Source organism: Polynucleobacter sp. HIN11, assembly GCF_030297675.1.
Taxonomy (GTDB): domain Bacteria; phylum Pseudomonadota; class Gammaproteobacteria; order Burkholderiales; family Burkholderiaceae; genus Polynucleobacter.
The window spans coordinates 1,315,975-1,431,317 of the sequence record NZ_AP028142.1; the positions used below are offsets into that span (position 1 = coordinate 1,315,975).

The 115,343-nt window shown below is 48.6% G+C and carries 87 protein-coding genes, 3 tRNA genes, 1 other RNA gene, 2 pseudogenes and 1 riboswitch (2 of these 94 only partly in view); of the genes and pseudogenes, 41 read left to right on the plus strand and 52 right to left on the minus strand.

Annotated elements, in window-relative coordinates; genetic code table 11:
* The 3 genes from QUE60_RS06750 to QUE60_RS06760 form a co-directional block, all read right to left on the minus strand.
* Nucleotides 1-23,547: the 5' portion of an autotransporter-associated beta strand repeat-containing protein gene (locus QUE60_RS06750; protein WP_286226492.1), read on the minus strand. Its footprint begins 21,048 nt before the window's first position; the window shows 23,547 of its 44,595 coding nt (coding positions 1-23,547); the start codon lies at nucleotides 23,545-23,547; its stop codon lies off the left edge, out of view.
* A 352-nt stretch (nucleotides 23,548-23,899) separates the two neighbouring features.
* Nucleotides 23,900-24,454, minus strand: a complete 555-nt coding sequence (locus tag QUE60_RS06755; RefSeq protein WP_286226493.1) for a hypothetical protein — start codon at nucleotides 24,452-24,454, stop codon at nucleotides 23,900-23,902.
* A gap of 8 nt (nucleotides 24,455-24,462) precedes the next feature.
* Nucleotides 24,463-26,205, minus strand: a complete 1,743-nt coding sequence (locus tag QUE60_RS06760) for a ShlB/FhaC/HecB family hemolysin secretion/activation protein (RefSeq protein ID WP_286226494.1) — start codon at nucleotides 26,203-26,205, stop codon at nucleotides 24,463-24,465.
* Between the two features lie 256 nt (nucleotides 26,206-26,461).
* On the opposite strand from QUE60_RS06760, the gene QUE60_RS06765 reads away from it, so the two are divergent.
* Nucleotides 26,462-27,403, plus strand: a complete 942-nt coding sequence (locus QUE60_RS06765) for a hypothetical protein (RefSeq protein WP_286226495.1) — start codon at nucleotides 26,462-26,464, stop codon at nucleotides 27,401-27,403.
* A gap of 16 nt (nucleotides 27,404-27,419) precedes the next feature.
* Here the strand turns inward: QUE60_RS06765 and QUE60_RS06770 are convergent, their stop codons facing one another.
* A complete protein-coding gene (locus QUE60_RS06770; protein WP_286226496.1) occupies nucleotides 27,420-27,659 on the minus strand; it encodes a helix-turn-helix transcriptional regulator in 240 nt (79 codons plus the stop codon).
* Nucleotides 27,660-27,730: 71 nt separating this feature from the next.
* Between QUE60_RS06770 and QUE60_RS06775 the strand changes: the two genes are divergently transcribed.
* On the plus strand, nucleotides 27,731-28,750 hold the full coding sequence (locus QUE60_RS06775; protein WP_286226497.1) for a YqaJ viral recombinase family nuclease: 1,020 nt from the start codon (nucleotides 27,731-27,733) through the stop codon (nucleotides 28,748-28,750).
* Nucleotides 28,747-29,445, plus strand: coding sequence for a recombinase RecT (locus QUE60_RS06780; RefSeq protein ID WP_286226498.1), 699 nt, complete (start codon nucleotides 28,747-28,749; stop codon nucleotides 29,443-29,445). Before QUE60_RS06775 ends, QUE60_RS06780 begins: the two co-directional genes overlap by 4 nt.
* Here QUE60_RS06780 and QUE60_RS06785 read toward each other — a convergent pair.
* Complete coding sequence (locus tag QUE60_RS06785) at nucleotides 29,393-31,291, minus strand: ATP-binding cassette domain-containing protein (protein WP_286226499.1); 1,899 nt, start codon at nucleotides 31,289-31,291, stop codon at nucleotides 29,393-29,395. The two genes, QUE60_RS06780 and QUE60_RS06785, sit on opposite strands and share 53 nt — an antisense overlap.
* Nucleotides 31,292-31,394: 103 nt before the next feature.
* On the opposite strand from QUE60_RS06785, the gene QUE60_RS06790 reads away from it, so the two are divergent.
* Complete coding sequence (locus QUE60_RS06790; RefSeq protein WP_286226500.1) at nucleotides 31,395-32,990, plus strand: peptide chain release factor 3; 1,596 nt, start codon at nucleotides 31,395-31,397, stop codon at nucleotides 32,988-32,990.
* A gap of 47 nt (nucleotides 32,991-33,037) precedes the next feature.
* Here QUE60_RS06790 and QUE60_RS06795 read toward each other — a convergent pair whose 3' ends face one another.
* Nucleotides 33,038-34,768 (minus strand): ABC transporter substrate-binding protein, encoded by a 1,731-nt coding sequence (locus QUE60_RS06795; protein ID WP_286226501.1) that lies wholly within the window; start codon nucleotides 34,766-34,768, stop codon nucleotides 33,038-33,040.
* Nucleotides 34,769-34,878: 110 nt separating this feature from the next.
* Between QUE60_RS06795 and QUE60_RS06800 the strand changes: the two genes are divergently transcribed.
* A complete protein-coding gene (locus QUE60_RS06800; RefSeq protein WP_286226502.1) occupies nucleotides 34,879-35,526 on the plus strand; it encodes a histidine phosphatase family protein in 648 nt (215 codons plus the stop codon).
* Here the strand turns inward: QUE60_RS06800 and QUE60_RS06805 are convergent, their stop codons facing one another.
* A complete protein-coding gene (locus QUE60_RS06805) occupies nucleotides 35,527-37,140 on the minus strand; it encodes an NAD(P)/FAD-dependent oxidoreductase (RefSeq protein ID WP_286226503.1) in 1,614 nt (537 codons plus the stop codon).
* Nucleotides 37,141-37,172: 32 nt separating this feature from the next.
* Here QUE60_RS06805 and QUE60_RS06810 point away from each other — a divergent pair, with 32 nt between their 5' ends.
* Nucleotides 37,173-37,592 carry a GNAT family N-acetyltransferase gene (locus QUE60_RS06810; protein WP_286226504.1) on the plus strand — a complete coding sequence of 140 codons (420 nt, stop codon included), beginning with the start codon at nucleotides 37,173-37,175 and terminating at the stop codon, nucleotides 37,590-37,592.
* Here the strand turns inward: QUE60_RS06810 and QUE60_RS06815 are convergent.
* The 7 genes from QUE60_RS06815 to QUE60_RS06845 form a co-directional block, all read right to left on the minus strand.
* Nucleotides 37,589-37,753, minus strand: a complete 165-nt coding sequence (locus tag QUE60_RS06815) for a hypothetical protein (RefSeq protein WP_159074921.1) — start codon at nucleotides 37,751-37,753, stop codon at nucleotides 37,589-37,591. The genes QUE60_RS06810 and QUE60_RS06815 overlap by 4 nt on opposite strands.
* 24 nt (nucleotides 37,754-37,777) lie before the next feature.
* Entirely contained in the window at nucleotides 37,778-39,217 is a 1,440-nt protein-coding gene (locus tag QUE60_RS06820; protein ID WP_286226505.1) for a sensor histidine kinase, read from the minus strand.
* Between the two features lie 86 nt (nucleotides 39,218-39,303).
* Entirely contained in the window at nucleotides 39,304-39,753 is a 450-nt protein-coding gene (locus tag QUE60_RS06825) for a potassium channel family protein (protein ID WP_286226506.1), read from the minus strand.
* 18 nt (nucleotides 39,754-39,771) lie between these two features.
* A tRNA-Ser gene (locus QUE60_RS06830) sits at nucleotides 39,772-39,861 on the minus strand.
* Between the two features lie 17 nt (nucleotides 39,862-39,878).
* A complete protein-coding gene (gene serS / locus QUE60_RS06835; protein WP_286226507.1) occupies nucleotides 39,879-41,192 on the minus strand; it encodes a serine--tRNA ligase in 1,314 nt (437 codons plus the stop codon).
* A gap of 23 nt (nucleotides 41,193-41,215) precedes the next feature.
* On the minus strand, nucleotides 41,216-41,887 hold the full coding sequence (locus tag QUE60_RS06840) for an outer membrane lipoprotein carrier protein LolA (protein ID WP_286226508.1): 672 nt from the start codon (nucleotides 41,885-41,887) through the stop codon (nucleotides 41,216-41,218).
* A gap of 18 nt (nucleotides 41,888-41,905) precedes the next feature.
* A complete protein-coding gene (locus QUE60_RS06845; protein ID WP_286226509.1) occupies nucleotides 41,906-44,212 on the minus strand; it encodes a DNA translocase FtsK in 2,307 nt (768 codons plus the stop codon).
* Between the two features lie 50 nt (nucleotides 44,213-44,262).
* On the opposite strand from QUE60_RS06845, the gene trxB reads away from it, so the two are divergent.
* A complete protein-coding gene (gene trxB / locus QUE60_RS06850) occupies nucleotides 44,263-45,216 on the plus strand; it encodes a thioredoxin-disulfide reductase (protein ID WP_286226510.1) in 954 nt (317 codons plus the stop codon).
* Nucleotides 45,217-45,291: 75 nt separating this feature from the next.
* Here the strand turns inward: trxB and QUE60_RS06855 are convergent, their stop codons facing one another.
* The gene (locus QUE60_RS06855; RefSeq protein WP_286225092.1) at nucleotides 45,292-47,349 is read right to left on the minus strand and encodes a sodium-translocating pyrophosphatase; all 2,058 of its coding nucleotides are present in this window, start codon (nucleotides 47,347-47,349) and stop codon (nucleotides 45,292-45,294) included.
* 185 nt (nucleotides 47,350-47,534) lie between these two features.
* Between QUE60_RS06855 and ppa the strand changes: the two genes are divergently transcribed.
* From ppa to QUE60_RS06870, 3 genes are all read left to right on the plus strand, one after another.
* Entirely contained in the window at nucleotides 47,535-48,071 is a 537-nt protein-coding gene (gene ppa / locus QUE60_RS06860; RefSeq protein WP_286223346.1) for an inorganic diphosphatase, read from the plus strand.
* Between the two features lie 25 nt (nucleotides 48,072-48,096).
* Nucleotides 48,097-49,728, plus strand: coding sequence for an NAD+ synthase (locus QUE60_RS06865; RefSeq protein WP_286226511.1), 1,632 nt, complete (start codon nucleotides 48,097-48,099; stop codon nucleotides 49,726-49,728).
* A 66-nt stretch (nucleotides 49,729-49,794) separates the two neighbouring features.
* Entirely contained in the window at nucleotides 49,795-50,133 is a 339-nt protein-coding gene (locus QUE60_RS06870) for a P-II family nitrogen regulator (protein ID WP_286225094.1), read from the plus strand.
* Here QUE60_RS06870 and QUE60_RS06875 read toward each other — a convergent pair.
* Together QUE60_RS06875 and QUE60_RS06880 are read right to left on the minus strand one after the other, a co-directional pair.
* A complete protein-coding gene (locus QUE60_RS06875) occupies nucleotides 50,130-51,095 on the minus strand; it encodes a helix-turn-helix domain-containing protein (protein WP_286226512.1) in 966 nt (321 codons plus the stop codon). The genes QUE60_RS06870 and QUE60_RS06875 overlap by 4 nt on opposite strands.
* A gap of 141 nt (nucleotides 51,096-51,236) precedes the next feature.
* Nucleotides 51,237-51,854: a response regulator transcription factor gene (locus tag QUE60_RS06880; protein ID WP_286225096.1), complete on the minus strand. Its 618-nt coding sequence runs from the start codon at nucleotides 51,852-51,854 to the stop codon at nucleotides 51,237-51,239.
* 136 nt (nucleotides 51,855-51,990) lie between these two features.
* On the opposite strand from QUE60_RS06880, the gene QUE60_RS06885 reads away from it, so the two are divergent.
* On the plus strand, nucleotides 51,991-52,155 hold the full coding sequence (locus tag QUE60_RS06885) for a rubredoxin (RefSeq protein ID WP_108508877.1): 165 nt from the start codon (nucleotides 51,991-51,993) through the stop codon (nucleotides 52,153-52,155).
* 46 nt (nucleotides 52,156-52,201) lie between these two features.
* Nucleotides 52,202-53,881 (plus strand): dihydroxy-acid dehydratase, encoded by a 1,680-nt coding sequence (gene ilvD / locus QUE60_RS06890; RefSeq protein ID WP_286226192.1) that lies wholly within the window; start codon nucleotides 52,202-52,204, stop codon nucleotides 53,879-53,881.
* Between the two features lie 66 nt (nucleotides 53,882-53,947).
* Here ilvD and QUE60_RS06895 read toward each other — a convergent pair whose 3' ends face one another.
* From QUE60_RS06895 to QUE60_RS06935, 9 genes are all read right to left on the minus strand, one after another.
* Complete coding sequence (locus QUE60_RS06895) at nucleotides 53,948-54,436, minus strand: copper chaperone PCu(A)C (RefSeq protein ID WP_286226513.1); 489 nt, start codon at nucleotides 54,434-54,436, stop codon at nucleotides 53,948-53,950.
* A gap of 20 nt (nucleotides 54,437-54,456) precedes the next feature.
* The gene (locus QUE60_RS06900; RefSeq protein ID WP_286226514.1) at nucleotides 54,457-54,873 is read right to left on the minus strand and encodes a DsrE family protein; all 417 of its coding nucleotides are present in this window, start codon (nucleotides 54,871-54,873) and stop codon (nucleotides 54,457-54,459) included.
* Between the two features lie 56 nt (nucleotides 54,874-54,929).
* On the minus strand, nucleotides 54,930-55,301 hold the full coding sequence (locus tag QUE60_RS06905; RefSeq protein ID WP_286226515.1) for a DUF2946 family protein: 372 nt from the start codon (nucleotides 55,299-55,301) through the stop codon (nucleotides 54,930-54,932).
* Between the two features lie 74 nt (nucleotides 55,302-55,375).
* Nucleotides 55,376-56,863, minus strand: coding sequence for a tripartite tricarboxylate transporter permease (locus QUE60_RS06910; protein ID WP_286226516.1), 1,488 nt, complete (start codon nucleotides 56,861-56,863; stop codon nucleotides 55,376-55,378).
* A gap of 40 nt (nucleotides 56,864-56,903) precedes the next feature.
* Entirely contained in the window at nucleotides 56,904-57,419 is a 516-nt protein-coding gene (locus tag QUE60_RS06915; protein WP_286226517.1) for a tripartite tricarboxylate transporter TctB family protein, read from the minus strand.
* Nucleotides 57,420-57,491: 72 nt separating this feature from the next.
* The gene (locus QUE60_RS06920) at nucleotides 57,492-58,502 is read right to left on the minus strand and encodes a Bug family tripartite tricarboxylate transporter substrate binding protein (protein ID WP_286226518.1); all 1,011 of its coding nucleotides are present in this window, start codon (nucleotides 58,500-58,502) and stop codon (nucleotides 57,492-57,494) included.
* A gap of 184 nt (nucleotides 58,503-58,686) precedes the next feature.
* Nucleotides 58,687-58,762 (minus strand) — tRNA-Thr (locus QUE60_RS06925).
* 51 nt (nucleotides 58,763-58,813) lie between these two features.
* Nucleotides 58,814-61,489 carry an aminopeptidase N gene (gene pepN, locus QUE60_RS06930; protein WP_286226519.1) on the minus strand — a complete coding sequence of 892 codons (2,676 nt, stop codon included), beginning with the start codon at nucleotides 61,487-61,489 and terminating at the stop codon, nucleotides 58,814-58,816.
* Nucleotides 61,490-61,521: 32 nt separating this feature from the next.
* Entirely contained in the window at nucleotides 61,522-62,109 is a 588-nt protein-coding gene (locus tag QUE60_RS06935; RefSeq protein ID WP_286223357.1) for a TMEM165/GDT1 family protein, read from the minus strand.
* Between the two features lie 113 nt (nucleotides 62,110-62,222).
* Between QUE60_RS06935 and QUE60_RS06940 the strand changes: the two genes are divergently transcribed.
* Nucleotides 62,223-63,560 (plus strand): heterodisulfide reductase-related iron-sulfur binding cluster, encoded by a 1,338-nt coding sequence (locus tag QUE60_RS06940; protein ID WP_286226520.1) that lies wholly within the window; start codon nucleotides 62,223-62,225, stop codon nucleotides 63,558-63,560.
* 3 nt (nucleotides 63,561-63,563) lie between these two features.
* Nucleotides 63,564-64,169: a DUF3501 family protein gene (locus tag QUE60_RS06945; RefSeq protein WP_286223359.1), complete on the plus strand. Its 606-nt coding sequence runs from the start codon at nucleotides 63,564-63,566 to the stop codon at nucleotides 64,167-64,169.
* Here QUE60_RS06945 and ald read toward each other — a convergent pair.
* The 4 genes from ald to QUE60_RS06965 all read right to left on the minus strand — a co-directional run bounded on the left by ald (nucleotide 64,149) and on the right by QUE60_RS06965 (nucleotide 68,070).
* The gene (ald, locus tag QUE60_RS06950) at nucleotides 64,149-65,291 is read right to left on the minus strand and encodes an alanine dehydrogenase (RefSeq protein ID WP_286226521.1); all 1,143 of its coding nucleotides are present in this window, start codon (nucleotides 65,289-65,291) and stop codon (nucleotides 64,149-64,151) included. The genes QUE60_RS06945 and ald overlap by 21 nt on opposite strands.
* Entirely contained in the window at nucleotides 65,288-66,688 is a 1,401-nt protein-coding gene (locus tag QUE60_RS06955; RefSeq protein WP_286225105.1) for an amino acid permease, read from the minus strand. The genes ald and QUE60_RS06955 overlap by 4 nt, the downstream gene beginning before the upstream one ends.
* A gap of 267 nt (nucleotides 66,689-66,955) precedes the next feature.
* Nucleotides 66,956-67,111, minus strand: coding sequence for a hypothetical protein (locus QUE60_RS06960; RefSeq protein WP_286223362.1), 156 nt, complete (start codon nucleotides 67,109-67,111; stop codon nucleotides 66,956-66,958).
* Nucleotides 67,112-67,290: 179 nt separating this feature from the next.
* A complete protein-coding gene (locus QUE60_RS06965; protein WP_286226522.1) occupies nucleotides 67,291-68,070 on the minus strand; it encodes a tRNA threonylcarbamoyladenosine dehydratase in 780 nt (259 codons plus the stop codon).
* Between the two features lie 22 nt (nucleotides 68,071-68,092).
* On the opposite strand from QUE60_RS06965, the gene pdxH reads away from it, so the two are divergent.
* Nucleotides 68,093-68,740, plus strand: a complete 648-nt coding sequence (gene pdxH / locus QUE60_RS06970; RefSeq protein ID WP_286223364.1) for a pyridoxamine 5'-phosphate oxidase — start codon at nucleotides 68,093-68,095, stop codon at nucleotides 68,738-68,740.
* Between the two features lie 11 nt (nucleotides 68,741-68,751).
* Here the strand turns inward: pdxH and msrA are convergent, their stop codons facing one another.
* Together msrA and leuE are read right to left on the minus strand one after the other, a co-directional pair.
* A complete protein-coding gene (msrA, locus tag QUE60_RS06975) occupies nucleotides 68,752-69,297 on the minus strand; it encodes a peptide-methionine (S)-S-oxide reductase MsrA (protein WP_286223365.1) in 546 nt (181 codons plus the stop codon).
* Nucleotides 69,298-69,319: 22 nt separating this feature from the next.
* On the minus strand, nucleotides 69,320-70,042 hold the full coding sequence (gene leuE, locus QUE60_RS06980; protein WP_286226523.1) for a leucine efflux protein LeuE: 723 nt from the start codon (nucleotides 70,040-70,042) through the stop codon (nucleotides 69,320-69,322).
* 141 nt (nucleotides 70,043-70,183) lie between these two features.
* On the opposite strand from leuE, the gene QUE60_RS06985 reads away from it, so the two are divergent.
* A complete protein-coding gene (locus QUE60_RS06985) occupies nucleotides 70,184-71,506 on the plus strand; it encodes a DEAD/DEAH box helicase (RefSeq protein ID WP_286223367.1) in 1,323 nt (440 codons plus the stop codon).
* Nucleotides 71,507-71,518: 12 nt separating this feature from the next.
* On the plus strand, nucleotides 71,519-72,109 hold the full coding sequence (locus QUE60_RS06990; RefSeq protein WP_286223368.1) for a chorismate--pyruvate lyase family protein: 591 nt from the start codon (nucleotides 71,519-71,521) through the stop codon (nucleotides 72,107-72,109).
* Here the strand turns inward: QUE60_RS06990 and QUE60_RS06995 are convergent.
* Nucleotides 72,057-72,896 (minus strand): uroporphyrinogen-III synthase, encoded by an 840-nt coding sequence (locus QUE60_RS06995; protein WP_286226524.1) that lies wholly within the window; start codon nucleotides 72,894-72,896, stop codon nucleotides 72,057-72,059. The genes QUE60_RS06990 and QUE60_RS06995 overlap by 53 nt on opposite strands.
* Nucleotides 72,897-72,900: 4 nt before the next feature.
* Nucleotides 72,901-73,830 (minus strand): hydroxymethylbilane synthase, encoded by a 930-nt coding sequence (hemC, locus tag QUE60_RS07000; RefSeq protein WP_286226525.1) that lies wholly within the window; start codon nucleotides 73,828-73,830, stop codon nucleotides 72,901-72,903.
* A gap of 53 nt (nucleotides 73,831-73,883) precedes the next feature.
* Here hemC and argH point away from each other — a divergent pair, with 53 nt between their 5' ends.
* Nucleotides 73,884-75,311: an argininosuccinate lyase gene (argH, locus tag QUE60_RS07005; protein WP_286226526.1), complete on the plus strand. Its 1,428-nt coding sequence runs from the start codon at nucleotides 73,884-73,886 to the stop codon at nucleotides 75,309-75,311.
* A 10-nt stretch (nucleotides 75,312-75,321) separates the two neighbouring features.
* Here the strand turns inward: argH and QUE60_RS07010 are convergent, their stop codons facing one another.
* Genes QUE60_RS07010 through QUE60_RS07020 form a run of 3 tightly spaced genes read right to left on the minus strand, consistent with a single transcriptional unit; the run spans nucleotide 75,322 to nucleotide 79,014 of the window.
* Nucleotides 75,322-77,574, minus strand: coding sequence for an arginine/lysine/ornithine decarboxylase (locus tag QUE60_RS07010; RefSeq protein WP_286226527.1), 2,253 nt, complete (start codon nucleotides 77,572-77,574; stop codon nucleotides 75,322-75,324).
* Nucleotides 77,575-77,580: 6 nt separating this feature from the next.
* Nucleotides 77,581-78,147: a dCTP deaminase gene (gene dcd / locus QUE60_RS07015; protein ID WP_286223373.1), complete on the minus strand. Its 567-nt coding sequence runs from the start codon at nucleotides 78,145-78,147 to the stop codon at nucleotides 77,581-77,583.
* 48 nt (nucleotides 78,148-78,195) lie between these two features.
* Entirely contained in the window at nucleotides 78,196-79,014 is an 819-nt protein-coding gene (locus tag QUE60_RS07020; RefSeq protein WP_286223374.1) for a formate dehydrogenase accessory sulfurtransferase FdhD, read from the minus strand.
* A gap of 126 nt (nucleotides 79,015-79,140) precedes the next feature.
* On the opposite strand from QUE60_RS07020, the pseudogene metG reads away from it, so the two are divergent.
* The 4 genes and pseudogenes from metG to panC form a co-directional block, all read left to right on the plus strand.
* Nucleotides 79,141-80,796: pseudogene (gene metG / locus QUE60_RS07025) on the plus strand (methionine--tRNA ligase); the annotation flags it as partial.
* A 70-nt stretch (nucleotides 80,797-80,866) separates the two neighbouring features.
* Nucleotides 80,867-81,055, plus strand: a complete 189-nt coding sequence (locus tag QUE60_RS07030) for a DUF3460 family protein (protein ID WP_108508900.1) — start codon at nucleotides 80,867-80,869, stop codon at nucleotides 81,053-81,055.
* Nucleotides 81,048-81,902, plus strand: coding sequence for a segregation and condensation protein A (locus QUE60_RS07035; RefSeq protein ID WP_458574702.1), 855 nt, complete (start codon nucleotides 81,048-81,050; stop codon nucleotides 81,900-81,902). Before QUE60_RS07030 ends, QUE60_RS07035 begins: the two co-directional genes overlap by 8 nt.
* Nucleotides 81,899-82,768 carry a pantoate--beta-alanine ligase gene (panC, locus tag QUE60_RS07040; RefSeq protein WP_286226528.1) on the plus strand — a complete coding sequence of 290 codons (870 nt, stop codon included), beginning with the start codon at nucleotides 81,899-81,901 and terminating at the stop codon, nucleotides 82,766-82,768. The genes QUE60_RS07035 and panC overlap by 4 nt, the downstream gene beginning before the upstream one ends.
* 3 nt (nucleotides 82,769-82,771) lie before the next feature.
* Here panC and QUE60_RS07045 read toward each other — a convergent pair whose 3' ends face one another.
* From QUE60_RS07045 to QUE60_RS07070, 6 genes are all read right to left on the minus strand, one after another.
* Nucleotides 82,772-83,707 carry a methionyl-tRNA formyltransferase gene (locus tag QUE60_RS07045; RefSeq protein ID WP_286223378.1) on the minus strand — a complete coding sequence of 312 codons (936 nt, stop codon included), beginning with the start codon at nucleotides 83,705-83,707 and terminating at the stop codon, nucleotides 82,772-82,774.
* A complete protein-coding gene (gene frc, locus QUE60_RS07050) occupies nucleotides 83,707-84,954 on the minus strand; it encodes a formyl-CoA transferase (RefSeq protein ID WP_286225118.1) in 1,248 nt (415 codons plus the stop codon). Before frc (QUE60_RS07050) ends, QUE60_RS07045 begins: the two co-directional genes overlap by 1 nt.
* A 102-nt stretch (nucleotides 84,955-85,056) precedes the next feature.
* Entirely contained in the window at nucleotides 85,057-85,488 is a 432-nt protein-coding gene (locus QUE60_RS07055) for a PAS domain-containing protein (protein ID WP_286227503.1), read from the minus strand.
* Nucleotides 85,489-85,550: 62 nt separating this feature from the next.
* A complete protein-coding gene (frc, locus tag QUE60_RS07060) occupies nucleotides 85,551-86,801 on the minus strand; it encodes a formyl-CoA transferase (RefSeq protein WP_286226529.1) in 1,251 nt (416 codons plus the stop codon).
* 37 nt (nucleotides 86,802-86,838) lie between these two features.
* Complete coding sequence (gene oxc / locus QUE60_RS07065) at nucleotides 86,839-88,575, minus strand: oxalyl-CoA decarboxylase (protein WP_286226530.1); 1,737 nt, start codon at nucleotides 88,573-88,575, stop codon at nucleotides 86,839-86,841.
* A 184-nt stretch (nucleotides 88,576-88,759) separates the two neighbouring features.
* Nucleotides 88,760-89,377, minus strand: a complete 618-nt coding sequence (locus QUE60_RS07070; protein WP_108508908.1) for a Crp/Fnr family transcriptional regulator — start codon at nucleotides 89,375-89,377, stop codon at nucleotides 88,760-88,762.
* Nucleotides 89,378-89,452: 75 nt separating this feature from the next.
* A riboswitch (cobalamin riboswitch) is annotated at nucleotides 89,453-89,656 on the plus strand.
* Nucleotides 89,657-89,923: 267 nt separating this feature from the next.
* Here QUE60_RS07070 and QUE60_RS07075 point away from each other — a divergent pair.
* The 6 genes and pseudogenes from QUE60_RS07075 to QUE60_RS07095 all read left to right on the plus strand — a co-directional run bounded on the left by QUE60_RS07075 (nucleotide 89,924) and on the right by QUE60_RS07095 (nucleotide 93,916).
* A complete protein-coding gene (locus QUE60_RS07075) occupies nucleotides 89,924-91,735 on the plus strand; it encodes a TonB-dependent receptor domain-containing protein (RefSeq protein ID WP_286226531.1) in 1,812 nt (603 codons plus the stop codon).
* Between the two features lie 52 nt (nucleotides 91,736-91,787).
* The gene (locus QUE60_RS07080) at nucleotides 91,788-92,324 is read left to right on the plus strand and encodes a hypothetical protein (protein ID WP_286226532.1); all 537 of its coding nucleotides are present in this window, start codon (nucleotides 91,788-91,790) and stop codon (nucleotides 92,322-92,324) included.
* 19 nt (nucleotides 92,325-92,343) lie between these two features.
* On the plus strand, nucleotides 92,344-92,583 hold the full coding sequence (locus QUE60_RS07085) for a hypothetical protein (protein WP_286226533.1): 240 nt from the start codon (nucleotides 92,344-92,346) through the stop codon (nucleotides 92,581-92,583).
* Nucleotides 92,564-92,797, plus strand: a pseudogene (locus tag QUE60_RS09185) (cell division protein ZapA); the annotation flags it as partial. The gene QUE60_RS07085 and the pseudogene QUE60_RS09185, both read left to right, overlap by 20 nt.
* Nucleotides 92,798-92,878: 81 nt before the next feature.
* A non-coding RNA gene (gene ssrS / locus QUE60_RS07090) (6S RNA) lies at nucleotides 92,879-93,094 on the plus strand.
* A 3-nt stretch (nucleotides 93,095-93,097) separates the two neighbouring features.
* Nucleotides 93,098-93,916 carry a sulfite exporter TauE/SafE family protein gene (locus QUE60_RS07095; RefSeq protein WP_286226534.1) on the plus strand — a complete coding sequence of 273 codons (819 nt, stop codon included), beginning with the start codon at nucleotides 93,098-93,100 and terminating at the stop codon, nucleotides 93,914-93,916.
* Here the strand turns inward: QUE60_RS07095 and QUE60_RS07100 are convergent.
* The 6 genes from QUE60_RS07100 to QUE60_RS07125 form a co-directional block, all read right to left on the minus strand.
* Nucleotides 93,913-95,436, minus strand: coding sequence for a malonate--CoA ligase (locus tag QUE60_RS07100; RefSeq protein ID WP_286223386.1), 1,524 nt, complete (start codon nucleotides 95,434-95,436; stop codon nucleotides 93,913-93,915). The two genes, QUE60_RS07095 and QUE60_RS07100, sit on opposite strands and share 4 nt — an antisense overlap.
* Nucleotides 95,437-95,463: 27 nt before the next feature.
* Nucleotides 95,464-96,450, minus strand: a complete 987-nt coding sequence (locus tag QUE60_RS07105; protein WP_286225123.1) for a Bug family tripartite tricarboxylate transporter substrate binding protein — start codon at nucleotides 96,448-96,450, stop codon at nucleotides 95,464-95,466.
* A 114-nt stretch (nucleotides 96,451-96,564) separates the two neighbouring features.
* Nucleotides 96,565-97,869, minus strand: coding sequence for a malonyl-CoA decarboxylase (locus tag QUE60_RS07110; protein WP_286226535.1), 1,305 nt, complete (start codon nucleotides 97,867-97,869; stop codon nucleotides 96,565-96,567).
* Nucleotides 97,870-97,925: 56 nt separating this feature from the next.
* Nucleotides 97,926-98,708 carry a prolipoprotein diacylglyceryl transferase gene (gene lgt, locus QUE60_RS07115; RefSeq protein ID WP_286223389.1) on the minus strand — a complete coding sequence of 261 codons (783 nt, stop codon included), beginning with the start codon at nucleotides 98,706-98,708 and terminating at the stop codon, nucleotides 97,926-97,928.
* Nucleotides 98,708-99,178 carry a DNA polymerase III subunit chi gene (locus QUE60_RS07120; RefSeq protein ID WP_286225125.1) on the minus strand — a complete coding sequence of 157 codons (471 nt, stop codon included), beginning with the start codon at nucleotides 99,176-99,178 and terminating at the stop codon, nucleotides 98,708-98,710. The genes lgt and QUE60_RS07120 overlap by 1 nt, the downstream gene beginning before the upstream one ends.
* 19 nt (nucleotides 99,179-99,197) lie before the next feature.
* A complete protein-coding gene (locus QUE60_RS07125) occupies nucleotides 99,198-100,745 on the minus strand; it encodes a leucyl aminopeptidase (protein WP_458574809.1) in 1,548 nt (515 codons plus the stop codon).
* Between the two features lie 80 nt (nucleotides 100,746-100,825).
* On the opposite strand from QUE60_RS07125, the gene lptF reads away from it, so the two are divergent.
* The 3 genes from lptF to QUE60_RS07140 are packed head-to-tail and all read left to right on the plus strand — an operon-like array spanning nucleotide 100,826 to nucleotide 104,046.
* On the plus strand, nucleotides 100,826-101,941 hold the full coding sequence (gene lptF, locus QUE60_RS07130) for an LPS export ABC transporter permease LptF (protein ID WP_286226536.1): 1,116 nt from the start codon (nucleotides 100,826-100,828) through the stop codon (nucleotides 101,939-101,941).
* The gene (lptG, locus tag QUE60_RS07135) at nucleotides 101,938-103,092 is read left to right on the plus strand and encodes an LPS export ABC transporter permease LptG (RefSeq protein WP_286226537.1); all 1,155 of its coding nucleotides are present in this window, start codon (nucleotides 101,938-101,940) and stop codon (nucleotides 103,090-103,092) included. Before lptF ends, lptG begins: the two co-directional genes overlap by 4 nt.
* A 12-nt stretch (nucleotides 103,093-103,104) precedes the next feature.
* Nucleotides 103,105-104,046, plus strand: a complete 942-nt coding sequence (locus QUE60_RS07140; protein ID WP_286226538.1) for a CysB family HTH-type transcriptional regulator — start codon at nucleotides 103,105-103,107, stop codon at nucleotides 104,044-104,046.
* On the opposite strand, the gene QUE60_RS07145 is transcribed toward QUE60_RS07140, so the two are convergent.
* A tRNA-Leu gene (locus QUE60_RS07145) sits at nucleotides 104,047-104,131 on the minus strand.
* Nucleotides 104,132-104,224: 93 nt separating this feature from the next.
* Entirely contained in the window at nucleotides 104,225-105,211 is a 987-nt protein-coding gene (locus QUE60_RS07150; RefSeq protein ID WP_286226539.1) for a quinone oxidoreductase family protein, read from the minus strand.
* 140 nt (nucleotides 105,212-105,351) lie between these two features.
* On the opposite strand from QUE60_RS07150, the gene QUE60_RS07155 reads away from it, so the two are divergent.
* Genes QUE60_RS07155 through rng form a run of 8 tightly spaced genes read left to right on the plus strand, consistent with a single transcriptional unit; the run spans nucleotide 105,352 to nucleotide 112,007 of the window.
* The gene (locus QUE60_RS07155) at nucleotides 105,352-106,071 is read left to right on the plus strand and encodes a YebC/PmpR family DNA-binding transcriptional regulator (protein WP_286223395.1); all 720 of its coding nucleotides are present in this window, start codon (nucleotides 105,352-105,354) and stop codon (nucleotides 106,069-106,071) included.
* Between the two features lie 21 nt (nucleotides 106,072-106,092).
* Entirely contained in the window at nucleotides 106,093-107,364 is a 1,272-nt protein-coding gene (gene purD / locus QUE60_RS07160; RefSeq protein ID WP_286226540.1) for a phosphoribosylamine--glycine ligase, read from the plus strand.
* Between the two features lie 19 nt (nucleotides 107,365-107,383).
* Nucleotides 107,384-108,313, plus strand: coding sequence for an oxygen-dependent coproporphyrinogen oxidase (gene hemF, locus QUE60_RS07165; RefSeq protein WP_286226541.1), 930 nt, complete (start codon nucleotides 107,384-107,386; stop codon nucleotides 108,311-108,313).
* A gap of 12 nt (nucleotides 108,314-108,325) precedes the next feature.
* Nucleotides 108,326-109,027, plus strand: coding sequence for a nicotinate-nucleotide adenylyltransferase (locus QUE60_RS07170; RefSeq protein ID WP_286226542.1), 702 nt, complete (start codon nucleotides 108,326-108,328; stop codon nucleotides 109,025-109,027).
* 12 nt (nucleotides 109,028-109,039) lie between these two features.
* Nucleotides 109,040-109,429: a ribosome silencing factor gene (rsfS, locus tag QUE60_RS07175; protein ID WP_286226543.1), complete on the plus strand. Its 390-nt coding sequence runs from the start codon at nucleotides 109,040-109,042 to the stop codon at nucleotides 109,427-109,429.
* A gap of 3 nt (nucleotides 109,430-109,432) precedes the next feature.
* Nucleotides 109,433-109,876 carry a 23S rRNA (pseudouridine(1915)-N(3))-methyltransferase RlmH gene (gene rlmH, locus QUE60_RS07180; protein WP_286225133.1) on the plus strand — a complete coding sequence of 148 codons (444 nt, stop codon included), beginning with the start codon at nucleotides 109,433-109,435 and terminating at the stop codon, nucleotides 109,874-109,876.
* Between the two features lie 17 nt (nucleotides 109,877-109,893).
* On the plus strand, nucleotides 109,894-110,547 hold the full coding sequence (locus QUE60_RS07185) for a Maf family protein (protein WP_286226544.1): 654 nt from the start codon (nucleotides 109,894-109,896) through the stop codon (nucleotides 110,545-110,547).
* Nucleotides 110,544-112,007, plus strand: coding sequence for a ribonuclease G (gene rng, locus QUE60_RS07190; protein WP_286225135.1), 1,464 nt, complete (start codon nucleotides 110,544-110,546; stop codon nucleotides 112,005-112,007). The genes QUE60_RS07185 and rng overlap by 4 nt, the downstream gene beginning before the upstream one ends.
* 9 nt (nucleotides 112,008-112,016) lie before the next feature.
* Here rng and msbA read toward each other — a convergent pair whose 3' ends face one another.
* Nucleotides 112,017-113,783, minus strand: a complete 1,767-nt coding sequence (msbA, locus tag QUE60_RS07195) for a lipid A export permease/ATP-binding protein MsbA (protein ID WP_286226545.1) — start codon at nucleotides 113,781-113,783, stop codon at nucleotides 112,017-112,019.
* Nucleotides 113,784-113,793: 10 nt separating this feature from the next.
* On the opposite strand from msbA, the gene QUE60_RS07200 reads away from it, so the two are divergent.
* The gene (locus QUE60_RS07200; protein ID WP_286226546.1) at nucleotides 113,794-114,567 is read left to right on the plus strand and encodes a glycosyltransferase family 2 protein; all 774 of its coding nucleotides are present in this window, start codon (nucleotides 113,794-113,796) and stop codon (nucleotides 114,565-114,567) included.
* Between the two features lie 8 nt (nucleotides 114,568-114,575).
* Nucleotides 114,576-115,343: the 5' portion of a glycosyltransferase family 2 protein gene (locus tag QUE60_RS07205; protein WP_286226547.1), read on the plus strand. It continues 27 nt past the right edge of the window; the window shows 768 of its 795 coding nt (coding positions 1-768); the start codon lies at nucleotides 114,576-114,578; the stop codon falls past the right edge of the window.

Consider the following 115,343-nt stretch of genomic DNA (forward strand, 5'->3'; position numbering starts at 1 on the left):
CGTTCCAGAAGCAGCTGGCATCGAAAGATTAAATCCCTGCGCACCAACTGATAAAGTATTTGTTGATAAAGCTCCGCTAAATAAGATGGTTCCAACGGTATTGGTCAGTGCAACCTGGGTACCTGTTGTAACGGCAGCGCTAAAGGTAGCTCCACCAGAGTGAGTGATCGTTAAATTCCGAAGGGTTGTAATACCCCCCACAATTCCAGAAACACCAATTGTTCCTGATGTGCCGGCATTTAAGGTTAGCGATTGAGTGTTGGCAGTTGATCCATTAATCGTACTAGTAAAGGAAATTTGGTTACCTGTCGCTGCGCTAGCTGTGGTTGATAAAACTGCGTCTGCAGTAAGCACTGCTGGTCCCGTAAAGGTTTGGGTGCTGCCATTGGTAATGTTTCCACCAATATTGATTCCACTGGAGCTGGTGAGACTCAGAGTTCTAATCGGCGTAGCGGCACCAATCGTCGATCCGAGAGTAATGGCCCCTGATCCACTATTAATGGTCAAGTTTTGTGCGCCATCAATTGTTGATGTTAGGCCGTCAAAAGTAATGGCAGCATTCGTAGAAGTCAAACTAATGGCTTGTGAGGCCAGTGTAATTGGGCCAACATAAGTTTGTGTGCCAGCACCAGAGGTGATATTTCCAGCCAAAGTAATTCCATTGGTACCGCTTAAAACCAAATTACCAGTGGTGGTCATGCTCACTGTATTGACAGTGGTAACTGTATAGGCTGAATTTTCAGCAAAAGATACTGTACCCGTGTTACCCGCTAAATTTGTAATAGCATTCGTGCCATCCGTTAGGGTATAGGTAGCGCCAGCACCTAAGAGTTCTAAACCAAACGCCGTGATGCTTGCCCCACTATCTTGGGTTACCGTGCCACGCGTATTTAAGGTCAAGGTATTAGTGGTACCAGAGCTACCAAGAACCGATACCGCACCTGTAAATTGCATCCCACCATTTGAGCTAGCACCGCCATTAATCAGGGTGAGGGAATCATTAAAGGTGTAAGCACCGATCGTGATCTTGCCTGTGCCGCTCGCACTACCAATCGTGATAGATGAGAAACCGTTTTGTAAATAATCAAGCTCGGCACTCGTGAGATTGAGAGAGCCGTCTGCTCCAGCCAAACCAATCGTCGTAGTTGCGGTACGAGGGGCAATGGTTAAGGTGTTTGTTCCCGAGATGTTAGCGCCCAGGCTGATAGCATCAGCGGCGATTGAAAGAGCGCTACCGCCCATATTAATCGTGCCACCTGCCCCAGTGATCACTGAGCCGGCAGTAATGGAGGTAGTGCCGAGAACTTTGACCCCACCTACGGCGCCATTAAAGGTGGTGGTGGCTGAACCTGAATTAACACTTAGGGTTGGAGTTGTGGCACTAGGGTGCGTATTGACGGTTGAGGCAAAAGTAATATTAGCGTTGGTGGTTGATATCGTGGTGTTTTGTTTAATCAGCAATGCATTGTTATAGGTCTGAGAGCCTACAGTGGCCACTACTGGGGTATCAATGACCGTTGTGCCGCCAGCACCAGTATTAATGGATGCCGTATTCACTGGGGCATTAATCGTATATGTACCGGTACCCTCTAAAGTAAATACATCAAGATCAAATGTTGCTCCAATAGCACCATTAAAGGTTACGCTACCAGCTCCAACGTTTAGGACCAGACTTTGGCCATACCGAGTGGTTCCATCCAACGTACTATTAAAGGTAACCGCTTGGTCGGCCGTTTGAACCGTTACAGATGTTGCAGTGATTACGACCTTATCGCTAAATGTAAATGCTGCTGTGCCACTACCGCTGAGATTACCGCCCAGGTACACCGGCGCCGTGCCATTCGTATCAAAAGTCACAGGGCTCGTAAATGCTAGATTCGATGCGGTACTAATTGCACCAGTTGTTGAAGACCCAAAGGTGATGCCAGTAAAGCCTAGCTTGATATAACCAAGCTCAGTAACAGTCAGATCAAGAATTGAATTTGTATTATCGTTAGTCGAGTCCAAATCACCCAAAACCATCGTATTGCCTGATGTTGAAGGCCGAATAGTTAAGGTTGATTGGCCATAGATATCGCCAGTCGGATTAAATTCATTTGAGGTAATGGTGATTGCCCCCAATCCGCCTCCGCTGATTCCAAGGCCTTTGGTTGCGAGCACTCCAGAACCCGTATTGAGAGTTAAAGACTTGCCACTTCCAACTAAGTCGCCATTAAATGTCAAAGCTCGGTTAGTTGTATTGGAACCGCCCGATGTATTAATCGAAACATTCTCAAGCAAAGTGATTCCCGCAGAATTACTTCCAATCGTAGTAGGACCATTCGCCGTAATCGATCCGGCTAGGCTGATACCGCTTTGTGTGATCGCGGTAAAGCCGCCAGTAAACGTTCCTGAATCTGTAGCAGCATCTCCAATTTGCAAGGTACCTAGATTACCAAATGTTGTAGCATTCGTTACCTGAACAGTCGATCCAGTAAATATCAGGTTATAAACTCCGGTACCGGAGCTAAAACTGGTAGACCGATAGGTCCCATTAATAGCAACTGATCCAGTCTGAGCGTTATCAATTGCAAGAGAAGTGAGAGCGGTTGTTGCTCCAATTGGGCGACTTAGTGTGATTTCGCCCGCCTTTGCAGCCAGGCTAAGGCTAAAAGCACCGTCAACTGCCCCAGCGATCGCAAGGTTTGCACCAGCATTCGCATTGGCTGTCGCAGTAGAGATCGATGAGTTTCCAGTGAGCGTAACCGGGGTTGAGGCACCACCGATAGTAGCAGCACCAGAGACAGCAACACTGGCATTCAAACTGATGGCTGATTGAGTTTGAGCAACTAAATTGCCTCCAAACGACACTGTTCCAGAGGTTTGAATATTAAGCCTTCCAGTATTTTGAATGGTGGCACCGGAACCAATCACAAAACTATTGGTATTGCTACCACTACTGTTCACAGTAAAGGCATATCTGAACCAGACATTATTGTCGGCATCGTTATTGGATGACCAAATCCATTTGCCAACGGTATTGTCGAGTCTATTTCCCCATGGTCCAGAATCATTGGGCCAAACTGCGTTTGCATTTGGCGTGGTCCAGGAAGCATCGTTGTAACCAGACTTATTCCAATTGGCATTAGAAGTTGGGTTTGATGTGGTTAATTTCCAAGTTTCGTCACTACCCAACACAGTCCCATTGGATAACTTAATCTCAGCCTGAAGTGCAGCGATGCCTCCGGCATCATAGGCGGCCACCGCAAAAATATTGACCCCATTCACCGCGGAACTTGGATTTGAATACTTCTGCGCTGAACCCCAGTCTGACCCTGATCCCAGAGTAGTTCCGTTTAAATAGGCGGTGTAGCCATTGTCAACGGTAATTTGAATGTAATCGATACTCGATGGTGCTTGTCCAATATAAATATCGTAATTTGTAGTACCGGTAATCAAACCTGCAGCAGTAACGTCATTCAAGATATAAATGGATCCAGTTTGTCCCGTTACCCCAAGACCCAGATCACCAATATTACTGAACGAAGAATTAATCGTGATGTTGGCGGAGCCGCTATTCAATGTCAAATTAACTGCATTTCCAGTAACGGTATTACTAGAGTTGGTACCAATCGTGATCTCACCGCTCGTTGTTGAGACTGTTCGTGTACCCGTTCCGCCCAAAGTAATATTTCCAAGTAAAGATACAAGACCGGAACTAGTCGTGATGTCACCACCGTTCCAAAGAAGCGGCCCATTGATCGTAAATGCTGCATTGGTGGATGTGGCAGCTGCAAGGTTATGGCTTAAGGTGAACGTTCCTGAAGAGGTGAAGGTTACAGGGTCCTTAAAGCTTACGGCGGCCTGTGAGCTGTAATTACCCGTGTAGCTTCCACCACCAAGCGTAATCGCTGAGAAGCCATCCGCAAGATAGCCCAACTCTGTTGTGGTGAGATTTAGGACAGTCGTATCAGAATTATCAGAAGCGCCTAAAGAGATATTGCGTGATAGGGTGGCAGGCACAATCGTGAGTGTTCCTGAGCCTGCAAAGCTACCCGACAGATCAATTTCGTTTGCAATTAATGATGTATTCCCTAAACCCGAAGCAGTGCTGCCAAAAGCGATTGTGGCAGTACCAGCATTGAGAGTCAGTGTATAGCCGGCCCCAGTCACAGCACCACCTAAAGTTAAATTGGCATTAGCTGCCGCAGTGGTAATTGACGTGTTCGCCGCTAAAGAAACTCCTGTATTACTATCGCCAACACTCCAGGTATTTCCGCTGGTAAAGGTTCCAGCTAAGGTCATGCTACTTGGGGCTATCGCAGTGATGCCGCCACTAAAAGTAAAGCTATCGGTTGCCGAATCGCCCAAGACCAAGGTTCCGGTATTGGCGAAGGTGACCCCATTGGTAACTAAATTCGTTGAGCCAATTAAACGAACGTTATAAGTGTTCGCGGTACCCGTGACTGTCAAAGCTGTAGTTGTGAGGTTGCCATTAAAGCTAATAAGGGTTGATGAGGAAGAGTTGGTAATAACAATGCCAGTTCCGGTTGTAACGGCATTACTAAAAGTAGCTCCTCCTGAGTTCGCAATTGTTAAGGTCATTAGCGAAGCACCCGTTCCAACCGCACCCGATACCGCAATCGTTCCAGATGAACCGCTATTCAAAGATAAGGACTGACTATTCGCACCAGCCCCATTCACCGTGCTCGTAAAGGAGATGTTGTTGCCAGCCGATGATGCACCTGTGGAAGCGGCAGTAATCGAAGCGCCTAAGGTCACAGCACCAGTGTAGGTTTGGGTGCCACTAGTGGTGATATCACCATTGAGGGTAATGCCTGTTCCTGTCACTGCTAAGGTACCGGAAGTAATTGCTGCTAAGCTTACCGCTCCACCACTGGTGATCGTTAGATTATTGGTACCGGTGTTCAATGCACTAGTTGCAGTAATCGTGCCGGAGCTGCTGCGGATGGTCAGCGGATCGTTGAAAGTGTAATTGGTAGAAGTGGTGTAAGCAATGGCTCCCGTACCAGCAGTACTGCCGATCGTGATACCAGTAAAGCCGTTTTGTAAATATGCCAACTCTGCATCATCAAGGGTTAAGGTACACACTGCCCCACCACATGAGGTGGCGGTAATACCACTACCCAGACCAATCGTCGTGCTATTTGTCTTCGGTTGAATGACCAAAGCACCCGTACCGCTCAGATTACCGCCCAGGCTGATCGCATCGGTGGTGAGTGTGAGTGCAAAGGTGCTAGCAGCAAACGTGGAGCCCGTGGTGATGCTAGAAGCCGAGAGGATCGCCGCGGCGGTAAGTGTGGCAGCATCGTTATAGGTTTGTGCGCCAGTGGTGGTGATGTTGTTACCAAAGGAGACCGTACCACCAGCGTCGGTGGTGATCGAGGTTAAGTTGGTGGTACCGCCCACGATACCGCTAAAGACGGTAGCACCTGAGGTGTTTACCGTTAAGTCCTTGGCGCCATTGACGGTCGAGGAGAAGGTAATGTTGCCAGAGGCAGAACTCTCTAAGGTGGTGTCAGTCCCTAGGGTTACCGCGTTACCGTAGGTTTGTGCGCCAGTGGTGGTGATCGAACCACCATTGATTGCGGTAGTACCGGTGGTGGAGTTTTGCACTACGCTGCTAGCGGCTACGGTGGAGCTAAAGGTGGTGGTGCCAGTGCTGGTTAAGGAGATGTTCCCCAAGCCTTGGGCGCCACCGACGGCACCGGTAAAGGTAATGTTGCTAGAGCCTACATTGGCCGTGAGATTACGTGGTGTACTGCTATCGCTATTTACCGTACTACTAAAGGCAATCGCATTATTGGTGGTTGCTAAGGCTGCATTGGCACCTAAGGTCACCGCTCCGGTATAGGTTTGGGTACCGGTGGTGGTGATGTTGGCGTTAATCGAGGTTGTGCCTGAGATACCAAGATTGGTAATTGCTGAAATTGCACCACCAAAGACTGCGTTACCCGTAATCGTGAGTGCGTTAGCACCACCCGCAATGGTGGAGCTTGCAGTAACCGTGGTGCCCTGCAAAGTTCTGGTTGCGCCGGTACCAGATAGTGTGACGGCTCCGGTATAGGTTTGCGTACCAGTGGTGGTGATGTTGCCACTAATGGTTGTACCAGAGGTATGGGTTGAGGTGGTAGCTAAGCTAGTTAAAGCAGTGGTATTACCAACTGTACTTCCAAAACTAATCGCTCCAGTACCTGCATTAATAGTGAGTGCTCTTGCCCCATTAATCGTGCTCGTAAAGGAGATGTTGTTGCCAGCCGATGATGCACCTGTGGAAGCGGCAGTAATCGAAGCGCCTAAGGTCACAGCACCAGTGTAGGTTTGGGTGCCACTAGTGGTGATATCACCATTGAGGGTAATGCCTGTTCCTGTCACTGCTAAGGTACCGGAAGTAATTGCTGCTAAGCTTACCGCTCCACCACTGGTGATCGTTAGATTATTGGTACCGGTGTTCAATGCACTAGTTGCAGTAATCGTGCCGGAGCTGCTGCGGATGGTCAGCGGATCGTTGAAAGTGTAATTGGTAGAAGTGGTGTAAGCAATGGCTCCCGTACCAGCAGTACTGCCGATCGTGATACCAGTAAAGCCGTTTTGTAAATATGCCAACTCTGCATCATCAAGGGTTAAGGTACACACTGCCCCACCACATGAGGTGGCGGTAATACCACTACCCAGACCAATCGTCGTGCTATTTGTCTTCGGTTGAATGACCAAAGCACCCGTACCGCTCAGATTACCGCCCAGGCTGATCGCATCGGTGGTGAGTGTGAGTGCAAAGGTGCTAGCAGCAAACGTGGAGCCCGTGGTGATGCTAGAAGCCGAGAGGATCGCCGCGGCGGTAAGTGTGGCAGCATCGTTATAGGTTTGTGCGCCAGTGGTGGTGATGTTGTTACCAAAGGAGACCGTACCACCAGCGTCGGTGGTGATCGAGGTTAAGTTGGTGGTACCGCCCACGATACCGCTAAAGACGGTAGCACCTGAGGTGTTTACCGTTAAGTCCTTGGCGCCATTGACGGTCGAGGAGAAGGTAATGTTGCCAGAGGCAGAACTCTCTAAGGTGGTGTCAGTCCCTAGGGTTACCGCGTTACCGTAGGTTTGTGCGCCAGTGGTGGTGATCGAACCACCATTGATTGCGGTAGTACCGGTGGTGGAGTTTTGCACTACGCTGCTAGCGGCTACGGTGGAGCTAAAGGTGGTGGTGCCAGTGCTGGTTAAGGAGATGTTCCCCAAGCCTTGGGCGCCACCGACGGCACCGGTAAAGGTAATGTTGCTAGAGCCTACATTGGCCGTGAGATTACGTGGTGTACTGCTATCGCTATTTACCGTACTACTAAAGGCAATCGCATTATTGGTGGTTGCTAAGGCTGCATTGGCACCTAAGGTCACCGCTCCGGTATAGGTTTGGGTACCGGTGGTGGTGATGTTGCCATTTAGGACAATTTCTGTACTACTGGTTAAAGATAAGCTTGCAATTGCATTGGATTCACCAACATTACCACCGATGGTAATGACGCCACTGCCGGTGTTAATGGTCAATCCAGTACCGGTTGAACTTGCATTAACAATCACGATTCCAGAGGCCCCATTGGAAGGTGTAGCACCAGCGCTTACATTTCCACCACCGGCGCCACCGCCGCCAGTATTGCTGACTGGATTTGTTGCCGCGGCTGTATTTCCTCCTCCGGTACCCGCATTGGTTCCACCAGATGCCCCTGCAACCGCGTGCGAACCGCCGCCACCACCACTTCCGTATACAACAGTTTGCCCACTGATATCGCTTGAATAACCAGCGCCACCAGCTCCAGGGCCGGAACTAGTTGCGTTTACACCAGCTGAGCTTGCACCACCACCGCCGCCACCAGAGGGTCCATAAGAAGCACCTCCAGAGTTTCCAAAGGTAGTGCTATTTCCATCGGTTGCATAGCTACCAGAACCGCCCTGCTGAAGCGACGTGGTGGAATTGTTGTGACCGCCTCCGCCACCAGAGGCGCCATTAGCTCCATTTGCCTGCTTAGAACCACCACCGCCACCGCCTAAGGAAGTTAAATTCGCAAATGTTGACTGACCCCCGTTACTAGCTTGTCCACCAACAGTTGACGAACGCGTACCCCCAGAGCCAACAGTGACTGAAATAACACTACCAGAGACAACGCTATAGGTTGTATAAATAACTCCGCCACCTCCGCCACCACCGGCACCATCAAAACCACCGCCACCACCACCGCCCACCACCAATAGATTAGCAGTGGTTGAAGCAGACGGTGTCCAACTATAAGCACCGGATGAGAATGAGACTGTGATTCCAGCGGGTTGGCTACCGCTACCAGCCGTATAGGTCGTGCCATTGTGTTTATATTGGCCGCTACCTAAGAACTCCAAAATAAGAGTTGATGACGAAGAACCGCCAATCACATTACCAGTAATTGTTACTGGACTATTAGTTGTACTGAGTTCATTATTCGCAGCACTCAAGGTCACATTCGACGTGTAAGTTTGCGTACCAGTGGTGGTGATGTTGCCACTAATGGTTGTACCAGAGGTATGGGTTGAGGTGGTAGCTAAGCTAGTTAAAGCAGTGGTATTACCAACTGTACTTCCAAAACTAATCGCTCCAGTACCTGCATTAATAGTGAGTGCTCTTGCCCCATTAATCGTGCTCGTAAAGGAGATGTTGTTGCCAGCCGATGATGCACCTGTGGAAGCGGCAGTAATCGAAGCGCCTAAGGTCACAGCACCAGTGTAGGTTTGGGTGCCACTAGTGGTGATATCACCATTGAGGGTAATGCCTGTTCCTGTCACTGCTAAGGTACCGGAAGTAATTGCTGCTAAGCTTACCGCTCCACCACTGGTGATCGTTAGATTATTGGTACCGGTGTTCAATGCACTAGTTGCAGTAATCGTGCCGGAGCTGCTGCGGATGGTCAGCGGATCGTTGAAAGTGTAATTGGTAGAAGTGGTGTAAGCAATGGCTCCCGTACCAGCAGTACTGCCGATCGTGATACCAGTAAAGCCGTTTTGTAAATATGCCAACTCTGCATCATCAAGGGTTAAGGTACACACTGCCCCACCACATGAGGTGGCGGTAATACCACTACCCAGACCAATCGTCGTGCTATTTGTCTTCGGTTGAATGACCAAAGCACCCGTACCGCTCAGATTACCGCCCAGGCTGATCGCATCGGTGGTGAGTGTGAGTGCAAAGGTGCTAGCAGCAAACGTGGAGCCCGTGGTGATGCTAGAAGCCGAGAGGATCGCCGCGGCGGTAAGTGTGGCAGCATCGTTATAGGTTTGTGCGCCAGTGGTGGTGATGTTGTTACCAAAGGAGACCGTACCACCAGCGTCGGTGGTGATCGAGGTTAAGTTGGTGGTACCGCCCACGATACCGCTAAAGACGGTAGCACCTGAGGTGTTTACCGTTAAGTCCTTGGCGCCATTGACGGTCGAGGAGAAGGTAATGTTGCCAGAGGCAGAACTCTCTAAGGTGGTGTCAGTCCCTAGGGTTACCGCGTTACCGTAGGTTTGTGCGCCAGTGGTGGTGATCGAACCACCATTGATTGCGGTAGTACCGGTGGTGGAGTTTTGCACTACGCTGCTAGCGGCTACGGTGGAGCTAAAGGTGGTGGTGCCAGTGCTGGTTAAGGAGATGTTCCCCAAGCCTTGGGCGCCACCGACGGCACCGGTAAAGGTAATGTTGCTAGAGCCTACATTGGCCGTGAGATTACGTGGTGTACTGCTATCGCTATTTACCGTACTACTAAAGGCAATCGCATTATTGGTGGTTGCTAAGGCTGCATTGGCACCTAAGGTCACCGCTCCGGTATAGGTTTGGGTACCGGTGGTGGTGATGTTGGCGTTAATCGAGGTTGTGCCTGAGATACCAAGATTGGTAATTGCTGAAATTGCACCACCAAAGACTGCGTTACCCGTAATCGTGAGTGCGTTAGCACCACCCGCAATGGTGGAGCTTGCAGTAACCGTGGTGCCCTGCAAAGTTCTGGTTGCGCCGGTACCAGATAGTGTGACGGCTCCGGTATAGGTTTGCGTACCAGTGGTGGTGATATCAGCACCAATCGAAGTTGTGCCTGAGATACCAAGATTGGTAATTGCTGAAATTGCACCACCAAAGACTGCGTTACCCGTAATCGTGAGTGCGTTAGCACCACCCGCAATGGTGGAGCTTGCAGTAACCGTGGTGCCCTGCAAAGTTCTGGTTGCGCCGGTACCAGATAGTGTGACGGCTCCGGTATAGGTTTGCGTACCAGTGGTGGTGATGTTGGCGTTAATCGAGGTTGTGCCTGAGATACCAAGATTGGTAATTGCTGAAATTGCACCACCAAAGACTGCGTTACCCGTAATCGTGAGTGCGTTAGCACCACCCGCAATGGTGGAGCTTGCAGTAACCGTGGTGCCCTGCAAAGTTCTGGTTGCGCCGGTACCAGATAGTGTGACGGCTCCGGTATAGGTTTGCGTACCAGTGGTGGTGATATCAGCACCAATCGAAGTTGTGCCTGAGACACTTAAATTCCGCACACTTGTGATTGCACCGCTAAATATAGCGTCACCACTAATGCCGAGATCATACGCAGCGGCACTGACTGTGGTGAGTGTAGAGCTCAATGTTACTGTTGAAGCAGTCAAGGTTCGAGAGGCACTAATTTGTACTGGTCCAGTTAAATTGAGTGAAGCACTACCGCTACCAGTGAAGTTACCCTCTAAGTAAATGACCCCAGAGGTCTGAAGCGTGGTCGGTAAGGAGGTGGCTAGATTTGCTTTGAGGAAAACATTGCCGCTTTGTGATGCGCCGCCAAATAATACAGAACTAAAGTTAGTTCCCAGATTGGCCAACTCGGCAGCTGTAATGTCAAGAATCGTAGCGATAGCGTCAGTCGAGCCATTAATATGAATTAAGTTAGTAGTGGTGGTTGGCTTTAAGGTTAAGGCACCCGTTCCGTCGAGAGTTGATGACCAATTAATCTTATTACCTGTCAAACTGATGTTACCCATTCCAGTGACGGCCCCGGTCAACGCAATGGTGCCCGTACCCGAATTAATCGTCATGCTCTTAGTGGCGCCTGCAATGGCGCGGGCCACGGTGATGTTTGCATTACTTGCACTGCTATCTAGCGTTAAATCCGAATGCAAAGTCACTGGGATTGAGCTTCCTAAAGTAATCACTCCACTACCAGATGTACTTGTGGTGGTGGCAATGGTGCCACCGATATTAAGTGCAGATGGCATCGTGGGTGCAAAAGCGCCACCAGAGTATGCAAAGGCGTCACTCGCTGAATCACCAATCGTGAGGCTGCCAGTGGTTTCAAATGCAGTGGTGGTCGAGAAACTCGCAATCGAATTGCTCGAACCCAAAATGCTCAAATTGTAGGCGGCACTTGCATCTGATCTGAACTGACTAATTTGCAGGTTTCCTGCAAAGCTCACATTACCCGCAGTTTTATTGAGCCATAGGGTACCGATGCGACTAGCAATATTGCCACTCACGACCACCGTACCGCTATTACTAAAGGTCACGTTGGCGTTACTTCCTGATCCTGGTCCAGCAATACTAGTTACAGCAATATTTCCAGCACTTGCATCCAAGGTCAGAGTAGAGCCTGCCGTGAGATTGATGGCCCCTACTGTTAAATCACCATCCGAGCTAATCGTATAACTTGCGCCCACATTGCTGGTTCGCGCGCTACCGAGATTAATTGCCCCATAACTGCTGATGTTGCCGCCAATTGTGTTGGAGCCCGTTCCAGTGAATGTGACATACGCAAGTGGTGTAGAGGTACCAATTGCCAAACTGTTAATCGCTCCACTTCCCGAGGCAACAGTGAGGCCAAACGCGCTATTCACCACACCAAGCGTTACATTACCATTTGTCGAACCAGTATTGATAGCGCGATCAGCCGAGAAACCGGTTGAACGTGAAGTTCCTCTCAAATCAATATTACCTGCAACCACCAGATCCCCGTTGAGAGTATTTGCCCCCGTTCCAGCTAGACTGAGTCCGGTCAACGGTGTTGTTGTTCCTACTGAGCCAAGAGTTATTACCCCGCTGCCATTGCTGGTACTGAATGTATAGGCACCATCAAGCGTTGAGCCTAGGCTAATTCCGCTATTCGTTGCACTGAGGCTGGTGTTCGTGATTAAAGTCACGGCCCCACTATAAGTTTGTGAACCAGAGGTTGTAATCGCACTTCCCAAGGTTGCGGCACCGCTCACCACAAGACTCGAGGTGCCCGTCGTATTAATGACGGTATTGCCCGAGGCCATGGTCAAGCTGCCTACAGTGAGTGCGGCACGCAGATCCAGGATACCGTTTGCGCTCATGGTAAGCGCAGCAGCAGCAGATCCCAAAGCCGTAGCACCGGACACAATGAGTGTGCCGCCATTAATAGTTGTACCGCCGCTATAAGTACTGCTTCCTGAGAGGGTTTGGGTACCCGACACCAAAGTGAGGCTTCCGCCTGTACCGCTGATTGAGCCACTAAAAGTATCGCTATTGGCTGCTGTTAACGATAAAACGCGTCCACCCAGATTGATCGCGCCGGCTCCAGCAAGACTCTTGATGCTTGCTCCAGAGCTTGTGCCGCTGATATCGAAGGTACCTGTTGCGGTCACCACTGAAGAGTCAGCAATCGAGCCACTACCAGTAAGGCTTAATGTTCCAGTACTAATCGTGGTGGCACCTGTATAAGTGTTTGCATTAGTGAGAACTACTAGACCTAGACCGGTTTTGGTAATTCCAAAACCACCAGAAATAACCCCACTTAAGGTGAGCGTGTCATCAGCATTAGTCGCACTAATAGTGCTATCGGCTGTTAGCGTAATGTTCCCAGCAAGGCTGCTAGTAACATCTTTAAGCGTTCCGCCTGCAAGCGTTATGTCCTCGGCGCCCACCACTACATTGTGTAAATCCAATACGCCACTTGAGTTAATCGTTGTGGCACCACTCGTGGAGCCTAATCCAGCAGCATTGGTAATTTTTAACGTACCCGCATTAATGGTGGTAAGGCCACTGTAGGTGTTTGCATTCGCCAGTGTGAGAACGCCGCTTCCGGCTTTAGTGATCGCTAAACTACTTGCCGATCCATCTTCAATCACTCCCGAGAAGGTGGTACTGGAATTATTACCACCCACGGTGAGGGTTGGGGTACCACTAGCCGAACTTGTGATCACTCCCCCACTTGCCCCCGCAATTGATCCGGCGGATACGGAGTAGCCTGCTAGATCTAAGGTGCCGTCAATAACATATGCTGAACTGCTAGAGAGTGCACCAGCGCTTCCAACTTGCAAGGTGGAGCCATAACTAATGGTGGTAGCTCCAGCATACGTATTACTTCCAGTCAAAATCAACGGCGCACTTCCAGAGAGTGTCACCTGACCATTACCAGAGATTGCACTTGGCAAAGTCACTGAACTCGTATTTGTGAAGGCGATCGATCCATTATTGGTAATCGCGGTTGCATTTGTTGGCGTCAAACCGCTCATCGCGTCGCCATAAGTCACGGATGAGCCACTTGGAATGACCACAGTGGCAACGTTACCCAAAGTTGGTGTGGCGCCAGTCGCTACACCACCGGTTACTGTCCAGTTCGCGCCTGCGGACCATAGTCCACCGCTTGCACCCGTATACGTTACGGAGGCAAGTTGGGTGATTGCAGCGCTGACCGTACCACCGGTCAAGGTGTAGTTGCTATTACTTAATGCAAATGTATTGCTATCAAACGAGGCAACTGGTGTATTCGTTACATTGACCGTATTAATGGCGGCCGATCCCGAACTAATCGTTGGTGCACTATCACCATTAACCATGCCAGTTAAAGTGTACGAGTGAGCGTTGGTATAGCTATTGGATCCATCGTACGTCTTAGTAATACCAATATTCAAGGCTTTGGGATTGACAGTAAAGTTCTTTGCGGTGCCAGCCTGGAATGTTGTAGTTGAACCAGAAAGAGTAAGCGTAGGCGTTAAGGTTAAGCTATAGGTATTCGCACTCGTGGTCGCTGTTAGCGCAGTACTAATAGCAATCGTGCCACTCAAGCTACCGGTAAGTGAAATAGAACTTTGCCCTGCTGTAAAGGTTTGAACAGTATTGTAGGCAGAAAGAGAGCTTGGTACGTAGCTCTCTCCATAAAGGGTTGGGCTTGAGGAATACCAAAAACTTAAGGCGCTTGCTGTTCCATAGGTGCTACTTTGCCCGTCCACAATCGTGAGGTAAATAATCGGTGCGCTGCCACGGAATATGACGTTATAGCCTAACGCTGATGGTTGCGTGGATGTGGTGGCATCATAAGTGTAAGACTTTGGTGACAAAGTATTGATATAAGTGGCTAAACCTGCACTTTCATCTAGGCCGCCTGAATACAAGTTGGCAATTCCGCCGTTACCAATTGTTAAAGCAGAAGAACCGCTCAAAGTGATGTTGTAGGTCACGCTACCAACTCCACTGCCACTTCCAGCCGCAAGTAATAATGCGGGGGACGAACCTGTTGATGAGTTATCAGTCGTTGCGACGTTCTGGGTAATCGTGAGATTACGGGTCGTCTGAATCGAGATCCTGCCCGTTGAGTTAATACCTGCATAAGCCACACTATTAACTGTGACTGAGCCAATCGTTAAGTTGGCATTATTCACTAGCGTTAATGCGCCGATACCAGTACCTGATGCAATAGTTGATAAGGTATTGCTACTATTACTCATCGTTACTGCTTGATTGCCCACTATGGCCAAACCATAATTACTACTATCAGAGATTGAACCACTAATCGTAATTCCTCCAGAGGTACTTCCAATTGCAGTAGCACTACCAAGACTGACTGCGCCTGCATAGCTTGCTGGTGAGGAACTTGAGTTCGTAATCGCGCCACCATTATTGATCCCAGAACCATTTCCAGTTAACGCATTGGTATTGGTCATCGTTTGACCATTCAGATCCAGTGCGGCACCTGCGGTAATCGTGACAGCAGCAGTGGAGGCACCAAGCGCGGTAGCCGAGCCTATTCTGAGAGTGCCTGCGCTAATGGTGGTAACGCCACTGTATGTATTTAGTCCAGATAACACCAAGGTACCTGCACCAACCTTCGTTAATGCACCGGTGACACCACTGGCATCGGCAATTATGCCGCCATAGATGAGAGTTTTCGAACTATCCATGCTGAATGCACCACCGCTGGCACCGAGGCTAATGCCACGAAGACTACTTAATGTGATGTCGGCGGTTGCTAATAAAACACCGCCATTAAGAACGATTGAGTCAGCTGTGGCCGAACCCGGAACTGCTCCCAGGCTTTGATCGGTATTAATTGATAAGGTGCCAGCCGAGATAGTGGTATTGCCGGTGTAGGTGTTGGTGCCGGATAAAGTTAGGGTGCCGCTGCCATCTTTTGTTAAGGTTGCTGTACCGGTAGCGATAATCGTACTAACAGTCGTGTTTCCAGAACCACCAATCGTTAAGCTGATATTTGATGCAGTAATTGCAGTGGATGATTTATTAAGTGTTAAGGTATCACTATCCGAATTGATTCGAACTGCGTTCGTTACCAAGGTGATTGCGCCACCATAGGTATTGTTACCACTGATATTTCGTAATGCACCACCATTACTAATGCCGGTGCCATTTAAACTTAGAGCCTCATCGCCAATCGAAATGCCATCTGATAATTCCAGTGCCGCACCGTTTGCCACTGTGACTCCACCTGCAACAGTTCCAAGCGCCGTATTGTGAGAGGCCCGTAAAACACCATTAGAGATGGTGGTAGCGCCGGTGTAATCATTGGCACCTGATAGTGTTAAGGTGCTTGAATTTGAGGTATCTTTTGTTAAAGTACCAGATCCAGAAATAATTCCGGAAAAAGTTTGGGCTGCACTGGAGGAATGCCTTAATGTGCCATTGTTAGTGATGTTGCCAGCATACGATCCTGATCCCAATGAACCTGTGCCGCTAATTACTAAAGTACCGGCAGAAATGGTGGTGGTACCGGTATAACCATTGGTACCTGATAAAGAGACTGTACCCCCTGCAGCATCTACGGTGAGGTTACCTGTGCCAGTAATATTTCCGCTGAGAACTGGGGCGATAGCATTAAGCGTAAGCGTGCCGCTACTCGTAAAGGTGTGCACCGTATAGCCCGCAGCGAGTCCGGTTCCATCTGCAGGAGCCCCGCCCGAACCAGCTGTAGCGCCAAGGTAGCGAGTAATCACAATTCCGGAGCCGCCATTACCCCCCTCTGAATAAGCGTTATTAACTCGACCAGCACCGCCGCCGCCACCCCCAGTGTTCGCATTTCCATTTGATGCTTTTAATGCGGAGTTAACCACTCCGTTTCCACCGCCACCTAATCCACCATCACCTGCTGCTGCAAGTCCACCACTATGAACACCTCCGCCCCCACCGCCTCCATAGTAAATAGGGTTGCCAGATATTGACGATAGCAGTCCGATTCCGCCGGTTCCTGCCTCAGTGGTTGTGGCATTTCCACCAACTGCACCAGCACCGCCACCGCCACCAGCCACGTAGCCCCATGTTCCAACTCCATCACCACTTCCGCCGGCGCTACCTTGACCAGATGTGCCTGAAGCTGCGGCTTGATTACCGCCCTGACCGCCTCCAGATCCCCCGGAGGTTGCCCCACCGAAATAGTTTCCTCCTGCCCCACCCCCAACTGCGGTGAAACCAAATGCAGATGAGTTATCGCCTTGAGTTGCAGCTGTGTAGACGGTTGATGGAGCATTGATAGCACCAACTCCGCCATTACCAACGGAAATGGTAAAAGCACTTGTTGAAACCAAACTCGTTGTTCCAGTTAGTACACCACCACCACCGCCACCACCACCTACCCAGGCACCACCTCCACCACCACCAGCAACGATCAAATATTCCACCGCGGTATCAAGAGCAACTGTGACGGAACCAGTTAAGGCAATATTGTTACTAACGGTTGTCACTGCGCGGCCTAATAACAGAGTAGTACCATTGGCCATTGCTATTGCACCGCTACCAGCCGCTGTATTGTTATAGAGACCGAAGGTCCCTGCTGTAACTGTGGTACTGCCATGGGTATTAGTAGCAGTCAGTGCAACCATACCAGTTTGACCAGCGCCATTGATAGTTAGCGCAAAATTGCCAGTCACTACACCTGACTGAATCAAGCGCGCGCCACTAATTGCAGCTAAACCACTCGCGGCTGTTAAGGTCATACCCCGATTGGTATGAAGTGTTAAGTCTGCCGTGGCCTGCAGCGTACCACCACTTAATGTGATGGCAGTTGCCGTGGTTGATGCAGGCGCAGCTCCTAAATTGCTATCGGCACTAATCGACAAAATACCGCCGGAGATCGTTGTGATGCCTGTGTAAGTATTTGTATTTGTCAGTATTAATGTCCCACTTCCAGAGACGGTAAGAGCACCCGTGCCACTTAATATTCCCGAGAGGGTTTGCGTTGCGCTTGATGCATATTGCAAAGTGCCGTCATTGGTGTTGGCGATGGAAATATTGCCTGCATAATTTCCAGAGCCCAACGTTCCTGAGCCGCCGATTGCTAATGTGCCAGCAGAAATAGTTGTATCACCACCGTAAGAATTAGTCCCCGTAAGAGTGGCCACTCCAGTCCCTAACTTAGTTAACGCACCAGTACCACTGATGTTATTGGCGACAGCAAAGTCATTGGAACGCTGCAATACTAAAGCGGCATTGTTTGTTACGGTGCCAGAGCCCAAGGTACCCGCAGTAGTGTTATTGCCTATATTAAGAGTGCCACCACTAATCGTCGTATTGGCATAGGCATTGGTACCGGTCAATGAAATCGTGCCACCGGTTGCATCTACGGTGAGGTTACCTGTGCCAGTAATATTTCCGCTGAGAACTGGGGCGATAGCATTAAGCGTAAGCGTGCCGCTACTCGTAAAGGTGTGCACCGTATAGCCCGCAGCGAGTCCGTTCCCAGCAGCTAGAGTATTGCCGCCAGAACCGGCAGTGGCACCAAGGTAGCGGGCAATCACAATTCCGGAGCCGCCACGTCCTCCTAAACTTGCGTTACTAGCACCGCCACCGCCTGAGCCTGTTCCATTAACAGCATCTCCCCCCGCTCTTAAAGCAGCATTTGAAGATTTAGCTCCCCCATTACCACCTACGCCACTACCACCCTCTCCTGTAGAACCGGCGGATGTAGCGGCTGGATCTCCATTAATGCCACCTCCGCCCCCGCCAGCATAGAATTGCAAACTTCCAGAGATGGTACTGCTAACCCCAGAGCCGCCATTTCCACCGGTTTGAGTAGTTCCTGCAGCGCGCACCCCAGCACTACCAGCGCCGCCACCGCCTGACGATATTGCATTGGGTCCACCACCAAGATAATTTGTTGCAAAATCACCGCCGGGATTTCCTAAGCCGCCACCTAACTTGATTGATGCGCCACCAGTTGCGCTGGCCAAATCCGATCCAGCACCGCCGCCCGAGCCTCCCGGTAATCCGCTCAGTGCATAACCGCCACCGCCGCCCCCGCCATTGGCCGTTATGCCAAAGGCAGTACTATTCGAACCGGATTGACCATTAGCGTTATGTGCGCTACCACCTCCAGCACCGACTGTAATCAGATTATCACCATTCGAAAGAACAACAGATCCCTGAATAAACTCACCGGCACCACCGCCGCCACCAATACCGCCACCACCCCCACCTCCACCAGCAACGATCAAATATTCCACTGCGGTATCAAGATCAACTGTGACTGAACCAGTTAAGGCAATATTGTTAGCAACGGTTGTCAGTGCGCGTCCTAACAATAGAGTTGTGCCATCGGCCATCGCTACAGAGGCGGAGCCTAATGCGTTGTTGTGATAAACGCCAATCGTTCCAGTAGATACAGTTGTTCCACCGCTATAAGTATTATTTCCGGTGAGCGATAGAGTGCCTGAACCGGATTTAGTCAAGCTTCCTGTACCAGAAATAACGCCACTCAGTATCTGGTTTGAGCTTGAATTAATTATGAGAGTGCCTGAGTTTGAAATGGCACCTGCGTAATTTCCACCACCCAATGTTCCGGTAATCGTTAATGTTCCAGCTGAAATAGTGGTGGTGCCGCTGTAGGTGTTGGGGCCGGAGAGGGTGGCCACTCCAGAACCATTTTTTACAATACTGGTTGCGCCAGAAATATTACCTTGAATTGAGACTGCCCCAGAACCCGAATCTAGTGTAAGAGTCGATCCCCCGGAGGTTGCATAACGTACAACAACAATACCCGCCGAACCTGATTGACTAGGGTTCGCGGATGCGTGAGCCCATTGCCCCCCTCCCCCAGAACCTCTGTTGGCGGTAATAGTAGGCGCAGCACCACTCCATCCATCATGTCCAGCATTATTATGCGCACTATTATTGCCACCAGCAGTAATCCAAGATGAGTCTCCTAACGCACCTCCACCCGTTGCATAAAGAGTTGAGGACCCAGTGATAGCATAAAAAATGCCATCACCACCGGTACCGCCTTGACCTAGAGTTGCATCTCCACCCCGTCCAAGTGCACCACCCCCTCCAGCCGTGGCAGCAACACCACTGGCATTGGAATTTCCAATATATTGACCTCCAGAGTTACCCTGGATAATATTATTGGAACCTCTTGCGGTGTAGATACCCCAATATCCGCCGCCACCACCACCAGAGCCACCAGATCCAGCACTAAAGCCACTAGTTGATGGCGGAATTGCGCTACCACCTCCCCCACCTAGTGCAGTGATTCCAAAAGCGATCGAGCTACCGCCATTACTTCCAGGTAAATCACGAGAAACTCCTGCTCCACCCGCACCTACCGTGATGGTGTGGGTTGTGTTACTGATTACTGTAGTAGAGTAGTAAATCACCCCACCCGCACCTCCACCGCCTCCTACAGAGCCGCCACCCGAGCCGCCGCCACCAATTACTAATAGTTCGATGTCAGTTACGCCGGGCCTGTTGAAGGTTCCAGAGCTTGTGAAGGTGTCAACTGCAGTTGTGATACTAGTGACCGTACCCGTAACATTGATGGCCCCTCCAGATGTATTCAGCGAAAGGTTATTACGTATCAATAAATCACTATTGATATTAATAGCTGCATTACTGGTTGTTAGATTTCCGCCTAACGAAGTTCGACCACCACCAGCAACTTTGGTAATCCCTGCTTGCGCGGTGATGTTATTTCCAAAGGCGGTTGTAAATTGATTAGTGCTCGTTACCTCCAAACTGCCTTTAATTGTGATTGGCTGATTGACTTGAACCTCGCCACTGGCATTTAAGACAACATGAAGTGCGCCTGTCCCGGAATTAGTGATAGGCGCATTAATTAAAATGCTTCTTGCTGCAGTCAAAGTAAGGGTAGTTGGACTACTCCCTGTTTTGTCTATAGACCCCAGAAGCCAAATATCGCCGCTCCAATCTGGTGGCGTTGTCTGAAAGCAAGAAACTCCGGTACATGATCCACTTCCAAATGAATTGATTGTTACATTCGAGCTTACTAGTGCGGTATTAATGGCTGTGTTAAGGATGCTATGGTTTGCAGAATTACCAATAAAAATATCTACAGGATCAATCAACCACATTCCGCCGCGCCCAGCATTAATACTCGCAAGGAGATAAATGGTTTGGCCTGAAGTTTCAATAAAGCCACCCACTCCGTTTACACTCGTCGCTAATGTACTGATGCGGGTAGATGGATCAAAGCTTGCATAAATAGAAAAAGGCAATGTGCCGTTTTCTGCATCATTGCCTAATAAGATTGTTCCGCCTTGAATAAAACCATTCGCTTCTACTGTTGCGTTACTAAAAATGGTTTGATCGAAAGCTGAAATGCCAATACTTCCACCGCGACCATTTGAGCCATTGGTCTGAACTACTGAATCGAAGAGATTTAAGTTGCCTGCGCGGCTGAGTATCCGGATGGATCCACCATCGGTAGCGCCATTCGCTTGCAATTGCGCACTATTGATTTGCAAATGATTCTCAATATCGATGGAAATCGTACCGCCAGGGCCCACGCTACCATTGGTTTGGATGAATGCGCCACTATCGAGTGTTGCTGTATCACCAGAAATGGCAACAGAACCTCCACTGCTTCCATTGGCAGTTGCGGTTCCAGCTAAATTCATTTGATTTCCGGTAAAGGCAATCACCCCACCGGGCCCGTTATTACCATGGGCCTGGATTAAAGACCCATTTTGGGTGTTGACTTGCGGGGCATTGAAATAAATCGCACCGCCATTTGTTCCGTTCGCACGGATTTCTGCTGTATTGGTAGCAGTAATTGTTTGAGTTGCAAATAGCTCAATCACATTACTGTGCGCGTTGGTGATATTCGCATCATTCGCAGCGATCGTCGCATACACAATCTCATTGAGATCGAATGTATTGTTTTGTTGTGTGAGGTATTGCGGTAAATCTTCACGGCGCACCACAGTGCCATTGATGGTGAGTGCAGTCGATGTGGTTGATGTATTCGTATTACTGCTCGTTTGTGTAGTGGATAGACGTCCAGAGATGTAGAGCGCTTGCGCTAAGAGTTCAATTGCAGCACGAATGCTGTTGTTACTGTTATTAGCATTACTTGTATAACCACCACGTGCGGTGATGTTGCCGTTGGCATAAATCGTTTGGGCTTGCACCGTCACTTGATTGACATCGATGGTGGTGCCCACATTGAGATACGCAATCGAGCTATTGATGATGACGTTTAGATTCGCACCAGTAATGTTCGCATTGAGATTAAAGATACCCGATGCGGTAAGTGTCAATGTTGTGAGCGTATTGCCTTCTTTGAGGATGTCTGCACCACTAGCCAAGGTTAAGCTGCCTGAGCCATTTTGCGTACAGCTTCCCAGGCTCGGGCAGGTATTACCGTTGACTGCAATACTCACGTTGTTGTTGGTGAGTGCCGCAGAGATCACTTGCGCAGCATTACGATCCAATGTGAGATCAATGGGGTCTAGTAACCAACGACCGGTTTGTCCTTGGGGTGCTTGGGTTTGGACGGTAAATGTTTTTCCTAAGAGCACTTCACCTTTAGAGCTCGTTTCAATAAAGCCACCGTTGCCGCCATTCTTGCCGCCGAGTGCTTGCAAAAGACCGGCTACTGCGGTCTTGGTTTCACTCCAAATCACAATCGAACCACCGTTACCTTTTTCGGTAGCAGAAGCAGAAACACGTGCGCCATTTTCAATCGTGACGGTCTTGGCCATTTGTTTGGCATCACTCGCGGCTTGTGCTTTGGTGAGAGCAGATGCTTGGTGTTGATCTAAGCGTGCAGTTTGTGTTTGTGTTTGGGTTTGTGATGCAGTTACAGAGGAAGATGCAACTGCAGTGGTGTTCGCGGTGTTGCTTACAGCAGCACTGGCCAACTGGGTTTGAATTTGGACTTGCGGTGCACTTGTCACGTTCGTAGCGATTGTTTGACCCACACCGATTTCAATCTGACCACCACCGGCTTTGCCGTTTGCTTTGGTCACGGAATTTGCTGTGAGTGTGATGTGTTCACCGACGATATTGATCTGACCACCGGTGCTGTTCTCGCCTTTGCCATTGGCACTCACCTTGCCCGCTTGGGTGACGTTGGCAGCCACCAATTCAATGACGCCGCCATTGTTCACCATATTACTTGAAGTAATAACACCGGTATTGTTTATAACTGAATTCATGAGATTGCGGGCGGAGCCGGCTGCCACAACAATGAGGCCGCCCTTAGTCTCCACTACCCGCTTGTTCTCAATCAAGGCGTTGTAGGTGGCGATGTCTACCGAGACCCGCATAAGGCGATCTCCTCGGAAATCCAGGGTAATTTGCTCGCCAGAGGCCATGGCAATAGTGTTATTAGCTCCCTTTTGGGCCAATAAATAGCCTTCATTACGCACTTCCGGGGCTAAGAGGGCAATATAGCCATTGGGGTCATTGATGCTGATGGTGCCTTGGTTATGGACCTTGCCCTTACCGTTACCAGCATAGGTGGATTTACCCGCCATAAAGTCCTTATTGGCCATATCCATGGTGGTGGCGACCACAGCGGCGGCATTGACCTGTGCTCCCTTACCAAACATCACCCCATTGGGGTTGACTAGCACCACTTGACCATTGGCACGAATCGCACCATCGATCACCGATGCACTCGCACCAGTGACACGATTCAAAATCGCGGCGCTACTGTTGGGTTGATTGAAGTTGACTTGTGCATTCGCGCCCACATTAAATGAATCCCAGTTCACAATCGCACGTTGTGATGTTTGGTTGATGTTCATCGTGGCTGTGGTGCCATTCGATGTTTGCGTAATCGTTGCGGATCCAGCAACCACATTTCCACCGGTTGGTAGTGCAGTTGGATTTGTTTGCGCAACTGCAAAATTGATTTGCGAATAAATCAGAGTGATTGCAAAAAATTGCTGTTGGAATTTTTTACTTTTGCAAATCGTGTAAGAAATTTTTGCGCTCTGTAGAGCAGATTGCGAAACGTAAGAAAAAAGCTCCCGGCGACCTCGTAATAAATTTTGAGATCTAGCGACTACACCGGTTAGAAAAGTTACAACAGCTGTCTTCAAATACGTTTACTTTTTTCAACACAATTTTTTATGATTTGAGCTTTATCAAAAAAGCTCATAAACCCTTACTAGGCGCTAATCAATGAACTTCTGGAATTAGCCGTAAGGATAATGGATTTTGATCAATGGACTGCCAAAAATGGGGCTTCAAAAATACCCTCCCGGCCAAGCCAATATTTATGAGGCTCGCAAAGAGATGTGTAAATTTTGGAAATTTCTGGCCCTAAACCACAAAAGGGTATTTTGAAAAATATGTGCCTAAAATTTAAGCAGCATCATTTTGGCAAAACACGTGCTTTTTCATGCAATTTGTTTATAAAATTTGCTCTACAAAATTCGTTTTTCAATGTATTTATGTTGTCGAATCTTTGGAGTTTGGTCTCGAAGGCGGCATCACTTTAGGGGGATTTGGTTGTGTTGTCGCAGGCGGTTTTGGCGCACCCTTTTTTGCCGAAATTTGTAAGGCCTCTTGAATCGCTTGACGCGCACCAGACAAACTAAAACGTGCGGTCATAAATTCAGCTGATTGCAAAGCAAACGCAAAATGAATTTCCTCACCAATTTGGGTCGCTTGCAACATCGTATTAAATGGCTCCAAAATTAAAAATAATTTGTTACCCACCAAGGTGCATTTCATGGTGATCGCATACGTTTGAATTTGATTGCGCACGAGTGCGGGATAGCGTTGATTGGGTAAACACACCGATGGTTGATGCACATAAAACATACATTGATTGGCAGAGCAAAAAACGCCGAATGTAGTGTTCGTTTCACCCGCGGTATACGCTTCAGTGATGATCTCTTTAGACTCCAAAGTCCACTGAGAAATCGTGGTTTGCGCGGTCGCTAAACCAGAGCCCAAAAGACCCCAAAAGATCGCGATTATCAGCGCATGGAGCCTAGCCATGCCTAGACCTAAAACTGGTAGCTAGCGGTAATCCAACCCCGTGGGTTGGTGGTGGTGCCATCGACCGCAACCTGTTGACCTGTAAAGGAATATAGGGGATTTTGGCCGATTTGCCAGGCTACCATAGCGTTTACATTCCACCCTTGGTAGCTCCAGCGAGCCCCAAACCCAGCCCCTTGCAAAGAGTACACATTATTGGCATTCGTTAAACCCTTGGTCGCGTTATAGGCGATTGGATTTTTGTACTGCTGAATGATCCCAACGTCGTAGAAAATAGAGCCCAATACGTTATAGGGAAGCTGTTGACGTAGCTCAACAGTTCCAAGCCCTCCCTGCGAGCCACCACTTTGCGCCACCGGATAAGCTCTCACTCCGTATGCCCCGCCCAAATAAAATTGCTCCGCAGAGTTGAGATCTACCGAGGCCATTTGTCCCGAGATACCAACATAGAGGGTGGTCTCACCCCCTGCCGTAATCTGTTGATTACGATTGGCAGAAAAAGTGACCTTCGTAAATTGGCTAGGGGTGTAGGTTCCAAAGCCAGTCACACTAGTTGGCGAAATCTCTAAATTACCAACAACGAAATTGAGCGAGCCTGCACTGATGGCACCCCCACCAAAACTATCGTAATGGTTTCCGGAAATACCGGCGGTCACGTTATTAATGTTGTATGCACTAATTACAGCATTCGTAAAATTACTTTTGTTCATGTAACTTTTGACGTCATATCCCAATATGGTATTGACATTAGTACCCTGGCGCCGAATCAAGGGGTAAGCCAAATTCACACCCGCAGTCCAAGCATCACCAAAGCCGCCGTTGGGATAGCCGTAGTTACTGACGTTTTTGTAATTTAGGTAGGTCCCCGATGCGCCAAGACGCAATCCTGTGCGAGTCACTGGCAAGGAATAAGCACCTTGAATGTACTGCGATCCTTCGGAGTAAATTCCGTTTACCGAGGCTTGATCGCCAATCCCAGTGGGGTTGTTCAGATTTAAAGCAATCACACCTTGGTTTTGTCCGGTGCTGCGGCTACCGTAGTTGTTCGCCTCAACCTTACCCTGAACCAAAGGGCCATCCGTAAGCTCCATGCGCAAAGCCGTTTGTCCTTGATCCTCACCAGGCTGTAATTGGCTTGCCACAATGACGCCGGGGGTCTCGTTCAAAATAATCGAAGCCCGCTCAATTGCTTGGGTATTTAATGGAGAACCCACAGGATTGGCGTCTGTGATGTAAGCAGCTGCTCGATCTTTACTAAAGCGGGTTGGACCCTTGGGGGTATCCACAATCACGCTACTTAACTTTGCTTCGGTAATTGCAATTCGTACTACGCCATCGGTGATACGTTGTGGTGGCAAGGTTGCTTGGACGAGTAATCCGTTTTGACGATAAAAATCAACGATCACATCGCAGACTTTTTGTAACTCATCAAACGTGAGGGATTTATTCAAATAGGGTTTTAAGATCGCTTGAACTTTTTCTTCGGGGATCGTTTTCACGCCCTCGAGTTCAAAACGTTTCACATCAACACGCACTTCTTTGGCTTTGGCGTCCTTGGGCTTTTCCGTTTCGCGCGATGGTTCGGGAAGCGGCAAAGGAGACGGCATCGGTAGCTGCCGCTCAAGGCCTTGCTGCAAAGCACCGGCATCCACTGGTGGACCTGGTGGCCGATTTTGACTAAATGATGAGGTTGCGACAGCGCATCCAAAACAAACTAGCAGCGATTGCGAAAGGCGAGTATTTAATTTCATCGGATTTGTTTTTTTAAGCACTGATTCTAAAGCCTTTATTAGCCCTATTAGGCGCCCCATTGGCTCATTTGGTACGGGGCATTTTCCTAAAAATAGAGGAATTGTAATTTAAAAACCCTAATTTATTCAATACGTTACAGATTTCGTTTTGCAAAAATGTATTTTCTGAGGCATTGGTTATAAAAATTACAACCAAAATTTGAAGATTGGGCTATGCTGAAATTTGTGACACGACCTACCTTGGAGATTCAAGAAAATGAAAAATCCAACGCATCAAAAACAATCCTTACGCACAGCAAAGACTAAATCTTCATTACTTAGTAAAAATAAACTCGGGCCCGAAAAAAATGCCCTCAAACATGGAGCAACCTCGAGCGATTTTTTAACCATCAATGAGCGTGATCGCTTTGATCAACTTGTTCGCGAATTAAGCGCCCATTACGCCGCAACCTCCCCATTAGTCCCCATCCAGATTGAACGGATCGCACGTCTAACGATTCAGCTAGAGCGCATTCAAAATCTAATTGATGTGCTGTATTTTCAGAGTCGCGATGATAAAAAACCAACTAAAAAATTAACAGATGAAAGTTTGATGCAAGCAGCAACTCGCATTAAATTTAGTATTGGACTTTTAGAACCAAAGATACTCGATAAAATTCGTTTACTTTTCTTGAAAGAGAATCTAAAACTACTGTTTAACGAATCCGAATCAGTGGAAGAGGATAAAGAGGAAATCAGCCTCGAAAAAGAAGTATCCGACATCCCAACGATTATGCAAAGTACCCTGCTAGGCGCCTATTTATATACCGAAGCAGCTTTTTATCAGCAAAAAATCGATGCCTATATTGAAGATAAATTGCAAGCCATTCATCATTCCAGTAAAGGTAAAAGAAATTACGCCGAAATCAATATTGAAGTTCTATCGATGGCAATCGATCGACGCGCTTCTAAAGACAACCATAGAGGAATTCAAGCGAGAGACTATTACGAGTACCACTCTTTAAAACAATGGTTTCAGACCCAATTAAGTGCGGTACCGGAATATATTGAGCGGATACAAAAATCGCTAGAGGAAAAGAAAGTTGAAATTCCGAATTTGCCGAATTTTGAAAACTTAGATCGGCTCATGCGTTACCAAACGACGATATCGCGCCAACTATCTTCAGCAATTGGTGAACTTTTAGTGTTAGTTAGATAAGAGTTATCTTTAAGCGTTAATTTTTAATCTTCCACCGCACTCCGGCTCCAGATTCAGGGGTGCCGATGAATTCAATCCCCGCATCCTCGAGTGCTCTCTGAACTGCATTCAGAGTTTTTACCTGTCCAGATGGAATCCCATCTGACGACTCAATCCGAATCACCGTAGTAAAGGCAACCCCCGACATTTCCGCCAACTTCGTTGTGGTTATGCCGAGCAAGGCTCTTGCTGCTTTTATTTGACCACTTGTAATCAAAATAAAACCTAACTATAATAGAACAAAATATTCTATTTATTTAATAATTTATTGTTTATAGAGGATAAAAAATGCTTAATAATCAAGATTTTACACATAATCGTGCTGCTTTCCTAGGTGGAAGCGATATTGGGGCGATTCTGGGGGTCTCCAAGTACCGCTCGGCCATGGACGTGTGGCTCGAGAAAACCGGCAAGAAAGTAGATATCAAAGATAGCTTTGCCCTGCGCTTTGGCTCGTTTGCCGAATCCTTTATTGCAGATGAATATGCCTTACTCACAGGTGAACATGTGGTGGAGCATCCCCGGGGCCTTATTCATCCTAAGTATTCCTTTTGCGTCGGACATATTGATCGCTTTGTGTTGGAGAAGAAAGATTTACCTCTCTTTCATTCTGACGGAGGTCTTAATGCCAAGAAGCTCTTGGAATGTAAAACAGCAAATTATTACAGTCAAAGTGATTGGGGTGAGCCCGGGACGGACGCGATTCCCCTAACCTATCTCTGTCAATGCCTCTGGTACTTAGGCATTACCAATCTATCAGAGATTGATGTTGCTGTTTTATTAGGGGGATCGGATCTACGTATCTATACGATTACTCGAGACTTAGAACTTGAGTCCTTACTATTTGAGAAAGCTGCTTTCTTTTGGACCGAGCATGTTCAAAAAGACATTCCACCCAAACCCCAATCGATTGACGATTGCCAAGCGCTCTTTCAAAGGAGTTGTTCGGGTAGAACGCTAGAAGCTTCCTCGGAAGCATTGGATCTCATTCGAAAGCTCAAAGCGTTAGAGTCCCAAACCCATGCTGAGGAGGAGCAAATTAATGGCATTAAGCAAGCCTTGATGGAACACATGGCGGATGCCGAAGTACTTACTTACCTAGGTAAACCGGTCATTACCTGGAAGGCTCCCAAACCAACTTATCGGATTGATACCAAACGTCTAAGTCTCGAACATCCAGAGCTAGTAAAGGCCTACCAAAGTCCAGTCATCAATAGTCGGCGCTTTGTGGTGAAGGATTTACCCGAGGAACTGTTGCAGCATGAACTCATCCCCAGGGAAAAAGCATTGGAAGGAGTTACCTCATGAAGAAAGTATCCATCCTAGATTTACCCGAGGATCTTTTGGATGACGATCAACCTCATCCGCCAAGCGAACCCACTCTCGATATATTGGTGACAGAGGTGGCTAATACCCTTGGGATCGTCCCTCAAGAACTGAGTCATTGGGCTAAAGAAGCGGTAGCTCCCGAGGAGGTCTTGCAATTGATCTTAAGAACCGCTTTACGCTTAAAGCTCAACCCCCTACTAAGTCAGGTTGACTGGGAACACAATTTGGAAGGTGGATATGAAGTCTACATTCCGATTGATGGCTGGATTGCCATGATCCATCGGGAGCCCAGTTTTAAAGGACTCACCTTTGGCCAAGCTAATGAGACCGAAGAGGGCATTCCAATTTGGATGGAGTGCTCCATCTATCGCGCAGATCTAATCCAACCCATTACCGTTCGGGAGTACTACTCAGAACTCAAAACCAATCATCCCATCTGGAATCAAATGCCCAGGCGGATGCTGCGACACAAAACCCTACAACAGTGCGCACGACTGGCGTTTGGGATTAGTGTGCCGGAACTGAAAATATCCCTCGTGCCGCCAGTTACCGAAAAAACAGCGATACTGCAGGTGAGTCAAAGCGCACCGGATCGTAAAACGGTACTGAGACAAAAACTAGCTAGCCCGTCTCCCGCTCCAGCAATTGCTCCCAGCGCGCCATTAGTACTTTGAGTTGTGCATCAATCGCCAGTGCCCGCTCTTTGAGTGCAATGCTCGCACTCGGATCGCCCTTGTAAAGCGCAGGGTCGGCTAATTGCTCGCTTAATATCACTTGCTGCTCTTCAAGCGCCTCAATTTGAGTGGGTAATTTTTCTAGCTCAATTTTTTCCTTACTACTCAGTTTTGACTTGCTAGCAACGATTGGATTCGATGGTTTACTGGGGGCCTTACTTTCAGCCACTTTCATGAGAGGACTTGGTATCACCGTATCCGAGCGTGCCTTTTGTACTTTGTAATCTTCATACCCGCCCTCGTACTCACGCCACACTCCATCGCCCTCATAGGCAATCATGCTAGTGACCACATTATCTAAGAAGGTGCGATCGTGGCTCACTAAAAAGACGGTGCCTTGATAGTCTTGAAGCAGTTGCTCCAAAAGATCCAAGGTATCAATATCGAGATCATTGGTAGGTTCATCAAGGACCAGGACATTCGCAGGTCTGGCAAAAAGTCTTGCGAGTAATAAGCGATTGCGCTCACCACCCGAGAGGGTTTTGATGGGGGAGTTGGTGCGCTCAGGTGCAAATAGAAAATCCCCTAAATAACTCTTCACGTGCTTGCGCTGATTGCCAATCTCCACCCACTCACTCCCGGGGCTTATGAAGTCTTCGAGCGTCGCCTCTAAATTGAGGCTTTCGCGCATCTGATCAAAGTAGGCCACCTCAATGCGCGTGCCTAATTTAGCGACTCCGGTATCGGGGGTAATTTCACCGAGGATTAATTTCAGCAGTGTCGTTTTACCTGCGCCGTTGGGCCCTAGGATGCCCACCTTATCGCCACGCAAAATCGTGGCGGTGAAATTTTTCACAATCGGTTTTTCGTAGGACTTGGAGATGATATCGAGGTCTGCCACAATTTTGCCGCTGCGCTCACCGGAGGCAATTGAGAGCTTTACCTGGCCCATGGCATTGCGTCGCTCAGCGCGCATCGCTCGAAGTTTCTCAAGACGCGCCACGCGCCCGACGCTGCGCGTGCGCCTGGCTTCCACCCCTTTGCGCACCCACACCTCTTCTTGGGCCAGTAATTTATCGGCTCGCGCATTGGCAAGCGCTTCAGCGTTAAGCTCTTCGTCTTTAACAAACTCATAGCGACTGTAGTTTCCGGGGTAGCTGCGCAGCACGCCGCGATCGAGCTCCACAATGCGGGTAGCAACTTGGTCTAAAAAGCTGCGATCATGAGTAATAAAAACAATCGACCCAGCGTACTCATTCAGAAGCCCCTCAAGCCATGTAATCGAATCCAAATCCAAGTGATTGGTGGGCTCATCCAGTAACAGCACATCCGGTTGAGTGACCAAGGCTTGCGCGAGCGCTACGCGTTTTTTAGTGCCCCCTGAAAGAGTTCCGATGGTTTGATCGGTATTGAGATGTAAGCGATTCAGGATTTCAGAGACGCGCTGCTCCCAGTTCCAGCCATGCGTGGCATCAAGCTGGGATTGCAGGGTGTCTAAGCGCTCTTGATTGGCTTCGTTCCAATCGGCTTGCGCAAGCGCCTCATACTCCGATCGGATTTGCTTAATAGTTACCAAGCCTTCAGAAGCTGCCTCAAAAATGGTTTGTTTGGCATTCAAGAGGGGTTCTTGGGCTACATAGGCAATCCGTAGTTCCTGTTGGATTTGAATCAAGCCATCATCGAGTTTTTCAATGCCAGCGAGGATCTTTAGAAAGGAGGATTTACCGGTGCCATTGCGCCCAATGAGACCCACGCGCTCACTTGCCTCGAGTGCAAAGTTGGTGCGGTCTAAGAGGGGGTGATGACCGAACGCTAGCTTGGCGTCCGTCAGAGTAATCAATGCCATAACCCATCATTATCAACGGTTTATTCGTCTAAGCGTCTTATAATGATGCTTTTCCTGAGGTGTTTCCATCAACTCCCCCGATTCATCATCGACCTTATCCGCTTTGGATGAGGTTGCGCGCCGTAGAAGCTTTGCCATCATCTCGCACCCCGATGCGGGCAAGACCACGCTTACCGAGAAACTTCTCTTGTATGCAGGTGCGATTCAAATTGCCGGGAGCGTGAAGGCTCGCAAAGCCAGTCGCCATGCCACTTCAGACTGGATGGAAATTGAAAAGCAACGGGGTATCTCGGTTGCGAGCTCGGTGATGCAGATGGAGTACCGCAATGCCATCATTAATCTTCTAGATACCCCCGGTCACCAAGACTTTTCCGAAGACACTTATCGGGTCTTAACTGCGGTCGACTCCGCCTTGATGGTGATTGATGCAGCGAACGGTGTGGAGCCCCAAACCAGACGTCTCATTGATGTATGTCGTGCGCGGCATACGCCTTTGGTCACTTTTATTAATAAGCTCGATCGTGAGGTTAAAAAACCACTTGATCTCATGGATGAGATTGAAGCAGCACTCGGTATGGCGGTAGTCCCCTTTACTTGGCCAGTCGGTATGGGTAAATCCTTTGCCGGGGTGATCGACATCATTAACAATCAAATGCGTCTATTTAAAGCCGGCGAGGATCGGGTCACCGAAGACTCGAACCTCGTCGTGTCCTTAGATGATCCCATGCTCAAAGAGCGCTTTGGTAGTGAATTAGAAGAAGCCTTGGCTGAAGTTGATCTTGTGAAAAATGCCATGCCCGCTTTTGATCGCGAGGCGTTCTTGGCTGGTGAGCAATCGCCCGTATTTTTTGGATCTGCGATTAATAACTTTGGCGTTCGTGAGATTTTGAACACCTTGGTGGATTTAGCTCCTGGGCCTGGATCACGCAAGGCAGTGCAACGCCAGGTCGATCCCCATGAGAAAAAATTTACGGCCGTAGTGTTTAAGATCCAAGCCAATATGGATCCCGCACACCGCGATCGGGTGGCATTCTTGCGGATTTGCTCAGGTCACTTTGAGCGCGGCATGAAACTCAAGATTGTGCGCAATGGCAAAGAGATTCGCACCAACAATGCCCTCTCCTTTTTATCGCAACGGCGTGATATTTTGGATGAAGCCTTTCCGGGTGACATTATTGGCTTACCCAATCATGGTCTCTTGCATTTAGGCGACACGCTCACTGAAGGGGAAGAGTTGCAATTTACGGGTCTACCGTTTTTTGCCCCGGAGATTTTTCGCATGGTTGAGGCAGCCGACCCAATGCGTAATAAGCAACTGCGCACAGGACTCTTACAACTCGGAGAAGAAGGAGCGATTCAAGTGTTTCGCCCTATGAGTGGCGGGACGATGCTCTTGGGTGCCTTTGGCCAGTTGCAGTTTGAAGTGGTGGCGCACCGCTTACAAACCGAGTATGGCGCCGAGGTGCGCTTATTGCCTGCACGCTACACCATGGCCAGGTGGGTGACTTCCGAAGATCCAGTCGCCCTCAAAAAATTTATTACGGAGAACAGCCACCGCATGGCCGAAGATGTGGTCGGTGCCTCGGTCTTTTTGGCGGCTCACAAGTCAGAGCTCGATGTCGCCCAGCAGCGCTGGGAGCAAATTGAGTTTCATGCGTTACGCGAGCATGCGGGACTCATCTACCAAACTGAGATGTAAGCATTAAAAATCTACGGATTAAATAATCCGTCAGTCGTTCAGTAGGCTTAGTTTGAGCTTAGTTTAGGCTTAGTTGGTTTTTTGGGTCCCCCAAGAATCTCTGGGTACTGTAGCTTATAACGATAAATGGCTAGTCGTAAGCCAACTAAGAAGATAAATGTAACCCCCACGGTCAGCACAACCGGTATTGGGCTTGATTCATAGTAATTGGCGATAAAGAGCCCTGCGGTGAGTACTAAACCACCAACGACTGCCGCCTCCTCATAAATTACTCCTTTAAAAGTATGCGGCTCTTGATTCACCAAGACATCGCGTAAGACACCACCGCCAGCACAGGATAGCGCCGCACAAATCGGTGCCCAAAACCAAGCCATTCCTGCAGCAAGAGCCAGCATCGCACCCAAGGTGGCTAAACCGGCAAAGCCAATCACGTCGGTGTATTTTTTAACGGTCTTGAATGTCTCCGAATGATGAAAATCACGATAACGCAATCCAATGAGACTAGCAGTAAGAACAATCAGCAAAATACCGGTAGGAAAGACCACATCTCGCACGTAAAAGAAGTCTAAGCGCTCACCCCCAATAATGATGTCTCGTAGGGTTCCACCACCAAGACCCGATAGGAAGGCCAACACCAACCGCCCCCACAGATCGTAGTTGCGGTTCATACCTTCTAAGGTTCCCGATAGAGCAAAAGTAAATGCGGATAAATAAATGAGCAACTTAAACCAAGTGGACTTCACAATCTCTGTGACATAAAAGCGAGTTGCCTCCGTGAGCGGTAGTTTTCGGCCGTCTTCTTTTTGTACTTGATTCCATATTTGATGCGTCCACAGTGAACGAGGATCTAAATCCGAATTTTTAGATACCGCACTTAAGCGACGTACACTTTTATCAAAATAGGCGAGGTTAAATAGTCCAAATTGTTTGTTCTCCTTGGGGATTAAATCCAATACCACTTGCAACATGTGCAGCTGTTGGGCAGGATCCAAATGGGGAGCAATTTTTTGCACGGATTGGGCAGCAAGGGTTGGGGCGATGCGGGCTTCAGACCAGCCTTTACGCAGCGCCCGAATCAGGCGAACCATTTGCTCTCGAAAGATGGGATCCTCGAGGCGAGCGCTCATCACATATAACCCATCCTCAATATTGATGGTGCCATATTTTTGCGGATCCACCACCACCAAATCCGCACTTGGTATGCCCGAGTGCAAAATTTTCCAATACTCGTTATAGGACATAGCAGTAGCGCACGCCACATTCCCATCAATTAAATCCTCACCGTTGGAGCGTTGCATCACGACTTCGACTGAATTTCTTGGAATACTGAGTTGATCCAGAAGTTCATAGAGGATCTCTTGATCCCCTACACCCCAAACTCCAATGCGTTTACCCTGAACGTCCTTCGGCACATAAACGCCCGCACTGATTCGGCAAATAATATTGAGCGCCGATCCTGAAAACAACTGTGCAATATTAGTAATGCGCTGATCGGGCTTGGAGAGCTCAAAGGCATTGTTAAACCAAGAGATGGCTACATCGGCATTACCATTTTGAAGCTCTTGGAGGGGATTAATGCCTGACCCCCCAGGGAATGTAATCACGTCTAGCCCTTCATTTTCAAAGTGCTTGCGAATTTGGGCTACATAGACGCCAGCAAACTGACTTTGATGCGACCATGCCAATTGCAAACGAATGGATGCTGCTGTATTTGGCTGGGCCCAACAAACGCTCGTATTCAATAAAACCATGCTTAGGATTAGTCGTAGCCAGCTCATGAAATCACCATCTCTAGTGTTGATTTTGATACTTTTGATATCTTAGTTGAATTAACTCCTACCAATACTATTTTTTCTATCCCAATCGTGAAATCAATACAATCTACCCTATGAGGCAACTGACTAAAATCTGTTTTGTTCGTCACGGGGAAACCAATTGGAATGTTGAAAAGCGGATGCAAGGTCATACCGACATTCCCCTCAATGCCCACGGTCTAATGCAGGCTGAACGTTTAGCCAAAGCCCTCTTAAGAACCGGTCATCGTTTTAATCGCATCTACTCGAGCGATTTAGAGCGCGCCTTTCATACCGCCAAAGTGATTGCAAGTCCTTTGTCTTTGGATATTTCAGTGCACCCTGATTTGCGCGAGCGCCATGTCGGCAAACTCCAAGGGTTGCTTTTGGCTGATGCACCCCGGGCAGAACCAGAACTATGGCAACGTCACCTGACCCGCGATTTAGACTTTGATCTCGGCGGGGGCGAGAGTATTGTGCAGTTTCATAATCGGATGAAGCGCATGCTCGATCATTTATTAATGAAGCATGCTGGCGAGCAGATTTTGGCGGTCAGTCATGGTGGCTCACTCGATATGATCTACCGCATCGTCACCCAACAAGCTTTAGATGCCGAACGCGTCGCGGTGGTTCCCAATACCTCACTTAATTGGATTGTCCATGATGGCAATACTTGGTCGATTGAGCGCTGGGGCGATACGAGTCATCTCACCGATTCGGTACTCGACAATATTGAAATCTAATTAGGTGCTCACGAGATCGAGCGCAATCGCTTCAGCGACTTTAATGCCATCAATCCCAGCGGACATAATTCCACCGGCATACCCCGCGCCCTCACCGGCTGGGTAAAGGCCTTTGGTATTGATGCTTTGGTAATTGGGTCCACGCTTAATCTGCAGTGGCGAGGAAGTACGGGTCTCTACCCCGGTGAGTACCGCATCAGGCATCGCAAAGCCTTTGATCTTTTTCTCAAACGCGGGAATCGCCTCCCGAATCGCCTCGATTGCATAGCTCGGTAGGCTTGTGGCGAGGTCGGTGAGATGCACGCCTGGTTTATATGATGGGATGACTGAGCCAAATTCCGTCGATGGCTTGCCTTTTAAGAAATCACCCACTAACTGCCCGGGAGCTTCATAGGTCGACCCACCCAAGGTATACGCTCTCGATTCCAGCTCACGCTGAAAGGCAATGCCTGCAAGCGGTCCACCCGGATAGTCGCTTGGATCGATTCCCACTACAATTCCCGCATTGGCATTGCGCTCATTGCGCGAATACTGACTCATGCCATTGGTCACCACCCGATTAGGCTCGGAAGTTGCTGCCACCACCGTACCACCTGGGCACATGCAAAAACTATAGACTGAGCGTCCATTCTTGGCATGGTGCACGAGCTTATAGTCCGCTGCACCAATGAGCGGGTGTCCGGCATGCGGCCCCAAGCGCGCACGATCAATCACGGATTGGGGATGCTCAATGCGAAAGCCGACCGAGAAGGGCTTCGCTTCCATATAGACGCCTGCGTCAAAGAGCTCTTTGAAGGTATCGCGTGCACTATGACCAAGTGCGAGCACCACATGATCGGCCGGCAGATACTCACCGCTTTCCAAGCGCAACCCCTTCAATACGTGATTGTCGATATCAAAATGAGTCACCTTTTGACCAAAGCGCACTTCGCCGCCCAGATCAATAATTTCTTGGCGGATCTTCTCAACCATTCCGACTAAGCGAAAGGTCCCAATGTGGGGTTTCGAGACATACAGAATTTCTTCAGGTGCCCCCGCTTTCACAAACTCGTGTAAGACTTTACGACCATAAAACTTCGGGTCCTTCACTTGGCTCCATAGCTTGCCATCCGAGAAGGTACCCGCCCCACCCTCACCAAACTGCACATTGGATTCCGGGTTCAAAATCTTTTTGCGCCATAGCCCCCAGGTATCTTGAGTACGTTCACGCACCGCCCTACCACGCTCGAGCACAATCGGCTTAAATCCCATTTGCGCCAATAGGAGCGCCGCAAAGATCCCGCAAGGACCAAAACCGATCACAACAGGTCGTAATGGGGATTTTGTTGACTGATTGCGACTTTGCTGAACAACGAAGTGATACGACGTATCGGGGCTCGGTCGCACATGGGGATCATGTGCATGCCGCTTGAGAATGTTGGCTTCATCCCGAACGGATACATCGAGGGTATAGATAAAGGTGAGCGCACTATTTTTACGGGCATCGTAACTACGCTTGAAGACCTCGAATCGAATCAGGTCCTTCGGTGGAATATCGAGCCTCTTTAGTATTTCCTGATCAAGCGCCTCTGGAGCATGGTCAATCGGTAGGCGGAGCTCAGTAATCCGAATCATAGGCCATAACGATAGCAGTTTATGATTTATCCATGCAAAAAATCAGGATCATGCAATGGGATGAGGCGAAAGACCTTGCCTACCCGATTCGCTTGACCGTATTTGTTCATGAACAAGGAGTCCCCGAAGAGCTCGAGCTCGATGACGATGATGCAATCGCCTGGCATGTGGTTGTGCTAGACCATGGCAACGCAATTGCAACAGGACGCTTACTGAAAAATGGCAAGATTGGTCGCTTGGCGGTGCTCAAAGAGTATCGCGGTCTAGGTCTTGGGGGCGAACTAATGAAGACTTTGTTGTCGTATGGCCGTCAAGAAGGAATCAAGCAATTCTTTTTGCACGCTCAGACAACCGCTATTGGCTTTTATGAACGTCATGGATTTAAGGCAATCGACCTTCCATTTGAGGAGGCCGGCATTGATCACATCAAAATGGTACTAATATCGGATTAGAAATACGTTTTAATCTCTTCGTCGTCTTTGGATCGAAACCAGGCTTGATAGAACAGGATTAGAAAACCGATCGCAAAATAGATCACGTTGCCCGTGGTGACATACGCAATAATGCCACCGATGGTGGCGAAAATACCTAGTAAAGCCCAAAAAATAGACATGATGATCTCCCTCGTTACTCTATTTTATTCGGTTTTAGGGAAGGTGATTTCAAAGGCAGCGCCGCCTTGATAAGCGGAATCGAAACGAATCTTGCCGCCATGGCGACTTATGATGTATTCGCATAACCAGAGTCCTAGACCCATCCCCTCGCGCTTACTGCCAGAAAATAGATCAAATAGGTGTTGGGCTCGTTCAGAGGAAACGCCTGGTCCATTATCCTCACAACGAATCCTAATTTGATTAGCATCCTCCATTCCACGAATCCAGATGACACACTCCGATCGCATACTAGTTTGGAATGCCTGAGCAGCATTATTGATCAGATTTAAGAAGATTTGTTGGGCCTCCCCAAAACTCATCGGCATGCTTATCGAGTTCGGAATGTCGACTTCAACACGAACATGCTTTTCAGATAAATCAGATTTAGATAACAAAATGACCGATTCGATTGCCTCAACTACTGATACTTTTTCGGGGAAAGCGTCATATTTCTCAGAGAAGATTGCTTTTAGGGTTCTGATAATGCGGGCAGCCCGCATATTATCTTTGGAAATGTCATCTGCAAGTCTTTTAATTAAATCCCGATCAACCGCTTCCTCAGAAATCTTCTTTTGCAGATACTCACTATTAATCTGAATGGCCCCCAATGGCTGATTAATCTCATGGGCTATCGAGGCAGTTAATGCCCCCGTAGTATTACTCTTGTTAGCCTTGAGTAATGAACTGATAAGCGTTTCACGTTCATCAAGCAGCTTCTTAAACGTCATATTTTGGAATTCGGTCTGCCGGCTGTCGATCGCTAATTTTTCGGACCAGTAACCCCAGATTGCAATAAACGATAAGGTGTTCATCAAAATCTGGCCAAACGTAAAGATGATGAGAAGCTGCGGCAATTGCTCCATCGAACGAATCGGGAAATTGGTTTCGAACAAGACAACCAGTCGCGGTGCCAGGAAAAGTGCCTCTCCTATTGCAGCGTATTGAAAATACCGCAATTGCTGCAGACCCAATCCACGATTGACCATACGGGCTTCTCGAATTTGCCAGGCAAGAATGATTGCATAGGTGGAGACAGCAAATAATGTTCGCTCCTCAAATGCCCAATTGAGTCGTAAATATTCAAAGAACAACCCATAAGAAAGCATGGAGAGCCCAAGAGCCCACTTTAATGATTTACTGACGGGATGATTAAAGGAATAGAAAAATAGGCCTTGCAGAATTGCTGCCGCATAAAACAAAGTGTTGGCGAGCGTAAAGATAGGTGGGACTTTCTGAATATCATCAGTTAACAAAATCCCAATTGCAAATAATGCTAAACCGATAACATTCGAAATCAATGCTCCAAGCCAATATGGATTCGGTTTTGATTTGGACTCACCCTGAAGATAATGAAGAATTCCAAAGAGTAATCCAAGCTGAATTGCTGCGAAGATAAAAAAATTGAGAGCGAGTAAAACTTTCATTGACTTATCGTAATGGTATTACCCGTGTAATCGATCAATAAATTGAATGCTAGAGCTATATCTTTAACAAAGGCGGTGCACTGAAATTACTTTGGCTCGCGTGAGCCCCAATACTTTTGCATTTCTATAAATAGGAACGATGCAGACCAGGTAATCAGAATCAGACCGGTGAGTGCCTCAACTCCAGTTAGATAGCGAAGATAACCGTCTACCACAATGTCACCGTATCCTACAGTGGTATAGGTGACAAACGATAAATACGCACTATCGAGCAGCAAGCCATGATCAGAGGTGCTACCAATCACACTTCCAAGGTTGGGAAATATCAGCATGAGGTAATAAGCTAATGCAAAGATCCAAATCTCAATGATGTGTGCAATAAAAATCACACCAACTGCGATCAATACCTTATAGCGAGCATGAATGTGCTTAATCGCCGGCATGGCACTGTTTAGTTTGTACAAAACTTCATAATGAAATACGATCGCCAAAAGTGCAATCAGTGTATTGAGTATGAAGGTAATCAATAGAAGCATGCGAGGCTTTCAGGATACTGGCGGAGAGGGTGGGATTCGAACCCACGGTAGGCTTGCACCTACGCCTGATTTCGAGTCAGGTACATTCGACCACTCTGCCACCTCTCCGATACTCGATGGCTCAATTATAGCGAGCGAATCACCTCTAAACCGCCCATATAGGGCTGCAATACCTTGGGGATCCGGATACTGCCATCAGCTTGTTGATAATTTTCCAGTAGAGCTACGCCAGTTCTACCAACCGCAAGGCCCGAGCCATTTAGAGTGTGAAGTAGTTCGGGTTTGTTTTGACCGACTTTATAACGCGCTTGCATCCGCCTAGCTTGAAAATCTCCCATGTTGGAGCACGAGCTAATTTCTCGATAGGCATTTTGCGAAGGGATCCACACTTCCAGATCATAGGTCTTGGTGCTACCAAAGCCCATATCGCCGGTGCATAAGAGCATGCGTCGGTACGGCAATTCCAAGAGCTCCAGAATTTTTTCCGCATGCGCAGTCAATTCTTCCAAAGCCTGCATCGATTTCTCGGGATGGCTGATGTGCACCAACTCGACCTTATCAAATTGGTGCTGGCGGATCATGCCGCGCACATCACGCCCATAACTGCCTGCTTCCGAGCGAAAGCATGGAGTGTGAGCTACATACTTGAGCGGTAGCTGATCAGTGTTAATAATCGCGTCACGCACTAAGTTAGTCACCGGCACTTCAGCAGTGGGGATGAGATAAAAGTTTTCAATCCGCTCACCGCCATCGTCAGGATGCTCGCCACCCATCTTGCGGGGTACTTTGAATAAATCAGCCTCAAACTTGGGTAGCTGTCCTGTACCCTGCATTGCTTGCGCGCTCACTATATATGGCGCGTAGACCTCTTGGTAACCATGCTGCTCGGTGTGCACATCCAGCATGAATTGCGCAAGCGCCCGATGGAGCTTCGCAGCGTTGCCTTTGAGAACCACAAAACGCGCGCCACTGATTTTGGATGCTGCATCAAAATCTAGTCCAATGGGAGCGCCTAGATCGACGTGATCCTTGGGGGTGAAATCAAATTCTGTTGGTTTTCCCCAAACCTTCATCTCTTTATTTTCGTCGGCCGTCATACCAACCGGCACGCTCTCATCCGGTAAGTTCGGGATATTGAGCATCAAGTCTTTGATTTGATCTTGTAAGGTCGATAAACGAGTGGAGTTTTTCTCAAGCGCTTGGTTAACGCTCGCCGACTCAGCAAGTTCTGCATCTGCATTCTCGCCCTTACCTTTTTTCATGCCAATGGCTTTGGCCAATTGATTGCGTTTGGCTTGCAACTCTTCGGTACCTGCTTGAAGCTGTTTGCGCTCATTCTCAAGCTGTGTAAACAGGTTGGTATCTAGCTCAAACTTGCGCGTGGCCAAGCGTGCCTTGACACTCTCTAAATCTTTACGAAGCAGTTGGGGGTCCAGCATACGATTCCTTCGGGTTCAAGCCATTAGTTTAGTCGCAAGACCTCGGCACCCTGTGGAGGCTTAAATTGAAAGCGGCTACTATCCACGCTCGGATTGATTTGCATCTGATTGAAAATCACGAGCACCATGCTGCCAAATCCGTCGGTCAGCTCCAATGCTTTAGGCAATCCAGAGCCCATGCCAATCGCAATTTGCGTATAAGGTAAATCGCCCTGCCCGGGTTTTGCCTTTGGCTTTAGGTTTACCCACTGCAAATTGGTTTTGGTGCCCACTTCCTCTAAATCAAACTGCTGATCAAGAGCGACATCCCCAAACAGGATGGCGGCAGGCGAGGCGGCTAAGGCCTGATTGGCTGATCGGATGGTTAATTGATTGAGGTCCTTATCCCACATGAGCAATTGCTTACCATCCATGATGAGTTTTTGCTCATACGGCTTTTGGGTATCCCACACAAAGCGCCCCGGGCGCTGGAAGATAAATTGCCCTGAGGTTTGCCGAATCATTTTCAGTTTATCTTGCGGCTCATTAGGTTTGGGGGTGCGCATTTGTTGCTGCACAAACTCACCTTGGGCAGAGCGCACGGTCTTCACAAATTGCTTGAGCTGTTCAATCCCCGAAGGAGTTGTGGGTTGCGCATGAATCGCATTTGGAATAGCCAATGCTGCGACGGCAAAATAGAAAATAAAACGCTTCATTGTCCAGGATTTGATGACTTATTCGCTGGGGCGAACCAGAATCTCACGATTACCATTGCCGCCCATCTTCGAGACTAGGCCCGCTTTTTCCATATCCTCCAAGAGACGCGCGGCACGGTTATAACCAATCCGTAAATGCCGCTGCACCAGCGAGATGGAGGCGCGTTTGTTCTCAAGGACGATAGCAACGGCTTGATCATAGAGTGGATCAGCTTCACCACCGCCATTGCCGCCACCATTTAAGGCATCCATGGTGGACTCATCGGCACCCTCGAGCACACCCTCGATGTAGTTAGCCTCACCCTTCTCTTTAAGCCAGGAAACCACACGATGCACCTCATCGTCGGATACGAATGCACCATGCACCCGAATTGGTAAACCCGTTCCTGGTGGCATATACAACATATCACCCATTCCCAACAGCGTCTCAGCGCCTTGTTGGTCTAGGATGGTACGGCTATCGATCTTGCTACTCACCTGGAAGGAAATTCGGGTGGGAACGTTGGCTTTGATCAAACCGGTGATGACATCCACACTCGGACGTTGCGTTGCCAACACCAAATGAATACCGGCAGCACGCGCCTTTTGCGCAATCCGTGCAATCAACTCTTCAATCTTCTTACCAGAGACCATCATCAGATCAGCAAGCTCATCGATGATGACCACAATAATGGGGGCTTTGTAGAGTGGCTCTGGATCTTCAGGGGTGAGACTAAATGGATTGGTGAGTTTCTCGCCCTTGGCTTCGGCTTCCATAATCTTTTTATTAAAGCCGGCTAAGTTACGCACTCCAAACTTACTCATGAGTTTGTAGCGCCGCTCCATCTCGTTGACTGCCCAATTGAGCGCGTTATAGGCCTGTTTCATGTCGGTTACTACGGGGCACAACAGATGGGGCACCTTCTCATAAACGGACATCTCTAGCATCTTGGGATCGATCATGATGAGTCGCACTTCATCCGGCTTGGCCTTAAAGAGGATCGACAAAATCATGGCATTGATTCCGACCGACTTACCCGCGCCCGTAGTACCCGCCACCAAGCAATGTGGCATCTTCACTAAATCTGCAACCATGGGGCTACCCGCAATATCCTTACCCAAGGCTAGTGTGAGTAGAGAATGGTTGTCGTTATAGACCTGGGAGCTCAAAATCTCCGAGAGGTAGACCGACTGTCGCGTTGGATTGGGTAACTCAAGCGCCATACAGGTCTTACCGGGGATGGTCTCGACCACGCGCAAGCTCACGACACCCAAAGAACGTGATAGGTCGCGTGAGAGGTTCACAATTTGACTGCCCTTCACACCGACTGCAGGCTCGATCTCATAACGCGTCACAACCGGTCCTGGATAAGCAGCAATCACCTTAGCTTGCACCCCAAAATCGTCGAGCTTGCGCTCAATCAATCTGGAGGTGAACTCTAGGGTCTCAGCAGAAATTGTTTCTTTTGCCTCAGGAACGGGATCTAAGAGTGAGAGCGGCGGCAACTCCGAGTCCGGGATTTCTACAAAGAGTGGTTGCTGCTTCTCGCGCTCAACCCGCTCACTCTTCACAATCTTTAAGGGTTGATTAAAGATTTGTACCTTGGGTGCCACTTCTTCCCGAATCCGCACTTCCTCGACGTGCTCTTCACGCTCAACCGCAGCTTGCTCACCAATCTTTTGATCTTCTTGCTCCTCGCGCTTCTCGCGCAGACGTCGAATACTTAGCTCGATAAATCGTCCCACTTGCTCAGAAAGCGTGAGCCACGAGAAATGTAAAAACAGAGAAAGGCCGGCTGCTAAGCCAAAGATCAAAATCAGAGTGGCGCCCGTAAAGCCAAACGCCATTTGCAGGGGATCCCCGATTACTTCGCCCAAGATACCGCCCGGGGGTCTGGGCAGCTCCCATTGCAAAGAATGCATCCGAATCGACTCTAGTCCCATGCTGCAGGTGAGGGTCAAGGCAAAGCCCAGCCAACGGGTCCAAAAGGATTCGGGTCTAGCCTCTGGATCAACTGGTAATGGCACACTCCAGAGCTCACGCCAACCTTGATACACACGCCGACCAAATAATACGACCCACCAAAATGCCGAAACCCCAAAAATGTAGAGCATCAAATCAGCGGTCCATGCTCCAATACGACCACCAATATTTTTAGGAACCTCAAAACTAGCGTGCGACCAGGCTGGATCGGATTTAGTGTAGGTAATCAGAACCGCAAATAAGCCAAGGCAGATGGCAAGCATCAGCATCCAGCGTACTTCAGCAATTAAGCGAGACATCTTGCCAGTGCCGCCTTCGGGAGGCAGCGGGGTCTTAATTTGTGGGAGCGAGCTACGAGCCATGTTCACCTGATTGTAAACAAGCATTGGCCTTCAAACTCTATAATTTAGGGATGACGACAACTACCAAACACTCTAAAGTACTGATTCTGGGCTCGGGCCCAGCCGGCTACACCGCAGCGGTCTATGCCGCCCGCGCCAACCTCAAGCCCACCCTGATTACCGGGCTCGCCCAAGGCGGCCAGCTCATGACCACCACCGATGTGGAAAACTGGCCCGCTGACCCCAATGGCGTCCAAGGACCCGAGCTCATGGATCGCTTCCTAAAGCATGCCGAGCACTTTAATACCGAGATCATTTTTGATCACATCCATACGGCAGCTCTCACCGAAAAGCCGATTCGCTTAGTGGGTGATTCGGGCACTTACACCTGTGATGCACTGATTATCTCAACGGGAGCTTCCGCTCAATACCTTGGGCTTCCAAGTGAGGAAGCATTCATGGGTCGGGGGGTTTCAGGGTGTGCAACCTGTGATGGCTTCTTTTACAAGGGTCAGGATGTGTGCGTAGTTGGGGGTGGCAATACGGCCGTTGAGGAAGCGCTCTATCTGACGGGCATTGTTCGTAAGGTGACGGTGATCCATCGCCGTGACAAATTCCGTGCGGAGCCGATTCTGAATGATCGCTTAATGGCAAAAGTAGCCGAAGGTAAGGTTGAACTCAAACTCAACGCCACCCTCGATGAAGTTTTGGGTGATGACAAGGGGGTGACGGGAGTTCGTATCAAAAAACAGGATGGCAGCACCGAAGAAATTGCGGTATCGGGTGCCTTCATTGCGATTGGTCACAAACCCAATACCGATTTGTTCGTTGGTCAACTTGATATGAACAATGGCTACATCAAAACGCACTCGGGCTTAGAGGGCAATGCCACAGCAACCAATATCCCTGGTGTCTTTGCAGCAGGTGACGTCCAAGATCACATCTATCGCCAGGCCATTACCAGTGCGGGCACGGGTTGTATGGCAGCATTGGATGCGCAACGTTATCTGGAAGGTCTCGAGTAATTGTTCTTGACTTAAGCCTGCTCCCTAAGCAAAACGCCCAGCAATGCTGGGCGTTTTTATTTGATCCGTTACGACCTAACGCACCACAGGTAAGAGCGGTACGATTAAGAGTGCCACGATATTAATGATCTTAATGAGTGGGTTGACTGCTGGGCCCGCAGTATCTTTGTAGGGGTCACCTACGGTATCGCCAGTCACGGCAGCCTTGTGGGCTTCTGATCCTTTGCCGCCATGGTTACCTTCTTCAATGTATTTCTTGGCATTATCCCAAGCACCGCCACCGGTACACATGGAGATTGCGACAAAGAGTCCCGTAATAATCGTACCCATCAAGAGGCCACCCAGCGCAGCAGGTCCTAAGAAGAGACCCACCAGAATCGGGACCACCACTGGTAATAGCGAAGGAATAATCATTTCCTTGATCGCTGCAGAAGTGAGCATGTCGACCGCTTTGCCGTACTCTGGCTTTGCAGTTCCTTCCATGATGCCGGGGATCTCCCTGAACTGACGGCGCACTTCCTCCACCACAGCTCCAGCGCAACGCCCTACTGCCTCCATCGCCATCGCACCAAAGAGGTAAGGAATCAAGCCACCAATAAAGAGGCCAATGATCACCATATGGTTCGAAAGATCAAAGGTGACTTGCTGACCGATTGCCTCTAAAGCATGGGTGTAGTCGGCAAAGAGTACCAAGGATGCAAGACCGGCTGAGCCAATCGCGTAACCTTTGGTCACTGCCTTGGTGGTATTACCCACCGCATCCAATGGGTCGGTAATATCGCGGACCGAATCCGGCAAACCTGCCATCTCGGCAATACCACCAGCATTGTCTGTAATTGGGCCATAGGCATCGAGCGCCACCACAATCCCTGCGAGTGAAAGCATGGCCGTTGCGGCTACAGCGATACCGTAAAGACCTGCTAGGTAATACGCGGCAAAGATCGCGATGCAAACAAAGATCACTGGGTAAGCTGTCGAGCGCATCGATACGCCTAAGCCTGCAATGATGTTTGTACCATGACCTTTGGTGGAGGCTTCAGCGATATGCTTGACCGGTTTGTAATCGGTACCGGTGTAGTACTCGGTGATCCACACTAAACCTGCAGTGAGTAACAGACCAACAATCGATGAACCAAATAAGCGCCACTGGCTACCCGGAATCCCCAAGGCATCGTCTGGAATGATCCAGTTGGTCACGAAGTAAAAACCCACTAATGAAATTAATCCGGAGATGATCAGGCCTTTATACAAAGCGGGCATGACGTTTTTCATGCCGGGGCTTGCTTTAACAAACGAGCAGCCAATAATCGAGGCAATGATCGAAATACCGCCAAGGACTAACGGGTAGACCACTGCCGCAACGGGAGCATTCATCACCATTAGTGCGCCCAGGACCATGGTTGCAATTAAGGTCACCGCATAGGTCTCAAATAAGTCGGCGGCCATTCCTGCGCAATCACCCACGTTATCGCCTACGTTATCGGCAATCACCGCAGGATTGCGCGGATCATCCTCTGGAATCCCTGCTTCGACTTTACCCACCAAGTCAGCGCCGACGTCGGCGCCCTTAGTAAAGATACCGCCGCCCAGACGTGCAAAGATTGAAATTAAGGAAGACCCGAAGGCTAAACCAATTAGGGGGTGCAACACGTCCGAGAGGTCTTGACCGTTATCCATCGACACCAGGAGCATGAAAAATACACCGACGCCCAAGAGTCCTAAACCAACCACGAGCATGCCGGTGATAGCGCCGCCTTTGAAGGCGACGTTCAAAGCTTGGTTCATGCCCTGAGTTGCTGCTTGCGCAGTACGCACATTCGCACGCACGGAGACGTTCATACCAATGAAGCCGCAAGCTCCCGATAAAACAGCGCCGATCACAAAACCAATCGCAGTTGCTAAATCGAGGAAGACCGCCATCAGAATGGTTAGCACTACGCCCACAATTGCAATCGTTTTATATTGGCGCGCGAGATAAGCAGCCGCACCCTGCTGAATCGCTTCGGCAATCTCAACCATCTTGGCATTGCCAGTGTCTTGTTTAAGAATCCACGTACGCATCACAAAGCCATAAACCACTGCGATGACGCCGCACGCTAAGGCAAAATACAGACCTACAGTCACATCACTCATGCTAAATCACTCCTACTTGGTTGAGGATTCAATTTAATTTTGATACGACAATCTTGCTATTCGCCTAAAGGCTTAAAATAGCAAGCCTAGCTTTCAAAAGTATCCAACAGATTTAGTGATTTGCCACTTTGCTAAGATCAGGGTATCTACTAAGCAGACCGATTTTTATTTAATTTGGAGTATGTATGAGTCTTGATAACGTCAGCCCAGGAAAACGGGTTCCCGAGAACTTTAACGTCATTATTGAAATCCCCATGAACGCCGACCCCATTAAATATGAGGTCGATAAGGAAACCGGGGCGATCTTCGTGGACCGCTTTATGGGTACCGCCATGCACTATCCCTGCAACTATGGTTACATCCCCAAGACCATTGCGGGCGACGGTGATCCAGTCGACGTCTTGGTAATTACACCCTTTCCATTGATTCCTGGCGTGGTGGTTAGCTGCCGTGCCCTAGGCGTCTTACAAATGAACGATGAAGCTGGTGACGATGCCAAGTTACTAGCCGTTCCTGAAGATCGCATTTTATCGATCTATAGCCATTGGGAGAGCTCCGAGGATATCAACCAGATGCGTTTGAATCAGATTCAGCATTTCTTTGAGCATTACAAAGATCTTGAGAAAGGCAAGTGGGTCAAGGTCAAAGGCTGGGGCTCGATTGCCGACGCGCACAAAGAGATTACCGATGGTATGGCCCGCTATCAGAAAGAGAAGGCATAAATATGAATCGTGCATGGCGTAGGTTATGAGTCAGCGCACTCATTCCCCCATGCAGATTGCCATGGCGCAACTCAATCCTCTTTTAGGGGATTGCGTTGGCAACGCGCAAGCGATTTTTCAGGCAGCGCAAGATGCCCATCAACACGGCGCCAGTCTACTTTTAACTCCAGAGCTTTCTTTAACTGGCTACCCTCCAGAAGATCTATTACTGCGCCCCGGATTTATTCAAGAGACACGGACTGTACTTGAGTCTCTATGCGAACAACTTCAAGAGTTGAGTGGATTAACCGTGATTGTGGGCCACCCCTGCGAATCCGATGCGGGTCTGCGCAATTCAGCATCAGTTATTCAGAATGGCAAAGTGATTGCCACTTACTTCAAACAGGAATTGCCCAATCACGAAGTATTTGATGAGAAGCGTTATTTTGTGGCGGGTGAGAATGCCTGCGTTTTTGATCATCACGGTTTAAAACTAGGTGTTTTGTTGTGTGAAGATATTTGGCATCCAAAACCTGCGCATTTAGCAAAAGATGCTGGCGCACAAATGCTGGTGGTACTCAATGCTTCACCCTACCATCTGCAAAAAGAACAGACTCGCTACGAACTACTCAAAGAGCAGAGTCAAGCCTGCGGTTTACCCATCGTTTATCTCAATATGGTGGGCGGACAAGACGAACTCGTCTTTGATGGCGGATCCTGCGCGGTGAACTCCCATGGCGAGCTGGTGTTTGCCATGCCGCAGTTTCAGGAAGGGGTCGGATTTATTGAGCTTATAGGAGGCGAACCACAACGAGGCGAGATTACTCCCGCATTAAGTCTCGAGGCGCAAGTCTATGCCGCGCTCGTGATGGGGACGCGTGATTATGTCCACAAAAACCGTTTTCCAGGAGTAATTCTTGGCTTGTCGGGTGGCGTGGACTCCGCTTTAGTCTTAGCGATTGCAGTCGATGCACTGGGCGCAGAGAAAGTGCGCGCAGTGATGATGCCCTCGCCCTACACCGCTGAAATTTCTTGGCTCGATGCCCGTGAGTTGGCATCCAACTTGGGCGTGCAATACGATGAGATTTCGATTCAGGAGCCGGTGAAGGCTTTTGAAGATGCTCTACAAGCACAGTTTTCCAATTTACCGAGCGACACCACCGAAGAAAATATTCAGGCACGGGTGCGTGGCACGATCTTGATGGCCCTCTCCAATAAAACGGGTCGCTTGGTTCTTACCACCGGCAATAAGAGTGAGATGGCCGTTGGGTACTGCACTCTTTACGGCGATATGGCTGGGGGCTTTGCGGTGATTAAAGATATTGCCAAGACCTTGGTCTATCAATTATGTCGCTATCGCAATCAGATCAAACCAGTGATTCCAGAGCGAATTCTGACGCGCCCACCGTCGGCAGAACTGCGCCCCAATCAAACCGATCAAGATAGTCTGCCACCGTATGAGGTGCTTGATGCGATCTTGGCGCGTTATATGGAACAGAATCAATCAAGCGCTGAGATCATTGCAGCAGGCTATGATTCTGCGGCAGTGCAAAAAATTACCCGCCTCATTCAAATCAATGAATACAAACGGCGTCAGGCGCCCCCGGGTGTCAGAATTACTGCACGCGCTTTTGGCCGAGATTGGCGCTACCCCATTACTTCTGGAGCGAAGCTCTAGACCTAAAAAAAGTGGGGACATGAATAGGTCATGATCCTTGAGTATGATGGAGGCAAAGGAGACACTATGAAACTGATTACATCCATTATTAAACCGTTCAAACTTGATGAGGTCCGTGAGGCACTTGCCGAAGTTGGCGTTACTGGTCTGACGGTCACTGAGGTGAAGGGCTTTGGTCGCCAAAAGGGTCACACCGAACTCTATCGGGGCGCCGAGTATGTTGTCGACTTTTTACCCAAGGTGAAAGTGGAAGTGGTTGTGGCCGATAACTTGGTGGAAACCGTCACCGAAGCGATCATCAAAGCAGCGCGTACTGGCAAAATTGGCGATGGCAAAATTTTTGTGAGCCCAGTTGAGCAAGCAATCCGGATTCGTACGGGTGAAGTGGACGACGCAGCTGTTTAGAAAGCCACCTCTTCCAAAACAATGCTCTTGGCGTTTGGGTTATCAATTTTCACTTTATAACCCTGAAAAAAGAGATCCGTTTGACCTAAGCCAGCGGTCATCACTACAAAGGGGGCCTTTCCATAGAAGGAATATGAGCCCCCTGCTTCTAAGCTCTTTTTCTCCAGTTTGCCGCTTGCATCTTTTACACAGATCGTTTGGGCACTTCGGCTTTGCACATAGACCATATTGCCAGGCTTTGATGCGCTAGCCATACGGTAACTTTTTGGACTGGCATCTTCCGATGGGCAAGTATTCGTCGCCTCTGAAGTAACGAGTGCTGGGGCGTTGGCACTTGGTGGTGCCGGACTTACTACTTCTTCCTTTTTAGACTCTGCTGCAATCGTTTCCGATGGCAGTTTCGCAACCTCTACTGACTTCACTGGCTGTGGTTGATTCATATTCAGAGCCACCATTCCAATGGCGGCGACGATTGCAGCACTACCAAAGTAGATGAGAGTGCGATTCTTTTTAATAATTGGCTTGGGCGTCTCATCAAACCGCTCGAGCTGCTCCACCTTTTGGTCTTCAGTCTTTTTTGGAGTCGTACGTTTAGGTTGAGAAGCTTTCTTCTGAGACTCTTTTTTCTCAACAGGCTCAGAAGAATTTGCTTGTGCCTCTAGTGGCGAAGATAGACTTGCCACTTCCTTTGAACTCTCTTGACGGACTTTTGCAGCTTCGATCAAGTCAGGTCCAAAATCAAATACATCCTCTTGGCTGATGCCCAACTCATCGGCTACCCGTTTTGCTGCATTCGCTTTAATCGCCAAGGAATAGAAATGGCTTTTCTCACCATTTTCAAGCTGCTCAATTTGTTTAGTCGAAAAGCAAACCTTGCTCGCTAATTCGGAGACAGTGAGACCCTTGGCTTCACGAGCCTTTTTAAGAACCTCTCCTCGAACATCTGGAACGCGTTTATTCATCACCAAATGCGTCTCACTTTTATATAGTTTTTATAATTATTTGTAATTGAATCAATGCCTTGTATATCAATCGTATCGGCTTAATTACTTCAGAATATGACATGAATAACAATATTTGGCTATCGGCCCTAGGGCTAATACTTACCTTGTTAAATTGGACTCCAAATAGAATTTCACCAAATCCTGAACCGAGTTCGCTTGCATTTTTTCCATGACCCTGGCCTTGTGGACCTTAATCGTGGCATCGGTCGTGCCTAAGCGCTCAGCAATTTCTTTATTCATGAGGCCCTCCACGAGTAAGGTACACACCTCCTTTTCTCGAGGTGTTAGGGTATTGAAGTTACGCTTGATCTCGCCATCTTTTAAATTACGTTTGAGTTGTTTTTGGTCGTAATCAAGGGCTTGATCGATAGCTTGCAAGAGCTCATCAATATTGAAGGGCTTAAACAGAAAATCCAGCGCACCTTTTTTAAGACCTTTGACAATCTGCTGGGGATGGCTTTGGCCACTCAAAAACACAATCGGAGTTTTACGACCTAGCTTTTCCAAGCGCTCCATTAAATCGAGACCACTGACATCCGGCATTTGCATATCAAGCACGATCACAGCTGGCGCAACTGGTAATGAATTTTGTAAAAACGAAGTGGCACTCTCAAAATCTTGTATCGAGTAACCAACATCGCGCAACATCCGCGCCAATGAATCTCTCATCGAGTTGTCATCATCGATGAGATACACGGTGCCGGTTAATCGCGTCATGGCTTATCATTACCTTGAAATTACTTATAGATCAACAATGTAACCCCCCATAACTGGACTGGCTATTAGCTATAAGGCTAATTTTGCTGGATATCCCTAAAATACCTTTCTACATCAATACGTGAATCACAATCCCATGAGAACTTATCTTTGTATTGTTTGCGGCTTTATTTATGACGAATCAGCAGGCCGCCCCGAGGATGGCATTGCACCTGGCACCAAATGGGACGATGTCCCTGCCGATTGGGCCTGCCCTGATTGCGGGGCAGGAAAAGACAGCTTTGAAATGATGGCAATTTAATCGCGGAGACAATGATATGGCAGACCAAAAACAAACCCCAAAACGCATGAATGAGCGTTCACGCATGGTGACCGAAGGGGTTGCACGCGCACCCAATCGATCCATGTACTACGCGATGGGCTACAAAGAGGAAGATTTTGTGAAACCGATGGTGGGCGTGGCCAACGGCCACTCCACCATTACCCCATGTAATAGCGGCCTACAAAAACTAGCCGATGCGGCAATCGATGCTCTGGAGAAAGCGGGTGCCAAAGCCCAAGTCTTTGGTACTCCCACAGTTTCCGACGGTATCGGCATGGGCACGGAGGGCATGAAATACTCCCTGGTCTCGCGCGAGGTGATTGCTGACAGTATTGAGGTTTGTGTCAATGGCCTCTGGCAAGACGGCGTGGTGGTTATTGGTGGCTGTGACAAAAACATGCCCGGCGGCATGATTGCGCTAGCGCGCACCAATGTTCCTGGAATCTATGTATACGGTGGCACCATCAAAGCAGGCCATTACAAAGGTAAAGAGCTCAATATCGTTTCCGCCTTTGAGGCCGTTGGGGAATTTACCTCTGGACGTCTGACGGAAGAAGACCTTAAAGGCGTTGAGCAAAATGCGTGTCCAAGTAGCGGCTCCTGTGGCGGCATGTATACCGCCAACACCATGAGCTCCTCATTTGAGGCGCTGGGTATGAGCCTGCCCTACTCTTCAACCATGTCCAACGTTGACCAAGAGAAAGTTGATAGCGCCGCCGAATCAGCCCGCGTGCTGGTTCAAGCAATCAAAAACAATATTCGGCCACGCGACATCATTACCAAAAAATCCCTTGAGAATGCGGTCAGTGTCATCATGGCCGTCGGCGGTTCGACCAATGCTGTCTTGCACTTCTTGGCGATTGCCAGTGCTGCGGAGATTGAGTGGACCATTGATGACTTTGAACGGATTCGTAAACGCGTCCCCGTGATCGCCGACATGAAACCATCGGGTACGTATTTGGCACCCGATCTGCATCTAGCAGGCGGCATTCCACAGGTTATGAAGATTTTGTTAGACGGCGGTCTACTCCATGGTGATTGCATGACGATTACCGGCAAAACGATTGCGGAGACCCTCAAAGATGTTCCATCCAAACCAAGAGCCGATCAGAAGGTCATTCGGACCTTAGATAATCCGCTCTATCCCCAAGGGCACTTGGCGATCCTCAAGGGCAATATCTCGCCCGAGGGCTGTGTCGCCAAAATTACTGGCCTCAAGAATCCATCGATTACAGGTCCAGCTCGCGTATTCAACTCCGAGGATGAGGCCATGGAGGCCATCATGGCTCAGAAAATTAAGCATGGTGATGTGGTCGTGATTCGGTACGAGGGTCCCAAAGGCGGTCCCGGCATGCGAGAAATGTTAGCTCCTACTTCCGCTCTCGTTGGCCAGGGGCTTGGTGAGACCGTTGGACTTATTACCGATGGGCGGTTCTCAGGGGGTACCTGGGGAATGGTGGTCGGTCACGTTGCTCCCGAGGCCTTTGTAGGCGGCACCATTGCCCTAATTGAAGAAGGTGACTCGGTCACGATCGATGCGCATAAGTTGTTAATCCAACTCAATGTTCCAGAGGAAGAGATTGCCAAACGGCGCGCTGCCTGGAAACAACCAAAATCCCGGTATACACGTGGTTTATTGGCTAAATATGCCCGTTTAGCAAGCTCTGCCAGCAAAGGAGCTGTTACTGACCGAAATCTGGATTAATTAACTTAACTCGACACAGCCTGAATCGCCCATAGCGAGGCAGGCTGTATGACTACTGTGGCCTGACTAGTGCTTCATGTGCCCAGAACCTGAGCCCATCTCGCGCACCGGTACCTTGATTTCGACTTCACCGGCTTTCTGAAATTTCAGCTTAACTGGGACAGATTCGCCTGCCTTGAGTGGGCTTTTAATATCGATAAACATTAGGTGCAAACCACCTGGTTTGAGCTCGACGGACCCGTTTGGTGGTACATCAATCGCCTTCACCTCGCGCATTTTCATGACGTTGCCATCCATTGTCATGGTATGCAATTGCATCTCGCCAGCGACTGGGGAGCTTGCTGCAATTAATTGATCAGCAGCCCCTTTGTTTTCAATCTTCATAAATCCCCCTGCAGCTTTTTGGCCAGGGGCCGTCGCGCGGGCATAAGGGTGCTCAATCTTGAGTTGCCCAATTCGATACTCTGGGCTCTTCATATCGTTATGCGCCAAAGAGTAGCCTGAGAATACGATCAGAGCGCTTGCTGTCACTGCTTGTAAAAAGTTGATGTTCATATAAATCCTTTCTGTAGTATTTACCATGTCATTGTTTTGGTGCCATCTTTAAATAAGGCGTCACCGGTTACCTTAGGAGAGCCCATCTTGACACCTGGCAATAGGTCGTTTGAGGTCAATCCATAATGCTTTAAACACAGGGGGCACATAATCACATTACCCCCTTTTGCAATGATCTCTTGGAGCATTTTTTGTTGATCGGCATATTTATCAGCACCTGTTTTAACCCCAACGAACACACCTTGATCGGTCAGAAATACGCTTAGAGGATGGCCGTTTTCATTATGGTGCTTACCAAAATTTAGCGCCATCGTGACCCGGTGTGGTTCACCACTGGTGAGACTAATAAAAAGTGGGTCATTCGGTCCCGCAAACACTGACAAACTTAATGCCGCCAGGACCACTGCCAACCATGACCGCATGGTTTGAATCTTCATGCCTTAACTCCCATGAATAAGGTCGCATTAGGGGCAACAAAGCCCCGCCATTGAGTTTAAATGCGAGTATTCTGAGGTGGTCCCTGAGAGGGAAGTTTGACCCAGGCAAAGGGCGTTTTTGGAGAACCCAAATCACGATTGGTGATCAAGGTTGATGCTGCCGGTGCTGCAAATTGAAGGTTCGTTAAGAGACTTGGCAGAACTGCAGACTGTGCAACGCAATAGGGGCAATCCATCGGCGCCAAGAGCGGTTCGCTGGTTTCTAGATCAATGACTTGTTTGGTGGGGCTATCAGCTACGCATATTTCCATCATCACCAAATGATTGGCAGGGTCCCCAAAGGCCTGAGCAAGCGAAGGCATCAAGACGCTCCATGTAAATGCGAGTACCGTCAGCCAATGGGTTAATTTTCGATGGAAAAAAGGCATAGCGTTATTTTATCCAGAATACCCAGGGATAAAAAAAGGGGCTTACGCCCCTTTTCTTATGCGAATGGCAAATCTTATGCCTTCTTCTGCTTGAGCTTTGAAATCAGCGGCCAGAACAGCATAATGAGTGCCAAGGCAGTGATCGTGCCAACCAAGTAGTTGGAGAAGAAGATTCCCAAGCTACCTTGTGATACCAGCATCGCCTGACGGAACGAATCTTCAGCGCGATCACCCAAGACCAAGGCGAGAACCATCGGCGCCATTGGATAGTCGAGTTTCTTGAAAAGATAACCCAAGACACCGAAGCCCAACATCAGCCATACATCGAACATCGCATTGTTCACAGTAAATGCGCCCACGGCACAAATAACAATGATGACCGGTGCAATGATTGAGAATGGGATTCTCAAGATTGAGGCAAAGATCGGTACGCAGGTCAAGACCACAAACAGACCGGCAATATTACCCAAATACATACTTGCAATTAAGCCCCAAACAAAGTCTGGCTTCTCAACGAACAAGAGTGGTCCAGGTTGTAAACCCCAGATCAACAGACCGCCCAAGAGAACTGCAGCGGTTGGCGAACCTGGAATACCCAGAGAGAGCATGGGCAGCAAGGCTGCGGTACCGGCAGCGTGCGCAGCAGTTTCAGGAGCAACAATACCCTCCATCTCACCCTTACCAAAATTAGACTTATTCTTAGCCATTTGCTTGGCAACGCCATAGCTCATAAATGAGGCTGGGGTTGCGCCACCGGGGGTAATACCCATCCAGCAACCAATCAAACAGCTACGCAGCGATGTTGCCCAGTATTTGGGTAGCTGAGCCCAAGTTTCAAAAACCACTTTTGCTTTGATCTTGGCGCTCTTGCCTGAAAACTTGAGGCCCTCTTCCATGGATTGCAGAATTTCGCCAATACCAAACAGGCCGATCACCGCAATCAAGAAATCAAAGCCGCGCATTAACTCTGATGAACCAAAGGTTAAGCGCAATTGACCTGTCACGGTATCCATCCCGACTGCAGCCAAAGCAAAGCCGAGCATCATGGCAGAGAGAACTTTAAAGGGAGATCCTTTGTTCATCCCCACAAAACTACAGAATGTGAGCAAGTAAACCGCGAAGAATTCGGGGGGGCCGAACTGTAAGGCAAATTTAGCAACCAGAGGGGCTAGGAAGGTAATCACCACAACCGCAAAAACGGCACCAATACATGATGATGTGAAAGCAGCAGTAAGGGCCTCACCAGCTTTACCATTTTGAGCCATCGGATAGCCATCAAATGTAGTGGCCACTGACCAGGGCTCGCCTGGAATATTAAATAAGATCGAGGTGATCGCACCACCAAACAGAGCGCCCCAGTAAATACTGGAGAGCATGATGATTGCCGAGGTTGGCGACATCGTGAAGGTCAGAGGCAACAAAATTGCAATGCCGTTAGCCCCGCCAAGACCGGGCAATACACCAATAATCACTCCAAGAACGACTCCAATCAACATCAGCATGATGTTGTAGGGTGACAATGCAACAGCAAAGCCTCCAAATAGCGCGTTAATTTCTTCCACGTTTGCTCCTTTTATTCAGTCTTGTAGGTGGATGCCTTGCTTACTTCAAACCAATAATCGCCAATGGGTTGAACAACGAACCATGTGGCAACGGAATTTGAAACCAATATTCAAACATCATGTAGAGGACAATGCTGACACCAAGTCCAACAGCCAGAGCCTTCCAAACTGCATATTTTCCAAGCCAGACCATGAAAAAAGTGATGTAAATCACTCCAGCAACGTATATACCGATCAGTTGTACGCCCAAAACAAATAAAGCTGCAGGAATCAAAACGGCCATCACTTGGCGAAAGGGCTCTTTCTCAACAAACGATTCCTCAGACAGTTCCTTTGCACGAATCGACTGGATGAGGGTTACGGAGCTACAAACCAAAATAATCAAGCTCAGGTAGAAAGGAAAGTATCCCGATTCTGGGCCATCGCTACCCCACTTCGCCCCAAGCTTTATGCTGCCCACCATTACTACAGCACCCACAATGATGAACATGAGTGCGGTGACGATTTCCATCGTCCGCATGCTAACTACTGAGTCATGGTTTGAATTCTCTGACATTCTTTACTCTTCTCTTATTCGATTACTAAAAAAATAAGACCTCACCATGAGGTCTTATTTCGTTGCCAATAATTACTTCGCCGTAAATCCAGCTTCTTTCATCAACTGAGCATGAGTCGCATCTGCCTTCTCGAGCCAGTTTGTAAACTCTTTACCGGTCATAAAGGTTTGATTGAATGCGCCATCAGCCATAAACTTCTTCCACTCGGCGGTCTCACGGACTTTTTTGAACAAGTCAATATAGAAGTCCACTTGAGCTTGAGTTACTCCAGGCGGCATGAAAATGCCACGTAACATCAGATAGTCGGTATTTACACCCACTTCACGGCAGGTGGGAACATCGTTCCACGACAAGGTTGGAGTAATCTTTTCTTTATAAGGCATACGCTGCGTATCAAATACGCACTGGGCAGTTAAAGTACCAGCACGCCACTGAGCAACGGCTTCAATTGGATTATTGACTGTGGAGTCAACATGATTTCCCACCAACTGCACCGCTACAGCACCGCCACCAGCAAATGGAACATAAGTAAACTTTGTGCCAGTTGCTTTTTCAAGTGCTACGGTGATGATTTGGTCTTCTTGCTTCGAACCCGTACCGCCCATTTTGAACTTTCCAGGTCCTGCAGCTTTAGCCGCATCAATGTAGTCTTTAGCAGACTTATAACCTTTGCCGGTATTGGTCCACAACACGAATTGATCGAGTGCCAACATCGCAACTGGGGTCATGTCTTGCCATTTGAATGGAACACCAGTTGCGCGTGGGGTTGTAAACAGATTCGACAAGGTAATAATGATCTTGTGGGGATCACCTTTGGCTTCCTTGATCGCCAAATAACCTTCAGCACCCGCACCAGCACCCTTGTTCACAGGGATCATGGATTGCTTCATCAGATTATTTTTCGAAATAATGCCTTGAATCATCCGCGCCATTTGATCAGCGCCACCGCCAGGACCAGCGGAAATAATGAATTCAACGGGTTTTGTTGGCTCCCACTTAGCCTGAGCTTGAGCAGTGGTAGTCGCAGCAAAACCAGCTACCAACGCAACGCTCAACAACGTGGATTTGAATTTCAAACGCATGGATGCTCCTCCAAAAAATATTCAAAGTTATTAATTTTGTTATGCAGCAACTTTGATGACTAATTCTTCAATAAAAGTTTTAGACAAAAATTGACAGACATCAACAAACGAAAATTTTCACATAAGTAAAACCCGTACTGACTAGTGAAAACCCGTACTTTAAGCACTTATTTGAGGGGCAAACTGGTGCCGGAAATAGGAATCGAACCTACGACCTTCGCATTACGAATGCGCTGCTCTACCAACTGAGCTATTCCGGCATGAACCTTTGGAAAATACTGCGTTCAGACTGAGATTTTATCCCAGCAAAATCAATGCCTTTGCGAGGCGCTAGGATGAGCGTCTCCCAACGCTTTAGAAACAACCTCGCGCACGTCTGGGGAAAGCCGACTGACTGTTGCTAGGGTCTTTAGCGCCGCTTTCATCGGCTTCTGGTAGCGTGATGCAAACTGACGCCAACGGTCTAAGCCACGGGCCAGTCGCGCCGCTACTTGAGGATTAATCTCATCTAATGCAATCACTTGCTCGGCCCAAAAGGCATAGGTCACACCATCGACCCCATGAAATCCACCTGGGTTACTCAAACAAAATGCATGAATGAGGCTGCGCACCCGATTAGGATTATTCATCTGAAATGCGGGGTGTCGCATCAGCTCTTGCACATGACTAAGCACAGACTGACCCTTGGTTTGCGGGGGTCGCATTGCTTGTAAGGCAAACCACTTATCAACCACGAGCGGGTCTTCCGCAAAGCGCTGATAAAAATCAGCTAAGGCATTCTCAGCCTGGGGTGCGTGAGCGAATACAAGGGCCTGTAATGCCGCAAAACGATCGGTCATGTTGTTCGCTAACTCGTATTGCTCTTCGGCCACCTCATACCAGTGAGTGTCCTTGGTTTCTAAGAGCATCATCAGCGCATCATTTTTGAGAGCGCGCCGACCCATACTCATTGCGTCCGGACTATAGCTCGCTGAGGTTTGGAGCAAGCGGTAGGTCTTTTCCCAGTCGGATTTAAGCGCTTGCGCTAGAGCAGACTTAAAACCTCTACGCGCCCAATGCAATTGCTGAGGGTCAACCAACTGAACCTGCTCATACAAATAGGTTTCGGCTGGCAGTGAAAAGAGGAGTTGTTTGAACGCCGGATCCAATTGCGGATCGACCAACAATTCACGGTAGGCCTCTAGCAATCGCCGATCGGGCTCTCGACCTACCAAAATCAATTGCTGAGCTAGTTTTTGCACAGCCTCCCACCGATTAAATGAATCCGTCTCATAGGCCATGAGAGCGAGCAACTCTGCTTCGCTTTGCTCGTGCTCAATCAAAATGGGTGCCGAGAAATCCCGATTGATCGAAAGCACTGGTTTTGCCGGGATTTGCTTGACTACCCACGTTTGCTCTGACTGGGTTAGCTCTAGCAATACTTCTTGACCAAAATGCTTTGCTTCTTTTGCAGTAATGGATGCGCCCTTTTCAAATAACAAACTCGCCTTCAAGGGAATATGAAATGGTTTTTTGGTCTTCTGCCCAGGTGTTGGGGGGCAATGTTGTTTGAGGGTCAAGCGATATTCTTTCTTCCGAGCATCAAACTGTTCATTGACTTGAACTCGCGGAGTACCCGATTGGCTGTACCAGTTTTTAAACTGGCTGAGATCGCGCTCATTCGCATCAGCCATCGCGGCGATGAACTCATCACAGGTCACCGCCGTCCCATCGTGACGCTTGAAATACAAATCCATGCCGCGACGAAAGCCATCAACCCCAAGTAAGGTTTGATACATCCGTACCACCTCCGCACCCTTCTCATAGACCGTTACCGTATAAAAATTATTGATTTCTTGATACTCATCGGGCCGTATCGGATGAGCCATGGGCCCCGCATCCTCGGGGAACTGTAGCTGGCGAAGTAAACGCACATCATCGATGCGCTTAACCGCCCGACCAGACTCTGTACCTATTTGATCGGCTGAAAACTCTTGATCCCGAAAGACGGTTAAACCTTCTTTCAGTGATAGTTGAAACCAATCCCGACAGGTCACGCGGTTGCCTGTCCAATTATGAAAATACTCGTGGGCTACTACGCTCTCAACATTGGCAAAATCCGTATCCGTTGCCGTTTGCGCATCCGCCAGCACAAACTTGGTATTGAAGATATTGAGGCCCTTGTTCTCCATCGCCCCCATATTGAAATCACTCACCGCCACAATCATGAAGCGCTCTAAATCAAGCTCTAAACCAAAGCGCTTCTCATCCCAAACAATCGATCGCTTTAGCGAGTCCATCGCGTGGTGGGTTTTATGCAGATCCCGCGGCTCAACCCAAATTTGCAATAGTTTTTTATCACCACTATGAGAAGTAATCACATCCTCTGAGCAAACTAATTTTCCAGCCACCAAGGCAAACAGATAAGAAGGCTTTGGAAACGGGTCTTCCCAAATGGCGCTGTGCCAACCATCGGCCAAATCCTCTTTGGCAATCAAATTGCCATTCGAGAGCAAGACTGGGTAATCGGCTTTGAGTGCTCGCATGGTCACGCGGTAGCGCGCCATCACATCGGGACGATCCTGGAAATACGTGATTTTCCGAAAACCCTCTGCTTCGCACTGCGTGAAGAAATTACCACGTGAGACATACAAGCCCATCAATGAGGTGTTTTTCTCAGGAATGCATGCGGTTTTGATTTCAATCACAAAACGCTGCTTGCCTCCTTGAGGTAAACCATGAATCACCAGTCTCCCCGGCGTTAGCTCCAAATGGCGATGCGTCTCGCCATTGATACGCAGGCTAATGAACTCGAGCTCTTCACCATCCAAAATAAGGGGGAGCTCGTCTTTCGAGGTTTGCGTGATCTCACTAGGGATCACCTCAATGCGACTGTGCACAAGGGTGCGTTGCGGCATTAATTCAAAATCAAGCTCTACTTGGCCAAATTGATAATCGGGAGCTTTGTATTGAGAGCGCAAAAAGCGCTTGGCAGAATCGGTTCGCATGGAACGATTTTAGTTGGATCTTTACTTAGCGCTTACGCAAGATCCCCACCCCAAAGTAAGGTCGCCATTCCAAGCACAATGAATATCATCGCCGCAATACGATGCACCCACGTAATTGGCAAGCGCTTGGTAAATTGCTTACCAAGCCATACCGCAGGAGCATTCGCGAGCATCATGCCAAGAGTTGTCCCAATCGTGACCGACACCACACTGTCATACTTCGCTCCCAGAGCAATCGTGGCGATTTGGGTCTTATCACCCATTTCGGCAATGAAAAATAAGCTGGTGGTCAATACAAAAATTGCCCAAGCCCCTTTTGCTGCTTTTGCAGCTTGGTCCTCATCCAATTTGTCGGGGATAAGTAGCCAAGCGCCAAGGGCTAAAAATCCAATTCCCAGAATCCAACGCAATAGATCAGGACTGAGTAGCCCAGCAACCCAATGTCCCACATAAGCAGCGAGCGCATGGTTAACAAGCGTTGCCAGCAAGATCCCCCAAATAATCGGCCAGGCATGCTTGGGATAGCGCGCTGCGAGCATGAGTGACAAAAGCTGGGTCTTGTCCCCGATTTCTGCCAGGGCAACCACCCCGGTAGAAATGAATAATCCATAAAAATCCATATAAATCAGATATTTAAATAAAATCTATCAATATTTTTAATTAATACAATTTGGCTATCATAAGAAAAAACCCTAAACTGCGTGCATCTTAATTTTTCTCTAAAGGCAATTCCATGACTTTACGCGAAGGCAATCTCGAAGCCCCAACCAGACACCCCCTAGACTGGACCAATCCAGACTTCTACGACACCAAAAAGCTCGAAGCTGAGATGGAACGGGTGTTTGATCTTTGCCATGGTTGCCGCCGCTGCGTCAATCTTTGCGGCTCATTCCCTACCCTCTTTGACCTCGTCGATGCGACGGAGGAAGGTGAAGTAGAAGGTGTGGCAAAAGCCGACTATCAAAAAGTGGTTGATCAGTGCTATCTGTGTGACGTTTGCTACATGACCAAGTGTCCCTACACCCCACCCCACCCTTGGAATATTGATTTCCCTCACTTAATGTTGCGCGCCAAAGCAGTTGCCTTTAAAGAAGGGAAAACCACCTTCCGTGACAAGCTGCTGTCTTCCACTGATAAGCTTGGTCAGTTTGCCGGCATCCCAATCGTGACCCAAGCGGTCAACGCAGTGAACAATATGGGCGTCACCCGTTTAATGATGGAAGGCGCCTTAGGCGTTGATAAAAAAGCATGGGTTCCTGAATATGCTGCGAAGACCTTCCCGCAATTAGCGAAGGCATCGGCAGCGTTTCCAGTAAAAGATGGTCAACGCACCCCCGGTAAAGTCGCCATCTATGCTACTTGCTACATCAACTACAACGAGCCTGGTATCGGTCAAGATCTCATTAAGATCCTCAATCACAACCAGATCCCGTATGCGCTGGTTGATAAAGAGGCTTGCTGTGGTATGCCTAAGCTCGAATTAGGTGACCTTGAGTCCGTAAAAGAAAACAAGGAAAAGAACATCCCCAAACTTGCGAAGTTGGCACGTGAGGGCTATGCCATCGTGACCCCAATTCCATCGTGCACTTTAATGTTTAAACAAGAGCTGCCATTGATGTTCCCTGATGACGCTGATGTGCAAGCAGTCAAAGACGCGATGTGGGATCCCTTTGAGTACTTTATTGCGCGCAGCAAAGATGGTCTCTTAAACCAAGACTTCAAAGAAGAGTTGGGTCATGTGAGCTATCACGTCGCCTGCCATTCCCGCGTACAAAACGTTGGTCAGAAAACCGCTGAGGCATTGAAACTCATTCCAGGAACCGAAGTGAATGTGGTGGAGCGCTGCTCAGGCCACTCCGGAACCTGGGGCGTCAAGAAAGAGTTTCATGCGATGGCAATGAAGATTGGTCGTCCAGTATTTCGCAGCATGGCTGAAGAATCACCAAACTACATTAGCTCCGATTGCCAACTCGCTGGGCACCACATTGCGCAAGGAATGGATGAACTGGGTCTGCCCAAGACCGCCATGGCTCATCCACTCACACTAATGGCTAAGGCCTATGGACTCTAAATCATGACAACAGGATCAATTGAAATGGGAAAAATTACTCGCGATAGTTTATTAAGCCTTGAGGCTTATCACAAAGCACGCCCTGAAATGAGAGCGCGCGCCATTGCGGAACGCAAACTACGTACCGTCCACTTGGGCGAGCATCTCACGCTCATTTTTGAAAACGAGTTCTTAATGCGCTATCAGATTCAGGAGATGTTGCGCGTTGAGAAAACCTTCGAAGACGAAGGCATTCAAGATGAGTTAGATGCCTACAATCCAATGGTACCGAGTGGTTCGGACTTTAAGGTCACCATGATGATTGAGTATCCCAATGAGGCCGATCGTCGCGTAGCACTGGCTAAATTAGTTGGTGTAGAAGATCGGATTTTTATTGAGATTGAAGGTCAGCCACGGGTCTATGCAATTGCCGACGAGGATCTAGAGCGCGCAACGACCGAGAAAACCTCGGCCGTACACTTCCTGCGCATTCCATTAACACCTGCGATGAAAGAGGCGCTAAAGGCCGGTGCTCAAATGATGGTGGGTTGCGACCACAAGGGATACCCCATGCATGTCGAAACCCTCCCTCATGAAACACTCGCCTCCTTAGTCACAGACCTCGACTAAATCGGGGCGCAGCAAAGCCTCATCTGCTGAGACGTACGACCGCTTCTGTGCCCGGGCGACGGGTGCCGAAGTGAGTTGCCCTTGATAGACGCTTAAGCCATTCCTTAAATGCGTGCTCTGGCGCAATGCTTCTATCACCCCAAGATTAGCAATCTGCTCAATGAAGGGATAGGTTGCATTGGTTAAACCAATCGTGGATGTTCTGGCAACCGCGCCTGGCATATTAGCCACACAATAATGAATCACCCCGTGCTCAACATAAGTGGGTTCCGCATGGGTGGTGGGTCGCGAGGTCTCAAAGCAACCGCCCTGGTCAATCGCTACATCTACCACCACCGATCCAGCTCGCATCTGCCCGATCATGGCTGCGGTCACCAATTTTGGCGCCGAACCACCTGGTAATAACACTGCGCCAATCACTAAATCACTATCTCTCACTGCATTCTCAATACTCTGCTGATCAGAAAATAGGGTTTGGACTCGATTGCCATAGAGTGCATCAATCTGCCGCAGTCGATCCAAGTCGCGATCCATAATGCTCACGTGGGCGCCCATACCGACGGCAATTTGTAAGGCATGGCGCCCTACAACACCTGCACCTAAGATCAATACCTTTGCCGCAGTAACCCCAGGAATGCCGCCTAACAATAATCCAGAGCCACCTTTGGATTTCTCCAAATGTGCCGCCCCCGCCTGAATGGACATCCGCCCAGCCACCTCACTCATGGGTGCCAAGAGCGGGAGTGCGCCACTCGATGAGGTCACCGTCTCATAAGCAATACAGATGGCCTTGGACTTGATTAATGCTTCCGTTTGCACTGGATCAGGGGCCAGGTGTAAATAGGTAAAGAGAGTTTGATCCTCTTGAAGCATCGCGCACTCCTGTGGCTGTGGCTCCTTCACCTTCACAATCAACTCAGCATCTGCGAAAACCGCTTTAGCATCTGCCATTAATTTTGCTCCAGCTGCTTCGTATTGCTCGTTAGCAAAACCAATTTGTGCCCCAGCATGTTGCTCCACTAACACTGTGTGACCTTGCCGCGTCAGACTACTCACCAAACTAGGGGTGAGGCCAACTCGAAACTCATTGTTCTTAATTTCTTTTGGAATACCAATAATCATTTTTGCTCTCCTAATTGAAGTACGTGTTTTTTATCAATCCCCAATACGAAATACAGGATCAAATAAATGGTTAATAAGATCGGGCCCACAATGAGTGCCATGCGCGCATCCTCATGAAAACTCATCAAGACAATGACGAGCGCGATGAAGGCCAAGGCAAACCAACTGGAATAGGGCCACAATGGTGTGCGATACGACAATTGAGCAAGCTGATCTTTGCTAAGGCTTGCCCGAAAGCGATAGTGGGTATACAGAATGGAAATCCAAACCATGAGGCCCACAAATGTAACGGCTGCCATCATGTAGTGGAATGCCTTCTCGGGGACAAAATAGTTCAGGATCACGCCTACCATTGGTACGCAAACCGTTCCAATCACAGCACGATGCGGCACACCATTGTTTGACAGCTTGACAAAAGGCTTTGGTGCGTAGCCATTAGCTGAGAGTGCATACAGTAATCTGCCACCACTAAATACACCAGCGTTACAAGCAGATAAGGCAGCGGTAATGACCACAAAATTAACAACACCTGCAGCCTCACGCAAACCAATGCGCTCAAACATCGCTACAAATGGACTGCCTTGCTGACCTACTTCATTCCAGGGAAAGATAGCCAAGATCACCATCAATGCGCCCAGATAAAAAATCAGGATGCGCCAGATCAATGAATCAATTGCCATTGGGATCGTCTGTTTTGGATTTTGTGCCTCGCCCGCCGATAGGCCGATCATCTCAATACCAACATAGGCAAACAACACCATATGCAAGGAGAGCAAAAATCCACTAAATCCGTTCGGGAAAAATCCGCCATGCTGCCAAAGATTTCCCAATCCCATTGGTACCCAATCGTTGGTAAACCCAAAGAAAATGACCGAGCAGCCCAAAGCGATCATGAGCACAATCGCCATGATCTTGATGAGCGCAAACCAAAACTCAAACTCACCAAATACTTTGACTGCAATCAGATTAATGAGCCCCATCAGGATGATGGACGATAGCGCCCAAATCCACTGCGGTATATCTGGGAACCAAACCCCCATATAGATACCAACCGCGGTGACTTCGGCAATAGCTACCACCACCCAGTAGGTCCAATAGCCCCAACCCACCATGTATCCAGCTAAGGGATTGACATAGGTATTGGCATAAGTGGCAAATGACCCTGTGACTGGCTCGTGAACCGCCATTTCACCTAAGGTTCGCAAAACCACGAATGCAACCAGGCCGGCTAAGAAATACGCAAGCAAAATTGATGGTCCCGCAATTTGAATTGCGGTGGCAGATCCTAAAAACAATCCGACACCAATGGTCGAACCCAAAGCCATTAAGCGAATGTGTCTGACTTTGAGATGGCGCTTTAAGCCTTCTTCATTCTTCTCCAAGAGAACTCCTTTCATGATGACAGTGGCACAACGCCACCGCATGAGAGTCTATGGAGCGAATACGTTTGAAACTAGTGCTTAAAAACTATAGAAGTATCAAGAACGAAATTAATAATTAAGTAACTTTGAGAATCTACTGAATAATCAATGAAAGCTGCCATTAAAAAAATAGTTACTTACAGAAAAATCAGTAAATTCTTACAGGGATAGCCCTAGTGATTCTGAGCAAATTTTGGATGAAAAAAAACCCCAGCAAGCTGGGGTTCTCTTAAACAAGAAGAATTACTTCTTGGCTGGAGCAGCAGGAGCAGCAGCAGGAGCTGGAGCAGCAGCAGCTGGCTTAGCGTCTTTCTTGTCATCTTTCTTAGCTGGAGCAGCTTGAGCGAAAACACCAGCAGAGAACAAACCAGCAACTAACATAGCAACGATCTTTTTCATGTAAAACTCCAAAGTAAAAATTAATAAACGTAGTCTCCTACGGAATTACTACAGCCTAGGAAAAACCAATGTAGCTACGAATGGCTTTTTCGAAGACTAATCCTTTAACGCTTATTGATTGGAAAGGGTTGACAGGCCATTGAATTGAAAATAACTGTTCAAAAACAATTAGTTAGTTATTAATTTGTGGTTTGACTTTGGATTGCACTCAAAATTTCTGCGGCAGCCAAAAACCCAAAAGAGGCGGTGACGTTCACTGTAGAGCCATAACCTGAACACGCCAAGCCACTACTTCCGTCTCCACGCATATTCTCTGCGGAGTAAACCGCCCGAATCCCCATCGGCAACTTCAGGTCCTTGGTAAAAGAATGGTTTTTTCTGAGCTCAGCCCTGATTTTTGCTAATAGGGGGTCGTGTGTGGCTTTGGCTAAATCATCCGCATTTAAAAAACGTGGGTTGACCTTTCCGCCCGCGCCTCCGCACATCACCAATGGAATCTTCTGTTTTTTACAAAAACTAGCCAGCGCTACCTTCACCGATACATCGTCACAGGCATCCAGTACAAAAGAGTTATGCGGAATGATCTGCTCCAAATTGGCTGGCTCCGCAAATACATCATGCATGGTAATCGTGATCATTGGATTAATGGCTTGAAGACGCTCAGCCATAGCCAGCACTTTAGCTTTCCCAAAACTACCTTCAATGGCATGCAACTGACGATTCACATTACTGGGGGCAATATGATCAAAATCGATCAAAACCAAATGCCCAACCGCAGAGCGAGCCAAAGCCTCAGCAGCCCATGAGCCAACCCCACCCAAGCCGATCACCGCAACCGTGGCTTGGCCAAATGCTTTAAAGGCATCCTCGCCATAAAGACGAGCCACCCCAGCAAATCGTCGATCTGCCACTTCATTGCTCTCACACGTACTTGGGCCAAGCACTCTTTCGTTTGTCATACGCTCTCTTTATACTCAATCCATGAGTTCAATCAGTAAAAACTTAGCCGATTTACGGAAAAACTATACCGCAGGGCAACTATCGGAACGTGAGCTGCCTCTCGATCCCATCATCCTGTTTGAAAGCTGGTTTGAGCAAGCTAGTCAGGCAGAATGTCCGGAACCCAATGCCATGGTGCTAGCAACAGCAGATGCATCAGGTACGCCCTCAGCCCGGGTGGTTTTATTAAAAGGAATCAGCCAAGGTGATTTTTGTTTCTTTACGAATTACGAAAGTCAAAAGGGGCAAGAGCTTGCAATCCGCCCACAAGCGGCACTACTATTTCATTGGCACGAGCTAGAACGCCAAGTAAGGATTAATGGGATTGTCTCCAAACTAAGTGCAGCTGAGAGCGATGATTACTTTTTTCAACGCCCCCCAGCCTCCCGCATAGGCGCCTGGGCTTCACCCCAAAGCCGAGAAATTGAAAGTCGTGCTTTTTTAGAACAAGAAGAATTACGCTTTAAACAACAATTTGGCGAAAATCCCCCAAGACCAAGCCAGTGGGGAGGATATCGTTTAAGGCCCGAGAAGATTGAGTTTTGGCAAGGTCGCCCCTCACGTTTACATGATCGTATTTTGTACACCAAGGCTCAAGAGACATGGCGCATTAGTCGCTTGGCGCCATAGAAGGTTCTCTCTCAATCTTTCAGTAAAGATGAGAAAGTCTTTTTAAACTTACTAACCTTAGGGCCTACAACTGCCATGCAATAACCCTGAAATGGGTGATTGCGATAGTAATTCTGATGGTAGTCTTCCGCAGGATAAAAAACGGGGGCCATGATCACTTCCGTAACAATCGGATCAGAAAACTGTCTTTGCTCCTCAAGCTCTTTGACTAGGTTTTTAGCGATTTGCAATTGCTGATCGTTAAGGGCATAAATCACCGAGCGATATTGCGTTCCTACGTCATTACCCTGGTAGTTCAATGTGGTTGGATCATGAATCACAAAGAAGATCTCTAGCAACTGCCGATAGGAAATAATGCTGGGATCAAACTCAATCTCAACAACCTCGGCATGCCCAGTCGACTCCGAGCAGACCGCCTCATAACTGGGATTAACAACATGGCCACCAGCATATCCCGAGATCACATGCGTAACGCCCTGAACGCGCTGATAGACCGCCTCGAGGCACCAGAAACACCCACCGCCCAATATCGCCTTCTCTAAGATCGTTGCCACCAAGATTCTCCAATACTGTTTTTACTTAACCGCCTATCAATAAGCGTAACGCAAAATAGATAAATAGTGCGCCAACCCCAAACCACAGCATAGCCGCCCATTGCGGATGGCGCTCCATTCGATGAGCCAGAGTTTCACCAACCCAAATCAGTACCCCCAAGTAGGTGATGCTAATCATCTGCAAAATGATGGCAAGGTATAAAAAACTCTGGGCTGGATTGGCAAATTGTGGATCGACAAACTGGGTAAAGAAGGAGATGAAGAAAAAAATGGCCTTGGGATTGGTGAGCGATAAACCGAGTGCAGCCACAAATGGATGCATATGTATAAGTCGCATGGTGCTTGCTGGAGCGCTATTTTGTGAGGAGGACCTTTGCAAACGATTCCAAGCGGTTTGCATCAGGCCCCAAGCTAGCCACAGCAAGTAAATCGCCCCCAGCCAACGTAATGCCATAAAAATGCCAGAAGAGTTTTGTAAGAGGGATGCAGCCCCTAAAACAATGGCAATCATCAGAATTGAATCGCCCACCACAATGCCCAATGATGCCCACACCCCGGCCCTCCAGCCCAGCTTGGATGAGGCTGTCAGAACATAAAGGGAGTTTGGGCCCGGCAATAAAACAATCGCGATGGTGCCCAGAATAAAGGTTGGCAACTGTACGACGCCAACATGGGTCAAATTCATCCAATCCAGCATGACTAGATCATAAACAGGAAACGTGTCATAATGGAGGGCTTTTTGAAACATCGTCCCCAGCAATTTACATTTTTCAGCGTTTTGGTTTTTACCCCGCTGCCGCTTGTCTGATGGTCGATGCCCTTGACCATCGCGCCTTTACATAAACTTGGCGCACAACCGGAGACCATCCTATAAGAGGATGGGTATTGCATGTCACATTCTGCTGAAATTACGAACCATTCATTTGCTTCATTGAACTTAGCTGCGCCCTTACTCAAGAACATTGAGGCGCTGGGCTATACACAAGCCACCCCCGTCCAAGCACAGGTTATTCCTGCGGCCCTCGAGGGCGGCGATTTATTGGTGAGCAGCCAAACTGGAAGCGGTAAAACTGCTGCTTTTTTATTGCCACTTCTTCATCAACTTGTTCTTGCCAATCCCAATGGTAGCCCTGTACCTGGTCGCGCTCAGCCCAAGATCTTGGTCTTGTGTCCAACCCGCGAACTAGCGCAACAAGTTGCCACCGATGCGATTAATCTGGCGCGCGGTATCAAGAGCCTACGGATTGCCACCATCATGGGTGGTATGCCCTACGGCAAGCAAATCCAAGCGATTAAGGGGGCAAGCTTAGTGGTAGCGACTCCAGGTCGCTTACTGGACTTATTTAACTCACGCGCCATTCGCTTAGATCAAGTTGAGTGCTTGGTGGTCGATGAGGCTGATCGCATGTTGGATCTTGGCTTTGCTGAAGATCTTGAGGCAATTGATGAGCGTTGCAAAGGTCGTTCTCAAACACTCATGTTCTCAGCAACGTTTGCCCCGCGCATCATGAGCCTAGCGTCAAACCTCACAAAAGATGCCAAACGGATCGAGCTTGCCCATGCTGGTGAAGCGCATGCCAATATCGCCCAGAAACTTCATTGGGCTGACAACATGGCGCACAAGCATCGCCTGTTGGAGCACCTGCTCTCCGACCCCGAGCTCGATCAAGCAGTTGTCTTCGCGAGCACCCAAGTAGAAAGCGAAAAGATTGCTGACACCTTGCGTGCCAATGGCTATCAAGCGAGCGCCTTGCATGGCGCGATGCCACAGGCCGTTCGCAACCGTCGCCTCGATTCATTACGCAAAGGCCAAACCCGGATTTTGGTCGCCACTGATGTAGCTGCGCGTGGAATTGACGTGCCCCGAATCAGTCACGTGATCAATTTTGGTCTGCCTATGAAACCTGAGGACTATACGCACCGTATCGGTCGTACAGGTCGCGCTGGGCGCAATGGTATCGCCATTACACTAGCCGAGCATCGTGATCGCGTGAAGATTAGAGCGATTGAGCGATTTACTCAGCAACCCATGGCTGCTGCTGAAATTGCAGGTCTTGAGCCTCAACAAAAACCAAGCTCACATAAACCTAATCATCGCCCTGGAGCTGCCAAACGCACTAAACCCAAGTTTGGGGGTCAGGCGCGTAAAAGTTCAGGGCCGCGCTTTGGTTCACGTACTGGCTCATTTCAAAATAGCACACGTCAGCACTAATTAGCGCCTTGTATGTTGTGGCGGAAGTCTCGCTCCCCATCGACCTGGCATCAACTTGACCATGGTGCACCCTTGGGTGCTCCATTGGCATTACAAGAATGGTTAAGCGATACTGGATCGCTCACACGCAAACTCGAGAAAGCACTTCACTATCCCGAAGATCGCCACCTTGAATTACAAATCCTTGCCGATGGCAAACAAAATTTAGTTGCATCCGAAAAAAAATTCTTTCGACGCCCAATCCATCGCTCGCGGGTTCGTGAGATTTTGCTGTGCGATCAGGGTGAGCCAATTGTGATGGCGCGTAGCGTATTGCCCATCACAAGTTCGATTGGCAGTAACCATACGATTCTGAAATTGGGTCATAAACCCTTGGGTGCCGTTTTATTTGCCAAAGTTCTCAAAGGGCGCTTTCGCCCCATTCGGCAAATTGTTCGTTTGGACCATCATCATCCAGAGTGGAAAGCTTGCCAACGACGGTATGCGGATCTCCCCAAACGCGTTTGGGCCAGACGCACACTCTACCAACTCAACGGTCACCCTCTACTGGTTATGGAAATCTTTTTACCTGCTCTGCTAACCAAGCTGCCGCAGACTGACTAATCGACTCGTCCCGCGGCTCACAAACCGAGATATTTCTAAAACCGATTTGCTGAGCTGCATATGCGATATTGGCATGACTGCACAAAGCCGAGCTATTCTCAATCGCAAGTCTTGGAATTCGGTTGACCTCTTTACAGCGCTCACCCAAATGCCGCACCGCCTCAGACGAGGTTAAGGTCCACAACGTATGCAGTGGATCAAGTTCGGTGCACGACTGCCATAATGGGCTAGCAAGATCTAATGGAACACGCGAGTAAATTGATACGATCTCAAGCCCAGCGCCAACTGAACGCAATTGCTCGATTAGGGTCTCACGACCCCCCTCTCCCTTAATAATCAAAACAGATTCCTTAGGCCAGTCAGTGATCTTGGATTGAAGGACCCTCCATAGACCCTCAGAGTCCGATTCATCGTGGGCGGGAACCAAGATGGATGCTTTGGTTAGGCCGTGCCGGATCAGCGCCTCTTGACTGCTCTGCCCCACCACCCCAATCTTTACTCCAGGATTCACTAATTGCCCCCAAGACGAGTTCGCATCATCAACGGCTCGCATGGCGCACTCAATCGCATTGGGGCTCACAAAAATGATCAGTGTTGAGCGTTGTAAGGCTGTGCGTAATTGTGTTAGGAGCGCGAAATCATTTTTTGGAATAATCGTCAGCAAGGGAAGGCTCACCATCCGCACCGATGGATAAACTGCCTGCGTAGCTGCTTGGATTAATTCAGTTAAGCGGCGTGCTTGACCGGTCGGTCGGGTTACGATGATCGCCGGTTCAAACCCCTTCACAGATTTAGTACGGCAATAAGGCTGCCGCCCCCTTCGCAATCAGATCATCAGCAATCGCCAGGCCAAATGCTTCCGCTTCTTGATAATTGCTGATCGCACGCGAACCAGAAGCCAAACAAATTTGCCGACCATCAGTACTGGCCACATAGGAGCGCATCGAGAGCTCTTGCGGGTTTTGCCATTGTGCGTGAGCCGCCAGAGGCACCTCGCACGAGCCACCCAATTTACGTGATACCGCCCGCTCGGCGGTCACTGCGAGAGCGGTTGGTAAATCATTTAAAGGCGCCAGCCAGGCTTTCACATCAGGGCGTGCACTTAAGGTTTCAATGCCTAATGCCCCTTGGCCAGCAGCTGGGGTATGGGGATCATAAGGCAACAGTGCTTTAATGCGAGCACCCATCCCTAGGCGCTTTAAGCCAGCGGCAGCCAGAATAATGGCCTGGTATTCACCGCGGTCCAGCTTGGCCATCCGCGTATCTAAATTACCGCGCAATGGCTCAACCCGTAAATGAGGATACTGACTCCGAATTATCGCTTCACGCCGCAAGCTTGAGGTACCGACCACTGCTCCTGCGGGTAACTCAGCCAAGCTGGCATAGTCATTGGATACCAAGGCATCGCGCGCGTCCTCGCGCACCATGATGCATGACAGATCAAAGCCGTCTGGCATCACCATCGGCACGTCTTTTAATGAGTGCACGGCAAGATCAGCGCGACCATCTTCCAGAGCGGTTTCCAGCTCTTTTACAAAGAGTCCTTTGCCCCCCACTTTAGAGAGGGCGCGGTCTAAGATTTGATCGCCTTTGGTGGTCATTCCTAGGATGATGACCTCGCAGCCGGGGTACAACTTTTTAAGGCATGCTTGAACATGTTCGGCTTGCCACATGGCAAGCCTGCTCTCACGAGAGGCAATAACTAAACGCGTTGGGCTCATAGGGCAACTTCAGAATTAAAATAAACTGTTACGACACACAATATACTGTGTTTATGAGCTCATCCAAAAATTCTTTAGCCAATAAATCCAAAGCGTGGTCTGGCCGCTTTGCTGAACCCGTCGATTCCCTAGTTCAGCACTACACTTCCTCACTGGCCTTCGACCAGCGGCTAGCCCTTGTGGATATTGCCGGATCTCTGGCCCACGCCGAGATGCTGGCTGCCCAGAAAATCATTTCGAAGGCTGATTTCATGGCCATTCAAAAGGGCATGGCCCAGATCGAAAAAGAAATTGTGTCTGGACGCTTTGATTGGCAATTAGCCCTTGAAGATGTTCACCTCAATATTGAAGCTAGGCTTACCAAATTGATCGGGGATGCGGGCAAACGTCTACATACTGGCCGCTCACGCAATGATCAAGTTGCCACCGATATTCGTTTATGGCTAAGAAGTGAAATTGATTTAATTTTGGGTGACCTCACACGTTTACGCGAGGCATTTCTCAACTTGGCGGAGCGGCACGCCAATACCATCATGCCGGGTCATACCCATCTGCAAGTAGCTCAACCCGTGACATTTGGACATCATCTGCTCGCTTACTACGAGATGTTTACCCGTGACGCAGAGCGCTTGGCCGATTGCCGTGCGCGAGTGAACCAATTACCTTTGGGTGCCGCCGCTCTGGCTGGTACCAGCTATCCGATTGATCGGGCCCGTGTTGCCAAAACCCTGGGTTTTGATGGAGTCTGCCAAAACTCGCTCGATGCAGTGTCTGATCGTGATTTCGCAATCGAGTTTTGTGCAAACGCTGCAATCCTCATGATGCATGTCTCCAGATTGTCTGAGGAGTTGATTTTGTGGCTCAGCCCACGCTTTGGTTTTATTGATTTGCCAGACCGGTTTTGTACCGGCAGCTCAATCATGCCGCAGAAGAAAAATCCCGACGTCCCTGAGTTAGCCCGTGGCAAGACCGGGCGGGTGAATGGTGATTTGATTGCTCTTCTCACCCTCATGAAAGGGCAACCACTTGCCTATAACAAAGATAATCAAGAAGATAAAGAGCCTCTCTTTGACGCCGTCGATACAGTTAGCCAAACGATCCAAATTTTTGCGGATATGGTCCCTCACATCAAGGTTAATCAAGCCGCAATGGAATACGCAGCAGAAGAGGGTTTTGCAACCGCTACGGATCTGGCCGATTACTTGGTTAAGCAAGGATTGCCATTTCGGGATGCGCATGAGGCGGTTGCTCATGCAGTCAAACGCTGCGTTGAGAAAGATTGTGCTTTAAGCGATCTCACTCTGGCGGAGCTCATTAAGGCTTGCGGATTAACCACAAAATCTAAGTTAATTACTCAGGATGTGTTTGCGGTATTAACCCCTAAGGGTTCAGTGGGTGCCCGCAATCATGTGGGAGGTACTGCCCCCAAACAGGTCATTGCAGCTATTAAACGTGCCCGCACCGCCCTGAAAAAGAAGTAATTAAAACTCGTTAAGCACGCACGCAGTCGACGTAGTAACCGTTATTGCCATCGGCATTTTTAACTAGGCCATGGATATCGGTTTCAAAGCCCGGGAACCGTTGGTTAAAGTCACGTGCAAAGCGTAAGTAATCCACAATCGCTTTATTAAAGCGCTCACCCGGAATCAGCAGTGGAATGCCCGGGGGATATGGTGTTACCAGCATGGCGGTAATGCGACCCTCAAGCTCATCAATCGGTACTCGGTCAATGTCTTTATGGGCCATCTTGCTCCAGGCGTCGCCTGGAATCATCGCTGGCTCCATATTCGAGAGGTACATTTCAGTGGTCATGCGGGCTACATCGCGGCTCTTATAAAAAGAATGAATTTGCGCAGAAATCTCTTGTAGTCCCACGCGTTCGTAACGGGGGTGCTTAGCAACAAACTCAGGCAGCACCTTCCACAGGGGTTGGTTCTTATCAAAGTGATCCTTGAACTGTTGCAACTCGGTCACGAGAGTATTCCAACGCCCTTTGGTAATACCAATCGTGAACATGATGAAGAATGAATAGAGCCCGGTCTTCTCAACAATCACGCCGTGCTCGGCCAGGTACTTGGTCACGATACTTGCCGGAATACCAATCTCACCAAAATTACCTTCAATATCCAAGCCCGGAGTAACCACCGTTGCCTTGATCGGATCAAGCATATTGAAGTTCTTGGCCAAAGGACCAAAGTCATGCCAATAGGCGTTGGGCTCCAAAATCCAATCGTCACGCGTTCCAATGCCCTCTTCAGCCAAATGATCTGGGCCCCAAACCTTAAACCACCAGTCAGAGCCAAACTCCTCATCGACCTTACGCATCGCACGCCTAAAATCTAAGGCTTCCGCAATCGACTCTTCAACCAAGGTGGTGCCACCGGGTGACTCCATCATGGCTGCCGATACATCGCATGAAGCAATAATCGCGTACTGAGGACTGGTCGAGGTATGCATCAAGTAGGCCTCGTTAAAGCAATCTCGATCAAGCTTGCGCTCCTGGGCATCCTGCACCAAGACTTGGGAGGCTTGCGATAAGCCAGCGAGTAATTTATGGGTTGATTGGGTTGAGAACAACAAACTCTTTTGTGGAGGTTTACGATTCTGACCAATCGCATGCATGTCCTGATAAAAAGGATGAAAAGCTGCATGCGGTAACCACGCTTCATCGAAATGAAAGCTATCAACCTTACCATCGAGCATGGACTTGATCATCTCAACGTTATAGACAATCCCGTCATAGGTGCTCTGGGTTATGGTTAAGACCCGTGGCACAACATTTTTATCTTTGATAAAGGGGTTAGCCGCAATCTTTTTCTGAATATTGGCCCACTCAAACTCTTCTTTTGGAATAGGCCCAATAATGCCAAGATGATTACGGGTGGGCATCAAAAATACTGGGATCGCACCCATCATCATGATCGAATGAATCACCGATTTATGGCAATTGCGATCGACTAGAACCACATCGCCCGGAGCCACTGTTGAGTGCCAAACAATTTTGTTCGAAGTCGATGTGCCATTAGTGACAAAAAACAAATGGTCTGCATTGAAGATACGTGCGGCATTGCGCTCGCTGGCCACTACGGGTCCGGTGTGATCTAAGAGCTGACCTAACTCTTCCACCGCATTACAGACATCGGCGCGCAACATGTTCTCACCAAAAAATTGATGGAACATACGACCAACAGGGCTCTTCAAAAAGGCAACGCCTCCTGAGTGCCCCGGGCAATGCCAGGAATACGAACCCTCGGAGGCATAGTGGGTGAGCGCCCGAAAGAACGGGGGCGCTAAGGAATCAAGATAGACCTTAGCCTCACGAATGATGTGACGCGCCACGAACTCAGGCGTATCTTCATTCATATGAATGAAGCCATGCAGCTCACGCAAAATATCGTTGGGAATATGGCGCGATGTACGGGTCTCACCATACAAAAAGATCGGAATATCTTCATTGCGCTTACGCACTTCGACGACAAAAGAGCGCAGGTTGGCAATTGCTGGTAGATCGCTATCTTCAGGATCCATCACCGCATCAAACTCTTCATCGTCAATCGACAAAATGAAGCACGATGCCCGTGAGGCTTGCTGCGCAAATGAAGTGAGATCACCGTAACTGGTCAAACCAATCACCTCAATTCCTTCCTTCTCAATCGCAACTGCAAGGTCACGAATACCAGAACCCGAAATGTTCTCGGAGCGAAAGTCTTCATCAATGATGATGATCGGGAAACGAAATTTCATGATGGCTTAGGTTTTGGGTAACGTAACGCCGTGTTGGCCTTGGTACTTACCGCCACGATCTTTGTAAGAGGTACCGCATACTTCATCGCTCTCAAAGAAAAGGACTTGAGCGCAACCCTCGCCCGCATAAATTTTGGCTGGCAATGGAGTGGTATTCGAAAACTCCAAGGTGACATAACCTTCCCACTCGGGCTCAAACGGTGTGACATTGACGATGATTCCGCAACGCGCATAGGTACTCTTGCCTACGCAAATGGTTAACACATTGCGAGGGATCTTGAAATACTCCACCGTTCTTGCCAAGGCGAAGGAATTAGGGGGGATGATGCAGACATCACCCTTGAAATCCACAAATGACTTTTCATCAAATTGCTTCGGATCCACAATCGTGCTGTTGATATTGGTAAAGATCTTGAACTCATTCGCGCACCGAATGTCATAGCCATAACTTGATGTGCCATAACTCACAATTTTTTGCCCTGCGGCGTTCGTCCGAATTTGGCCGGGCTCAAAGGGGCTAATCATGCCCCCCTCGGCCATCCGGCGAATCCAATGGTCAGATTTAATAGTCATGGCGGGATTGTAAGACTTTCGTGCCCAAGTGGACACAAACCCTCGCTTTCAGGTCGAGGGTGTCTGAAAAACCACACGCTCTGGGGCGTTATAGATCTCAAAGTGCTTGCCAGAGCAGCGCGAGAGCAAGGTTAAATGGGTCTTTTTGGCCAGCTCCAATCCCATCTGCGTAACCCCGGAACGGGTCAGCAAAAAGGGAATACCCATCTGAGCCCCCTTGATCACCATCTCCGAAGTTAGGCGCCCGGTCGTAAAAAAGATGAGGTCCTCACCTTGGCGCTTAGCCAACCAAAGTAAGCCCGAAATGGAGTCAACTGCATTGTGCCGGCCCACATCCTCAATCAGATGCAAGAGTCTGACCCGATCGTCCCCAGCACGCTCAAATACCGCACAGGCATGCACAGAGCCCGCTTTCTTGTAGATGGTTTCATGAGCCCTGATTTGCTCCAAGAGATCCACAATCGCCGCCTGATGAAGCTTAGGGCCGTCTGGTAGCCGAATCTGGGCCATATCCTCCATTAACCCACCAAACATGGTGCCTTGGCCACAGCCCGTGGTCACTACACGCTTACTGGTGATTGCATCAATATCGACTGTGGCTCTGCGGGTCTTGACCGCCGCTGAGTCGGTTTCCCAATCAACCTGAATGCTCTCAATATCCTCAGCCGACTCCACCAGTCGTTGGTTGCGTAAATATCCCAAGACCAAAGCCTCAGGCGCGGCACCCAAGGTCATGAGAGTCACCACTTCGCGCTTATCCAAGTAGATGGTCAAGGAGCGCTCGCCTGGAATAAAAGTAGTTTTCTGGCGTCCTAACTCATCAATAATCGCCACCTCATGAACCACGGGTACAGAAGCGTTTGTCATTGCAATAGTGGATTGCGAAGTCTTACTCATCGGCGGTCTGATCTTTGTCCATCATCGATACCCCACGGTATCTCACCATACACTTTAACCGCAGTCTAAAATCAATGTTTAATAAGAATGATTGATATGCGTCAACTGCTCGTCACCTCCGCCCTACCCTACGCCAATGGCCAAATCCATATTGGACATCTCGTGGAATACGTTCAGACGGATATTTGGGTTCGGTTCCAAAGAATGCGTGGCCATGAGGTGCATTACGTCGGTGCCGACGATACCCACGGTACCCCAATCATGCTACGAGCTGAAAAAGAAGGAATTACTCCCAAAGAGCTAATCGACAAGGTGTGGCATGAACACAAGCGGGATTTTGATCACTTTCTGATCTCCTTTGATCATTACTACACCACCGATAGTCCTGAGAATGAGCAGCTATCTCGGGAAATTTATCTGAAGTTGCGAGAGGCAGGATTGATTGAAAAGCGGGCGATTGAGCAAGCCTACGATCCGGTGAAAGAAATGTTTCTGCCTGATCGCTTCATCAAAGGCAACTGCCCTAAATGTGGAGCTGCTGACCAATATGGCGACTCGTGCGAGAAATGCGGCGCCACGTATGCGCCCACCGATCTCCAGAATCCATACTCCGTGGTGAGTGGTGCCACGCCAATTCGCAAGGTCTCAGATCATTATTTTTTCAAGCTCTCGGATCCACGCTGCGAAGCATTCTTGCGCGACTGGACCCAAGTGAAAACCCCGCTGCAGATTGAAGCGAAGAACAAAATGAAAGAGTGGGTGGGCACCGAGGGGGATAGCAAACTAGGTGACTGGGATATCTCGCGCGATGCGCCCTACTTTGGCTTTGAAATCCCCGACGCGCCCGGTAAATATTTTTATGTATGGCTTGATGCTCCCATTGGCTATTACGCGAGCTTCCTAAAGTATTGCAAGGAACGAGGCCTTGATTTTGCAAACTGGGTTAAGCCCGATAGCACTACCGAGCAATACCATTTCATTGGTAAAGACATTTTGTATTTTCATACGCTCTTTTGGCCTGCGACCTTGCACTTTTCAGGCTATCGCACACCCACCAATGTTTTTGCTCACGGATTTTTAACCGTGGATGGCGAGAAGATGAGTAAATCACGTGGCACGCTTATTTCTGCCAACAGTGTGATTGAAGCTGGTCTTAATCCTGAATGGTTTCGCTATTACTTTGCAACAAAGTTGAATGCAACCATGGAGGATCTGGATCTAAACCTCCAAGATTTTGTGGCACGCGTTAACAGCGATCTTTTGGGGAAGTACATCAACATCGCTAGTCGTACCGCTGGATTTTTAGTAAAACGCTTTGAGGGTCGAGTTACGGATGCAGCGATGACGCATCCATTACTAGAATCGATTGCCAATGCAAGTGACTCAATCGCAGATCTTTATGAATCTCGCGAATTTGCAAAAGCAGTACGTCAAATTATGGAGCTCGCGGATCTGGTCAACGCCTACGTCGATGAGAACAAGCCTTGGGAGCTTGCCAAGGATCCACAAGGGTCAAGCAAACTACATGAAGTGTGTAGCGTCATCCTAGAATCTTTCCGTCGCTTGAGCTTGTATTTAAAGCCTGTCTTGCCAAATCTTGTTACTCAAGTTGAAGAATTTTTATCGATTGAGCCCATGCAATGGCACGATATCCGCAAATCATTAAAGAGCGACATGGCCATCAAACCTTATCGTCATTTAATGACCCGGGTTGAGCCAACCCAGGTCGAGACTCTCCTCCAATTAAATCGCTAAGACTCCCCAAAAATCGTTAATAATGAAGGGTGTTGGAATTTGTTTTATTAGCTAAATTATTGATTTTATGAAGAAATATAAATCTCAAGCCACCTTGTTTTTAGAAAAACTCAAGTCTCAAAATCCCCATCTGGAACAAGCGCAGCGTGAAGGTCGTGCCCTATTGTGGGATAAGCCTGCACTGAGCCCCGAAGAGATCCGACGCAACCAACTGGCTAAAGTCAAGCAACGCGCCTACGTCTATGGCAATGACTGAGGAGCTCGAACCGCTCCCCAATGGTCCATCAGAAGAAAAAATTGATGGCTTGAGCTCTGCGTTTGCCAAGCTGTATGGCGAACCGCTGTTTCAGTTACCAAATGATTTATACATTCCACCGGATGCTCTGGAGGTTTTTCTAGAAGCCTTTGAAGGTCCACTGGATTTACTGCTGTATCTGATTCGTAAACAGAATTTCAATGTCCTCGATATTCCAATGGCTGAGGTCACGCAGCAGTACCTCAGTTATATCGACCAAATCCGTCATCACAATCTTGAACTGGCGGCCGAGTATCTGCTAATGGCAGCGATGCTCATTGAGATTAAATCGCGCATGCTCCTGCCCATGAAAAAAGCAGACAGTGATGAAGAGGTCGAAGATCCACGCGCTGAGCTAGTACGGCGCTTACTGGAATACGAGCGCATGAAATTAGCTGCCCAAGAACTTGATCGTATTCCGCAAGTGGGTCGTGACTTTCAGGTGGCTCATGGCTATGTCGATACCAGCGTTGCGGTCACCTGGCCCGAGGTGAACCTCGAAGATTTACAGATGGCCTGGCGTGATGTCTTACACCGTGCCAAACTTAATCAACACCACACCATTACACGCGAGCAGTTATCGGTTCGTGACTTCATGACACGTATTCTGCGACGCTTACAGAACACCCGCTTTGTCGAATTCAGCGAGCTATTTGAGGATGCCATTCGTTCTGGTAATGGTGTCCCCGTGATTGTGGTGAACTTCATTGCGATGCTTGAACTCTCCCGTGAATCTCTCATTGAAATCACGCAAGCCGAGCCCTACGCGCCCATCTACGTCCGACTGGCTTATACACCAAGCGCATGAAGATCGTTACTGATATTCAAGAACTGCGCGACCAGTTGCGCGGCCAAAATCGTGCCTCCTTTGTTCCTACCATGGGTAATTTGCATGAAGGGCATCTCTCCTTAATGCGCATTGCAAGGCAGCACGGTGATCCAGTAATTGCCAGTATTTTTGTAAATCGCCTGCAATTTGGTCCTCATGAAGATTTTGATCAATACCCGCGCACTCTAGAGGCGGATGCCGAGAAGCTTGAAAAGGAAGGGGTTTATGTCCTGTTTGCCCCCACTGAGAAGGTCTTGTATCCCGAGCCACAGGAATACCGTGTGGATCCACCCAAGCAGTTGGGCGATATTTTGGAAGGCGAGTTCCGTCCCGGATTCTTTAAGGGGGTTTGTACCGTTGTCCTAAAACTATTCTCCTGCGTTCAGCCGCGCGTTGCGGTCTTTGGCAAAAAGGATTACCAGCAATTGATGATTATTCGCCAGATGGCCCATCAATTTGCCTTGCCCGTTGAGATTGTGGCTGGTGAAACTATTCGGGCTGATGATGGCTTGGCACTATCCTCGCGCAATGCCTATCTCAGTGATGCCGAGCGCGCTGAGGCCCCGCATTTGCAAGCCAGTCTGCAACAACTACGGTTAGATGTTTTAGATGCCATTCATCGGGCTAGTAACCCGAAACCTCTAGATCAATCCCTGCGTGATCTGGAGAAGAAGGCTAGCAGTGCCCTGACACAACGTGGCTGGCAACCTGACTACATCGCGATTCGTAAACGCGCCGATTTGCTAGCACCCAGCCATGATGATTTACTGGCAAAGAAAGAACTCGTTATTTTGGCGGCTGCCAAACTTGGCAAGACCCGCCTGATTGATAACCTCGAGATCTAAGGTTTAAGCGTCAAAGAACTGGCCGACTTGAATACCGGCTGCACTGGCACACTCAGAGCCAGAGACTTTGGAACCTTTTCCAACTTTGGCTTTCAGAACCTCGATCTGGCCGCCATGGCAGGCCACCTTAAACGAGTCTGAGCTAACCTCAACCACTTCGCCAGGCTTACCCTTAACCGATCCGAAGGTCGGGGTGACATGCTTGCGCACATCATAGATCTGAACCTTCTCACCATTAAGCGCAGTCCATGCACCTGGGGCTGGATTGCATGCCCGAATCAAGTTATAGATTTGGCTGACGTGATTTGACCAATGAATCCGAGCGGCGGCTTGGTCAAACCACCCTTCATAATTTGCTTGCGACTCATCTTGCACAATCTCTTGATGCTTGCCGGCCGCTACGAGGTCGGCTGCTTCCAATAATGCCTTTACCCCCAATGGGAAGAGATGATTAAAGTACACCTGACCTAGGGTATCGTCTGGACCAATTGGTACTTCCTTTTGCAAAATGATTTCACCCTCATCTAAACCATCTGAGGGTCGAAAGATCGTTAATCCGGTTTTGGTTTCGCCCAAAGCAATCGACCAACCAATGGCGCTGGGACCACGGTATTTTGGCAACAGCGATGGGTGATACTGAATCGTGCCAAACCGAGGAATCTTCACTAAATCCTGGGGTACAAATTGCAATACATAGGCCATCACGCAAATATCAGCCTTGCTATCGCGCATTGCATTGGCAGCCTCAGGCCCCTTGAGACTTGGGAACTGGAGCATATTGAGGCCCCGAGCCAAAGCGGTCTCTTTAAGGATCTCGGGCTTGGTGGCTTTCGGATTATCGGGTGGACAAAACACAGCCACCACCTCATCCCCACGCTCCAGAAAAGCCTCAAGCGCGGCTTTACCAAAATCTTGACTGCCAATCAGTGCAATGCGCATTAGATGACCTTCTTATGTCGTAAATCAATCAGATCATCGATATTAAAGCCAAGTTCTTGCAAGATCTCGTCGGTGTGCTCGCCCAATAGGGGGGAACGAGTGACCTCGGTGGGACTATCCGATAGTTTGATCGGATTACCAACGGTCAAATACTTACCACGAATGGGGTGGTCAACTTCCACCACTGTTCCAGTGGCACGCAAGGCAGGCTCTTCAGCAATCTCTTTCATCGAGAGGATTGGGCCACAGGGCACATCATATTGATTGAGAATATCCATCACCTCGAACTTGGTCTTGGTCATGGTCCACTTCTCAATCTCTGCAAAGATTCCCATCAGACGTGGTAAGCGCGCCATTGGCGATGCGTAATTAGTATCGGTAATCCAATCCTCACGACCAATCACTTTACAAATGGCTTCCCAGACAGCTGCTTGAACTACGATATAGATATAGGAATTAGGATCAGCTTCCCAGCCTTTACACTTCAAAATCCAACCGGGCTGGCCGCCACCAGATGCATTACCCGCGCGAGGCACTGCATCACCAAACTTACCATTGGGAAACTGTGGATACTCTTGCATCGTGCCGTTGCGCTCCAAACGCTGTTGGTCACGGAGCTTAACGCGGCAAAGGTTGAGAACCGCATCTTGCATGGCAGCATCGACCTTTTGCCCCTTGCCAGAGTGGGTGCGATGATAAAGTGCGGTCACAATACCAAGCGCCAAGTGCAAACCAGTTCCACTATCACCAATCTGCGCACCCGTTACCATGGGTGGGCCATCATCAAAACCCGTGGTTGATGCAGAACCGCCCGCACATTGCGCAACGTTCTCATACACCTTGCAATCCTCATAAGGCCCTGGTCCAAATCCTTTAATCGACGCCATGATCATGCGAGGGTTGAGTTCTTGAATGCGCTGCCAGGTAAATCCCATGCGATCCAAAGCGCCTGGAGCGAAGTTCTCAACCAAGACATCACACTGCTTAATTAGACGCTCCAGAATATCCTTCCCTTCTGGTGTTTTGGTATTCACGGTAATCGAGCGCTTGTTGTGATTGAGCATCGTGAAATACAAGCTATCGGCATCAGGTATATCTTGGAGTTGATTGCGTGTTGCATCACCCTCACCCGAGCGCTCCACCTTGATGACATCTGCTCCAAACCAAGCGAGCAACTGGGTGCACGTCGGCCCAGATTGAACGTGCGTAAAGTCGAGGATCTTAATCCCCTCAAGTGCTTTAGCCATAAAAAAGTCCTAAAAAGTATGAAAATATGATGAAAGCCATTTTACCAGTGCTGGTATTAGTCAAAAATGGTGTTCGATGATCAATTTGAGTCAACACGCCAATTAAGCCCCCGGCTTGGATTCCAGCTCGATCAGACGCTTTTTGAGTTCTTTTTCCTCCAAGAATCGTGCGGTCTCATCCCGAATCACCGCAACCACACCGCTAACCCGATGATGTTCATCATGAAGCATGGCGACCGTGAATGCGATCGACAAGGTATGCCCATCTTTATGAATAGCTGGCACTCGCAGGGTTTGCTTGCCGTACTTTGTGGCGCCTTTTTCCATCGAGTGGTGATAGCCTTCCCAATGACGCGCCCGAAATCGCTCCGGTGTAATGATGTCTAGATTTTGCCCCAAGGCCTCTGCCGCGGTGTATCCAAACATTTCTTCGGCAGCCCGATTCCACAGGGTAATTTTGCCTGCTACATTGGACACTACGACAGCATCGCCAATCGCCTCAATCAGCTGATGAAGATCGACCTCATCGTCCATGATCCGCTCCCCTTGAAAAACAAATGGCGCCCGCAGGCGCCATTGCTTAATCACAAATACGATTAGACTGCTTTTGCTGCATGCAACTGAGCAATTTGGTCTTTGCTGTAGCCAAGATCTGAGAGAACTTCATCGGTGTGCTCGCCCAAAACTGGGGATGGCTTCACTTCAACTTTCAGATCGGAGAACTTAATGGGGCTACCAATTGTCAGGTACTTGCCGCGTACTTTGTGATCCACTTCCACGATGGAACCGCTGGCACGTAAGTCAGGTGACTCAGCAATCTCTTTCATCGAGAGTACGGGTGCGCATGGAATATCGTACTTACGCAAGATATCAACCGCTTCGTACTTGGTCTTATCTTTGAGCCAATCTTCAATGGTTGCGAAGATGTCAAAAATCTTATCTTGACGAGCTTCTGCAGTCATATAGGCTGGATCGGTTGCCCACTCTGGCTTACCGAGAGCTTTGGTAATTGGTTCCCAAGCATGACCTTGAATCGTGAAATAGATGTAGGCATTTGGATCGGTTTCCCAGCCTTTGCACTTTAAGACCCAGCCAGGCTGTCCGCCACCACCGGCGTTACCGCCACGGGGCACAACATCAGTAAATTTACCATGAGGATACTGTGGGTACTCTTCGAGATAACCGACGCGATCCAAACGCTGCTGGTCACGCAACTTCACACGGCAGAGGTTCAATACGGCGTCTTGCATTGAGCAAGCCACTTTTTGACCTTTACCGGTCTTTTGACGATGCATGAGGGCAGTCAAAATACCAATCGCTAAGTGCATACCGGTATTGCTATCGCCCAATGCGGCAGCAGATACGGTGGGAGGGCCGTCCCAGAAACCGGTGGTCGATGCAGCACCGCCAGCACACTGAGCCACGTTCTCATACACTTTTAGATCCTCATAGGAGTGACCGTCGGAGAAGCCTTTTACGGAAGCCAAGATCATCTTGGGGTTCAATTCCATAATGCGATCCCATGAGAAACCCATGCGATCTAAGGCACCAGGACCAAAGTTCTCAACCATCACATCAGAAACCTTGATCAACTTCTCGAGCACTTCTTTACCCTGAGGAGTTTTGGTATCCAAGGTTAAGGAACGCTTGTTACCATTGAGCATCGTGAAGTACAAAGCATCAGCATCCGGAATATCGCGCAACTGACTGCGGGTCACGTCGCCAGAGCCGGGACGCTCTACTTTAATGACGTCGGCACCATAAAAGCCAAGCAATTGGGTGCAAGCAGGGCCTGCTTGTACGTGGGTGAAATCGATAATCCGAATTCCGTCTAGTGGTTTACTCATCTTGAATCTCCTTTGGACTCTTTATATCAATTAATGATTACTTCTTAGTTGCAGTAGAAGCTGGGTTGAGGTTGGTTAAACGACCACTCTCAGTACCGGCAGTTTCATCGATCACAGCATTGATGACGGTGGGCTTGCCAGAAGCTAATGACTTGTTCAATGCATCAGTCAACTCCTCAGGGGTGGTGACGTTATATCCGACTCCACCAAACGCCTCCATCATGATGTCGTAACGGGCATTCTTCACAAACACGGTTGGCGCAACATCAGAGCCACCCGTGGGGTTCACATCAGTACCACGGTAAACGCCGTTATTGTTAAATACCACCGTGATGATTGGCAAGTTATAACGGCAGATGGTTTCGAGTTCCATGCCGCTAAATCCAAATGCGCTATCACCCTCGATCGCAATGACCGGTAACTTACTTACCACTGCAGCGCCGATGGCGTAACCCATACCAATACCCATAATGCCCCAAGTTCCGGAGTCAAAACGCTTACGTGGCTTGTACATATTGACGATGCTACGGGCATAGTCAAGCGTATTGGCACCTTCGTTCACGATATTGACTTCGGGATTGGCCTTCACCACTTCACGAATTGCACGCAATGCGCTGTGGAAGTTCATAGGCGATGGGTTCTTGGAGAGTGTCTCCTCCATCTTGGCAATGTTCTTCTCTTTTTTCTCGTTGATTGCATTAATCCACTCAGCGCTGGGCTTGGGAACGTTTGCAATCTGCTTCAAGATCTCGGTGACACACGAACCAACATCACCAATGACAGGTGCTGCGATCGGAACGTTACTATCGATTTCGGTCGGTGCGATATCAATCTGAATAAATTTTTTCAAATGATTGCCCCAAGTTTTACCTTTACCGTGAGCCAATAGCCAATTTAAGCGGGCACCAACCAACATCACCGCATCGGCTTCTGCCAACACAAATGAACGCGCTGCGGATGCGCACTGTGGGTGGTTATCGGGTAATAAACCCTTGGCCATGGACATTGGCAAATAAGGAATGCCCGATTTCTCAACCAAATCTTTGATCTCTTGGTCGGCTTGCGCATAAGCAGCACCTTTACCCAACAAAATTAAGGGGCGCTTAGCATTCTTCAACACATCGATAGCACGCTTGATCGCGTCTGGAGCAGGAATCTGCTTCGGTGCTGCATCAATCACGCGGAACAATGATTCTTGTCCCTTTTGAGCCGGAATACTTTGTCCCAATAACTGTGCAGGCAGATCGAGATAAACGCCGCCTGGACGTCCAGAGACCGCAGCACGAATGGCGCGAGCGACACCAATGGCAATATCTTCTGCCTTATTAATCCGGTAAGAAGCTTTCGCATAGGGCTTAGCAGCATTGAGCTGATCCATTTCTTCGTAATCACCCTGTTGCAAGTCCACAATCTCACGCTCGCTCGATCCAGAAATTAAGATCATGGGGAAGCAGTTGGTAGTTGCATTAGCAAGGGCGGTCAAGCCATTTAAGAATCCTGGGGCCGACACCGTTAAGCAGATGCCAGGCTTTTGGGTCATATAACCAGCAATCGCTGCAGCATTACCAGCATGCTGTTCGTGACGGAAGCCAATGAAGCGCATTCCTTCCGCTTGAGCCAAGCGAGCTAGATCGGTAATTGGAATACCAACGAGTCCAAAAATGGTATCGATATCGTTGGCCTTTAAGGCATCGATCACTAAATGGAAACCGTCGGTTAATGGGGTATCTTCTGCAGCAGCATTGGCAGAATGCTCTTTCGTCGCTGTCAACATAACGTTGTTTCTCTCCGTGGGATTGGTTGTCTTCAGCATTGCCTCCATAAAAGAGTCTCCGCTGAACTGAAACGAATCTTAGGACTCATAGATAGCTTCAGCATTGACTTTCGTCAATTTCCCCTAAAATCCAATAAAAACCTAGGGTTAGAGCCTACTCAATCCCCTAAAAAACCCTTTTATTTTATATAAATAGCTCTTTGTGTTTACTCTTTAAACGGCTTAGAGTTTCGGGTGAGAGATTGAGATAGGCGGCTAATTCTTTCTTGGGCAAAACATCGAACAAGTTTTCATATTTCCGCAAAAATCGCTCGACTCGGCCCGGGGCATCGAGCATGTGCAGGGTTATGGTGTGCGCCATGATTTCACTCATGAGACGCATTACCTCAAACTCGAAACTTTCTTTCAGTTTTGGATGATTCTCTAGAAACTCAGCCCACTTTTTAAGCGGCATCCGCGCCACCCTTGCCTTGGTAACCGAAGCGATGCTGTATGGAGCGGCGCGCTGTAAGCGCCAAGCGGCATAACTAGTTTCAATATCTTTCTCAATGGCAAAACGCAAGATCATTTCTTTTGCATCGGCACTCGACACAATGCGCTTCAAGATTCCATCGAGAACAAAGTATTGCTCCATTTGATAGTTACCTTGGCGCAATAAGATCTCGGATTTCTTCAGATCCGAGATCTCAAGAGAGCTCTCTAATTCAGCCATGCTGCCCGGGTCTAGATTACGCAGGACAATGTTTTGGCTTAGCTGCAAGCGAATTAGGTTTTTCTCTGGATGTCTGTCTAGTATGGTCATTGAAATATATGCTTGAACCTCTCATTGTAAGCCTTTCAACATCACATATTCGGGTTATTCCTAGTCGCAGATAGGGTAATATAGGGCTGTCGTGGTGCCCAAATGCTTGCATTTGGGTTAAACGGGAAACACTATTCAAACGTGTGCTGCCCCCGCAACGGTAAGTGAATGCGCTCTTCGTTTAGCGCTATGGTTTGATAAGCCACTGTGTATCAATGCATGGGAAGGCCAAATCTAATGTTCACCAGCCCGGATACCGGCCAAGACAGGTGGAACTTCGTGAACGGGGACCTTCGCGCGCCAATATAGGGTACTCGTACACCCTCATTGACGCTCATCCCTATTCCGAATTCTGTATCGCCCGCTAACGGGGAGGTTGGCAGGCATTACAACTTGGGATTCATCATGCAACCTTGCCGTAACTCTTTCGGAGCCAAGAACCGTTGGCGCCTATCTGCACTCACCCTTGCCTCAACCCTCGTTTTTAGCAACCCAACCGTATTTGCTCAAAGCAGTAATGTCTCGGTCAGTACAGCCAATAATCCAATGGATCCGGTAATTGTCACTGCGACTCGTACCCCAACCCGTGCCAACGACGTTTTGGCTGACTACGTCTTCATCGGCCCCGAAGAAATTGCTGATGCGGGGCAAACGAGTCTAGTGGAGCTATTACAGCGACAAAGGGGGGTAGAGATCACTGGCGCAAGTGGAAGTGGCGGTGCTGGTGCAAGCGTTTTCTTGCGTGGAACGAGCAATCAACAAAGCTTGCTTTTAATTGATGGGGTTAGGGTTGAAGCAGGTTTCCTCGGCGGGCCAACATGGTCGGCTATTCCGTTAGCAATTATTGATCGCATTGAAATTATTTTTGGGCCCCAAAGTAGTCTTTATGGATCTGACGCTATCGGCGGCGTAATTCAAATTTTTACTAAAACTGGTGAAGGTCCTTTTCAGGCATCGGCATCAACTGGTTATGGCACTTACGGAACAACCATTTCAGAGGCTGGAATTTTTGGCAGAGCTGGAAAAGATAGCCAGGTTAAATACTCTCTAAGTGCAACTCAGGAAGTTTCTTCTGGATTCAATTTAATAGCGACTAATATGCCCTTTCGGTCTACCTACAATACCACTCAAAATATGGGCTACACAAGAGATGGCGGGACAGGGAAACTAAGCCTAGAATTTAGTCGTGGCCAAGAATTAGGAATTCAGTTTTTTGCAAGTCGATTGAAATCACAAGCATCTGCTACACCCAGTCAATTGGCGGAATCAATTGGTAGCACAAGTAGTTTTGCCATATTTTCAAATAATCAAATTACCAACGTATGGAAAAGTTATATTCAAGTTTCTCAATCGTATGATTCAGGACAAAACTTGTTTTACAACTCACTTTACAACACGAAGCAAAATATTTACACGTGGCAAAACGATATACAAGTTGGTGAAGATACTTTGCAGTTATTGGCAGAAAGGCGAAGTCAAAATGTATTTTCTGACGATTTGAATTACAACTCCAGCTGGCCTTTTCCTAGGGAACAGTTTTCGCAGACACGAAATACAAATTCTCTAGCAGGGCTTTACCAATTAAAACGTGGGGCTCATCTTGCAAATGCATCCTTTAGAAATGACAATATTACGGGTTATGGATCTCAGAACACGGGGGGAATTTCTTACGGCTATTTTTTTACAAAGCAACTAAGGGCCAATATTAATTACGGAACAGGCTTCCGAGCGCCAACGTTTAACGACTTGTACTACCCAGGTTATGGAAATAGCAATATTCAGGCCGAGAAGAGCAAAAATACCGAAGCCGGAATTCATTATGAATCAATAAAATTTGATGCGCGCATGATTGCCTATACCAATACGATCACTAACCTAATTCAAGGATCTGGCAGCATTAATACCAGTCAGTGTTCACCAGGATTCGGAAGTAGTGGCTGCGCCATAAATATCGGTGAAGCAAAAATTACCGGTTTATCGATTGGTGGCGCTATTCGATCTGGCAATACCTCATTTCGCGGTTCTTTTGATCAACAAAATCCTGTGGATGAATCCTCTGGAAGTGTTTTACCCAAACGAGCCAAACAATTTGGTAATGCTGGAATTGATTACAAACTTCGTAATCTCAAGACCGGTATAGAAGGAACATTTGTTGGAAGGCGATTTGATAGCTATCCCGCTGGAGCTGCAATGGGTGGATATGCTTTATTTAATGTATTTGCAGACTATGAGTTTGCGAAGGACTGGTCGGTTTTTGGTCGTTGGAACAATATCTTCAATAAAGATTATCAGCTGTCCTATGGATTTAATACCCCGGGATCGAACCTTTTTGTCGGGGTTCGGTACGCCATGAAATAAAGGATTTTTGCTAATTTAGGTCTAAAATAGGCTCATTACTCAAGGAGGAAACATGTTTAATCTTTCGACCAAAAAGACTGTTGGGATTGCAGTGATTTTTTCCTTGATTTTGTGGGCCACCCGAGGTCAACATGTGGCTTCCATGATGAGTCTGCCGGATGCCACTTGGGCAATTGCTTTCATGCTTGGTTTTTTATTGAGCCCCATTCTCTTCTTAATCGTTTTAGTTCAGGCCTTTGTAATCGACTACTTGGCGATGGGTAATTACCTCTTTAACTTTGCGTACGCGGCCCTGATTCCTGCATATTTGGCACTTTGGTTGGCTGGTCGGTGGTTGCGGCAGCACTTCGAACAGCAAGGTTTTAAGATTAGTCAATTTGTTGTGGCCCTAATTGGTGGCGTATCAATTTGCGAGTTGATCTCAAGTGGGGGTTTTTATTTCCAAAAGAGCAATGCTTCACTATTAGGGTTTGCTGAGATCTTTGGAACCTACTTCTTTGGTAATTTGTTCTTCACCCTCTGCTACGTTGCTGTTGCCTCGCTAGCGTTCTATCTGGTGACCGAGACCTCCAAAAAGAAATTAGCCTAGTTCTGATACGATCTTGTTTATGTCGCAAGATTCCATCGAGCAAACGCTCCGACGTCTTTCTGAGAAGTTAAAAATGGTGAATGCCTCCGTTGAGGCATTACTAAACGATCGCGTTGCCCTTGAGTCAAAAATTGAGGATGCCCAAAAGCGTATTGAGCACATCCTAAAGCGCCTGCCAGAACAAAGTGATTCTCGCCAAATGAACCTGTTAGGCGATAACGCAATCATCGATAAAGACCATGACCCAACAACGCATTGAAGTGAGCCTTGCTGGCCACAAAATCACACTAGCTACATCAAGCGATCATGAGCCATTACTTCGCGAGGCCTGCACCTTAGTAGATGAACAGATTAAGTTAGCTCTAGCCAGTGGTAATAAAAGTATTGAACGGGCAGCCATGATGGCGGCCATTAAATTAGCGGGTGACCTGATTCAAGCTCAGCAATCTTTGGCACAAGCAACCAATGCCCCCAAGGTTGATCCCGAACAACTGACTTTGATTGAACAGGAAGTCAATGCGCTTGAGCAGCAAGTCGATTCCCTGATCAAAACACTTTCCCTGCCTGGTGCGCCAAGGCCAATAGTTCCTTGAACCGATGCGTAAGCATACGGAACGGGTATTGCAGTATGGGCGCGAGCGTCTGATCGATTTACAGTGTGGGCTAGTCCGATACTCCCTGAGTCATTTGATGCACCCGAAGTATTGCTACCGTGCCACCTTGAACTTTAGGGTTCAGGATGACGGTCTAGCGACCAAGGCGGGGATCCTTGCATGTTTCTGACTGATATTGCAATCCTGCTGGTTTGCGGAGCCTGTGCAGGGTTCTTAGCGGGTCTGCTTGGGATTGGCGGGGGAATGATTTTGGTCCCCTTCATGATCATTGTCTTTAATCACCAGGGCTTTAGCCAAGACATCATTGTTCATATGGCCATTGCCACTGGAATGACCACCATTTTGTTTACCTCACTGTCAGCCATTCGGGCGCATCATCGCCATGGCTCAATTGACTGGAAACTGGTTGCGGGCTTCACCCCCGGAATCATTGTGGGGAGTTTTTTAGGAGGTAGCGAACTATTTGAGGCATTCAATACTGGCTGGCTCTCCCTCTTCTTTGCCATCTTTATTGTGTACACCTCGATTCAGATGTTCATCAACAAAAAGCCCAAGCCGGAACGTGAGCTACCTGGTAAGGTCGGCTTATTCTCTTATGGCGCCTTCTCCGGAGGGCTATCGAGCTTACTAGGTGCCGGTGGCGCCTTTGTCACCGTGCCATTCATGATCTGGTGCAATGTGAGTCCCCATGTCGCAATGGCAACCTCCTCGGGGCTCGGCTTTCCGATTGCGCTTGCGTCAACCTTGGGTTACGTCTTTGGTAGCTTTGGTCGGCCCGACTTACCGGCAGGATCTTTTGGCTTCATTTATCTACCGGCCGTTGCCTGCATCGTAGCAACGAGTATTTTTACTGCCCCACTTGGAGCAAAATTAGCTCGCAAGCTCAATGTCATTCAACTCAAGCGAGTCTTTGGGGTAATGCTAATGTTCTTAGCGCTCTTTATGTTCAATGAGGCCCATAAAGCGCTTGGCGCTTAATGGCTGTACTGCTGGCGCAATACGTTCTTTTGGACCTTACCCATGGCGTTTCGGGGTAAGTCGTTGACAATTTCAACCCGCTTGGGAACTTTGAAGTTTGCAATCTTTGACTTGAGAGCATCGATCATCGATTGGCTATTGAGTTTGGCGCCTGGCTTTGGAACCACCACGGCCATGACCGCCTCACCAAAGTCTTTATGCGGAATCCCAATCACTGCGCTTTCCTCAACCCCATCCATATCATCAATAAAACTCTCAATTTCTTTTGGATAGACGTTGTAGCCACCCGAGATAATTAAATCCTTATTGCGACCCACGATGCACAGATAGTGATCAGGCACTTTACCGGCACTGGTTTCACCACCCCAACGACCCACATCACCCGTTTTAAACCAACCGTCTTTAGTGAACTCCTCAGCGGTCTTCTCAGGCATGCGCCAGTAGCCCTTAAATATATTCGGACCGCGCACTTCAATGGCACCAATCTCGTTGACATCACAGAGTGATCCGGATTCATTCACGACACGAACCTCAACTCCAGGAAGAGGAACGCCAACGGATCCCCCAACTCTGGCACCCTTATACGGATTAGAGACCAACATCACAGTCTCACTCATACCATAGCGCTCAAGAATAGTATGACCAGACACTTTCTGGAAATTATTAAAGGTCTCAGTTAATAAAGGTGCGGAGCCTGAAACAAAGAGGCGCATGTTTTTACAGACGCTCTGATTAAAGTTCGGATCCAGCAGAAGGCGTACATAGAATGTTGGCACGCCCATCATGACGGTTGAGCGTGGCAAATGCTTAATGAGTTGTGCAGTATCCAAACGAGGCAACCAAATCATTTTGCTGCCGTTTAATAAAGCGCCATGGGCAGCAACAAACAATCCGTGCACATGGAAAATGGGCAGAGCATGCAAAAGGACATCACCTTTTTTCCAGCCCCAAAACTCTTTTAATACCAGGGCATTACTACCCAGGTTACCGTGCGTGAGCATGGCACCTTTACTGCGACCTGTAGTACCGGAGGTGTACAAAATAGCAGCTAGTTCGTCGTCGGCTTTTTTAACGGTCTTAAATTGATCGGAACACTGAGCAGCGCGATCTAAAAGTGATCCGGTCCGATTCTCATCGAGGGTGAATACATTTTGAGTGCCGCTCTTAAATGCAATCTTTGAAATCCAAGAAAAGTTCTTGGAACTGCAAACGACAACGGCTGGTTCTGCATTCTCTAGAAAATACTGAATCTCAGACTCTTGATACGCCGTGTTCAAGGGTAAATACACATACCCGGCACGTAGAGTGGCCAGATATAAGAAAAGTGCTTCTGGGGATTTTTCAACTTGGACAGCAACTCGTGAGCCTTGGGGTAACTTCAAGCTCTTGAGAAGATTTGCCATCATGGCCGTGGCGCGATCGAGATCGCGCCACGAGTAATACAGTCCGTCTTGGGTTTCTAGTGCACAGTCCTCGCGATTTTTAGGAAAGCCAGACTCTAATAATGCGTATAAGTTCACTCAAAACCCTTGACTACGAATACAAAATTAATCGAGCTTAGCGCCTGATTTCTTAACAACCTCAGCCCAACGGGTTACGTCAGACGCAACTTGCTTACCAAATGCCTCTCCGTAAAGATTTGGATTATCCGCACCGTTTTGAGCCCAAATCGCTTTCAACTTTGGTGAGTTAAGAGCCTTTTGAACCTCAGCTGTCATCTTATCGATGATTGGCTTTGGTGTGCCAGCAGGAGCAAACATACCGTACCAAGTCGAAACGCGATAGTCAGGCAAACCAGCTTCTACAAATGTTGGTACGTTTGGAATTGCTGGATTGCGCTTCTCAGAAGCAACGGCGATCGCAAACAACTTACCAGCATTAATTTGTGGAGCGGATGTTCCCAAGCCATCGAATTCCAAATCAACCTGGCCAGCTAAGAGGTCACTCATTGCGGGACCTGCACCACGATAAGGAATATGAACAATGAAGGTGCCTGTTTGGATCTTAAATAACTCACCAGCTAAGTGATGCACTGTGCCACTACCGGCGCTGGCAAAGTTGTATTTACCAGGGTTCTTCTTCATAAGAGCAATGAAGTCTTTTAAGTTACGAGCACTCACACGATTGGGGTTTACTACCAATACCTGTGGAACGCTGGCTAAAAGAGCAACTGGAATGAAGCTCTTTTGAATGTCATAGTCCAAGTTCTTGTACATGGAAGGAGCAATGGTGTGATGGGATGCGCCAATAAACCAGGTATAGCCATCTGGTGCTGCTTTCGCTGCAACCGATGCACCTACCGTACCACCTGCACCACCACGGTTATCAATAATGAACTGCTTACCCAATTGCTCGGTTAACTGAGCAGCCAAAGGACGGGCGAATGCATCCGTGCCACCACCCGCTGGGAATGGGTTCAAAAATGTGACGGTTTTTACTGGCCACTCTTGCGCATGAGCGGTGCTTGATAAGCCCACTACTGCTAATAAGCTAAGCACGAGGCCCGCTATTTTTTTCTTCTGAATTAATGCCATTATTGTCTCCTCTTCAATTCTTATAAAGGGTAAAACGATTGCGAACATCATTCTAAATCGAACTTCAAAAACTAGGGCAAAACCCCTAAAAGTCTTATACAGGACTTATTAGGCTTATGTTTTGATCAGCTTACCAACCGAACGGGAATAAATAATATCGCCGTTCACGAAGCGCTCATGATTTTCCTCAACGCTCGACAGATCATACAGATAATTCACCATTAAACCAGCGGATTGCCGCAGGCCATTTTTGGACAAATCACCCGCCCAATTAATTTGATGCAGCTTGGCACCATTACCTAGATGGAATTTAGCGACAGGATTGCCGTCCCGACTTGGGGTAACCACGGTCAGATAAATCGCGGTTAAAGCCATCAGGGCAGCCTTTTCGTCCTCACTGCATTGATCTGGATGCCAGGACTTGCCTAGCTTATCCATCCAATTAGCACCATTGAGTTTCAAAAGTTCAAGCGCCTCGTCACGGGCCTTACGAATCGCCGGCTTCATTTTGTCAGAGCTTGGCAGGTCGCCCAAATGGGCTCCATCGGTAATCCACTCCATGAGGCCCGGAATCGGGGATAGTGTCACAAAGGTTTTTAATCCCGGGAACTCGGCATGGAGTTGCTCAGCAACGCGCTTAATTAAGAAGTTGCCCATCGAAACCCCCCGCAGTCCAGACTCGCAGTTACTAATGGAGTAAAACGCAGCCACTTTGAATTGGTTGGTTTGCTCTACAGGGATAGATTTTTTATCCACTAAAGGCATGATGGCAACTGGAATCTCGGGAAGCAGAGCAACTTCCACGAAGATTAAGGGCTCATCCGGTAGCTGGGGATGGAAAAAGGCAAAACAACGCCGATCGGGTTGCAAACGCCGGCGCAGATCATCCCAGCCATCAATGGCATGGACGGCCTCGTGGGCAATGATCTTCTCCAAAATCTCTGCCGGTGACTTCCAGTCAACACGGTGCATCTTCAAAAACCCAGGATTAAACCAGGACGACAAGAGGTGTCGCATGTCGTAGTCCAAGCCCATTAACTCCGGTTTCTTATTTAGTAAGGTCAAAAGATCGCGACGCATTTCGACGACTGCAGCCGTACCACCCGGAGCTCGATTGAGGCGCCTTAAAAGCTCTTGGCGAGGGGATTCAGAGATCTTCTGCAGGCGAATGTAATTTCTTGCATTTGGATCTGCCGCAAAACTTTGCGCTGCCTTCGTCAGTTGCTCAGCATCAATATTGAATTGTTCAGCGAGCATCATAAAAAATTTAGAGCGATGATCGGCATTGAGCTTACGGTAGTTTGAGATCACATCTAAGGCCATACTGACAGCGTTTGATTCACCCCGTTCAGAAATAAGCTGGCGAACCGCACTGTTGGCTCGGGATAGGTAACGGGTTTGGGCAATTTTCTCTAGCATGCTGACAGCATAACCAGATTTTGTAACAGGGGCTTAAATCACTCAGTCAAAAGGGTTTATTGACGCGGCGTTCGCAGCAATAAGTAGATTCCCAAACCAATCATCGGCATCGATAGCCACTGACCCATGGATAAACCCAAGCCAAGTAAGCCCAAGAACGCATCCGGCTCCCTAGCAAACTCCGCCAGAAAACGAAGTAGCCCATATCCAAGTAAGAAAAGTCCGGATACCTGCCCCACGCGTTTTGGTTTACTTGCATAGAGCCACAATACCAAAGCTAATAGAAGGCCTTCACCTGCAAATTGATACAACTGTGATGGATGGCGGGCCACTTGGTCCACCATCGGAAACACCATCGCCCACGGCCAATCGCTCGGACGTCCCCATAACTCACCATTAATAAAGTTTCCAAGGCGTCCAAAAGCAAGTCCCAGTGGCACGAGTGGCGCCACAAAATCCGTAATCACAAAGTATGAGAGTTGGCGCCGCTTCGCAAACCATGCCAAAGCGATTAGGACTCCTAATAACCCACCATGGAAGGACATTCCGCCTTCCCAGAGCTTAAAAATACTGAGGGGGTTTTGCAGATAAAAACCGGGCATGTAAAAGAGCACATAACCCAAGCGACCCCCAACAATCACCCCCACCACTCCCCAAAACAGAATATCTTCAACATCTTTAAAGGTCCAACGCATCGCTTGATATGGTTCTTGGCGAACACGCAGTCGTCCCAGTAATAAAAATTGGGCAAATGCACATAAGTACATCAGGCCATACCAATGAATCGCCAACGGGCCTATTTGCAGTGCGACTGGATCGATTTGGGGATGCACCAACATTAGGCCGCCGCTTTGCTTTGATCAAAATGATGAAGCTCATGGCCTAAGGCACGATAACCCTTAAAGCGCTCGCGCCCTGCCTTCAGTTCATTCTCTTGTGTGGTCACCACTTCAATCCAACGAGGGAAGCGTTCCAGCAAGGCATCAAGACCTTGTGGAGCTTGTGCATGAAGGTAAATCAAGACATCCCGATGCGCTGGCGCTTGGTGGTCTAGCTCGGATAACTGATCCACCAGGAGAATCGGGGTCTCGTGGGCACCCTCGTGATGCAACCAAGCATGAGGTAAAAAGTCAGTTTTACTGAAGGTCCACAATAAATCATCAAGATTGTTGAGGTCGTTTTTACTTCCAGTAATCACGATCGTGCGTGGCAACCCCTGGGGATGAGAGCTGGCCAGAATTTTGCGGCTTAAACGACAGCAGTACTGTAATTTGTCCGAAACATGACTATGAAAATCAATTCTGGCCATTCGCGCTATTAATGGGTGCTTATTGATCGAGCAAGAAATTAAGCAATAGGGGAACTGGTCTCCCTGTTGCCCCTTTAGCCGCCCCGCTCTTCCATGCAGTTCCAGCAATATCCAGATGGGCCCATCGGAATTTTTCAGCAAAGCGCGAGAGGAAACAAGCTGCGGTCACACTTCCAGCAGGTCGTCCGCCAATATTTGCGACGTCCGCAAAGTTTGACTTCAATTGCTCGTGATATGCTGCATCGAGCGGCAGACGCCAGACGGTATCTAAGGATTGATGACCAGCTTTATTCAAGGCTTTTACGAGGGCTTCGTCATCGGAGAACAGACCGCTATGCACATGGCCTAATGCAATGATGCAAGCACCTGTCAAAGTAGCGACATCAATGACAACCTTAGGCTTATAGCGCTCTACATAGGTAAGCGCATCGCAGAGAATAAGTCGGCCTTCGGCATCGGTGTTTAAAACCTCGATGGTCTGCCCTGACATACTCTTCACAATATCGCCCGGACGGGTTGCGCGACCCGATGGCATATTCTCACAAGTTGGCACCACACCAATCACATTCTTCTTTAATCCCAACAACGATACGGCATACATGGTGCCAAATACCGATGCTGCACCACACATGTCGTACTTCATTTCGTCCATTGCTTCGCCAGGCTTCAATGAGATGCCGCCCGTATCAAAGGTGATGCCTTTGCCAACCAAAACGATCGGATCCTCATTTGCTTTCCCACCCTCATGACGCATGATGATGAACTGTGGAGGAGTCTCTGAACCCTTAGCAACTGCTAAGAATGAACCCATACCTAAGGCTTCAATTTGTTGCTGATTGAGAACCTGGACTTTTAACTTGGTCTTCTTAGGAAGATTCAGTGCGGTTTGTGCCAAAAACGTTGGAGTGCAAACATTGGGTGGCAAGTTACCCAAATCTTTCGTGAGGTTCATTCCCTCAACCAAAGCCGATCCCTCCTGAACTGCAGTCTTCAGAAGCCCAGCTTTCTTGGTATTGGTCAGCAGGGTGAAGTGCGCTAAGGTATCTGCTTTTTCTTGCGGCTTGGTCTTATATTGTTCTTGTCGAGCTCCAAATCGATAAACCTGATCTCCCACAATTTGCGCTAGTAAACGAATCCGCTCGGCAATTGCATTAGGACTTTGATTGGCCTTTTGCTTGCCAGTAAAGCTAGGCGCATGCCAAAGCACTGACTGGATAGAGCCGCCACTCAATACCTTAAGGGTCGAGCGCGCAATCTTGGCAAAATCCCCTAAGGACTCTTTATCACCAAGACCCACTAATAAAACACGTTTGAGCTTCACCTTACTCAAGGCCCATGCCCGGGTTGAGCGTAATAAAGTGCATACTCCGGCTTTTCCATCCAAATCACCTACAGAGCGTGCCTCTGAAATTGCTCCTCCGAGGAGATCATCAAGGGCCTGAAGCTGGGAGAGCTCCGCGGCGCGATAGGCTAAAACCAAACAATCGCTGCTTAAGCCACAAACCGCAGCAGCGCCCTTGGGGCTTTTAAAATCGATATCGGCAAGAACTTTCGTGCTAAATTGAATCGTCATCATCTTTCACCATTTGGGGTTTTTTTACATTATCCACCGACCGAATTAAAGTCGCAGAATTAGATCCAGCCACCATGATTTTTGAACAAGCCCTCCGCCGCGAACTCAGCATGACCACAGGTGCTGTGTTTTTGGTCTTGGTCACCATCATGATTACCACCCTCGTAATCCGGATTTTGGGATTTGCGGCCAGTGGAACGGTTAATCCCGAGGATGCTTTAGTCCTAATCGCTCTCGCGACCCTCGGTTATTTTGCGGTTCTATTGAGCGTCTCACTATTTATTGCGGTTTTAATTGTTTTGGTCCGTTGGTACAAAGACTCCGAAATGATTGTGTGGTTTGCAAGTGGATTGAGCATTACAAATTTAATTGGTCCAATCCTGCGATTTGCGATTCCACTCATCATCATCATTGCTCTATTGGCCGCCTTTGTTTGGCCATGGGCAAATCGTGAGTCAAGTGTTATCAGTCAGCGTTTTCAACAGCGCGATGATGTGTCCATGGTTGCAGCAGGTCAATTTAAAGAATCGGCCAAAGCTGAGCGGGTCTTTTTCATTGAAGAGATTGATGTTGATAAAGGGGAAGTCAAGAATATCTTTGTGGCCGATACGCGTAATCAAAAGTTGAGTGTCGCAGTTGCTGCCACTGGCTATATCGAGAATACGCCCAACGGTGACAAAAACGTGGTTCTCTTAAAAGGCCGCCGTTATGAAGGCCAGCCGACCCAGCCAAATTTCAGAATCTTAGAGTTTGATGAGTACGAGACCAAGATCTTAAGTAAAGAAGTGGCCAAGCCGCCGCCACGGGATCGAGAAAAAAATGTGATTGAGCTGATGCAAGAAACCGATCCCAATATCCTGCGCGCCAACTTTGGTGAACTGCTTTGGCGCATCGGCCTACCCATCATGGCCCTGGGTTTGGTCTTGATTGCCATTCCCTTGGCTTATGTCAATCCCCGCTTAGGTAACTATACGGCGATGTTTTATGCCGTCCTCATTTATCTGATGTACAGCAACCTATTAAATCTCAGTCAAAATTATGTTGCGCAAGGACGCGTTGATTTCTTTGTCGGCTTGTGGCCGATTCATGTACTTGCATTTGGCTTAGCCTTTGTTTTGATTCGTAACCGTATCAATCCATCCTTAAAGTGGTGGCAACGCCAACTTCCAAGGGCCTGGCAAAGCAAATGAGTTGGCTCTTTCCCAAAATTTATGAACGCTACTTTGCTAAGCAAATTTATGCGAGCTTTGGCTTCATTCTCTTTGCCCTGCTCGCACTCTTTGTATTTTTTGACATTCTGAGTGAACTGGGATCAGTCAACTCTAAATACACCTTGCCTTTAGCGCTTCTCCATGTACTCCTCAAGGCGCCCAGCCGCATGGTTGAAATTATTCCGATCGCTGGCTTAATCGGTAGTATTTATGTGTTTGCCATGATGGCGAGTCAATCAGAGTTCACCATCCTCCGGGTAGCAGGCTTAGATATCAAACGCAGTCTCTTTACGCTCGCCAAGATCTCACTACCCATTGTCATCCTGACCCTAGCAATCAGTGAAGGCTTGGGGCCCTACAGTGAACGGCTTTCCGAACGAATTCGGATGGACGCGTTAGGCTCAACCTTCAGCTCACAGTTTCGGTCTGGCGTTTGGCTCAAAGATCAATTGCGCGATCAGGACGGAGCGGGGCCCGTTAAAGCTGGTGTGAGATACGTCAATGTGGGTTCAATTGATCCGGATGATCAAATTCGGCAAATTCGGATGTATGAGTTTGATCCCAACTACCGTCTCCTCTCAATTCGTAGTGCTGCATCTGGTCGTTTTGATAATAAAGGTGTTTGGGAGCTCAATGATGTTTCAGAAACACGCTTTATTGAGAAGCGTGGTGGCGACCCCTTGGATGCGGTCTACACCGCTCAGACCAAAAGTATTCCAACGCTTAGCTTGGAGTCACAAGTCACCCCGCAGATCCTCAATGTTCTCCTAATTAGCCCTGAAAAGATGTCGATCATGAGTTTAGGCCAATTTATTTTGCACCTCCAAGAGAACAAACAAGATGCGCAGCGCCATGCGATTGCCTTTTGGAAAAAAGTGGTTTACCCCTTCATCATCTTTGTGATGCTTGCACTCGCCCTACCCTTTGCCTTCATGAAAGTACGGGCTGGGAGCGTTGGCATCAAGGTCTTTGGTGGCATCATGCTGGGTATGAGTTTTCAGCTATTTAATACCTTGTTCTCGAGCGTTGGCTTACTTGGCGCACTCCCCGCCCTATTTACAGCAATCTTCCCACCATTGCTTTATTTGATCCTAGCAATTGCAGCTCTTAAGTGGGTATCCCGTGCTTAGGGGTATGTTCGAATGAATCTTCATCAACTGCGCTTTGTTCGCGAGGTAGTCCGTCAGAACTTTAATCTGACCGCAGCTGCAAAGGCACTCTTCACTTCGCAGCCTGGAGTCTCCAAAGCAATTATTGAACTCGAAGATGAGTTAGGTGTCGAAATCTTTCGACGCCATGGCAAACGCATTCGCTCGTTAACCGAGCCCGGTAAGCGCATCTTGGTCTCGATTGAGCGCTTATTAGAGGAAGTGGAGACCTTAAAACGTGTTGGCAATGATTACGCCAATCAAGACCAAGGTAGCTTTGTGATTGCCACGACTCACACCCAAGCTCGCTATGCCTTACCCAAAGTCTTGAGTGAATTTACCAAGCGTTTTCCAAAAGTACGCGTTAGTCTATTGCAGGGTAACCCCAGTCAAATTGCCCAAATGCTACTCGAGGATCGTGCTGATCTAGCCATTGCGACCGAGGGACTTGCTAATACACCTGGAGTTTTAGCCCTCCCCAGTCACCAATGGCAGCATGCGGTGGTTGTGCCGTCTGGTCACCCCTTACTCAATCATGAGTCCATCACTTTAGAGCTCTTAACTAAATATCCACTCATCACCTATGCAAAAGCATTCTCTGGGCGCAGCAAAATCGATGCAGCATTTGCGCAGCGCACCCTCACGCCCGACATCATTTTGGAGGCGATTGATGCGGATGTGATCAAAACCTATGTCGAGAATGGCATGGGGGTTGGGATTGTGGCGGGCGTTGCCTTAGATCCCGAGCGCGATCGGCAACTGAAATCCATCTCCGTGGGTCACATCTTTGGCACCAATGTCACGCACATCGGTATTAAACAAGGCGCTTATCTGCGCTCGTTTATCTTCACCTTTATTGAGCTGTTCTCACCCACGCTGACACGCAAAATCGTAGAACAGGCAATGTCGAGCGAATCAAGCGATTATCAAATTTGATGGTGCCTCGGGTCGGACTCGAACCGACACGCCTTGCGGCACCGGATTTTGAGTCCGGCACGTCTACCAATTCCATCACCGAGGCTAGTGCGTTAATGTTTTGTATTAACAGCAATAATCGAAACGATGATTTTAACCAATCTCATCGCCTCGTACCCAAAATTCCTAAATCGACTGATTAAGGGATCAAGATCGTCGTGCCAGTGGTCTTACGTCCCTCCAGATCACGGTGCGCCTGCACAGCGTCTGCCAGAGGGTATTGTTGCTTAATCTCAATCTTAATTTGCCCCTGGGTCACGCGCTCAAATAAATCCTTGGCCATTGGCTCTAACAATGAGCGATTGTGTACATAGGTCATTAGTGTGGGTCGGGTTAACTTTAGCGATCCCTTGCTCGACAAAACGGCTAGATCGATCGGCGGAACCGATCCAGAAGCATTGCCAAAGCTGACCGCCATGCCCCGTGGGGCGATACAGTCGAGGGTCTTCATGAAGGTATCTTTACCGACTGCGTCATAGGCAACTGCCACGCCTTTACCGTTCGTAATCTCTTTCACGCGTGTTACAAAATCTTCGGTACGGTATTGAATCACATGATCACAGCCATATGACTTTGCGAGCGCCGCCTTCTCAGGGCTACCTACCGTACCAATTACGGTGGCACCAATCGCCTTTAACCATTGCAGAGCAATTAAGCCAACGCCCCCAGCAATCGCATGAAATAGAACCGTATCGCCGCGCTGCACCTTATAGGTATCGTTTAGAAGGTACTGCACTGTGAGTCCTTGCAACATCATTCCCGCGCCAGTCTCAAACGAAATCGCATCAGGTAACTGCACAATCGTCTCTGCGGGCATGATACGAGCTTGCGCATAGGCCCCCGTTGGTCTACCTGCATAGGCAACGCGATCGCCCACCTTGAGGTGTGTCACGCCTGGGCCAACTTTCTCAATAACGCCCGATGCTTCCATGCCAATGCCGCCTGGTAATGGCTGGGGATAGTAGCCTGATCGGAAATAAATATCAATGTAGTTCAGGCCACATGCTTTTTGTGCAATCAAAACCTCGCCTGGTCCTGGCTCGCCTAGTGAAACATCAACGTATTTCATGACCTCGGGTGGTCCAACTTCATCGATCCGAATTGCTTTTGTGTGCGTAACTGACATATGGTTTCTCCTGAATATTCTTGTTCCAAATTCATCGAAATCGATGCTTGGGGTGTCATTTTTTAAGCCAAGCCCGTATTTTGCCTAAAATTACGGTTCTAAGCCGAAATTCATTTATTCATCTAAGAAGGATTGCCACCATGGCGGGTCATTCAAAATGGGCCAATATTCAACACCGTAAGGGCCGCCAGGACGAAAAGCGTGGCAAGATTTGGACCAAACTCATCAAAGAGATTACTGTTGCTGCCCGCTTAGGCGGAGGTGATCTCAGCGCAAATCCGCGTTTGCGCCTCGCAATCGACAAAGCCAAAGATGCCAATATGCCCAACGACAATGTGCAACGTGCAATTGCGCGCGGAACGGGCGCTGCCGATGGCGTTGACTACGAAGAGATTCGGTATGAGGGTTACGGTATTAATGGTGCCGCAGTGATTGTCGATGCGATGACGGACAATCGCACCCGCACTGTTGCCGAGGTTCGCCATGCCTTCTCAAAGCACGGGGGCAATATGGGTACAGAAGGCTCCGTTGCTTTTTTATTTAAACACTGTGGACAACTGCTCTTTGCTCCTGGAACCAATGAAGAGCAACTACTCGAGTTAGCGCTTGAAGCCGGTGCGGAGGATGTAATTACGCATGAGGATGGGTCGCTCGAGATCATCACGGATCCCTTTGAATTCACCAATGTCCGTAACGCTTTAGAAGCGGCGGGTTTAAAACCCGAGTTAGCCGAGGTGACGATGCGCCCCTCGACCGAGGTCGATCTCAATCCAGAGCAAACTGAATCGATGCAAAAACTATTAGATGCGCTCGAAAATTTAGATGACGTCCAAGCGGTCTATACCAATGCCAATCTATGAGATGAGGAGAAAAGGTTCATTATGAAAGTTTTATTAATTGGCTCTGGCGGTCGCGAACATGCCTTGGCTTGGAAACTCGCTCGCTCACCGAAAGTACAAAAAGTATTCGTGGCCCCTGGCAATGGAGGCACAGCGAATCAAAAAACCGCCGGTATTGAAAATTTACCGATCTCGGATCTCGAAGAGCTTGCCGCGTTCGCAAAACGTGAGCAAATTGGCTTAACCGTCGTAGGGCCTGAAGCGCCATTGGCCGCAGGAATTGTGGATGTCTTTCGCAATCAGGGCTTGCGGATTTTTGGTCCAACCCAATTAGCAGCACAACTAGAATCCTCCAAAGACTTCTCCAAGGCATTCATGAAGCGCCATGGCATTCCTACAGCGGATTACCAAACCTTTACAAATGCCCTAGCAGCGCATGACTACATTGATCAAAAAGGTGCGCCGATTGTGATCAAAGCCGACGGTCTAGCGGCCGGTAAGGGAGTGGTGGTTGCCATGACTTTGCCAGAAGCGCATAGGGCGGTTGACATGATGCTCTCAGACAATAAGCTCGGCGATGCAGGTGCACGGGTTGTGATTGAAGAATTTATTACGGGGGAAGAAGCCAGCTTTATTGTTTTAGTCGATGGCAAGAATGTTTTACCACTTGCTAGCAGCCAAGACCACAAGCGTTTGCTCGATGGCGACCAAGGTCCTAATACTGGTGGCATGGGTGCTTACTCGCCGGCCCCAGTGGTAACCCCCGAAGTGCACGCTCGTGCCATGCGTGAGGTGATCATGCCAACCGTTGAGGGGATGCGCGCTGACGGAATTCCTTACACTGGTTTTCTCTATGCAGGTCTGATGATCCAGCCTAATGGTCAAATTAAAACCCTGGAGTTCAATTGCCGCATGGGCGATCCCGAAACCCAACCGATCATGGCTCGTCTTGAGAGCGATTTGGTACCTGCTTTAGATAAAGCGATCGATGGCAAACTAAATGAGGTCGAACTAACTTGGGATCGGCGCATTGCCCTTGGAGTGGTATTGGCAGCGGCCAACTACCCCGAAAATCCTAAAACAGGCGATGCAATTACTGGAATCCCCGCAGAAACCAATGACCAAATCACCTTTCATGCGGGTACCAAAATCCAAGATGGTGTGCTTCGTACCTCGGGTGGCCGAGTATTGTGCGTTGTTGGGTTGGCAGATACTGTCAAAGGGGCACAACAAAAGGCGTATTCTGCGATTGACCAGATTCATTTTGATGGTATGCAGTACCGCAGCGATATCGGCTTTCGAGCGATTAAGTAAGAAAAGGTAAGGACATTGAATGGCAGCAACAATTGATACTCAGGCTGTTAAACATTATTTATTAGATTTACAAGACCGCATTACTAGTGCAACTAGCAAGGTGGATGGCAAACTGTTTGTGACGGATGCCTGGGAAAAACCCAAAGATAGTAAGTTACAGGGCTCAGGGCGAACCTGCATTCTAGAGAATGGCAACGTCCTTGAAAAAGGCGGGGTTGGGTTCTCGCACGTGAGCGGCCAACAATTACCACCGGCAGCCACCCAAAATCGTCCTGAGATTGCTGGACGCACTTTTGAAGCCATGGGTGTTTCCTTGGTGTTCCATCCACGCAATCCCAAGGCACCTACAACGCATATGAATGTGCGCTGTTTTATTGCGCAAGCCCCCAATCAAGATCCGGTCTGGTGGTTTGGCGGTGGCTTTGATCTAACCCCCTACTACGGAGTGGATGAAGACTGTAAGCATTTTCATCAAACTGCCAAAGATGCTCTTGATCCATTTGGCGCTGACTTGTATCCACGCTTTAAGAAATGGTGCGATGAATATTTTTATCTCAAGCATCGGGACGAGCCGCGTGGCATTGGCGGTATTTTTTTTGACGACTTCAATGAGTTGGGATTTGAGAGAAGTTTTGCCATGATGCGCTCCGTGGGAGACGCATTCATCGAAGCATATTTACCAATTCTTGAGCGCCGTTATCAAGAGCCCTATACCCAGGCAGAGCGTGATTTTCAAGAATTCCGCCGGGGTCGCTATGTGGAATACAACCTCATCTTTGATCGAGGAACCATCTTTGGTCTTCAATCGGGTGGGCGCTCGGAATCCATCCTCATGTCCATGCCACCTGTTGTCACCTGGAAATACAACTGGCAGCCCCAAGCAGGGACACCGGAAGCTCGCCTCTATGAGCGCTATCTCAAGCCACGCGATTGGCTATCCGAGGTTTAAGGCGAATCATTCTTGAATAAAACCATCGGTATCCTAGGGGGCACATTTGACCCGCCGCATTGGGGCCACATTCATCTTGCCGCGCATTTTGCTAAACGTCTAAAGCTCGATGAGCTCATGTGGCTACCCAGCGGTGAGCCATGGCAAAAGGGTGCGCACATCACCCCTGCGATTGATCGCTATGCCATGACGCTTGCAGCCGCCGAGGTCCTAAGGATCGAGCTCCAACAACTTGGACTCAGCACTCAAGTCACCGTGAATACCATGGAAATTGATCGGGCTGGGCCCAGCTATACGATTGATAGTGCCAAAGCTCTGCGACGGCTTCATGGTGAGCAAACGGCTTTAATTTGGCTCATGGGTGCCGATAGCTTTTTGCAGCTCTACACCTGGAATGATTGGCGCGACTTAATGCATTACATTCATCTGGCAGTAGCAAGTCGCCCTCCCTATCGGATTGCGATCCAACTTCAAGACCATCCACCCCTATTGGCCCATTATCAAGATCATCAAACCACAAGTACTCAGGAGCTTTGTCAACGCCCCTGCGGCCTGATTTATTTAGATGAAGAACTCTCCATTGATCTGGCATCGAGCAGTCTTCGACCTTTACTGGCACATCACCCCAGCGCTGATGCCATTCAACAATGGTTGCCAGAATCGGTCTGGAACATTATTTTAGAAAAAGGCCTTTATCAATCCAAGGTAAGATGAGCAAAAAGCCATATGGATATTAAAAAACTACAGCGCACCATCATCGACGCCCTCGAGGATGTCAAAGCACAAGACATTCGTGTCTACGATAGCAGCAAGCTTAGCGAACTGTTTGATCGCGTGATCATTGCCACCGGCAGCAGCAATCGCCAGACCCGTTCTTTGGCTCTCTCGGTCAAAGAAAAGGTTCTTGAAAAAGGGGGCGAAGTGATCTCAATCGAGGGCCTGGAGACGGGTGAATGGGTTCTAGTGGATTGCGGCGATATTGTGGTTCATATCCTGCAGCCCATGCTTAGAGCCTACTACCAACTCGAAGGAATCTGGGGTGACAAACCGGTTCGGGTCAAATTGTCCAGCACCAAGAAGCTCGTCAAAGCCAGTGAAGACGCTGGCGACGAATAAACCATGCGTCTTTGGATTATTGCGGTTGGTCACAAAATGCCAGACTGGGTATCTAGAGCATGCCAGGAATACCAAAAACGCATGCCCAGCGACTGCGTTATTGAGCTTAAAGAACTAAAGCCGGATATTAATCCTGCTAAAGAAGCGAGCAAAATCATTGCAGCGATTCCAAAAGGTGCGGTCGTCATTGCATTAGATGAGCATGGCATCGATCTGCGAACTCAAGCGATTGCGGATCATCTCAAGAATTGGCGGGCAAATGGTCAAGATATTGCGTTCTTGATCGGCGGAGCAAATGGGCTTGACCCAAGCCTCAAAGCAAATGGCGGTCTCATCTGGAAACTATCAAGCCTCACCCTGCCACATGCGTTTGCTCGCCTAGTGCTGATCGAACAACTGTATCGTGCCTGGACCATCCTGCAAGGCCACCCCTATCATCGTGAGTAAATGGGAAATCATTTAACATGAAGTATGACTTTATTTACCTCGCCTCGAAAAGCCCGCGTCGCCGGGAGTTACTCTCGCAGATTGGAGTACGCTTCGAGCTACTCCTGCCAGGGACTGATGAGGATGCCGAGTCTCTAGAGCTCGCTCTTGCAAACGAAAGTGCTGCAGACTACACGCAACGCGTAACCATTGCTAAAAGTATCGCAGCTCTCAAGCGTTGGCATCAGCGCCGCCAAGTAAGTCTCGAGCTTCCCTGGGCGCCAATACTTTGCGCCGACACCACCGTAAGCCTTCCAGGCTCGCCCGATCACGAAATCCTTGGAAAGCCGCACGATCAAGAAGACGCGATGCGGATATTGCACGTCTTGAGCGGTCAGACGCATTGGGTTTACACAGCCCTTGCCATCACCCCTGAGCCCACAAGCATCCCGGTCTGCGTATTACAAAAGTCAAGGATACGGTTTACGACATTAAGCCATGAGCAAATTGAACGCTATGTCAGCAGCGGTGAAGCATTTGGGAAGGCGGGTGCCTATGGCATTCAGGGGATGGCCGCTACGTTTATTGAGGAGATTTCTGGAAGCTATAGCGGTATCATGGGGCTTCCCTTATTTGAAACTGCCCAACTACTACGAGTAGCAGATGTACGTTTTGGTTTAACCCAATCATGACTCAAGAAATCCTCATCAATATCACCCCACAAGAAACACGCGTTGCTTTAATTGAGCAAAATGCCGTTCAAGAACTCCATATTGAACGTACGCGCCAGCGTGGGATTGTGGGCAATATTTATTTAGCGAAGGTAGCGCGGGTCTTACCTGGGATGCAATCAGCCTTTATTGATATTGGTTTAGAACGTGCTGCATTCATTCACTTTAATGATTTGGGCGAACAGCAAACTGGTGGTCAGATTGAAAAAGTTTTGTTCGAAGGACAGACACTCTTGGTGCAAGTACTTAAAGACCCCCTCGGAACAAAAGGAGCCAGACTCACCCGCCAAATTAGTATTGCGGGACGTAATTTGGTCTATTTGCCACAAATTCATCGGCCATTAGGTCAAGAGATTCATATTGGCATCTCACAAAAGATTGAAAATCCCGAGGAACGCGAAGCACTCAAAAACCGTCTGAAAGGTCTGATTCCTGCAGATGAATCCGGCGACATCATTGTTCGCACCAGTGCCGAACATGTGAGCGATGAAACCTTGATTTCTGACCTGAAGTACCTTCGCACCACCTGGCAACAAATTGCGCAACGCGCCAAAGAAAAAGCGGCCCCCGCGCTTCTTCATCAAGACCTCAATTTAGCCGAGCGGGTATTACGAGACATGGCTGGCCCTGAGACTAGTCAGATTCGGATTGATTCGGCTGAAAACTTTGAACGTTTGACTCAGTTTGCACAGATGTTTATGCCACAACTGAATTCCAAGCTGACTCTCTACCGAGGTGAGCGCGCCCTCTTTGATCTCTTTGATATTGATTCTGAGATTAATAAAGCACTAGGACGGCGTGTCGATCTTAAGTCAGGCGGCTATCTGATGATCGATCAAACCGAATCGATGACCACTATTGATGTCAATACCGGGAGTTTTGTTGGAGCTCGTAATTTAGACGACACCGTGTTTAAAACCAATCTAGAGGCTGCTCAAGCGATTGCCCGTCAATTGCGTTTGCGCAATCTGGGCGGCATCATCATCATTGATTTTATTGACATGACGCAGAGCGACCATCAAGAAGCAGTGCTTGGCGAGCTGAAGAAGAATTTAGCGCGTGATCATGTGCGCACCAATGTGAACGATTTTTCTTCATTGGGACTGATTGAGATGACACGCAAGCGAACGCGCGAGTCCCTATCTCATATTTTGTGCGAACCCTGTTCGTCTTGCAATGGCAAAGGGGAAACGAAAACACCGCAGACGATTTGCTATGAAATCTTGCGTGAGATTGTGCGTGAGCATCGCCAATTTAATCCCAAAGAGTTCCGCATTGTTGCCTCACCCGATGTCATTGATTTATTCCTTGAGGAAGAGAATCAATTCTTAGCTATGCTCGGCGACTTTATCCAAAAACCAATTCGGCTCCAGGCTGAGGCTGGCTTTAGGCAAGAACAATACGATATTGTCTTAAATTGATTCGATTGCCTAGCTTGCCTCGCTAAACTGCAGGCGATGCAAACCGGCATATAAACCGTTTTTGGCAATGAGCTCCCGATGGGGACCGTATTCCACAATCTCACCATGGTCGAGTACAGCAATATGATCAGCATGCTCGATAGTTGATAAGCGATGCGCAATTACTAAAGTGGTTCTACCGGCCATCAGCCGATCGAGCGCCTCTTGCACTTGGCGCTCAGACTCTGAGTCCAGGGCAGAGGTTGCCTCATCCAGAATCAGAATAGGTGCATCTTTATAGATTGCGCGCGCAATCGCAAGGCGTTGTCGTTGACCACCCGATAAACGATTGCCGTTATCCCCAATTGGCGTATCAATTCCATCGGGTAATTCAGAGAGCAAGTTGGACAAATTAGCTGCCTCTAGCGCTTCAATCACACGACCGCGATCAATATCATCACCAGTGCTCGAGCCATACGCGACATTAGCTGCAATCGTGTCATTAAACAGAATCACATCTTGACTCACAAAAGCGATTTGTTTACGTAAATCCGTTAAAACAATCTCCTCAATTGGGATTTGATCGAGCAAAATCCGACCGGATTTAGGCTGATAAAAACGTGGTAACAAATTAACTAGCGTTGATTTACCTCCACCGGATGGCCCCACAAAAGCAATCACCTCGCCCGGCTTAACCGTGAGATTGATGTTACGTAAGGCATCTTTTCGACCCTCATCTTGGTTGTATGAGAAAGAAAGGTCTTCAAACCTAATTTCACCTTGAGCCTTCTCAAGCCGCTTGAGATTCGATGTTTGCGCCTTCTCCTCCTCAACCGGCTGATCAATTAACTGAAAGATCATCTCAGCAGCGGTGAGCCCCCGCTGCAAAGGCTGATTAATATCAGCTAAGTGCTTGAGCGGAGATACGATTAACAGCATCGCGGTAATAAAGGCTGCAAAGCTCCCAACTGTGACGCCTTGGCTAGCCGATTGCATGATGGCAATGACTAGGACGACCGATAAAGCCATCGAGGCAACTAATTGAGTGATCGGCTGATTTAATCCGCCGGCAACCGCTGCCTTCAGTGTGAACTTGCGTAATTGCTCGGCTTTTTCCATAAAACGACGCATCTCATAGTCTTCACCGCCATGCACTTTCACTATCTTATGACCGGCTGCGGCCTCCTCAACTACATACGCTAACTCACTAGTCATACTCTGCTGTTGACGATTGAGGCTACGCAAGCGTTTATTGATCTTGCTCATCACATAGGCAATGATCGGGAAAATAACAAAGACCACCAAGGTTAAGCGCCAGTTCAAATACAACAAATACCCCATCAAACCAATCACGGTTAGCAGATCACGCACCAGACTGATCAACATACCGCCCATAATCGATAGGACATTATTGACCTCGAAGACCACTGCATTAATTAAGTTCGAGGCCGTGGTTTTTTGGAAATACTCGGTCTTGGCACGTAAGAGTCTGGCAAACATTTGTTCGCGCAGCTTCAACAAAATATTACTAATGACTTTGGTTAGCAAATAGTTCGAGAGAAATTGAGCTCCGCTACGCACAATAGCCAGACCGACAAGAAAGACTGGGACTAACCATAGCTGATCATTCATCTTCCCCGAAAAGCCATCATCCAAAAGGGGCTTCATGAGAGCGGGAATAGAGGTCTCCGACGCCGCCACAAAGGCCATAGCCACTAACGAGCCAATAATGAGGCGGATATGGGGGCGCAAATAGCCAATTAATCGATTTAGGGCTTGACGGTCTGAAGCATTCATATAATGAATTATGCCCACCTTATCAGTCATACTCATCACTCGGAACGAGGAAGCCAATCTTGGGGATTGTTTAACCTCCTTAGACGGGCTGGCTGACCAAATTGTAGTGGTAGACACCCAAAGCACTGACAAAACCCTTGAGATTGCCAAAGCCCATGGGGCGCTAATAAGCTCCCCCGACGATTGGCCCGGCTTTGGGCCCCAAAAGAACCGGGCTCTTGACTTAGCAAACTGCGATTGGGTCTTATCGCTTGATGCCGACGAGCGCCTGACCCCCGAACTGCGTGCAGAGATCAAAACAGTTCTTAATCAACCGCATGCCGATTACTATGCCATCCCACGCTTATCCTGGTACTGCGGACGCTTTATGCGTCATTCTGGCTGGACTCCCGACTATGTGGATCGCCTTTTTAAGCGGGGCAGTGCACGATTTTCCTCTGATTTAGTACATGAACGTTTAATCCCACAGGGACCCGTTCTCAAACTAAAGCATCAGATGCTGCATTACAGTTTCATGAACGCCGAGCAAGTCAAGGCAAAAATGGAGCGCTACTCTACCGACTCCGCCCAACAGGCATTCGCCAAAGGTAAAACCGGCAGTCCTATCAAAGCTATCTTGCACGGAGCCTGGTCATTCATTCGAACTTATTTTTTGCGAGCTGGATTTCTAGATGGTCCTCAAGGCTTTTCCTTGGCGTGCTCCAATGCACAGGGCACGTATTATCGATATATGAAGCTTTGGCGACTTCAGCAAATGGCACGCGCTCAGAATCAAAAGGGTTAGGATCGCTTATGTTCAAAATCTCGATCCTACTTGCGACCTATAACTGGCCAGAAGCCCTGCGCTTTTGCCTCGAATCACTAGAAACTCAAACTGATCGAAACTTTGAAATCATCATTGCTGATGACGGCTCTAAACCAGAAACCGCAACACTAATACGCTCCATGAAGGAGCGCTCCAAGCACTCGATCCAACACTTATGGCAAGAGGATCAAGGGTTTCGGAAAACCATTATTCTCAATCAGGCCATTTTGGCTGCCCAGGGCGAATACCTCATATTCTTAGACGGGGACTGTATTGTGCAACCTGATTTTGTGAAGCGCCACCGTCAGCTTGCTAAGCCTCAAATGATGGTGACCGGCAGTCGCGTACTTCTAAGCGAATCATTAACCCAAAAGATCCTAAGTTGGCCGCGGTGGAACTTCGCAGCTTTCAAAAGCAATTTAATTAGCTATCGCTTAAATGGTGGAATTAATAAGTTCTGGCCCATCGTACTGAAGCTGGGTCCGGGGGCGTGGCGCGTTTATCAAAAATTTGTTTGGCGCCGCATTAAAGGTTGCAATATGGCTTGCTGGAAAGAGGATGCGCTGACGATTAGTGGTTTTGATGAGTCTATGATTGGCTGGGGTCACGAAGATGCTGATTTTGTCTTTCGACTACAACATGCTGGTATTCGACGTCAATCTGGTGCATGGTCAACCGAAGTATTTCATCTATTTCATCGAATCTCCGACCAGTCCAAGGCGGCTGAGAATGCGAAGCGAGTCCGCGAAAAAATT

Excerpts from the sequence above, each read along its gene's own strand:
- rlmH (WP_286225133.1), top strand. The coding sequence starts at position 109,433 with ATGCGTCTTTGGATTATTGCGGTTGGTCACAAAATGCCAGACTGGGTA.
- QUE60_RS06895 (WP_286226513.1), bottom strand. The coding sequence starts at position 54,436 with ATGAACATCAACTTTTTACAAGCAGTGACAGCAAGCGCTCTGATCGTA.
- QUE60_RS07095 (WP_286226534.1), top strand. The coding sequence starts at position 93,098 with ATGTTTCTGACTGATATTGCAATCCTGCTGGTTTGCGGAGCCTGTGCA.
- QUE60_RS06905 (WP_286226515.1), bottom strand. The coding sequence starts at position 55,301 with ATGCCTTTTTTCCATCGAAAATTAACCCATTGGCTGACGGTACTCGCA.
- QUE60_RS07070 (WP_108508908.1), bottom strand. The coding sequence starts at position 89,377 with ATGACCATACTAGACAGACATCCAGAGAAAAACCTAATTCGCTTGCAG.
- QUE60_RS06940 (WP_286226520.1), top strand. The coding sequence starts at position 62,223 with ATGACTTTACGCGAAGGCAATCTCGAAGCCCCAACCAGACACCCCCTA.
- rng (WP_286225135.1), top strand. The coding sequence starts at position 110,544 with ATGACTCAAGAAATCCTCATCAATATCACCCCACAAGAAACACGCGTT.
- QUE60_RS07185 (WP_286226544.1), top strand. The coding sequence starts at position 109,894 with ATGAAGTATGACTTTATTTACCTCGCCTCGAAAAGCCCGCGTCGCCGG.
- QUE60_RS06765 (WP_286226495.1), top strand. The coding sequence starts at position 26,462 with ATGAAAAATCCAACGCATCAAAAACAATCCTTACGCACAGCAAAGACT.
- QUE60_RS07045 (WP_286223378.1), bottom strand. The coding sequence starts at position 83,707 with ATGCGCATTGCACTGATTGGCAGTCAAGATTTTGGTAAAGCCGCGCTT.
- msbA (WP_286226545.1), bottom strand. The coding sequence starts at position 113,783 with ATGAATGCTTCAGACCGTCAAGCCCTAAATCGATTAATTGGCTATTTG.
- QUE60_RS07080 (WP_286226532.1), top strand. The coding sequence starts at position 91,788 with ATGTTTAATCTTTCGACCAAAAAGACTGTTGGGATTGCAGTGATTTTT.
- purD (WP_286226540.1), top strand. The coding sequence starts at position 106,093 with ATGAAAGTTTTATTAATTGGCTCTGGCGGTCGCGAACATGCCTTGGCT.
- QUE60_RS06915 (WP_286226517.1), bottom strand. The coding sequence starts at position 57,419 with ATGTCAGAGAATTCAAACCATGACTCAGTAGTTAGCATGCGGACGATG.
- trxB (WP_286226510.1), top strand. The coding sequence starts at position 44,263 with ATGACGACAACTACCAAACACTCTAAAGTACTGATTCTGGGCTCGGGC.
- lgt (WP_286223389.1), bottom strand. The coding sequence starts at position 98,708 with ATGTTGGTGCATCCCCAAATCGATCCAGTCGCACTGCAAATAGGCCCG.
- serS (WP_286226507.1), bottom strand. The coding sequence starts at position 41,192 with ATGCTGGACCCCCAACTGCTTCGTAAAGATTTAGAGAGTGTCAAGGCA.
- QUE60_RS06780 (WP_286226498.1), top strand. The coding sequence starts at position 28,747 with ATGAAGAAAGTATCCATCCTAGATTTACCCGAGGATCTTTTGGATGAC.
- pdxH (WP_286223364.1), top strand. The coding sequence starts at position 68,093 with ATGAGTTCAATCAGTAAAAACTTAGCCGATTTACGGAAAAACTATACC.
- frc (WP_286226529.1), bottom strand. The coding sequence starts at position 86,801 with ATGAGTAAACCACTAGACGGAATTCGGATTATCGATTTCACCCACGTA.
- pepN (WP_286226519.1), bottom strand. The coding sequence starts at position 61,489 with ATGCGAACCGATTCTGCCAAGCGCTTTTTGCGCTCTCAATACAAAGCT.
- QUE60_RS06945 (WP_286223359.1), top strand. The coding sequence starts at position 63,564 with ATGACAACAGGATCAATTGAAATGGGAAAAATTACTCGCGATAGTTTA.
- QUE60_RS07030 (WP_108508900.1), top strand. The coding sequence starts at position 80,867 with ATGAAGAAATATAAATCTCAAGCCACCTTGTTTTTAGAAAAACTCAAG.
- QUE60_RS07150 (WP_286226539.1), bottom strand. The coding sequence starts at position 105,211 with ATGTCAGTTACGCACACAAAAGCAATTCGGATCGATGAAGTTGGACCA.
- ilvD (WP_286226192.1), top strand. The coding sequence starts at position 52,202 with ATGAATGAGCGTTCACGCATGGTGACCGAAGGGGTTGCACGCGCACCC.
- QUE60_RS06855 (WP_286225092.1), bottom strand. The coding sequence starts at position 47,349 with ATGAGTGATGTGACTGTAGGTCTGTATTTTGCCTTAGCGTGCGGCGTC.
- QUE60_RS07085 (WP_286226533.1), top strand. The coding sequence starts at position 92,344 with ATGTCGCAAGATTCCATCGAGCAAACGCTCCGACGTCTTTCTGAGAAG.
- QUE60_RS06805 (WP_286226503.1), bottom strand. The coding sequence starts at position 37,140 with ATGATTCGGATTACTGAGCTCCGCCTACCGATTGACCATGCTCCAGAG.
- QUE60_RS06820 (WP_286226505.1), bottom strand. The coding sequence starts at position 39,217 with ATGAAAGTTTTACTCGCTCTCAATTTTTTTATCTTCGCAGCAATTCAG.
- QUE60_RS06935 (WP_286223357.1), bottom strand. The coding sequence starts at position 62,109 with ATGGATTTTTATGGATTATTCATTTCTACCGGGGTGGTTGCCCTGGCA.
- QUE60_RS06885 (WP_108508877.1), top strand. The coding sequence starts at position 51,991 with ATGAGAACTTATCTTTGTATTGTTTGCGGCTTTATTTATGACGAATCA.
- frc (WP_286225118.1), bottom strand. The coding sequence starts at position 84,954 with ATGGCTAAAGCACTTGAGGGGATTAAGATCCTCGACTTTACGCACGTT.
- QUE60_RS06955 (WP_286225105.1), bottom strand. The coding sequence starts at position 66,688 with ATGAAAGGAGTTCTCTTGGAGAAGAATGAAGAAGGCTTAAAGCGCCAT.
- QUE60_RS06810 (WP_286226504.1), top strand. The coding sequence starts at position 37,173 with ATGCAAAAAATCAGGATCATGCAATGGGATGAGGCGAAAGACCTTGCC.
- QUE60_RS06775 (WP_286226497.1), top strand. The coding sequence starts at position 27,731 with ATGCTTAATAATCAAGATTTTACACATAATCGTGCTGCTTTCCTAGGT.
- QUE60_RS06845 (WP_286226509.1), bottom strand. The coding sequence starts at position 44,212 with ATGGCTCGTAGCTCGCTCCCACAAATTAAGACCCCGCTGCCTCCCGAA.
- ald (WP_286226521.1), bottom strand. The coding sequence starts at position 65,291 with ATGATTATTGGTATTCCAAAAGAAATTAAGAACAATGAGTTTCGAGTT.
- QUE60_RS06760 (WP_286226494.1), bottom strand. The coding sequence starts at position 26,205 with ATGAAATTAAATACTCGCCTTTCGCAATCGCTGCTAGTTTGTTTTGGA.
- QUE60_RS07120 (WP_286225125.1), bottom strand. The coding sequence starts at position 99,178 with ATGGCCAGAATTGATTTTCATAGTCATGTTTCGGACAAATTACAGTAC.
- QUE60_RS06920 (WP_286226518.1), bottom strand. The coding sequence starts at position 58,502 with ATGCGTTTGAAATTCAAATCCACGTTGTTGAGCGTTGCGTTGGTAGCT.
- QUE60_RS07140 (WP_286226538.1), top strand. The coding sequence starts at position 103,105 with ATGAATCTTCATCAACTGCGCTTTGTTCGCGAGGTAGTCCGTCAGAAC.
- QUE60_RS06815 (WP_159074921.1), bottom strand. The coding sequence starts at position 37,753 with ATGTCTATTTTTTGGGCTTTACTAGGTATTTTCGCCACCATCGGTGGC.
- QUE60_RS07035 (WP_458574702.1), top strand. The coding sequence starts at position 81,048 with ATGACTGAGGAGCTCGAACCGCTCCCCAATGGTCCATCAGAAGAAAAA.
- QUE60_RS06960 (WP_286223362.1), bottom strand. The coding sequence starts at position 67,111 with ATGAAAAAGATCGTTGCTATGTTAGTTGCTGGTTTGTTCTCTGCTGGT.
- ppa (WP_286223346.1), top strand. The coding sequence starts at position 47,535 with ATGAGTCTTGATAACGTCAGCCCAGGAAAACGGGTTCCCGAGAACTTT.
- QUE60_RS06865 (WP_286226511.1), top strand. The coding sequence starts at position 48,097 with ATGAGTCAGCGCACTCATTCCCCCATGCAGATTGCCATGGCGCAACTC.
- QUE60_RS06880 (WP_286225096.1), bottom strand. The coding sequence starts at position 51,854 with ATGACGCGATTAACCGGCACCGTGTATCTCATCGATGATGACAACTCG.
- QUE60_RS06990 (WP_286223368.1), top strand. The coding sequence starts at position 71,519 with ATGTTGTGGCGGAAGTCTCGCTCCCCATCGACCTGGCATCAACTTGAC.
- QUE60_RS07110 (WP_286226535.1), bottom strand. The coding sequence starts at position 97,869 with ATGCTAGAGAAAATTGCCCAAACCCGTTACCTATCCCGAGCCAACAGT.
- lptF (WP_286226536.1), top strand. The coding sequence starts at position 100,826 with ATGATTTTTGAACAAGCCCTCCGCCGCGAACTCAGCATGACCACAGGT.
- QUE60_RS06755 (WP_286226493.1), bottom strand. The coding sequence starts at position 24,454 with ATGGCTAGGCTCCATGCGCTGATAATCGCGATCTTTTGGGGTCTTTTG.
- QUE60_RS06785 (WP_286226499.1), bottom strand. The coding sequence starts at position 31,291 with ATGGCATTGATTACTCTGACGGACGCCAAGCTAGCGTTCGGTCATCAC.
- QUE60_RS06795 (WP_286226501.1), bottom strand. The coding sequence starts at position 34,768 with ATGAGCTGGCTACGACTAATCCTAAGCATGGTTTTATTGAATACGAGC.
- panC (WP_286226528.1), top strand. The coding sequence starts at position 81,899 with ATGAAGATCGTTACTGATATTCAAGAACTGCGCGACCAGTTGCGCGGC.
- QUE60_RS07155 (WP_286223395.1), top strand. The coding sequence starts at position 105,352 with ATGGCGGGTCATTCAAAATGGGCCAATATTCAACACCGTAAGGGCCGC.
- QUE60_RS06825 (WP_286226506.1), bottom strand. The coding sequence starts at position 39,753 with ATGCTTCTATTGATTACCTTCATACTCAATACACTGATTGCACTTTTG.
- hemC (WP_286226525.1), bottom strand. The coding sequence starts at position 73,830 with ATGAGCCCAACGCGTTTAGTTATTGCCTCTCGTGAGAGCAGGCTTGCC.
- leuE (WP_286226523.1), bottom strand. The coding sequence starts at position 70,042 with ATGTTTCAAAAAGCCCTCCATTATGACACGTTTCCTGTTTATGATCTA.
- QUE60_RS06900 (WP_286226514.1), bottom strand. The coding sequence starts at position 54,873 with ATGAAGATTCAAACCATGCGGTCATGGTTGGCAGTGGTCCTGGCGGCA.
- QUE60_RS07055 (WP_286227503.1), bottom strand. The coding sequence starts at position 85,488 with ATGGACGATGAGGTCGATCTTCATCAGCTGATTGAGGCGATTGGCGAT.
- rsfS (WP_286226543.1), top strand. The coding sequence starts at position 109,040 with ATGGATATTAAAAAACTACAGCGCACCATCATCGACGCCCTCGAGGAT.
- hemF (WP_286226541.1), top strand. The coding sequence starts at position 107,384 with ATGGCAGCAACAATTGATACTCAGGCTGTTAAACATTATTTATTAGAT.
- QUE60_RS06985 (WP_286223367.1), top strand. The coding sequence starts at position 70,184 with ATGTCACATTCTGCTGAAATTACGAACCATTCATTTGCTTCATTGAAC.
- QUE60_RS06870 (WP_286225094.1), top strand. The coding sequence starts at position 49,795 with ATGAAACTGATTACATCCATTATTAAACCGTTCAAACTTGATGAGGTC.
- QUE60_RS06875 (WP_286226512.1), bottom strand. The coding sequence starts at position 51,095 with ATGAATAAACGCGTTCCAGATGTTCGAGGAGAGGTTCTTAAAAAGGCT.
- QUE60_RS07105 (WP_286225123.1), bottom strand. The coding sequence starts at position 96,450 with ATGGCATTAATTCAGAAGAAAAAAATAGCGGGCCTCGTGCTTAGCTTA.
- dcd (WP_286223373.1), bottom strand. The coding sequence starts at position 78,147 with ATGACTATTAAATCTGACCATTGGATTCGCCGGATGGCCGAGGGGGGC.
- argH (WP_286226526.1), top strand. The coding sequence starts at position 73,884 with ATGAGCTCATCCAAAAATTCTTTAGCCAATAAATCCAAAGCGTGGTCT.
- QUE60_RS07010 (WP_286226527.1), bottom strand. The coding sequence starts at position 77,574 with ATGAAATTTCGTTTCCCGATCATCATCATTGATGAAGACTTTCGCTCC.
- oxc (WP_286226530.1), bottom strand. The coding sequence starts at position 88,575 with ATGTTGACAGCGACGAAAGAGCATTCTGCCAATGCTGCTGCAGAAGAT.
- QUE60_RS07200 (WP_286226546.1), top strand. The coding sequence starts at position 113,794 with ATGCCCACCTTATCAGTCATACTCATCACTCGGAACGAGGAAGCCAAT.
- QUE60_RS06840 (WP_286226508.1), bottom strand. The coding sequence starts at position 41,887 with ATGAAGCGTTTTATTTTCTATTTTGCCGTCGCAGCATTGGCTATTCCA.
- QUE60_RS07075 (WP_286226531.1), top strand. The coding sequence starts at position 89,924 with ATGGATCCGGTAATTGTCACTGCGACTCGTACCCCAACCCGTGCCAAC.
- lptG (WP_286226537.1), top strand. The coding sequence starts at position 101,938 with ATGAGTTGGCTCTTTCCCAAAATTTATGAACGCTACTTTGCTAAGCAA.
- QUE60_RS07020 (WP_286223374.1), bottom strand. The coding sequence starts at position 79,014 with ATGACAAACGCTTCTGTACCCGTGGTTCATGAGGTGGCGATTATTGAT.
- QUE60_RS06965 (WP_286226522.1), bottom strand. The coding sequence starts at position 68,070 with ATGACAAACGAAAGAGTGCTTGGCCCAAGTACGTGTGAGAGCAATGAA.
- QUE60_RS06800 (WP_286226502.1), top strand. The coding sequence starts at position 34,879 with ATGAGGCAACTGACTAAAATCTGTTTTGTTCGTCACGGGGAAACCAAT.